Here is an 85,934-nt window from a genome sequence, read left to right on the forward strand (position 1 = left end):
CCTAATACTTGTACTACTTGTTGAATTATGTAAATCTCTCAAAGAACTCTTTTGTCGCTTTCGTTTTGCGAACGTGGCTGCAAAGATAAGGACTTTTATTTTAAACTTCCAAATTATTTCGGAACTTTTTTTCTAAAAGTTTGTTTCATCATTTTGTACCGGCGTTCTCTCTCGAATGCGGGTGCAAAAGTAACGCTATAAAACATAACCTCCAAACATTTTCGGCATTATTTTTCAAGTTTTTTCTCATGGCTCAACAATCCTTACTTTTAATGTACGCACACGATAAAGGCACATATATTTATCTGTACTGATGTTGACAATATCTGGATGGGCATGGAAATAGGTTTCAAGTTTCAAGGTTTCACGAACCCCTTTTCCTCACACACGCACAAGTACATATAATACAGTTCCTCATGATCGCTCCGTCCGCCTCGGGTAAAAACATCATGTCGTGGCTACGCAAGTTCTTCGAGGCTATCCATCCCGCATAACAAACATAAAGGGATTTATTTGAAACCTATATAATGTACGCATCGTGTGTGTGAAGAAAAAGGTTTCATGAAACCTTGAAACTTGAAACCTGCCTATAGTCATTTTTTAATTCGATACACGCATAAGCAAAGAAGAGCCATACGATAGACTTAATTCCTTCGAGCCAATGACTTAAATCAAAGAGCGCAAAGAGCTAAGTCATCAAGCGCAAAGACTCAACTTCTCATCCCCCAAGTTCCAAGTCCTTTATGCACCTTAATCCACAACTAATTAAAAAATCTGATAACAGAACACGAATGTCCGCTCTCATCAGTCCGACACATTGAAGCGTATTCCCACAGGGTCATCATATTGTTTTTGCAGCTTATAAAGCTCGTCTCGCATGCGTTTCATCACTGCCTCGTAACTGGGCTTACCGTAAAGGTTATTCATCTCGTGGGGATCTTCTTGGAGGTCGTAAAGCTCCCATACGTCGATGTCGTTGTAGAAATGGATCAATTTATAACGATCGTCACGTACGCCGTAATGACGCTTCACGGAATGCTCGGCGGGATACTCGTAGTAATGATAGTAAAGGGAGTTACGCCAGTTCTCCGGCCGCTCGCCTTTCAGCAAGGGAAGCAAGGACTCGCCTTGGATGTCGGCTGGGATGGGGGCTCCGGCCAGTTCCAAAAAAGTGGGGGCGTAATCAATATTCTGCACGAGCTGCGGGATATCACCCTTCTTGCCACCCGGCAGACGCATCAGCAACGGGGTGCGGAAGGATTCCTCATACATGAAGCGCTTGTCGAACCAGCCATGCTCGCCCATGTAGAAGCCTTGGTCGGAGGTGTAGACGATCAACGTGTTATCCAGCAAATCGTTCTTCTCCAGATAATCGAGCACGATACCGATGTTCCGATCCACGGAATGGATCACCCGAAGGTAATCGTGCATATAACGCTGGTATTTCCACTCAGCCAGCTCCTTACCCGTGCGTTTCTTCGCCTTGAAGTCTTGGATGATCGGATCGTAATAGGCGTCCCAAGCGGCTTTCTGGTCCGGATTCATGCGGTTATAAAGCTCACGGCCGTACTTCTCCAGATCGGCGTTGGAGGAATGGATCTCGTTCTCCTTATCGGCCATTTTCAAGTCGTATACGATATCCATATCCTTGATGATGCTCATCTCCTGCTCCGAGGCGGCGATGCGGCCGGCGTAATCGTCGTAGAAGTTCTCGGGCAGCGGGAAGGTCACATCGTCGTAAAGACGCAGGTCGCAGGTATCGGGCATCCAAGTACGGTGCGGGGCCTTATGGTGCAGCAGGAGGCAGAAAGGCTTGCTCTTGTCTCGTTTATTGTCCAGCCAATCAAGAGCCAGATCGGTCGTGATGTTCGTGGCGTACCCTTCGATCTGACGCTTCTCGCCGTTATCGATGAAGATGGGGTTATAGTAATCGCCTTGGCCTACGAGGATGTTCCAGTAATCGAAACCGGTGGGATCGGAGGTGAGGTGCCATTTACCGATCATGGCGGTTTGGTAGCCAGCTTTACGCAATAGCTTCGGGAAGGTCTGCTGCGAGCCGTCGAAGGTATGGGCGTTATCGATGAAGCCGTTCTTGTGGCTGTGCTTGCCGGTCAGCATGCAGGCACGGATGGGGCCACTGATGGAGTTGGCTACGAAGCTATTGGTGAAACGTACGCCCTCGTTTGCGATGCGGTCGATGTTGGGGGTTTGGATGTATCGCTTGTCGTAGGCGCTGATGGTTTGGAAGGAGTGATCGTCCGTCATGATGTAAAGGATATTCATGGGCTTGGCGGGCTGCCCGGACGTATTCTCTTTTTGGCTACAGGAGGTGGAGGCTATCGCCGCCAGACCTGTCAGAATGAATAGTTGATTTGTTTTCATGTATTCCGCTTAGATTTATGTTGTTTTGATTGATTTTGCCTAAATACACTCAGCTACAGACTTGTAGAGACGGGGCATGTCCCGTCTCTACAATTGGTGATATTAACCTTGGTGATATTAGCCGAGGAGGTCTTTCAGCTTGCCTTCGGATTGCAGCTTCACGATCAACTCGCCAAACAGAGTATTCGTCCAAGCGAACCACGAGCGGGTGTAATCGGAAGGATTGTCCTTATGGAAAGACTCGTGCATGAAGCCCGTGCCTCCGTCCGTATCACGAAGCGTCTCTATGCAATACCGGATCTCCTTCTCGTCGTTGGAAGTCGTAGCACGCATGATCAAGCTCATCGGCCAGATATAGTTGAAACCGATATGCGGACCGCCGATGCCCTCGCCGGCCTTTCCCTTGAAGAAGTAAGGGTTGGAAGGGCTCAGCACCAAGCGACGGGTATTCTGGTAAACCGGGTCGTTCACGTCCACGCAACCCAAGAACGGCAAAGCCAGCAAGCTCGGTACGTTAGCGTCGTCCATGAAAACACGGCTGCCGTAGCCATCCACCTCGAAGGCGTATACCTTACCGAATTCCGGATGCTCTACGATGGCGTATTTCTTCACGGCCTCCTCTACCTCGTTGGCCAACGCCTCGCAACGGCCGGCCAAATCCGTGTTGTTTCTTACGGCACGAAGAATCTCCGCGACATGGCGAAGCGAGGTGATAGCGAACAAGTTCGATGGTACCAAGAAGCCGAACAGCGTAGCGTCGTCGGAAGGACGGAAAGAAGAGACGATTAGGCCCACCGGGTTCACCGGGCTACCCCAACCATCGTTCAAGAGGGTATCGCCTTGGCGGTCCGTCACACGGGAAAAACGGTACGGCCCGAGGCTATCCTTGCGCTGTTGCTCACGGAAGGTACGGTAAACGGCCTCCATTGCCTTCTCCCATTTGTTGTCGAATACGGAGGTATCGCCAATCTCTTTCCAATAATGATACGCCAAGCGGATCGGGTAGCAAAGCGAGTCGATCTCCCATTTACGCTCGTGAAGCTCTTTCTTCATCTCCGTGCGGTCGCTCTCCCACTCGCTCCCGGTAGGGCCTTCGTTGAAGCCGTTAGCGTAGGGATCGATCAAGATGCAGGCGGTCTGGCGATTGATAGCTCCGACCAGCATTTGCCGCAAGTCCTTATCCTTCTTCGCCAAGGTGACGAAGGGGTAAACCTGCGCCGAGGAGTCACGCAACCACATGGCGTGAATATCTCCGGTGATCACGAACGTATCCGGCTTGCCGTCTACCATCTTGAACTCACAGGTCGTGTCCAAGGTATTCGGGTAGCAGTTCTCGAACATCCAAGCCAGCTTCGGGTCCTTGATACGGGCCTTGGAAGCCTTCAGTTGCTCCTCTACCGCCTTGGAGGTAAACTTACGGGCCTCGGGAGCCGGGCGCTTGCTGGCGTAATCGCCGGTCACCTTAGAGGCGATCGTGCTAAAACTCTTTTTATTGTCGGGCGTACTCACGGCGGAGTATACCTTCTCGCCAACCAACAGGCCGGCCAAGGAAATAGATCCTGTTTTCAGGAAATTACGTCTTGTAGTCATTTATATAGTTTTTATGGTATTATATTCCAGTGGCAAAGTTAAGAAAAAAAATAAAGGCTCCCAATCCTTTTCGGACCGGAGCCTTCGCCAACTCAATAATTCCTTAAATTAGCCTAAATACGATTTTAGAAGCTTGCTACGAGTTCCTTGTCTTAATCTTCTGATTGCTTTTTCCTTGATCTGGCGGACACGCTCTCTAGTGAGGCCAAATTTGTCGCCAATCTCTTCCAATGTCATTTCCTGACAGCCAATACCGAAAAACATCTTGATTATCTCACATTCTCTTTCGGTCAGTGTAGCAAGCGCTCTATCAATTTCCTTAGCCAATGACTCGTTCATTAACGACCGGTCCGCGATAGGAGCGTCATCGTTCACAAGCACATCCAAAAGGCTGTTGTCTTCGCCTTCCACGAACGGGGCATCCACGGAAATATGACGTCCGGACACCTTCAAGGTATCGGAAATCTTATCCACCGGGATATCCAACTCATCAGCAAGTTCCTCTGGAGACGGTCTGCGCTCGTTTTCCTGCTCGAACTTGGAGAAGGCCTTGCTGATCTTGTTCAGCGAGCCTACTTGGTTCAACGGAAGACGCACGATTCTTGACTGCTCTGCCAAAGCTTGCAGAATAGATTGGCGAATCCACCATACAGCATAGGAAATAAACTTGAAACCTCTCGTCTCATCGAATTTCTCGGCAGCCTTGATCAAGCCTAAGTTACCCTCATTAATAAGGTCGGGCAAACTCAAACCTTGGTTCTGATATTGCTTAGCCACAGAAACGACGAAACGGAGATTCGCACGGGTCAATTTCTCTAACGCCCTACGGTCTCCTCTTTTGATAGCCTGTGCCAATTCCACTTCCTCTTCTACCGTGATAAGATCTTCTCGACCAATCTCTTGAAGATATTTATCCAGCGAAGCGCTTTCGCGGTTGGTAATGGACTTTGTGATCTTTAATTGTCTCATTCAATTTGTTTAATTGAGAATACGGGGTGCAAAGATAACCATTTTTGTTGAAAGAATTGGCTGGATGCACCCCACATCCAGCCAATTAAAAACCTTTAACAATCTTTTCACACCTATAAGACTACAGTCCTTGTTTATCTTATTCGGCAAGATCTATCGCATAGTACTTCGTACGTCCGTTCGGGTAGAAGCCTTTAATGAAGAGGCCTTGATCTTCCGTACGTCCTTGAAGTATGCTTTCCACAATCTTTTCCAAGTCTTCCGGAGCAGAGATCTTCTGGTTGTTTACAATCATGATAATGAAGCCTTTCTTTATACCGGCGTCTTTCAGTTTGCCGCTGGTCAGACCGGTGACCTCGATACCATAACTTACACCTAACTTACGTTTCTGCTCGTCGTTCAAAGCCTTGAACGCTGCGCCCATAACCTCTGCGCTGTCACCACCCTTCACGACCTTGGTGCTACCTTGCGCATTACGGAGTTCTACCGTGAATTTCTTCGTGCTACCGTTGCGGTTGATCGTCAACTCTACCTTGTCGCCCGGACGGTATTTGCTGATCTGCTCTTGCAAAGCGCTAGACGATTTGATCTTCACGCCGTTCACAGCTACAATCACGTCACCCTTCTCGATTCCGGCTTCCTTAGCGGAGCTGCGCTCGGCGAAACCACCTACGTAAGCGCCCTCGAATACTTTCACTTTCTCTTTCTCAGCGTCCGGCACGTATTGCGGGTCTTGTATCAATACGCCTAATACAGCACGCTGCACGGTTCCGAATTGCTTCAAGTCGTTAGCCACCTTACCGGCGATGCTGATAGGCACGGCGAAAGAGTATCCGGCGAAGTTACCGGTCTCGGAGTAGATAGCGGTATTGATACCGACTAACTCGCCTTTCGTGTTCACTAGCGCCCCACCACTGTTACCCGGGTTCACGGCGGCGTCTGTCTGTATAAACGACTCGATCTTGCTACGATCCTTGCCACCGGCGCCGATGTTACCACGGCTCTTAGCACTCACGATACCTGCCGTAACGGTAGAGGTCAAGTTAAACGGGTTACCTACCGCCAACACCCACTCACCTACTTTCAACTTCTCAGAATCACCAAAGGGGATCGTAGGTAAGTCGGTTGCCTCGATCTTGATCAAGGCGATATCTGTTGTCGGATCAGCCCCTATAATCTTTGCCGGGAATTTCCGGTTATCGTTCAAGGTAACCTCCAGCTCATCGGCTCCGTCGATCACGTGGTTGTTCGTGATGATATAACCATCCGTAGAGATAATGACACCCGAGCCGGCGCCCACACGAGGTTGCTGTTGCGGACGTTGGAACCCTCCACGGCCACCGAAGCCGAAGAAATACTCGAACGGGTCCATATACTGCTGACCGCCGTCCCCGTTAGAGGCTTGCGCGTTAGCCGTGGCCTTGATATGGACAACCCCGTGGATGGCGCTCTCGGCGGCCGTAGTGAAATCGATATTCTCGGCGGCCACGGTTCCATAATTCGTCAATCGGTACGGTTGCTTGAAGGTATTCTCAACCCCGGAGGCCAACTCCACCGGACGTTGATTCTTATTCATCAGGTAAGTACTCGTTCCGATCGCGGCACCAGAACTAATGGCTGCTATCAGAGCAACACCAAGCACATTCTTCCAGATATTTTTCATACTTTTCTTATTTAATTAAACACTTAAATTTAACAGTTTCTTTACGGCAAAGAAAACTCAAAAATTGTGCGGATATTCCATTTCCATCGTATTTTTTATCACTTTTAACGAGGCATCACAAGGGCTTAACCGCACTTAACAGTACTGTGTATTGCAAAGTACCTTTTTAACAATTAAACAGCAGACGAATTGACAGTTGACATGCGATAACTGACAGTCGGCAATCGATAAATGACAGTCGGTTACTGGCAATCTAGAATCCCTGTTCGTATAAAAAACACCTAGGAGACAGAATATGTTTACGGCTGAAAAAGAAAATGTTATCCTATCTCTCCTATGCGTCTCCAAAATAATTGTCAACCGCCGACCGCCAACTGTCAACTAAAATACCTATCTTTGTCCTATCGCAGTCTGCCGGTCTGTCGCTCACCTTCGGGTGTGAGGAAAGTCCGGGCAACACAGAGCACCATACTTCTTAACGGGAAGCTGTCCGTGAGGGTAGAGTAACGTAACAGAGAATAACCGCCGGACTCGTCCGGTAAGGGTGAAAAGGTGAGGTAAGAGCTCACCGGGTCCCGTAGCGATACGGGATGCCGTACGTCTTATGGGTTGTAAGGTCATGTATACCGGCGCATGTAGGATGGCTCGTCCGATGCCGGGGGGTAGACCGCTAAAGCTTACCGGCGACGGTAAGACAAGATAAATGGCAGGCGCCTCTTTCCAAAGAGGTACAGGACCCGGCTTATAGGCAGACTGCTTTTTTATTTGCCAATTAAATCATGTGCCGATATGCCCAAAAACAAGCCACGGGAAGAAAAGAAACCTATTGGAGAACGGATCAGCGCATTATTAGCACGAACCATCCGTTTCGTTACCTACGACATTTGGCGGATTACCGAGAATGAAGTTAGTGGGCTGAAGGAGATTTATATCAATATCATCAAGACGGTCATACTCGCCGTGCGGGGTTTCCAGAGCGAGAACCTGCAAACCAAGGCGTCGGCGCTTACCTACAGTACCTTGTTATCTATCGTACCTTTGCTGGCCGTATTATTAGGTATAGCTAAGGGCTTCGGTTTCCAAGGGACGGTACGGCAGGAGTTGTTCGATTATTTCCCCGGGCACGAGATGGAGCTGAACAAGGCGTTCGAGTTCGTGGAGAGCTATCTGGCGCAGGCGCAGGGGGGAGTGATCATCGGGGTCGGTTTGATTTTGTTGTTTTATACGGTGATCAACTTGATCTCGTCCGTAGAGGATACGTTCAACGATATCTGGCAGATCCAGAAATCCCGGCCGTGGTACCGGAAGATATCCGATTATCTGGCCTTATTCCTCGTGCTGCCGGTGCTGATGACGGCATCCAGCGGTTTGTCCATCTTCATGTCTACCTTGCAGAACTCGTTCTTGGGGCAATACTTATTTTTTACGCCGCTCATGGAGTTGTTCTTGCATATAGCGCCCTATATTATCACGACATTGGCTTTCACGGGGCTGTACGTCTCCCTGCCGAATACGAAAGTGAGGTTCGTGAACGGGTTGGTGGCAGGCTTTATCGCTGGTTGCGCCTTCCAGTTGTTCCAATTTATTTATATCAGCGGGCAGATTTGGGTGAGCAAGTACAACGCTATTTACGGTAGTTTCGCCGCACTGCCTTTGTTGTTGCTCTGGTTGCAGCTTTCTTGGTTGATTTGCTTGTTTGGCGCAGAGCTGTCGTACGCCTCCCAGAACGTGAAGAAATTCAGCTTTGAGAGGGACAGCAAAAGTATCAGCCGCCGGTACAAGGATTTCCTGACCCTACTGATCGCCTCGCTGATCATCAAACGATTCGTGAAAGGCGAGAAACCCTATACGGCCGACGAGCTATCCGACGCTTACCGCATCCCTATCCGCATAACGACACAGATCTTATACCTGCTCACGGAGTTGAACATCATCATCGAGGTGAATTACGGGAATGACGACCGTGTGGCATACTACCAGCCGGCGATCGATGTCAATAAGATCACGGTCAGCTACCTGCTGACCCGCATGGACGAGTATGGCTCCGAGAACTTCAAGATTGACACGAGCAAGCTTTTCAGCAAGGAATGGAAAGCCCTGCTGAAGACACGTGAGGATATGATAAAGGCAAACGACAATATCCTGCTGAAAGACCTATAGGGAATTGAAAATTGAGAATTGAGAATTGAAAATTAATACAGGAAATAGGGATTTGACGAGTGGGGCGGTATGGAAGGTGATCCTGCGTTTCGCTTTCCCTTTGCTGATCGGCAATCTGCTGCAACAACTTTATAACGTGACCGACAGCGTCATTGTCGGGCAGTTTCTAGGGAAAGAGTCGTTGGCGGCGGTATCGGCTTCCTTCTTCATCTATTACTTTATTATCTCGCTGGTGATCGGTATCGGGAGCGGTACGTCGGTGGTGATCTCGCAGTTTTTCGGGGCGAAGAAGTTCGATAAGGTGCAAAAAGCCTTCTCATCTTTCTTTATCTTCATGTTGGTCGCAGGGGTATTGCTGTCCATAGCGGGGATTATTTTTGCCGAGCCGATGTTCAGGCTGACGAACACGCCGGAGGACGTGATCCCGCAGGCGGTCGCTTATTTCAGGATTTATGTAGGGGGTACGTTCTTGTTCGTCACTTTCAATAGCATTATCTCCATATTGCGGGGTGTCGGGGAGTCCGTGCGCCCCATGCTGTTTATCCTGCTTACCACGATCTTGAATATCGCCTTGGATTTACTCTTCATTGTCGTTTTCAAATGGGGGATCGAAGGGGCGGCACGGGCTACGGTGATCGCCCAAGGGATCGGCATGTGCGTGGCCCTAGGCTACGTGAACAACACCCATCCCCTGCTCTCTATCAAGAAACAGGATTTATTGTTCGATATGGGACTGTTCAAGGAAGGGCTCCGCATCGGGCTTCCCTCCAGCGTACAGCAATGTGCCATCTCGCTCGGATTGATTGCCTTGCTGGGGATCGTGAACAGTTTCGGCACGGATACGCTCACCGCTTACGGGGCAGCGGGAAAGATCGACACGATCATCATCCAAGCGGTATTGACCCTCTCTGGGGCGCTAGCTGCTTTCTGCGGGCAAAACATCGGAGCTGGGCACTTGGACCGGGTACGTGACGGGGTACGATTCGCCATGCTTGTCAACCTATTGCTGGGTCTAGCAACCTTCACGGCCATCTATTTTTTCGGGGACAAGATGATGCTGGCTTTCACCAAGGACCCGGAAGTGATCCGGATTGGCAAGGAATATTTATTGATCATGGGAGGATTCTTTATCGTACACGGCGGCTTGAACGTCTTCAACGGGGCATTACGGGGAGCTGGCGATACCCTGTTCCCGATGGCAGTAAGCATCACTTGTCTTTGGCTGATACGCATTCCCCTCGCCTATTGGTTTAGCTCTATCTGGGGACGGAGCGGTATCTGGTGGGCCATTGGCGCCAGCCTTTGCATCGGGCTTACAATCACCTATATCTATTATAAATTGGGATTCTGGAAGAACAAAGGGCCTTTACGGAAGAAATAAGCATAGCTTATTATTCGTTTCCATCGGGGTCGCATCGCCCGATCGCTTGATTGAATATAGAAAAAGCCCTCAAGTCAATGACTCGAGGGCTTTCTTTTGTTGCGGAGGCAAGACTCGAACTTACGACCTTTGGGTTATGAGCCCAACGAGCTACCACTGCTCCACTCCGCGATATAATCGCTATCATTTCCTGATTGCGAGTGCAAAGGTATATATTACATTCCAAACTTCCAAACATTTTCAAGAAATATTTTCAATTTGTTTGCATACGCCCTTCGTTATCGGGCAGTGAAGCCTTGTTTAGCAGCAATTTGACACTAGAAATTCTCGATCATATCAAAACCGAATGGTTCATATAAATGCAGACGGTTTCTCAACGATTGTATCTCCGCCTGCAAATTCCGCATCCGGTTCAGCATATGATGAATGGCCTCGATTCCCTCGATGTTAATAGACAAGTCGTAATACATACGTGTGTATTGTTCCAGATCACGGAGCTGGGAAGAAAAGAGATACCTCTCTCCATCCGTGATATTAATGTCTATCAAACCTCCCTCTTCCAGCAAAATGATGAACGAAGGGTCTATATGGCATTTCTGGCAGTATTCACTGACAATAACTAAATCTGTTTGCATAATACACCTGTTTTTAATTTAGACTTTGTATTTCCCGGAACAATTCCTTCTGTTTCTCTGTCAAGTTGGTCGGCACCTCGATCGAGTACGTGACGATCAAGTCACCAAACTGCCCCTCCTTCTTGTAAACAGGGAATCCCTTACCTTTCAACCGGACTTTCGTATTGTTTTGCGTACCCGGTTTTACTTTCAGTTTCACCTTGCTATCCAAGGTATCGATAATCTGCTCGCCACCCAAGACCGCCGTATAGAGGTTCAAGGGGACAGTCAGGTACAGATCGTCTCCCACCCGTTTGAAACGGCTGTCGTCCGGGATAATGAACGTGATGTACAAATCACCGGCAGGGCCTCCATTCATGCCCGGCCCGCCTTGGCCTTTCAGCTTAATGGTTTGCCCGTTGGCTACGCCGGCGGGAACCGTGATACGCAGGTTCTTGCCGTTCACGGTGATCACCTGCTTATGTGTCTTGGCCGCATCCATCAAGGATAAGTGCAATTCGGCCGTGTAATCCTGTCCACGGAACCCATGATTAGAACGGCCACCGCCACCCCGGCGGGAACCAAACATAGACTCAAAGAAATCCGAGAACTCTCCATCATCGCCGGAGGAAGACCAATACGTACCTCCACCGTTCGAGAAGCCGCCGCCAAAGCCGCCACCTTGCTGGCCGTACTGCTTCCGTTGAGCCTCGAACTCATCCGCATGTTTCCAATTCTCCCCGTACTGGTCGTATTTCTTACGCTTTTCCGGATCGCTAAGCACCTCGTTCGCCTCATTGATCTCCTGAAACTTACGATGGGCGTCGGGATCGTTCGGATTCAAGTCAGGGTGATATTGCCGAGCCAACTTCTTATAGGCTTTCTTGATATCATCCTGAGAAGCGTCCTTGTTCACCCCCAAAATCTTGTAATAATCGATATAGGCCATAATCTGATATGTTTAGTCTATTTTTCTCATAATAATTATATAACAATAAACATACCAAGGATAGTTTTGGTTAGTGAAAATTTACTTAAAACGTTTTTAATCGTACACGCACGGAATTAAGATTGTCTGTAGATAGAAAAGGCTCTAGCCGGGATCATCAGATACCGCTAAAGCCTTTTATGGATAGGAAATTCTTCGAACCTTATTTAAACTGCATCATCTTGCTGATATACTTCCCGACAATATCGAACTCTAGGTTCACTACCGTACCTTTCTCGATCTGGCAAAAGTTCGTGTTATCGTGCGTATAAGGGATGATAGCGACTTGGAAACTGTTTTGCTGGGAGTTGCATACCGTCAGGCTGACGCCGTTCACGCAAACGGAGCCTTTCTCCACGGTCATATACCCCCGCCGGGCCATCTCCTTATCAAAAGCGTACTCGAACGTATAGTACCAGCTGCCGTCCGCCTCCTTCACCTCCGCACAAACGGCGGTCTGGTCCACGTGCCCCTGTACGATATGCCCGTCCAGACGGCCGTTCATCAACATGCTACGCTCCAAGTTCACCTTATCGCCCACTTTCAGGTTCCCGAGGTTCGAACGTTCCAAGGTCTCCTTGATAGCGGTAACCGTATACGTATCTTCCGTCATGCTTACCACCGTAAGGCAAACGCCGTTGTGAGCCACGCTCTGATCTATTTTCAGCTCATTCACGAATGAGCACTTCATCGTCAGATGAAGGTTTCCTTTATCGGATTGGAGGGCTACTACCTGAGCCGCTTCTTCTACAATACCTGAGAACATAATCAAATTGTTTTTAGTTTGTACTCCCAAAACTGTTATTTATTCATGGGCAAAGATAACGCCTTTAAGGTAATAAGCCCGATAAAAAGGATGTTATTAAATGTTTTTATCACAGTAGAAACCGCACTTATTTATCGTCCAAGGAGATCAAATCGTATCGTTGGCTTCCCATACCCAACGCTTCCGCATCCTCGACGATATGAAAGCCTAAAAACGAAATTGGGGCTACTCACACGGCTCCGTATCTCGTATATCATTCTAAACCATCCCTAAACATTCCTTAAAGCCACTTGTTTCATAAATAGATTATCCTAATAATATAGATCTTATGAAATCAAAGAATTTAACACTGGCCTCTCTTTTCGCCGGCTTGCTCATGTTCATGAACCCTACGGGAAGCGAGGCGTGTACAAGGGCCGTTTACCTCGGGCCGGACAATATGGTCGTAACCGGACGTACCATGGATTGGAAAGAGGACCCGCAATCCAACCTTTACCTCTTCCCCCGGGGCGTGCAAAGAAGGGGGGCGATATCCGATAATACCATCCAATGGACCTCGAAATACGGAAGCGTGGTGACCGCCGGGTATGATATCGGTACGTGCGACGGCATGAACGAGAAGGGACTTGTAGCCAACCTATTGTTCCTCACCGAGTCATCTTATTTCCGACCGGACGATAACCGCCCGGTTATGGGGCTTAGCATCTGGACGCAGTATGTACTCGATAATTTCGCCACGGTAGATGAGGCGGTTGCCGAGTTAAGCAAGGAGGTCTTCCGCATCGACGATCCGGATCTCCCGAACGGGGCGAAATCGACCTTGCATCTCTCGATCTCGGACGCTTCAGGAAATAGCGCTATCTTCGAATACCTGAACGGGAACTTGGTTATCCACGAGGGACGGGAATGCCAAGTCATGACGAATTCCCCTACATACGATAAGCAACTAACCTTAAACGATTACTGGCAACAGATAGGCGGCTTGGTCATGTTGCCGGGTACGAACCGAGCTTCCGATCGTTTCGTGCGTGCCTCTTTCTATATCCACGCCATCCCGCAGACAAGTAATTTCCGGGAAGCGGTAGCCGGGGTATTCAGCGTAATGCGTAACGTATCGGTACCTCTGGGAATCACGACCCCGGATCAACCGAATATCTCCTCTACCCGCTGGCGTACGGTAGCCGACCAGAAGAATAAGGTATATTACTTCGAGTCTACTTTAAGCCCGGATATCTTTTGGGTAGATTTCAAGAGCTTGGACTTCAAGGCAGGTACACCTATCAAGAAACTAACGCTCACAGACGGCGAGATTTACGCCGGAAACACCGCCAAAGATTTCAAGGACAGCAAACCGTTACCGTTCTTGTTCGGGATCTGAAGGGCCGATATCAACATCCCTGCCGGATGCTGTCCACGGGATTCGTGCTGGCAGCCCGGTAGTTCTGGATCGTAACCGTGAGCAACGTGATGATCGTAATGGCAAGGAAAGCCAAGAGGAAAATCCACCAATGGAGCGGAGCCTTCAAGGCGAAATTCTCTTGCCAGCGCTCAATGCCGTACCAAGCGATCGGCGAGGCGATCACGAAACAGATCATGACGATCCATAGATACGATAGGTTATGCTTCCTCAACAAGTCCATCACGGTAGCGCCAAATACCTTCCGGATACCGATCTCTTTCCGTTTATATTCGCTCTCAAACAAGACAACACCAAATACGCCTACCAAAGACACAAATACGGCAATCAAGCTGAAGAACAAGATTTGTTTGCCAAGTAGCAGCTCTTTCTGGTACAAGTTCTCTTGGATATTGTTGAACAAATGGATATCGAGAGGATAATCAGGATCTAGTTCCCGCAAGGAGCTCTCTATGTCTAGCGAGAGTTGACGGTAGTCCGTCCCCGGGCGAACAAGGATCATCAGGTTCGTCAAGGTCCCAGCCATAATATCTTTTCCGACAAAGATGGCGAACGGCTCCAGCTTATCCCGGAACGAGTTATATTTCAGGTCAGGCACGAAACCGGCGATCTTCTCCCTACGATGTAAATCTCCCCAGTCCAACCGGATTGGATCTCCCGCTTTCAGCCCATAGGTCCGTTTCGCTTCCTCATTGAACAAATAAGTGCCATCGCTCAACTGGTCTTCCGGCAGGAATCCCCGCCCCTCCAGAATAGGAAGGGCCAATACCCGCTCAATCTCCGAGTCTGCCTGCACCACCTTGAATTGGATATCCTCATCCACGTAGGTACGTCCCCAGCCGGAGTAATTATCCTCAGCGCCAAGCACTCTTGAGGTAAACGACAAGGCCTCGACAGAGGAGAGTTGCCCCAACCGCTGACGCACGCTCTCCGGTTGCCTGCTCAGATTACGGTTTAGCTTTACGGTGACAATCCGCTCGCTATCGAATCCAAGCGGCGTATGAAGCATATTGTAATTCTGCCACGTGATAAACAAAGCCGCTATAACCAAAATAAAAGAGGCCACGAACTGAAATCCTACTAACACATTGCGGAACGAGCGCCCCTTGGGAGATAAGCCGAAATTTCCTTTCAGCACCAGTGCCGGAGAGAAAGAGGTGATATACCAAGCCGGCCAGCAACCAGCGATAAGTCCGATCAGCAACACAAAGCCTCCACAGGCGATCAACAAGGGCATCTGCCCCTCCAAGGAAATGCCTCCACTGACCAAATCCACAAACCCGGTCTTCGACAACAGGCGAACCAGCAGCAAAGCGATCAGGTAAGACAACAGGCACATCCCCACCGCCTCCGAAGCCACGGCCATCCGGAGCGCCGATACCGGACTCCCCAATACCTTCCTCGTGTTGATGCCCCGCAGACGGACCGGCACCAAAGCATTGCTGAAGTTCATGAAATTAATGACCGCTATCAATACGATCAAGATAGCGATAGCAGATAGCGCTTGAAGCTGGGCATAGCTCCCCTTTTGCTTCTGTGAATCGTAGCTCGTGTCAGTCTTAAAATAGATATCCGGCAGAGAAGTCAAGCGCAATTGTCTCGTTTTCCAATTCCATTCGTCGTGGCGGAAATTTTTCTCGAAACCAGCCAAGACATCCGGAGCGGAGGCCGGATTATCCAGACGGAGATAACACTCAAAATTATTTTGCATCCAAGCGCCTGCGCCTTCCTTGTCCGATATGCGCCGATAGACCGCATTACTGACGATCGAGTTGGAGGGAAAGTCCCGGTAGACACCTCCCACCTCGGACGTCCACCCCTCTCCGATCAAGACTTGCCCGACTGCCGGATGATTGCCGAAGAAACGATGAGCCATACTTGCCGGTATCAATACCCGACCCTTCTCCTCCAACGCCGCCGCTTCACCTTCCACCATATCAAAGTTGAAAACACGGGCATAGGAGGGATAGCAGGCATAGAGCTCCTCATGGAAAGTCATCCGCTCACCATCCCGATCCACCGTGATATACTTCTTATCGCCCCACCGATTGATTAGCGCCCCCTCCTCAATATGTGGAGAGGAGGCCAAGAACCGATCGATAAGCGGGCGGTTCAATACGACTTGCGCCCCTTTATTATTGTGAACGATCTCCAAGCGATACAACCGGTCGGCATGCTTATGGAAACGATCGTATCCCCACTCGTAACGAACTTACATGAACAAGATCAAGAAAGCTGTAAAAGCCACAGATAATCCTGCTACATTCAAGAAACTAGCCATTTTAAAACGACTGATCACAAAAACGAAATTTCGTACGATTGAGTTCATGATATTTCCTTTTAAAAGTTACTAAAGCCTATGCCTAAAGCTATCCACCGGATTCGATGTGGCAGCCCGGTAGCTCTGGAAAAAGACAGAGACAAACGAGATCACGAGGCAGAATAAGCCGGCAGCGATAAATATCAGCGGGCTTAAACCGATACGATACGAATAGTCGGACAGCCAATCTTTCATAAAGTACATAATAATAGGTATGGCGATCACGAAAGCGATCAGCACATAGTTCAAGAACGTGAATACGAGCTTAACCAATATCTGCCGGTTGCTGGAACCAAATACCTTTCGTACGGATACTTCTTGCAAACGCTGTTGGATAAAATAAGTGGACATCGCCAATAAGCCTAGCAAAGAAATAAGGATGGCGATTATCGAGAATACGATTACGATCTTTGCCAAACGGATTTGCGAGTCGAATGAGTTTTGTAAACTCTCATCCATGAAGAAAGCCTCAAACTCAAGTCCGGTCACTTTCTCATATACTTTACCGATGGCCTCCTTTGCGGCAAAAGGATCACCTTGTGTCTCGATCAAGATCATCCAAGGAGTTTCATTATCTTTCAAAAAACGAAACATAACGGGCCTCATTTCTGTCGTCACATTCCCAAAGCAATAGAAATCCCGAACGATACCCGCTATCGCTATCGGCTTCTCCTGCCTATCCAACATAAAAGAGGCCGCATCCTCCAGCAGGTTCATCTCACGTATCGCTTGCTCGTTTAGGAACCAGCCCTCTGTCGTTAAATGGTTATCACGCAAAATCTCCAATCCTAGCATCTCATAGCATTCCTTATCCATAATAAATTGCTGGAAAGATATATTTTGTCCTTGATAGGTAGCAGTCCAATTATTACTACCGAAAAAAGGCAGTCCTCGTGTCTTCCCTACCCTATCTACGCACGACAAGCCTTTCAGCTCACCGACAAAAGCAGACAACTGCCTTCCGTCTACCGAGTTCATGGCCAACAAATTCTTCGTATTATATCCCACAGGAGCGTTGATCATATGAACAATCTGGCTAACCATCACGATAGAGGCTGCGATCATCGTGATCGTGATCACATTCTGGAATACGATAAAGAACTTACTGAATACCATTTTCGTCTTAGCCCGGAACGTACCCCTTACCACCTCGATCGGTTTAGAAGAAGAAATAATGATAGCAGGCAGTAAGCCGGATAAAACTCCCACGGCAACCGTTAATGAAACCAGAGCCAATAGCCAGACAGGTCTACCCAATACATTCATATCGACACGTGTCTGCAATAAATCATTGACAAACGGCACGACCGCCAGCGCAAGGAGAACCCCGATAATCAAAGAAATAAACGTAAGTAAAGTGGACTCCAGCATCAAACGCATGAATAACTCACCCCGTGAAGATCCCAAAAGGCGCCGGGTAGCCATCTCCTTCGCCCTGAAACCCGCTTGGGCGACCGTCAAGTTAATATAATTAATGACCGCGAAAATCAAGATAAGGAAACCTACAGACATCAGCACGATCACAAAACGCCAATCTCCCTTTCGCAAAGAAGAGTAAGAAGCGGCTTTCGCAAAATACTGCTCACTAAGCGGCAATATGCGTACCTCTTTTGCCGTCCCATATTGATACGGCCAATAAAACTCCTTGAACCAATGGGCCATATCCTCCGCACGAGAAGGGAAATCACTACCCTCACGCACCAAGACAAAAGCCGATGTACTTCCGGCATTCCCCAATTGATCCGGAGCCAACGACCAGTTCAAATACCGAACCTGCTCCCAACGCACGATCACATCGGCTTCGGGAATAGAGGAATGAAGTAAATCCTCCACCACCCCGTTTATAGTAGCCGATATGGTATCGCCCACCACCAACTGCCGTCCCATCGGATCATCCGTTCCGAACATCTTACGGGCGAACGAAGAGGAGACCACCGCATAGTTCCCGGCGGCCAACGCTTGCTCACGAGTGCCTTGTAGCAACCGGAAATCAAAGAAATCGAAGAACGTAGAGTCTGCGAACATCACGTTTGCCTTCAGTTTCCGATCACCGGAAACTACAACTATATCACTCGAATTACCCGCCACTACCGGACAAACTTTTTCTACCTCCGGATAGCGTTCCTTTATCTTATAAGGAATGGCGGCTCCGGTGGCCATCCAATTTTCATTCCCGACCAGATAGATACGATCCGCCTTGGTATGGAATTTATCAGTCGACATCTCCTGTACCGTATAGACCGCTATCAATAACACAAACATCAACGATACAGACAGACCAAACACGTCTATCAGCGTATAAGCCTTATTCCTTCCAAGGAACTTTAAAAAGGACTTAAAGTTCAATAAATTATTCATAAATTATGAATTATCAATTTTCTATTATCTATTTTCAATCACTCAGATTTTAAGCAATTCACCGGATTATCATTAGCCGTCTTGCGGGCATCCAGACAAACCACGGAATATATAATCAATAATACACATACGCCGCAACCCAAGAATATGTACCATGACAAAGGAACCTTCTCCGTGAATTGCTCTTGCCACTTTTGCAAGACAAAGTATGCTATACCACCGCCTAATATGACCGCATAGATACAGATATATCCGATATCCTTTATGAACAACCTCAATATATCCCATAAGGTAGCCCCATTCACCCGGCGAACCGCTATCTCCTTACGACGACGGCTCACCTCATCATTCGTATAGCCAATAAGTCCTATCAACGTAACAAGAAGCGTGACCAAACCTCCGATCATCACGGAATCACGGAATTGACGGGAGTCCTTATATAGATCCATGATCTCGGAACGGAAAGAGATAGCGTTCAGTTCACGATCCGGAAATGTCTCGGATATCTTCTGCTGTAAACGAGCCATACTATCGTTGTTCAGCTCATGGAACTTCACCTGCAAGGTATACATGGGCTTATGCGTATAGAATAATACGGAAGGCCGCATATCTTGGTTCGAGATTCCTCCCAGACGGATATTCTCATAAACACCGCAAATCGTGAATGGCTCCTCATTCCATTTGCTATGCTCGGTGACGCAGATATCCTTCCCGATCACATCATCCGTCCAACCCGCTACCAATTTCATTTTCTCCACGAAACGGCGGTCTACCATCACCTCTCTTGAATTGGTCACATTTTCCGTGAACGAGCGGCCTTGGATCACGGGAATCTCCATCATGTCCAAATATCCGTTACCTACCCAATAGAGATCGGCGATATTAAAAAGCTCTTGAGTCTCACCCGGTAAAAGAATATTATTACCGGAAGCATGCTCGAAAGGCAATTGATAGACGGTGGTAGCCGCAACGACCCCCGGAAGCCGCATCACCTCATCCAGAATCTTGGCACGAGAGGTAGAGTCCACGCCAGCTAACCCGCAGTAGGCAAGGTTCTCATAGGCATATCCCGGACGATCGTTCACCATAAACGTATATTGACGGGCAACGAAAACAAGCATCGTCACCAAAAAGCCCGTGGCTACAAACTGGACAAGCAACAAGGCTTTCTTCCAGATACGCTTATTTTCCCGGTAATTACGGAAAGCGGAGGCCACCGGAATCCGAGCGTATAATGATCCCGGCATAAAACCAGATACGAAAAACACCAAAATACATATCCCTAGCAAGACCAAGCTACCATTAGACAAGAGCAAGGAATCTAACGAAGTCGCCAACAACTCCTCTACCGTACCTCTAAACGCAAGGATCAACAATAAGGCCAAGATCAGTGAAAGCACTATATGTACCAACGCCTCACCAAACATCATACCATGAATATTATTCTCGCTTGCCCCATAACATTTATGGACAGCCACCTCCTTCGAGCGATTAACGATAGAGGATATCACAATCAAGATATAGTTCATCACCGCCGTGAAGATCAAAGCGAAGGCCAGTAAGGAAAGTATCCATGTCATTCGCTTGACTTGCGGCAACTCCTTGTGTAAGCCATCCAGCTCATGAAACGAGAAACCAATGTTAAACCCTGTCTTTTGCTGTTCCTCCGGAGGGAAATAAGAATTCACGAACGTATGCACCTGTTCCTCCAAAGCTAAAGGATTCACCCCCTTGTGCAATTTCACGTAGCTTATGTAACGATCATTTCCCAACATATTAGTAGGCGAACCCTCCCACATGAACCGACCCGCCGAAGCCATAGAAACAATCACATCGTAACGGGAATGAGAATTTTCCGGAACTTCCTCAAAAACGCCACCAATAGTCATAGTACGTCCCGGCGAACTGTCTACCGTGAAGTTTTTCCCGATAACATCGCCCCCGATATTTTTCGCTATACGACTTGATACCAACACGTACATCGGGGTGGAAAGAACCTCTTTCGCATTTCCGATCAGCATAGGACGAGGAAGAATATCAAAGAAACAACTATCCGCTATGATACAACGACCGGAGTATTTCATCTTGGTGTCGGTCATCGTAAAGGTCCAGTCTCCAAAACTCGTGTATCGGGTGACGGTCTCAATCTCGGGTATCTGTTGTTGCATAGTTGGAGCGATGCCACCGCTTGTTTGCGGATAATCCTTCAACTCCCCTCCATTTTGCTGGTATTTCGCCCATACTTGATAGACCCGGTCTCTATCCGGATAAAAATCATCATACGATTGTTCGAAATAGACTTTAGCGATCAATACCAAACCTACCGCTAAACCGATTCCCAACGATACGATTTTCATCACGTTATGCCGCCCTTTCTTAAAAATGGAACGAATGGCGATTAGTATGTTTTTCATATTATATCGATTTTATTCCAGCACCAGCACTTCATTATCCTTATAACTCTCATAACTGGACACAATCACCTTCTCACCGGCTTCCAGACCTTCAAGAACCTCATAATATTGCGGGTTCTGACGACCGATCTTGATAGAACGCCTGTAAGCTTTCTTTCCATCCGGATCAAGAACAAATATCCAACTTCCACCCGTACTCTGGAAGAAAGTTCCCTTCGGGATAATGATACTCTCGGTAGGTTGTCCCAGCTCCAAGTTGATATAGTAGGTCTGTCCGCTACGGATATTATCCGGACGCTCACCTGTGAAAACGAAATCCGTACGGAACTTACCATCACGAACCTCGGGATAAACTTTGCGCACCGTTAAGTCGAAAGACGAGCCTTGACGCTCGAAAGCGGCGCTTAAGCCCGGTTTCACACGGTCTATGTAATGCTCGTCGATCATGGCCTCGATCTTATAATCGGAAAGGTCGTTAATCTGGCCGATCTTTTGTCCCGGATTGATACTTTGCCCCAATACGACATCCAACAGTCCCAACTCACCGTCGATCTGGGAACGGACATTCAAGTTTTCCTTACGCTCACGGATCAACAGGATATTCTTCCGCATGTTCGCCAAGCTGGCCTCCATCTCATCCATCTGGATCGTGCGGGAGATAGAGTCTTGGCGCAAGCGCTCGGTAATCAAGGCGTGCTTTTGAGAGGCTAACTCGAAGTCCTCCTTCGCTTTCAGATAATCCTCCTTGGCGATCAAGTTCTCTTTATACAACTGCTCTTGTTGGTTGAACGAGCGGCGGGCCCGGTTCATGTCCATATCGTATTGAAGTTTCTCCATCTGATTGGTCAGCTTATCCTGCTCCATGGTAACCTGCGTATTACGAAGGAAGTTCTGCTTCTCCGCCAACTCGGCCTCAGCGTTCAATATCTGCAAATCCAGATTTGAGTTGCTCAGACGAACAATGATATCGCCTTTCTTCACTTGGGCGCCCTCTTCCACGACTTTCTCCTGTACGATACCGCCCTCCTCGGGGCTAAGCTGCACGACCGTGATAGGTTGCACCTGACCATCCATACGAAAGAAGTCATTAAATTGCTCACGAGTCACATTACCGATGCTAATCCCTCTCGCGTCCACTTTCAACGTAGAAGCATGATCACCAAAGATAATCCATCCCAACAAGATAACGAACAACACGCCACCCGCTACATAAGGAATATGCTTCTTCTGAAGACCTTTCTTTTTCTCTAATTGTATATCCATCGTATTCTATATTTTTTATTATCATCTAAATTCTATGTTCTCAATTCTTATTCATTGATAAGAGGCTTGCCCTTATAATAATCTACCAACTTGCTTTTCAATAAGTACATCAATCGCTTTTGAAGCAGATTGGCCTTGGACTCCAACAGCGTATTCGCGCTTGTCTGTACATCCAGCGTGCTCATCAGGCCTTCCTCGTACTTCCGTAGGGTAACACGATAAGCCAACTCATCCGATCTCACCTTCTTATCCATCTGTATGGCCTCTTTAGCGTATCCCTCACGATCCAAGACGGATTGCTCTATCGCTGTCTGCAACTGGCGAAAGACCTCTGTTCTTGTCTCCCGTGCGATCCGCATATTGTTACGGTAACGACGAGCGTTCGTTAATCTGCTCAAACCATCGAATAAGGGGAAACTAAGGCTAAAAGAGACATATTCACCACGGTTATTCTTAAACTGATCCTTGAAAACTTCCGGGGCATTATCAGACTTCAGGTTCTCGAAATAACTCGTAGAGATTCCGGCATTCAAATAAATGCTCGGTAGCAACTTTCCTTTATAAATACGATATTGGTATTTACTTTGCGTTAATTGATACTCGGCTTGCAAGGCGGTAGGGTTATTCCCGGACGCATAAGCGAAAATCTCCGCCACGTTCTCTACTTCCGGGACATAATTGATATCCGGTAATAAAGTATCCACCTCCAGTTCTAAATCAGATGGATAATTCATACATTCCCTCAAGGTAAGCAAGGCCGTATTGAAAAGATTCTGCTGGTGGGTCAATGTATAATCATCGGCCGCTACTTGAGCCTCGAATTGAGCTACATCCGCTTTCCCTTTCAAACCCAGCTCTTCTTGCCGGCGAGTCTTATATAAGGTACGGTTACTCTCCTCCAATTTCTCGGCCGCCATACGAATCGTTCCTTTATAATATACCACATCCATATAAGCCTGCATAGCTTTCATCGCTAAATCATCTTTCGCTTTCTGGATGTCATTAACTCCCATACGGCGATTGGATTTTGCCATCAACCATTGATTGATCAGCTGTCCGCCCGTAAAAATAGGAATAGAAGCGTCGAGGCCATAGTTATTATTAAACGTAGAAGTATTCTCATAGGTATTGGTCGCAGGGTCAATCGAACGGCCAAAACTATATTGCGCTCCGACCTTAGCCGATGCCGCCGGGAAAAAAGAAGCTACGGCGGCATTCCGTTCCGCCTTATACGTATCTGATGTATAAACTTGCTTTTTAACCGATGGGCTGTTTTCCACGGCATAGCGCATACATTCATCCAAAGTCCAAAGTTTCTCTTGGGCCACCGTCGCGGTAGCGAAACTGAGAGAAAGAACTGTTGTAAGTAATATTTGTTTCATTGCTCTATTATTTTCTACTTAAAATAATAGCAAAGAACGTGCCAAAACACATAAACAGCTAAACAACAACCAGATAACAAAAAGCCATTCTTTTAGAACTGTCCAATATTTTGACAACGCTGTCTAATTGTTTGACACTATTCCCACTTTGACACGTAAGAGCGTCTCCTCTTCTCCATAAGCAAAAAACGCTCCGCTCCTATATGAATTCTTGCTCGATAGCCTATGAATTTTTATGCGCATACTGTATAATTCTACAAACCACGACGTGGTCTGTACAGATCAAGACGTGGAATATACAAATCACGACGTGGTCTATATATTCCACGGCGATAATCTGGAAATAGATGAGATAGTAATTATATTTGTATATAGTAAGAAGAATGTTTTTTACTTGAAGATACGAACAATTGTTTTGATTACAATCGTTGACTATCCTTTAGATTTAAGGGCAGGACACAAAAAAAGGGAAACAGTTGAATACCAACCATTTCCCTTTTTCTAAGTCGGGGTACCAAGACCCTTTTGTGTAAATACTTAGCATCTATTTATCTGTTTATCAAAATATTACAAATATCACTATAATACTATTTTGTCCTAAAACAGTCCCGGTACAAATTACTTCTCATAATAAAAAGAAGCATCTTCCGGAATATGAAGAAGCTCATTAATTGCATGCCGTTTTTCTAGATCAAGCATGTAAGTCTGTACGACTTTATAGAGATCAAATCCCCCTACAGATCCAGCAGCCATGTGCAAGTTTTCCACCACCTGTTTCATTTCTTTTTGAATATCTGATTGCCTTAGCAAGTGATACTCATTACTGTGAATAACCTTTTTTTCTTCCATAATACTACTTATTTAGTTGTTGTTTTAAAAGTGCAATCATTTCATCTTTATCTTTTATACGCTCTTCCTTCTCCTTAATGAGTAATCTGAGCTTCTCAAGTTCATTTTTACATTCACTTAGAGTAATATCTCCAGAAACCTTATTCCCATTTCCATTTACATGATGACCGATTGAGTTATCTACATTTATGTCTCTATCGAAAAAGTAATCAATGGGTAATTTGAAAAAATCTGCTATTCGTTCAAGTTTACTTGAACCAAGATCTGCTCCTTTCAAAATATTGTCCAATCCTTGTACAGATATGGATACTTTTTCACAAAAAGACTTCTTTGTCAATTTGTTATCAATAATAAGCTGTTCTATTTTACTTGGTATAAACATTCAAGTATTATTTGTAAACATTGTTAAACATATATAATCATGTGACAAATATCACATAAAACTTTGTATAATATCAAAGTTTAGTTTACGTTTGCATTATAAATATAACACTAAAATATGTTTTACGTATGGAAAATGCAGAAAAGATTGAAAAAATGACATTTAAAGACTATTACCAGTCCTTGGATGAAGAAAGGAAGAAAGCTGTTAGAGATCAGTTCTTAGTAGCAAGCGGTATCTCATATCCAACTTTCTATTCAAAACTAACACGGGAAAACTATTCTCTTTTGGAAAGAAGAGCTTTAGAAACAATATGTCAAACAACTTTTAAATGGTAAAATCATGAGCACAAAAGAAATTTCAAAAGGATCTGTGGAGAAAGCCTTGGCTTTCATTGAATCCGTAAAAGGACATTTGATTGAAATCAATAATAACCCAGAGTTATTACGTCGCTTGAACGAGAGTTCTGGCTTTTCCTATTACGATAATACAGGAGAAAAAACTTCAACGGCGGAATATGTTTTAATGCTCAGTCTAAAAGACGGTAGGCTCATAAGTATTAGGGAATTTAACGATATGTGAAAATAAAAGACATGAATCGCTTTCAAGAAATAGAGTTCTATAACACCCCGGATTGCGAGGTTATGATCAAGCCAAAGGGAGACCCTGTTAGGGTTTTGGCCGAAACAGGAAAGGAGAACAGGGTATTTATCTCTGCTTTTATCTCCCATCTGGTGACTTTTTATACCAAAGCATGGGAAGCGTTGAGCCTGTTATATTCAAGAAAAGAACCGAATCGACTCAATTATGAGTATTGGATCGTTTCTCGTTTTATCCGGTGTAATTTCGGCGAATATGACGCAAACAACCCGGATATAGATGTGTGGGGACGATTCCATTTTGAGGAAGTAAAATGTCCGATACGAAATGAATGCCCATTTGCCGGGATTGTTTGCAAGCCCGAATTTAACACGACCTTGTCGTTCCGGGAAACAAACGTGCTCCGTTTGGTGATCGAAAGATATAAGGTGGATGATATCGCACAGTTGCTCCATATCAGCCCGCATACCGTAGCGAATCATATCCGGAATATACACGAAAAAACTTCTACACGGACAATCGCATATCTGGTAGACTATTGGCATACACATAACTTAAAATAAATCAAATCAATACCATGGCAACATTAGAAGAACAAAAGGAGTACATTCGTACCAATTACAAAAAACTGACCGGTCAATTTATGGCCAAGATGTTAGGCATACGCCCGGAGAAAGTGTATGCTCTGGTAAAAGAATTAGGATTAAAAAAACAACTTCCTCCTCCCGTAATTAAACCGAAGGCTGATATGGGAAAGAATCCAACCTCTATCGTACCAAACGGTAACGATGAAGGAAAGATTCCTCTCCGGATAGATTGTCGAACGGTTATTCTCATCCCCTACACCGCTGATCCTGAGAAGTGTCGTAAAGATTTTCTTCAAAAGATTAATCGTAAACATTCAAGTCAGATAGACTCTCTGTAATAACCTAAAAAATATACTGAATATGATAACATTGGAACAAGCAAAAGAAAAATTAGAGGATCTCAAGAGTGAAATTCGATGCCGTTTAAAATGTGAGCCAGAGGATCTTGAGATTGTACAACATGAATCTGGGTGTATATCTATATATTGGGTTACTAAATATATTGGACTCGACTATATGAATATTCCTTCAGAGTGGATAGTAGTAACTATAGATTGGCAAGAAAAAAGGGCATCAATGTTTGCTGATCCATCAGATTTCATGGTATACACTACATAACTAAAGAAATATGAAACGACTGAATAAAAAGACCTACAAGGCAATCAAGCAAGCAAAGGCAGTGATTACCATCACGCAACATGGGGATGTGGTTAAATTGAATGTGGATTTTTTACCTCCCGCAAAAAACAAATCTCCCAAGCTATTCCAATATCTGGCCATCAAGATGTGTAATCATGCCATGGAAATTTTAGGAGGAAAGAAAAAAGATGAATGACAAGAACTATTTAGCGATGGCTGTAGCCACCGCCAAAAGAAAAAAGTTGGCGCATACTACTCCGCAGGAGTACGCTTTACCGATTTGGATGATGTTCATAGCGGCAGATATCCTAGAGAACTCCGCTATGGAAATCCAAGGGCTATTAATGCAGGACGAGCAATTTATCCAATCCGATAAGATGCACATAAAAGCCATAATCAATCATGCCGGCAAATTCGTTCGTGATGTTGATCGGACATGTGAATACCAGTTCGCTTGCAAATTTGCGGACTATACAGAAGAATGTTCCACTTTACTTCGCAGCTACATGCAAAATAAGTTAGCCAAAATGGACAACATATGGGCACAGAGGAAGGAGGAATGATCATGTATATCGAAACGGATTCAAACGGCAAGATCATCATTCAGGATATCTCACAGGAAGAAGCTGTCATCCTAGATGATTGCTTATGTACTTACTTGGCGACGAAGCCTATCGATCAAAGATCAAGTGTCGATAGGATCGTAATGGACATGAAAAGACAATTAGAAAAGAATATACAATGAAAGCTAGAATCATATACGAAGTAGAATGCCCTCCCGTTAATTGCGACCGGGAGGATTTTTTGAAATGGTTGGAACTAAACCTATATGTTCCGGGAGCGTGCGTCACCTCCGATAATCCTCTTTTTGGAGAACCATTGGATTTTGACACCGCAGATTTTGACAATATTGAGGTAATCGATGGATAGTTACGCCCGGTATCGAATGACAGATTGGAACTGGATCGCCATCTATAAAGAGAAAATGGGAGTAGATCTATTCCGGGAATATGTGAACGGCGTATATAATGAACTTCTAAATATGAAAGTAGATCGTTCATTCTCTCTCGAGGCTACGGTTAAGGAGGAAAACAAAGAACTCTTTATAAAGATAGTCTGTATGTTCATTCAAGAAGGAAACTATGACTATGATTTTAGTCAAGATTATAAATTCATAAGACGACATGAAAAGACAACGCTGGTCAGAAAGCCAAGAAAAAATATTGAAGGAGAATCTGGGGAAGATAACTCTCAAGGAAATAGGGAAGATTCTAGGAAAGACCGAGTTAGCCGTTAAACTATATATCCATAGGAACCATATCGTTTACCGTCCTTCCGTAAAACGGAACCTTGTGCTAGAATTGTTCCGGATTAAATTAATCAATCCGGAATATTTCAATGTAACAACAGCTTTCTTGCATGCGGTAAATATCAACCAAGTACGGTTTTGGAAATTATACCGGGGGGAGGAAAGCCCCACAGATCAAGAGTATTTACGTCTAGCCACAACTCTAGGCGTATCCTTACAAGAGGCCTTCGAAGCCCGACAACTATATTTATTTAACGACAATAAAGAAGATGAAATATGATACCTCAAGACGTGATCGATAATATCATCAACACGGCCAATATAGTAGACGTGATAGGTGATTATGTTAAGCTAAAAAAAGCTGGAGTAAATTACAAGGGAGTTTGCCCATTCCATGGGGACAAGGACGCAAGCCTAGTCGTATCCCCCGCTAAGAATATCTGGAAATGTTTTGGATGTGGTAAAGGCGGGAACGTGATAACCTTCGTAAAAGAGCACGAAGGGATGTCTTTCTTCGAGGCGGTAAAGCTAGTCGCCTCGAAATACAACATAACAGTACCCGAACGGGAACTAACCGACGATGAACGGAAGATAGCGAAAGAGCGGGAGGCCCTACAAATCTGCCTCACATTCGCCCAAGAAACGTTTACGGCTTTCCTCAAGAAGAAAGAGGCCGCTGAATATCTGGAAACACGAGGAATCACCCCGAATATCCTGTCTAAATATGGAGCGGGGTACTCTTCATCCATGTTTACCGCATTAACCGAGTTAGGCTCTCAAAAAGGTTATGACATGGCGACTATGGAGAAGACCGGTTTGATTATCAGAAAAGAGAACGGAAAGATCTTCGATCGATTTGTAAATAGGATCACATTCCCGTTTTATTCCTTATCAGGACTAGTGATCGGTTTCACGGGCCGTTCCTTGGAAAAGGATACCCAATGTAAATATCTAAACTCTCCGGAGACTCCCCTTTTTCATAAGGGAAAGACGTTATTCGGTATATACCAAGCTCGTCAAGAGATATCGAAATCCGATAAATGCTATTTGGTGGAAGGTCAATTTGACGTACTCTCTTTCGTTCAATCCAGTTATCCCAATACGGTCTGCGGTAGCGGTACCGCCCTTACACTAGATCAAGTCCGGATCATCAAGAAATTTACCCGAAACATCACTGCCGTTTATGATGGAGACGCAGCCGGCATGAAAGCCTCCGTCCGGAACATGGATATCATGCTGGCCGAGGGCATGAACGTCCGTGCCGTTCTTCTTCCGGAAGGAGAAGATCCGGACAGTTTCGCCCGCAAGATGGGGACTGAGAAACTAGCCAAATTCTTGAAAAAGCAGGAGACCGACTTCATCTCCTTTATTTATAAAGCATTCGAAAGCGAGATGGATGATCCGATCCGGAAAACAGAGGTTCTCCGGATTATCGCCCAAAGTATCTCCGTCGTACCGGATAAATTACAAAGGCAAGCGTATATCGTATCCCTCGCCGAACGATTTAACGCAGATGGGGAATTGATAACAAATCTAGTTGCCGAGCTACAAGCCGTAGGTAAGAAAAGCGTGCCAGCCCAACCTACCCAACCGGGATTGACCGGCGTGGAAGAAGCGGAGGAACTTGTAAAAACCGGGAACAAACAAGTCACCCTTACTTGGTCTGTCAATCGTTTCTCCGAGGGATGGGGAGTTTGTCCGGTCATCCTTATAACAGGCATCCCGGGTGTGTCCGAGATCCAAGAGCTTCGCCGGCTATCTCCCATCATCCGTTGCAGGGATAAATTCGAGGTAAAAGAAAACATGATCGAACCGGAAGAGCTCTCATTTCTACGTTCCTTGACAAGAACCGGCTTCACGGTCTCCATGAGCAAATATAAAAGAGAGCGGGAAAGTTATGTAGACGAGAAAGGTGAAGAACGTTATAAACTCGTAGACACAGAGAAAGAGATTGGATTCAATGAATACTATATCGGATTATACAGTACATTCCGGGAATCTCCCGAGAATATAAAGAAAATAGCCTTAGAAAGATGCTCTGAAGTGATATCCTATGCGGATGCTACCACCCGGGCTTTCCAAACTACAGATTATGCCCGGATGTTAGGGGTCACCAAAACAGCTCTTGAGCACGTTCTAAAACCTTATCTTGAAATTCGAAAATCTGAGGTTAAGTTTAATAACGACGCATTGCAAATAGATGGTACCGCTCTAATCTTCGATCCCAATCGTTTGCCTGATTACGTTGAAAAAGATCCGGAAATAAATCGAATGTGGAAAGCTTATAAATATTTTCCCTTGATAGATTCCTCAGGAAGGAAGGTAGCATATATGTTCTCTAATGGGAAAAATTCATATATAAGAGTAGGAAACTTTTATATGGAACCGCTTATCCACATCTATGATAAAGAAAGCCAGTTCAATAAACGAGTTGTCCAAATAACCTCTCCTTGCTATAATTATCCTATTTACATGGAATGGATTAGTGGAGATATGATCACCCTTCAAACTTTTAAAAAAAGAATATGGGAAGAAGGCTCATTTTTCTTTAGTAACGGAACCCAAAACCATTTAGATTCTATATATGAAAGTATAGCCGCTAGATTTAAAACATGCTTTGAACTCCGTATGTTTGGTTGGTATGATGAAGGATTTTTTGCTTTCAGTAATGCGATCGTACATGAGATAGATGGCAAACAAGAGCTTCAATATATTACTGATCTAGGATTAGTCGAACATAACAAAAAATATTACTATATCCCGGCTTTCTCTAAAATTTACGCATCCGAGCGCCGGGATAGCGATCGCTACTATCTGGATCGCTTTATCAAGTACCGGGAACCCAAAGCGGGATGTTCTATCAATTTCCAAAAGTGGGCCTCACTGATGAACGAGGTATACAAGCTAAACAATAACGGCATGTGGGCGATCATATATTCGATCATGAGTGCCTTCCGTAGCGATATATACAATGTTAGGAGAACCTTTACGGCTTTATTCTTTATCGGTCCGACGGGTTCCGGAAAATCGCAGGTAGGCTACTCCATCCGTTCCTTATCAATACCGCCAGACGCACCCGCATTCAACCTAAACTCCGGAACCCCCGCCGCTTTGTTCTCTTTGCTGGAAAGATATCGAAATATTCCGATCATGCTGGAGGAATATAATGATACTCAAATAAAACCTGAGATCTTCCAAGCCTTGAAAGCCGCCGTATATGACGGCGAAGGCAAGCAGAAACGCAAGGATGCGGTAAGTAAGGAGATCGATAGTAGCCAAGTGAATGCCCCTCTCGTTATCATGGGACAGGAAAGCCCCCAGCAGGATGATAATTCCCTCGCAAATCGATGTATCATTTGCGAGGTTCCGAAACGGGATGATCGATCGGACTTGGAAGAAGAAATCTTCAATGAGTTGAAAGGATACGAGGAATCCGGACTGCATAGCGTCCTCCTTGAGATATTGGCGTGCAGAAATAGCATCTTGCAACATTATAAGAAAGTATACGACGAGGTCTTTAAATCCTTGAAAGACGAAGTACGGGTATCCGTTAAAAACACGGATGGTCTCTCTCGTATACTCGAAACAGTATCTATGTTCGTTTCCGTTTGTCGTATAGTGGAAGAACATACCTCCTTGCAACTACCTTTTACCGCAGAACAGTTCTTCGAAATCGCAATAGCGAAAGTGATCAAACAAGTAGAATCGATTAGTTCCTCAAATAAGATGTTCAACTTCTTCAGTATACTCAACTTCTTGATCGATACAGGAAGCCTAGTTCAAGGTAGAGACTATAAGATCGAGGTACCGGGAAAGGTAACAATTAAGAAACAAGGCCGGGATACGGAAATAAAAACCCTAGAGCCCATAGATACCCGTGTTTTATATCTAAACATGACAAATATCTATCCTATGTATACCCAGCAGCTAAAAGGTGAGGCGTTCTCTCTTCAATCCTTAAATACCTATTTCGAAAGTAACGAGGCCTATATTGGCAAAGTACGTTCCACTCGTTATCGATGGCAAGAGGTGAAAGAAGTCCCAAAAGGAGACATTCTAGCAAACCCGGCGGGAGAACCCACCATAGATAACAGCATGAAACGTATTATGGTGAACAAAGAGAGTAATACCTCGGCAGTTTGTTTCAATTACGATATTCTCAGAGACTTGCTCGATGTCGATTTCGAAAGAGACGTACAAAACTACGATCAGACTCCGGAGACTGAGCCGGGATTCCGCTTTTAACGACTGATAGTATTTTAAAATCGCATAGAACCGACTTTCTAGGATATAGCTTGGCTATTGGAGGCCATGGACAACAAGCACATCCGGGAAGCCGGTTCTATCTTTATTCATCTATTTCCCCCGGACCCCCTGAAATTAAAAAAAGAAATAAGCAAGTTTTGCGTGTTTTGAAACCCTATAAAGGATAGAAAAAGTGGTCAACAGACCAACAGACCAACAAAAGATGAAACATTTCAAAACAGATATAAGATAAATATATAATAATCAATAATATATATATTAATTAAATAGAAGTAGGCTGTTGTTTCCTGTTGGTCATCGTTTTCTTTTTGTTGGTCACTGTTGGCAATAATTCTAAATTCAGGGAAAAATGAAGCACTGTTGACGGTTGGTAGAGGTGACCAACAAGCTCTGTTTTTTGTTGGTCGCATATTTCTTGGTGTTTTATCAATTATATCATTGAAATATAGTAAATTAGCATCATATTTTATAATTCTTGTTGGTCTGTTGACGTGTTGGCCGCAAAATATAACACATACACATAGGGAAAATAGAGTAAAAAAGCCTATAAGAAGAGAGAAAATCGATATGGTGACAGTAAAGATAAGCATAAAAAAGCATTTGGAGGAGTACATGCGTGGAAAATTCAATGATTGCCGGGAAGGAGTGATAACCCTTCCGGACAAGACAGATTTGTATCATACCCTGTTTGATCTGACATCCAAGCGCCCGGCCTCCTGCCCTTTGGAGCAAGGAACGCTGGAAATAGCTTTGCCGGACAGACGATGTGGAAAAGATCCGGCTTACTACAACTATCTTAGCGAACGCTCGCAGCGAATCCTTGAGCGACGGATAGAGTTGATGTTCTGGGCCGAGCTGCACGAATGGATAGATTATAACAAGCATATGTATGGGATACAGTATATCGAAAGTATTTTTTCCTTTATGCGCAAATTCGATATCAACGGGATCAGCGAGGACGCTCTAAAAAAGAACTACTATCGCTGGAGGGACCGAACTAGGAAGCAAAAAGAGAAACGTTCGTACAATAAAAGTTAAATACGAGTGTTTTTCACTCCGACCAAGCGTATCGATTTGTCCCTTTTGGGAGGAATAAAATTCCAAGTGTATCCATTACGATCAGATATTATTGATAAACAAATAAAAACTAAGGTTATGGCAGACAATATGGGAGGCATCTCCGATGCGTGGTTCGCTTTCTCGAGGCAAATAGCGAGCGTGTCTCAAGAGGCAGACAAAGTAAAAGTTGGACTCAAGTCCGGAGACTGGATCAACCTTCACCCGGGGAGATATGGAACCTCTATCAAGGTTGAGCCACAAGAAAGTGAATCAGGCACTCTATATAATGTATCTGGTTCCTTGCAAATACCCCGTCAATATATGACCGGCGATCTATGGCAAAAATGCGAACGATTGAACCACCTCACGGCGATCTTTAAGTACAAACACTTTAGTGGGGATACATTCGTGGTCGGATCGGATCGTTTTCCCCTAAAATGCAAATTCGAGGTGTTGCACCCCAGCGATCCTAGCGGTTTCTCGGGATACAAAATCTCGTTATCCGGAAAGCAATTGGTTCCGCAACTTCAACTGATCGATTGACCGAAGTCCTTTACCATACATATATATAAGTATATCCTTGCCATCAAAAAGGAAGATATGCTTTATCTACACAACATTCTGGGGGGAGTCTGGTTCGTCGAGGAAAACTTCGCGGCGAATTATTTCCCCCTTATCGCATCTTTTCTTACCAAGCCGGAAACGATGTTCGGGAAACCCCGGAACGCTTCTTCCGAACAAGAGCCGACCGAGGATAACGCCTTGCTTTTCGCCTCCCTAAAAAATGGCGCATACCAGATCAGCGAGTATGGAGGATGGTCTCCACCCGAGGACGCACCCAAAAACTCCGTAGCCATAATGAACATCAACGGGGCGATCACGAAATACGACCAAGAATGCGGTCCATCCGGAATGCTTACCAAGGCGAATCTCCTAAACCGATGCTACAACGAGAATAATATCAAGGCGATCGTCTTGAATATCGATTCCGGCGGAGGCGAGGGAATGGGATGCCGGATCATGCAGGAAGCGATTAACAGCCGAAACAAACCTGTCGTAGCTTTCTGCAATGATTTCGTAGCGTCCGCGGCCTATGGCATCGCCTCCTGTTGCGACAAGATCGTAGCGAACTCCAACGTCTGCCGGATCGGAAGCGTGGGTACCTATATGACGATCGTTGATACCAGCGAGTATTATGCCAAGATGGGAATCAAGTTGATCGATATCTATGCCTCCAAATCCACGGACAAGAACCAAGAATTTCACAAGGCTCTGCAGGGAGATACGGAACCGCTAAAAAAAGTATGCGATACGTATAACGAGAATTTCATCTCCAGCATCGCTAACGCCCGGGTAGGCGTGATCAACGAGGATCAAGGTAAATGGGCCACCGGTAAGATGTTTTTCGCTCCGGAGGCCATGGACATCGGTATGATCGATGAGATAGATACTTTCGAGAATGTTCTTAATTATTTTAATACATAGTGATTTATGAAGTGGTTGAAAGATGATTCGTACAATGCGATGAAACAAGCGGCCGACAACTGGGACAAGCTTCTGAATAAGGTACTGGGTGATAACCCGGACATGAAAGCGGAAGACGTAACAGTGGATCAGCTGCTCGATTCGATCGAGAGCACCGGTAATACCTCCGACTTACAGGAGCGATTATCGACCGCCCAAGAAGAGTTGAAAGAGAAAGACACACAGATTGAGCAACTTCAATCAGACGTGGCAGAGCTAAAGGGAACACCGGCAGGCAAAAAGCCGGAAGCAAAAGTAAAGCAAGAGCCGACCGCCGAGACCGGAGACATCAAGGATTTCGCCGATAAGTATGAGGATGATACCCTCGCTATCATGGCCGAGGCTGAGAAAACAGGATTTTTTAAACACTAAGAACAATGGCAAAACAAGGCATTTTAGATATTGAGAAACTGAATCGTTACGCGAAGGATTACGATAACGTGTTGCGTACCCTTCCCTATTTCACGTTTCAGGAGTTCGCCGCGGCCATGAAGCTCAACGTGATCGAGATCGAGAATGAGGACGTGATCGTGAACGCTCGCCGCAAAGCCGGACACACCGGCCCATATAAAGCCGGGGCCGAGATTAAGTATCCCGATGAGATCGGTAAATTGGTAGAGATGTCCATCAAACCGGAACTTACCGTTTCTCGTTTGAAGGATAACATCTTAAATTATACGGAGAAACGTATTCTCTCCAACGCCGGGGAGAAGGTGGACCATACGGTAAAGAAACACCCCATGGAGAAATTCGTGGTGGATAATCACATCATCAGCCATTCGGAGGATATCACTTTCTCCGCTTTCTTCGCCGAAAGAAACGACAATGTGTATAGCCCGATGAGTTCTTTCACCGGATTTTTCCCTTGGATCGATCATTTCAAGACAACGAAGGATATCACCATGGCGAATCGTAACCTAGTACGTACCGGTACGTTTGGCAGTGGTGACGGTGTAGATGATTACGATCGTCTGGTCAACTTCTTACGTGCGGCACATCCTTTCTTACGCCGTAAAGCGATCCTGTATTATGCCAACGAGATCGAGTTGATCTGTAAGGAGGCTTACCGGCAAAAGACAAAAGCGTTCGCCCGCCCATCCACCGAGGAGTTTTGGAAGGCGGTCAAGGACGACGCCAAGTTCCCGGGACTGGAACCTGTCACCCATGAGGCATATGGAACAGGGCAGGCCTTGATCTTAATCCGTCCCGGAATGCTGGATTTTGGCGTGAATACGAAGAAGGCGACCCGGTTCGTCCAGATCCGCGATATCTTCGAGGACCCGAACGAGGTTCAGTTCTGGCTACAAGCCGGGTACGGTACCCGCTTTCAGGATATCCATCCGAAGGTATTCCAGATTAACGAGTTCACCAATGAGGGCGTTGATTTAGCGGGCGACTACGTAACCGGTGCCGCCCTGACCGTCACGATCGAGAGCGACGAGGCCATAGAAGCCGGTGCCGCTTGGAAGGTGGGCGAGAACGGCGAGTGGATGAGAAGCGGAGCTACCCTTTTAGGCATACCCAAAGGTGAGCAAACCGTATCCTTCAAGGATATCGCCGGTTATACCAAGCCGGCAGACGTGAAAGTCACGGTAGCCGATGGAGAGGACTTCACCGCTTCCGGTACTTATACCAAATCGTAAAACCAGTAAATAAATAAAACGATGAAAGATTTCAGAAAAGTTTTGTCCGTATTGTTTCTGCTAGCGGTGCTATCCGTCCTCTTCATGGGGGCGGACGTTCCGGCGGATTATGTGATGTGCGCCTCGTTTGGCCCTGTTTTATGGCCAGCCGGAGCGGACAATATGGGGGGTTATAAAGGTCGTATCGCCTTTATTCCGGAAACCTCAGTCTCTGTCGTCCCCACGCTCCCCAAAGAGGCCAAGGCCACAGCCGATTTCGTGACGGCGACAGGAGCTTTTACCTTTTTAGAGTCGGGAGGTAAACCGACACCTATTTACGCGACACGGGCAACCGTAGGATACAAAGCGGAGTCTCAAGGCGAGACAGATTGTAAAAGTTACAAGATCAGCGGCGAGTTCTTCCACCCCGGCAAGAAAGTGGAAGCCGCCGCTTTCGCCCGGCAGATCTGCAATACGCCCGGCTATTTGATCATCGAGGACAACGAGAGCCAGCAGCTTATCGGACAGCCCGGCTATCCTTGTACGGTTACCGCCTCTTTCGACGGCGGCAAGGCGGCGGCCGACAAAAGAGGTTGGTCCTTCACTTTCGAGGCCGATAGCCCCGCCCCTATGATTATCATGGGAACGCCTATCGATATAGACGCATTATTCACCGGGGTAGCTCCTACTCCACCGGAAGGAGGTTCTTAAATGATAACATTACAAAACTGGTTAGCGGACCGTAAGCGTAAATACGCGGACGGTCTAGCGCTTTTTCAAGCTCTAGCTCCGGAGGAGATGAGAAAGAAGTATATCGCTTTCTTTAGCGAGGTAAAGGAGGTTCCGCAGTTCGATTCCCATTTCACCGTATTGGTGAATAAGTTGACAACCGTAGCGCGCCTATCGTCGGCCCAACCCCAGATAACAATCTCCGAACGGGGTTCGATACTCTTGAAAACAGCGGTCGCGGCAACAAAGGCGATCGAGAAAACAGCGGATCAGCTAAAAGGCGATAAAGTCTTAAAAGAAATCCTCGTGAAAGAATCCGAGCTATTCAAGCTACAAGACAAGATCACCGAGCTGGAGGAAGACAATGACGATAAATCCGGAGAGATCGATCAATTGCAAGCCGAGCTGGAGGAAGCGCAGGAAGAGTTGCAAGAACTGCAAGATCAATTCGCCCTGTTACGGCCCGGAGCGAAGATCGCCACGTACTCCTCCCTTCCGGATAACATCCGTACGATCTTCGACGAGGTCCGCCAGATCACCCCCTTGTACGCCGCCTTATTCACGGAGATGCAGAACGAGGCCCTTACTCCGGAGCAACGCAAGCCGATCGCCGATCAGGTGCATGAGCTTTGGAGCCGCCGTGCCAAGCTATGGGACCAGATCGACGCTTGGGCCGAGGGTAAGCAGATCCAGTTAAAAACCGAGGTTCAAAAAACCGAGGAGCTCCCGGCCGATCAATTGCTGAAAGGTATGCAAATCGCCAACCGGATCGAACGACTGAGGGAGAATATCCGGCGCACGGAAACCTCTATCGCCCAACATGAGAAAAACGGAAAGCTTAACCTCCGGCAAAAAGCAGAGCAACGCTTGGCTTATTACAAACGTGAGCTGGCGGAACTGGATAACTTGAAATAAATCTTGCTTCCATAATGAAGGGGAATAGACAATCCATAAGGTATTGGCTGTTCCCCTTTATCATAACCTCTTTAGAAAGAATGAACAAGGAACTAACATCATACGACAAGATAGCCACGGTACTTTTCAAAGGGCATGAAGAAGCGGCAAGCCTTCTCTCCTGCCGGGAGCTTATGCAAAAAGATCGCTGGATGTTATGTGTTTCCAAGTTATTGGAAGACCCCATGACAGCCGACAAAGACCTGATCGCTTTCCTGATGGCCGGTTGCGACGGCAGTTGTGAGCCCGTATCACAAGCCACCGCTTACCGTGATCTGGCCGCTATCCGGAGACTCGTAGGAAATGTACAGTTAGCCGGCAAGAACTGGTATCGTTACATGGTGATCGAGGCCGCCAAGGAAGGTATCCGCATCGCCCGGGAAGCCAAAGACCCCAAAGGTATCGCCGCCAACGCGGACAAGATCGGTAAATACACCCGCTCCGATAAAGAAGACGATGACATTGATCGAAGCGCTTGGGAACCACCCTGCTTTGAGCCATCCGATGATGTCACGTTAATGGGAGATGATTTCAAGCCTATCCCTAATCTTGAAGAAGAAAGGAAATCATTCCGGGCATTGTTCAAGCAAGATCATGATATCGTAGATATTGAACCCATTACAGACGACTATGGCACTGATGACTGAACCTTTCACCCGTAAAGCGAAAGAGGCGCAACGCAAGTTTTTCAATAAGATGCAACGCATGGGAATGGCGATCGCCGCCCACGACGAGTATTGGGTGTGTAGCCGTGGTACCGGTAAATCCGAGGGTTTGGACGCACGCTTCATCATCCGGAATGTTTGGTCTATGCCGGGTTCTACCGGGGCTTTAATCTCTCCATCCTATGCCAAGGCTTGGGGTAATACGCTACCGGCGATTATCCACGCTCTCGCCGAATGGGGCTATATCGAGGGCATTCATTTCTTTGTTGGCCGCAAGGCACCCCTGTCCGCCAACTTCGGAAAGCCCAAGCGCCCGCCGCTTCAGACCGCATGGGGCAATTGCATTCATTTCTGGAATGGCACCGTATTGGTCGTACTCTCCTTCAGTCAAGGGATGTCAGCGAACTCCATGTCCTTAGATTGGGTAATCGGTCCGGAGGCGAAATTCCTAGACTACGATAAGATAAAATCCGAGGTTGATCCCGCCAATCGGGGAAATTTGCAAGATTTCAACCAATGCCCTTGGCATCATTCCGTTCTCTATTCCACGGATATGCCAACCTTAAAAGCCGGACGTTGGATATTGGATAAGATCAACGACATGAATCCGGTTCATATCAACTTGATCCGGAACCTATACCGGGAAATGAAATTAACCGAGCGCCTTCCGGAACAAACATCATACACCCAACGCAAATACAAAGAATTACGCCATGACTTAATGTTGGCCCGTAAGTATCAAGCACCTGTCAAACCTATGCGTGGCAAGACCCGGGAGTACACGGTATATTACGGAGAGTATGATATTTTCGATAACATGGAAGTCGTAGGCAAGGATTACATTTGGCAAATGTACCGCAACGTCCCTTCCCTTATATGGCGTACCGCATTCATGAACGAACGCCTGTTCCGTGTCGCTAATGGCTTCTATTCGGCCTTGAACGATTACCATTTCTATACCCCCGGCGATACTCGCTACATGGGTAGCATGGGAGCGGACTGGAACCGGCTGCGACTGGCCGGATGCCTAGCCGATGGGGATCTGGATATGGACGCTCCCTTGCTAATCGGTTTCGATAGTAACTCCGCAATCAATACCGCATGTATCGGACAGGTACAAGGCCATCAATTACGTACCCTAAAGAGCTTCTTTGTCAAGACCCCCGATAAGCTGGATGAATTGGCTCGTCAGGTTTGCGAATACTACAAATACAAGCTCAAACGTGATATCATCTTCTTTTATGACCAGACCTTCACGTGGACTACCGGCAATAACTCCGAGTCCTATCAAGATACCATCATCCGGATCTTCAAGGAATATGGTTGGGATATCACCGATATCTATATCGGACAGGTAAGCCGCCACGACTGGAGGCACGAGCAAATAGACCGGGCCTTAAAGCATGATCCGGCGCTCCTTTATCCTGTTTTCAATAAATACAACAACGAGTTCCTCAAACTCGCCATGGAGCAAACAGCGGTGAAAGTAGGCAAGAACGGATTCGAGAAAGACAAATCGCCGGAAGCTACAGAAGACAGCCCCGATAACCCGGATGAGTACAAGACACACATTACCGACGCATGGGACACATTGTTTGTCGGCGCGAATTTCTTTATGCCCGAACTCGCGTACGCGGAATCCGGAATCATCTTCCTTTATTAAAAATCTGTAGACGCATTTCATGCGTGATCTGTCTGAGGGAGGCAGCAGATAAGGTAAAAAATTGAACTTGCGCCCGCATTTTTTTTGTAGGGCGCTGCGGGGTGCTTTCGCACGCTTTGAGAAAAAAACGCTACTTGAGAGGTGCGCAACTATTAAGTATCAATAAATTAACATTTCAACAATGAGAAACCGTTGCGAAATATGCGGGGACAAAAAAAGAGCCTCTGTTATGGAGGCCCTAAATGCGCTGTTATGATTTGTACTTGCCGTGGCGTGAGTAAGCGTTGCCCGGAATGATACCCGGCTTCGGTAATCTCATAAAGTAACGCCTTGTTTAGATTAATCCATCTCTTTAGCTGGATCGAGGCCGAAGCGGGTGCGCTATTCGGGAAATATTGAATGCCTAGCTCCTGCAACCCGTAAGCCCTTATCTTAAAATTCTCATTGTCCATCCTTCTCTATTTATAAATTATCAAATATACTGAATACTAACCTCATAAAAAAAGGACGCACCCTCTTTTCCAAAACGATGCGCCCTTCTCCCTCAAACGATGCGTGCTTTTAGCCTAGATCTCGTCCGGACTCTCGGAGTCGTTTCCTCCCTCGCCTTTTTCCACGCTTACCTTCTCGAATCGCAATACCTTCGCTTGCGAGCGAAGCGCCTTACCCGGAGAGAAGGTGTACTTAGGACGACGAATCTTAGTAGCGTTGAAATCCTTCTCCACCTTCGTCCCCTCACTACCGAACGTGATACGGAAATTACCGAACTCACCCAGCTGTACGATCTTGCCGTCCGACATCTCCAGCTTCATCACGTAGATAAGCGAGTCCAGCACCGCTTTCACGTCTGCGCTAGATACGCAAGAACGCTCGCCAATCATGGAGCAAAGACGCTCCATATCACTAGTACCCGTAGATTTCGCCTGTGCGTAATAAAGCTTATCGCCTTCAGTCGCTCCCTTGTGCATGTCCCGTCGCTGCACTAATTTGTAAGTTGTAGCCATTGTTTGTTGATTGTTTTGAAGTGAATAATAGAAACTTGTGTCGTGATCACGGGGGTAAAGGTGGGATATGGTGATTATAGGATGTTAGGGATTACCTAGCAGTGTAAAGTTATATAAGGATATTGCGATTTTTTCTTTGCCATCCCAAAAACTTTCACCATATTTGCGACATGGCAACCAAGAATGAATTAGAAAAAAGTAAAGTAAGAAAGGAAACTACCGCTAAGTTCTTTTTTGATATGGCAAAGTTGACATTTGCGGCTTTGGTGCTAGGGGTAGCGGCCTCTTTACTAAACCGGGAGATAGAGGATGAGATACCAAGTATGGCTAATTATCTTTTTGCGATGGGATTCATCGGTACGGTTGCCTTTGCGATGATTGGATATAGAATCTTAAAATAATAAATAATATGCAGATAGCAGTTGTTTTTTTTACCGTTGTAGCTATTGTTGCCGTAGGCATATTAGCGTATACTTATACACCATCCGGAAAACGATGGATAGAGAACATGTGATAAATTCTTTTTGGAATATTCCCCAGCCGGCCCAATAAAAGCCGGCTTTTTCTTTGCCATCCAAAAACTTTCCCCCATTATATGCCCTGTCGGTATCCCCGGCGGGGCTTTTTTATGCCCGAAATGTTAAATATTTGCGATTAAAATGTTAAATATTTATTTAAACATTTGATAATCAGAATATTATATTTTACTTTGCACAATATTTAATATTTATTACCAATCATAAACAGTTTAAAAATATGGAAACAGAATTAAACACAAAGAAAAACAGACTTCATGATGAAGCTTATTGGGCACAAGTTACGGAAGAACTTGAAAGAGAGGAAGAAGAGGAAATAGAAGTTCTATTGGAGGAAATGATAAATCAGCAATAAGTACAAAAACAAAAGGCGGGGATTTTCCTCCCCGCCAATCATAAACAATTAAAAAGTTAAGGTTATGGCAACAAAGGTATTAAATTTCGAGAACAATCGAATTGCATTCGATATTAATGCAGATGAAAATGTTATGGTAAATGCAACAGAGATGGCAAAGATTTTTGAAAAAGACGTATTTGGCTTTTTGCGTCTTGACAGTACAAAAGCATACATTCAAGCCTACTGTCAGACCGCAGATCTGCGGTCTGAAAATGAATTTTCACCTGAAGGGAAACTAGTAAAAGTCGTAAATGGTGGTCGCAACAATGGTACATGGATGGAACGTAGCGTTGCCCTAAAATTTGCGGCATGGCTAAGTCCTAAGTTTGAAGTGTGGGTGTACAAAACGATTGACGAAATTCTTTTTGGTGAGTACATCCAAGTTAAAGCAAAGCTAAAGGAGGCTGCAAATCGAAAACTTAGAATAGAAAAACTAAAAAATGAACTTTCCACAGACCCGAACGCAGATAAGAGAATACAAGAGCTGTTCCAACTGGAAGAAACAGAGAAGAAAGAAACCAAAAGCCGCTTCTCCCAATTAGGAAAGCGGATCAAAGAATACAAGCAGATGATTATCAAATTTGAGGAAGAAAAGAAATAATCAGGGGAAAGTATTGCAAGTGTGGGGAGAATTCCCCATATTTGCAGTGCTCTATTTCGACCAGGCGGGTAACCGCCGAACATATTTGTATCGGCATTTTTTGTGTCCATACTATACGTATATATAATATAGCGGTTTCGTACCCCCTTGATACGGCTTAATGGCCGTAACTGCCTGGTTGGTGTAGAGCAAAGGGACAGGCGAGACCGTTTTTTGTTTTTCCTGCCCCAAACAAACAATGTTAGTTATGCTCAAACAACCGAACATTTGTTTGCCGGGGAATAATAGTACCCTACAATCAACGTCCACCCACGAAACGGGTTTCTTTTCTTGGGCTACCGCCCAAAAGGTCTACAACCTCTTACCTCTTGGTATCGCCTCCTGTAAATCCATTTACGAGGCTAAAATGTACACGGTAGCTTTATTAACTATGCTATCTCCAGTATTTGTGCCGCTGATCGGAGTGGCTTGGTTTATTTATTGCTCAGCCAAGAAAGGAGGCCGGTCATGAAAGCAAGTCCTTACATAGAACAAATACGGGTGAAATCCCCCGGTAAGAAAGAAGAGATTCTTTATTGCATTGATTGTAACGAATACCGCATGAGCGATATAACAGAAGAGCAACTTACGGATATATATAACTTGATCGGGGAGTTCCTAGGGAAAGGAGGTCAAAAATGATGAGATTGGAAGATATACGTATATCAAACCGGATGCTGGATGCGATCAGATATTGGCAGGAAAATGATAAAGGTGGGTTAGAAGAAGATGTTAAGGCCATTGATGATGCTATCACTTTCATCGCATGCGAGCATGATGCCCCGGGTGTACTTACTGAAAAAGAATCACTGTCGCTTATCGCGGCTCTAAGTTTTCTGAAAAAAAGATTATGTTTGTTTGAAGGAAAGGAGGAACCGAAATGAAACACCAAGAAGCCCTCCGCCCACTCGACATCGTAATCGACGTAAACAATCAATACAGCAAGCAAGAACAAATACGTGCCGCCATGCGGCTAGAAGAACTACTTCGCCTACTATTGCCAGAAGAATAACACATCAATCAAGCCCCGCCCGGAGAAATCCTCGCGGGGCTTTTTCATGTCCTTTTCCGAAGGTATGATTACGAGCATCTTTGTGAAAAATGTTTGGAGATGATATCACAGGTATTTAGCCCAATCGTGGAGAGGATCTTGATAAAGCTCCAGATGGTATTGAACCATTCTTGGGGCTGGATAATAAGCGGAATGATATTCTTATTGAATTTTATCTCGCCCGTGAAATACGCTTTCGCCGCTATGGGCGTGGCTATTACGGCCGACTTGCTATTCGGGATGTTCTCGGCAAAGAAGCAAGGTAAATTCTTCCTATCACAAAGCGGAAGAGATACCCCCGCCAAGGTGATCGTCTATTTCGGTTTCATGCTCGTGGTATTCGTTACGGAACGGATATTCACTCAAGATAACGCCATAATCACCAAGGCCGGATGTACCCTAGCCTGTGTGTGCGAGCTGTGGAGCATGCTGGGTAGCGCATTGATTATCTGGCCGAACATGATGTTTCCAAAGCTGCTTAAACTACAGCTCAAAGGAGAGATCGAGTCTAAGCTAGGAAAGAATATTAGTAACCAATTAGATAAGGAGGATTGTAAAAATGACAACGACACCAAGGGGAATCCGAAACAACAACCCCGGTAATATCCGGAACTCGGAGCGGAACGACTGGGCCGGAGAAGTATCGAAAGCCGATAAAAAGGACAACGCTTTCGAGGAATTCGAGGATATACCGCATGGGGTACGGGCCATGATGAAGCTCTTGCTAAAATACCAGCGATCGTATAACCTACGCTCCATAAAGGAACTGATAGAACGATGGGCACCCCGCGATGAGAATGACACGGCGGCTTACGTACGATGGGTATGCCGGGAGATGCAAATACCGGACTGTTGCCGGCTAGACCTGTCGGACAAGGGAACGATGTGCGCCCTAGTGGATGCCATGTGCTACATGGAGAACGGCGAGCGTATCCCTATGGAAGACATCGAGGCCGGCTGGGAACTGATGTGAGAGTGGTATTGTTTATGCGAACTCCCTTTTGGATAGCGAATCATGGAATATGGACTTTATAAGAGATTGTGTGTCTTGGCCGGAATGGTGGCTCTTTGCGCTAGCTGCTCCGTGCGTCGTAGCGCTTCTGATCATAGCCATTACAGAGATCAAGAGCGACAGGTATTGGAGAGCTTGGATACCTCTATGGATGTACGGCTTGCCAGTTCCAACACCGTGCGAGATCGGTGGAGAAACATCCGGATCATACGAAGGGAATTCGACCTTGAGCGGCAGCCGGACGAAAACGGCCGATACCCGGTCAAGGCGGAAACGACACTCGAAGGCGAGGAACATGAGAACGAGCGAAAAGAAGAAGCGGAAAGCCAAAAGAAAGAGGAGAACGAGAGCGTTTTCGCCCGGTCGGAAGCCAGCCATGAGGAAGAGCGGTCCGGAGATACCAAACTCAACTCCGATGTCGGCAAGAACGCCCTCGGGTGGTGGGCGCTCGGCGTAACGATGGTTCTGGCCTTGGTTATCTTTTTAAGATGGAGATATGGAAAAAAGGATAAAACAAAGTGATGTCTGGGCTGTCATGCAGCAAAAGGATGACCGGGGACGATACAAGATGTTCTCGTTCTCGTACGTGCGGTTGAATGAAAGCCGGGAGGGAAATGGCTCTCCCGGCTCGATCGAGGATTATGAGGTAGCCTACTTCAGCTCGATCCACGCCAAGGGAAGTACGGTAAACATCCGGATTCGGGGCGAACGGTTCCCCCGGAAGTTCATCCGTTGCATGATCATCCGGATTAACGGTAAAAAAATATACGCATAATGGGACGCAAGAACGTATTTCTAATGGGTGACACCGCTTTCCTCCCCGGAGCGAAAGCGGCGGTGGTCATGACCGAGGACGTAGGTTTTCTGGAGGATAAAAAATTCACGGCCACGGTCATTACCCCGGCCAAAGGATCTTCCGTCAAGAAAGAGGTCCGGTTTGTCCCGTTCGGTCACCAAGACAAGTTGCCCGTAAGGATCATGAAAAAGATCGCCGACAACACGATCGTAGGCAGCAATATCGAGTTCAAGGCGAACATGGCCTACGGCGATGGGTTGATGGTCTGCCGGAGGGTGAAGAATCCGGAGACCCAAAAGATCGAGCTGGAGGAACTTACCCCGGAAGAGGCTCCGGAGATATTCCAGTTCATATCGGATAGCAACTACTTACGGGTAATGTCTGAGCTGGCCAACGATCTGGTCGTATTCTCCGACTCTTTCGTCTATCTGGCTTTTGGCAAACGGAAAGCCGGAGAGAGACCGAAAGTAGTCCAGATCTGGCACCGGGAGATGTGCTTTTCCCGGATCAGCGAGCAAGACGAGAAGACGAAACGCATCGAGTATCATGGTTATTCCTCGCAATGGGGAGAGGAGTCATTTCCGGACGACGTGATCGTAACGAGATTGCTAGACCGCCGAAGCCCGCTTTACGATCTCAAGGTTCGTACCGGGCTCGTACCCGATCCGGAGACCGGAGAGAAAAAGGACGAGGAAGAGAATGGCTATACGTTAAGCCTCAATATGCCGGTACCGGGGCGTTTTTATTACAACCGCCCTTATTGGTGGTCCATCTTCCTCGATTGGTACGAGTTCAGTTGCGCCATCCCGAAATTCAAGAAGGCGTTGCTGAAAAACCAGATGGTCTTGAAATATCACGTCTCCATCAACATGAAATTTTGGGACAAGCTTTACGACTCGGAAGGTATCCCCAAGGATGACAAGAAGAAACGGAACGAGCGCAAGAACGCTTTCCTACAACAACTGAACGACTTCCTTTCCGGAGAGGAGAACGCCGGCAAGAGCTTCGTATCCCATTTCCGGTATGATCAGATCAATAAATACGAGGAGAACGATATCATCATCAAGCCCTTGGAATCATTTATCAAGGGCGGTGAGTATATCGAGGACTCGGAGGAAGCGACAAACGTGATCTGTAACACGATGGGCGTACATCCGTCCTTGAAAGGAGCGTCGCCCGGGAAATCGAAGAACATCAACGGTACCGAGGCCCGGGAGTTATTCATTATCGCCCAAGTGCTGTTCAAGCCGCTCCGGGACATGATGGTTCTCCCGCTATACCTAGCCCGGGAGATCAACGGATGGGGAAAAGACATCGAGTTCGTGATACCCAATATCATGCTAACGACACTCGATAAGAACACGGGATCGGAAAAGAGTATCGGTAACGAAAAAGTATAATCATGACACAGCCATTCCTACAAACGATAGATGATTTGAGGCATACCGTCAAGGTAAACGCCTCATTTAAGTTCGAGATATTGGAGCCTTATCTTCAAGACGCTTTCGATCGATATATCGTCCCCTACCTCGGGGAAGCCTTGGTCGATCGGCTATATCGAGAGCCGTTAACGGAAGATATCCTTACGATCAAGATACTTGCCAGCCGGACACTGGGACCATTGGCCGTGGCGCTAGCCAGTCCGGAGCTAGGGGTCTTGATCGGTGACAGCGGGCATACGGTAAGCCGGAACGATAAGTTCACCGTAGCCAGCGATCAAAAGATCGCCCGATCGGAAGAGAGCATGCAGGAACGGGGATGGAATAACTTGGATAAGCTACTGGAGCATCTCGGAAGCCACGAGAACGACTATCCGGAATGGAAAGAAAGCCGCTATTACAAGAACCAAGCCAACGGCCACTACCTTAATTCCGCCCGGGAGTTCCAATATTACGGTAAGGTGAATATCGATTATTCCCGGTTGACCTTCGAAAAGTTCCGTCCCCTACTCGATACACTGGAGATGAAGCTATGCCGCTGGATCGGGACCACTCTTGACAAGAGCTTAAAAGACACCTTAAGAACCGGCGTGGATGATCCGCTCCGGATCAAGCTGATTGATTATATCCGGGTATGGCTCGCCATGTACGTAGCCAAGCTCCATACCAGCCAAACCACCCGGGTACAACGTACGGCGGCCGGCCAGCTGGAGTTTAAGCCCGTGATCTATCCGCTGTATTCCGATCCCACGGACAACGGTAATTTCTACGCCGAGCAGGTAACGTCACTAGAAGCGGTAATCGAGGATTACATGAAAGTTTACGCCCCGGAACTAGGCCTCCCCGCTCCTATCAAGAACGACTTTAATTCCAAGGACAAACATATTTTCGTATTATGAGAAAAATAACGATCAAAGATATCGATTACCTCGTGCCCGGCACATGGGATGAGATGACAGCGGAACAGCTTTGCTTTCTCGCCAATATTTTGAACTCGAAAAGTACGGCCCAAGAAGCCAAGGTCAAGATGCTATTGTTTTGCCTGTCCGCGAGAATCCGGCGATATCAGAAAGCCAATGGAACCGGTTACGCCGTTTCCCTTCCCAAAGATCGTATATGGATCACGGCCGAGCAACTGGCGGCGTTGAGCACCATCTTTGATTTCTTATTCCAAGAGACAGAGAAGGGAATCGAGCTGGATATCCGCTTAACCCGTAACCCATTCCCCGTCTACAAAGGCAAAGATATCGAGTTATACGGACCGGAAGACGGCCTGACCAATATCAGCTACGGACAGTTCATCATGTTGCAAACTTGGCAACAGCGAATGAGACAGGATTTCTTCGAGGCATTGGATAACTTCCTATCCATAATCTGGAAAGACGGCTCATTCACCATACGTGAGGACGGTGATCCGGCTTGGTTCCGGAATGTAGAGCCGATCGTAAAGACAGTCATGTTCTGGTACTACCTCGGTAGCATGAATTTCATACAAGCAAAGTTCTCCCGGGTATTCTCCTCCGGAGGGAATGAAGCCCCTTTGGATATATTCGACACGCAACAACGCATCGTGGATGAGATGGCCAGCGGAGACGTGACCAAGAAAGAACAGGTAAAGCAATCCCTTTTATACGACGCTCTCTATACCCTAGAAGTAGCGATCGAAAAAGAGGAGAAAAAGAAACAAGATATGTAGTAATAGGTGTTTTTCATGGTATTAGATTTTTAGATTAGTAATGGACAGCCGCTTTGCCTGTGAAGGTGGAGCGGTTTTGTTATTATCTCCAATCCAGATACTATGATAATAAAAATATTACCAAACGTTTGCCATTGATAATATTTTTATTATCTTTGTGATGTCATTAAGACAAGAGCTCTATGCATAGTGACGATGGGCTAAAAGCCCGGATAGAAGAGGCAGAAAAAGATCTCCTTTTTTATCTCCGCAAGTATCATGAACTGACTTCGAGAAGCAAATTCATGAAAGCGGTGGTTGATAAAGAGATCAAGAGACTTGAGAAAGAACTTAAGGAACTTGGAAAGTATTATTGACCAGAAAGGTTCTCCCCCTCCAGGCCAGAGGGGGAGTTTCCCTTTCATGTGTAACTCAAAAAACAGAATAATATGGATAAAGTAAAGCGTTTTTTTGAACTAAAGGAACTTTGGAAAAAGTCCCCGGAGAATGACCGCCCTACCATAGACCGACAGATTACCGATTTGTTGGATAGCATGGATGAAAAGGAAACCGAACTGCTTACCGCAGGTGTGCAAAATGACTTTGAAAACATCCATAAAGAGATCGCGGACATCAAGGAGCAGCTAACTATTCGTGAGCGACTGAGTCCCGTTTTACCATACCTGTCCGTCTCTAATCTAGCCAAAGATTATTTCGGGAAATCATCCTCTTGGTTCTACCAACGATTAAACGGGAATAGCGTACACGGTAAAATTTGCAAATTCACACAGGAAGAACTGGCTATTCTGGATATGGCGCTGAAAGACATCAGCCGCCGGATTACTAAATTGAACTTGGTATGATACTTACGAAAACAATATAACGCGATCGGATATGTCGGACAAGTATAAAAACAGTGATATAAGTATGAATGCGGAAGAAAAATTAAATATTTTAATAGCAGAGTACCATTCATTAAAAACAGAGGTAGAGAAAAAAGGCTTTGATGAAAAAATGCAACATACTTTATCAGAGATGTCTTCTGAAGAAAGAAGCAGAAATTATTTAAGGCTCTTTCTTTGTTTATTCAAAAAATATTATCACATTTACATGCCCAATAAAAAACACTATATGAATCCCTATACAGTGTAACAGGTAAGCAATCCTGTTCCGGTTATGTTTCCGGTGGGCGCACTATATAGGGATTCGCCTTTTACCTATGCCATACAAAGTTATTCCACTATCAAAATTATTGATCAACAAGGATAATGATCGTTTTGAACCTTCTTCAAATGAAAAAGAAGCAGTAAATGTTATGCTAGCTAAAATGGGGAGCAAAATTTATAGGATTGCTCAACACATATTAGATAACGGACTATCCCCAAAACCATTTTATGTGGTTTCTTTTGGCGATAAGTTTCTAGTAAAGGAAGGAAACCGTCGAACAACAGCTATAAAGCTAATGACCCGTCCTAATTTAATTGATTCAAAACTTTTTCCTCAATTAAAAAAAGGCTTTATCAAACTAAATATCCAATTTAAAAACTCACCTATCACCAAAATACAATGTTTTGTGTTTGACAATATAACAGAAGCAGATAAATGGGTAAAATTAGAGCATACAGGAGAGCAAAAAGGTATTGGTATCGTTAACTGGAATTCTGAACAAATAAAACGTTTCGATATGAAATATGGGAAAATGCCTCCCATTGAAATTCAAGCCCTAGATTTCTTAAAAAGTTCTCCTTATACCGAAGATAGTACATTGAATCTATTATCAGGCTTAAAAGTCACAAATTTACAACGTTTACTAAGTGATCGTTTTGTAAGAGAAAAGCTTGGCCTCAGATTCGAAAACAGTAAGCTGAAATCCAATATAGAAGAATCTGAAATTGTTAAAGGATTAAGTCTCATTATTAATGACATTACAAAACCAGACTTCATAGTAGGAAAGATCTATACCTCAAAGCTACGTGCAGATTATATTAATGGCTATAAAACAAATAGTTTACCGGATTTAAATCAAAAAGTAGAGAAAGAGTGGTTACTTGTTGATCCTACCATTGAAATACCAGAAGAAAAGAATGCATTTCCTTCTAATAATACAAAAGGAAGCGATAAGAAAGGATTCTCAAACATAGAATCGATTATTAAACGTAAAACCTTAATCCCTAGATCATGTTTGATCAATATAACAAATGTAAAGGTCGCCAAACTCTATTACGAACTACAACGTTTGGATATCAACTCATTTACGATTTGTTCATCTATAGCTCTTCGTGTTTTCATCGAGTTAAGCGTGGATACATTTTTAGAAAAAAAAGGGTTACTTCCAGAAGATAAAGTATCAGCCTCAAAATCAGGAGCTACCCTTTATCAGAAAGTAAGTAAAGTCACCGATTTCATGGCCAAAAAGAAATATATTGATGACACTTTAAGCAAAGGCATCAAAACCATAACTAAAGATCAAAATAGCATTTGGGGTATAGATACGATTCAAGCCTATTTACATAATAATCAATTTTCACCCTCAACCGAAACTCTATTAACCACATGGGACAATATCCAAGAATTTTACGTAATTCTGGAAAACTTCTGTTAGTACCTTATACAAAGGACTTTGGGATAATTACCCGTTTTTGAGGTAATGACTTGGCAACCGAGCTATTTGCAGCATTATGCTATGAATTGCGTTCAAGTAACTTGTTTCAAGCACAAAGGTACTCTTTTATTTGCAAAAGTGAAACATATTTTTGTATGAAAATGGAAGTTGTAAAACCAATTTGTCTTTATATGATTTTATCAACTTGACATTTGAGATTTTACATCCTTACACAGACTTTTCCATCCACCTCTGTTACTTCATTACTTTTAATCATTTGCTTATACACATTGCGGAGTGAATAAATTATGTTATCCCCTGTACGCTTAAACCCAAATTCTCTGGCAGTTACAATGAACAAATCTTCAGGAGTAATACCAAAGCTATGCTGAGCAATCGTTTTCATAGCTAACGCTAATTCTTCATCACAAATGTATGTGATAGGGCGTAAATAATCATCATCGGGATTAGGAATACGAACCTTTATATCTGTAAAATCCTTTATTCTGACAAACTCATTTTTATCCTCGGTAATCATTCCATTTAAGTGATTACGGAAAATGTATCTTACTTCATTACGAACGACAGATGTTGCCTTCTGGCGACCATATGCAGGTGCGATACGCCTACATAATTCTTCAAAATGTATAGGTTGCTCTAATGAAATAATATCCCAAGCTATATCATATCCATCTTTGGTTTTTCCACTTTCATCAATTATGTTTATAGGATATGCACGCTTATACAATTCAAATCCATACCCAATCGTTCCAACCTCGGCAGGTTTAACTTTTTCTTCTATCTCAATGATAGGGGGTGTGGTATCATTATTGACATCGTCAATAGAATAATGGTCTTCAGACTCTATCGCAACACCTCCTATAGCCTTCTCTACTGCATTGATAAGTTTATCTTTTTCTGTCTTTTGGTCTTTTATCCAATCTGTTGACCAAATACGATAAATAGTCCATCCCATATCTTCAAGTACGGTTTGACGCAACCTGTCTCGTTCGCGGGCAGTACGAGAACTATGATATGTCACTCCATCACACTCGATACCAATAGCAAATTTTCCACTTTCAGTAGGATGTTTAACCGCCATATCAATACGGAATCCAGAACAACCAACTTGCGTTACCACATTGTAACCATTCGATTGCAAGAAATCATAGACAGCCTCTTCAAAAGGCGAGTCAAATTCTAAATCACAATTAAATGTAAGTTCTTTTTCTAATGCTACAATTCCTTGTTGAGCAAACTCAATATATGAGCGAAGCATCTTTACTCCTTCTGAAGAAACCTTATCTAAATCAATATCAGTCGGCACAATAGACCCTACCAGTTTTATATTGTATTTAGCACGTGTAATCGCTACATTAAGGCGACGATAGCCACCCTCACGACTTAATGGACCAAAATTCATGTACATTATGCCCTTACTATCCTTTGCGTAACCAATGCTAAAGATAATGGTGTCTCGCTCATCACCTTGTACATTCTCAAGATTTTTAATAAAGAAAGGTTCTTCCTTATCCTCAATAAAGAATTTATCAAAACTGGGATTTTGTAGCCGTTTTTGACGAATAGCTGCATCTACTGCATTTTGTTGCGACTCACTAAATGTAACAATTCCAAGTGAACGCTTAGGATGTTTCTTAAAATGCTCAAAAACTAAATCAGCGACCCTTCTTGCTTCAATAACATTATTTTTCTTTCCTCCTCTATCATATATACCATCTTTTACATATACATACTCAACACCGCAATCAGGAGCTTTTTCTGTTGAAGACGGAAAAGTAATCAGTTGGCTATTGTAGATTTTAATGTTGGAGAATGCTATTAAATGTTCATGACGACTTCTGTAGTGCCATCTTAGACTACGTTCTGGCAAAATGGCCACAGCTTCATCCAAAATAGACTCATATGCTCCAGCATCGTTATCTTCAATAGCTTCATCTGTATCAACATCAAAATCTTCATCATTAAGAGAAGTGGAGAAGAAACTTGTTGGTGGCAACTGCTTAGTATCTCCCACTATTATAACCTGCTTACCACGCATAATTGCACCAATAGCATCTTCTGTATGCACTTGTGAAGCCTCGTCAAAGATAACCAAATCGAAATCATAACTCTGTGCTTCAAGGAATACACTGACAGACAATGGAGACATCATAAAGCAAGGGCGGAGTGACGTTACAAGATTGGGTATAGTCATAAAGAGTTTACGCAATGGCATCAACCGCCGCTGCTTATTAAGTTCTCGTTTCAATATTGCAATTTCGTCTCTTGCTCCATTTACCGAGTTAAAATCAGGTATTCTACTCAATGCACGTTCTCTCACTCTTGCCTGTGCAATCTTGAATTGTCCCTTGTCGAGTTCGCAAAATTCATTTATGGTTTGTGTTTGTATTCTACCTCTAAAGTTTTGTACTGCAGGGAAATTTGGCAATACTGCATCTAACCATAAACGATAGAAGCGCTTTAAATAGGCCTCTACGATATAGTTAGAATCAATCTTTAATTCTTCGGCTTTATTGATATATTCTTCGAGTCCTACATTTTTGCATTTTTCTCTATTAGAGCAATAATCTACCCACTCTTCCAATAAATATTTTTTATCCTTGCATAAGGACATACGATTGGCTAAATCAATAATATTATGCTGATAAAAGTCTTTTCCATTATTGAAGAGAGAGACAAACCATGTTATACTTTTTTGCAAAGCATCCTTTTGCTCAGACATTATTAGATTCTCATTATAACAATAAGTTCTGATGCCGCAATCCTCACATATATTTTTTATGAAAGATTCGGGAAGATTGTATAAAGAAACGAGATTTTTAAGGTCAACAGCATATTTAAGAGCTTCTATTAGTTTTTCCCAGTCTGTTTCCGTTCCATCATAATAATCTTTATACATATGACATATGGAATCCTTTTGTTTTGCCAACCTCTCATTTAAGCCATTAAGAGACATAAGCAAATCCAAATCAGAAATAGCAGATTCATAATTGCAATTTACTTTTTGCATATTCTTTAAGCTCTGATACTCTGAAATAAACTCTATCGCAATAGAGTTAGTTTCCTGTGCATATATTCTAATATCATTCCACTGACTCGCCTTATTACAATCACACTTTAGCAGAGCGCATAATCTTCCAAAAGCAGACTCTATATTAAATTCTGAATAATGGGTCTTAAATTGTATAATTTCAGAGACAGGTAATTGTCCTTGAACAATCAAATTCTTCAAGTCTGAAGTTATCATATGCAAATGACACACTGACTCTTCAAACTTTTCAATGTCATCAGACAACACATCCCATTGAGTATTTATGCAGGCATAATAATTACCATAATCATCATAATATTGCGATGTGTTTGTAGTAATAGTTCCCTGATTATCCGAATATTGTTTAAGCACATTCAATACCTCAAGGGCTTTATTGTATGATATTTTCTCACCCTTTGACAAATATAAATTGAGCTGTTTAATATCTTTATGGTATCTGCCATTAAAGATTCTGAAAAAAGATTTATATTCACTTCTAAATCGTTGTAAAACAGGATAAAAATCCCATTCTAAAATTTCTTTATCAAAATGTGATAGAATAGAATCTCTTGATTCTAATACCGCATTATGTAAAGACTTACAAACCTCTATACTTGATTTAATACGAGTTAATTCTTCGTTGTTAAACCACTTTTGAGTTGGTTGTATATTGTGAATATCAGCTAATGCTTGAATACTTTTAATAAAACAGATAACTTGATTAATTGTGTTGAGTTCTGATATTCCAAGTTTAGAGGATAAGAGTTTGGCTTCTTCTATTATTGAATTTATGCCATTGGTGATTGATATTAACTCATCATTTATCTTATCTATATTTTTAGCAATCCAATCCTTATCGTTTTCTTCGATTCTTGCTTGGAGTTTATGCATGAGAGAACATAAACTATTTTTACGTTTGGTTGCGTCGCAATCAAAAAAGATGTCACGATATTTGCTTTTTAATTCTGTGGTTATTTTAGCTATTTGTTCTACTTGTAATTTATATTTATGTGCATTCTCCATTAAAGAATCTGTATTATGATTCATAATCCATTCTATCGGAATAGTCGGAGATTTTGCAACAAAAGATAAAAGGGATATAAGGTCGTCGATACCAATTAAGGATGATTCAAATTTAACACCTAATTTGGAGCAAATAGAGGTGTGTCGTTCCGCAAGTTCTTTAATTAGGGGAATGGCTGTAGCTACATTTGAGTCGATCTCATGTCTTAATGCATTGGATAAGAATTTGACAGAGGAGTCACGCCATACATTATCAGTATAATCTTCGCTGCGCTTTCCCATGGTCTTAGACAATTCGTTTAGTAGATATCTCCTTTCATTAAGTACTGCTACCGTTACTGTATCGACATCTGATATGGAGAAAATAACATCTGGGACATTTTCTAATTTTGCCAACTCCCCATTAACAGAGTATATAGATACATTAAGTCCAGAGGTTTGTGTATGAAGTTCCTCTTGATACTCATTGAGTAAACATCTTTTTCTCTCTAAGAGATCGAGTTGAGTCAATGCTTCATCTCTAACACGAGTACGGTCAATATTAATAGAGTTGGCAAGATCACGCAGTATATCCTTCTTTTTGGCTTTATGGCTATGAAGCGTAAAGCAGAAATCCGCCAGTCCAACACTTGCTAAACGGCTGTAAACCACTTGTAAGGCTGCCATCTTTTCAGACACAAATAGAACTTTTTTACCATCAGCTATAGCTTCAGCAATAATGTTTGTAATAGTCTGACTTTTACCTGTTCCCGGAGGACCTTGTAAAACAAAACTCGCACCTTTCTTTGAAAGTAGCACTGCATCCTGTTGGCTTGAATCTGCATCTACAACTTGGAATGTGTCAATTGGGCGAATTTGTTTATCGTGATCAAAATTATTCAGATCTTCTGATACTTGAATTGGATTTTTTTCTCCAACCAGTGCTGCAATTACAGAATTTGCATTTAGCTTTTCCTCATTCCTCTCCAAATCTTTATACATATTGATTTTAAGGAATGACAGATTGGTTAGATGTGTACTTTCTTCTACATTCCATCCCTTGTTTTTGATTTTACAGGATAGTTTTTCTAAATAGTCTGTAGGAGAGTCGTGTGTCGAATCAAACTCTGGCATCAAAATACTAAAATCGTTATCTAATTTATGAGACAATGTTGGATTTATAACGATTTCATCGTCATGTAATACCAAGCGATATGGAGAGGTTATAGATTCTATAAGAAGCCTTACGGGTACTAAAATTATAGGTGAAGAAAATACTTGTGATGAATCATCTCGTTCTTTCCATTTAAGCATACCTAAAGTAAGGTACAAAGTATTTATACCTTGTTCTTCGATTGAAGTATTAGCTTTATATCGTAAGGATTTCAATGTCTTTTGAAGATCATCAATAGGTTTATTAGTTTCAATATCACCTCTAATTATGGTTTCATATATTTCTTCACCATCATCATCAACTTGTACTTTTTGGGCATACGGGAATACGATCTCTCGTTCATTAACAACAATGAATTCCCACAATTTATCAAGAGATGGCGTAGTAATCATTACGTTACTACGTTTTCCCTCAAGAAAGTTTATTAACCTATTTCTCTTGCCAAAATCGAGCAATAATTTTTTCCAAATTTCTATACGGTTGTGTAGCTTCTGCCCCATAACACAAAACCTTTATATATGACCTTAAATATTTCTATTATGATACTCTCAACTTTTAGTAGTAAAAAAGCGTGAACCGCAATGCCACTTCTAATTTGGAGGTCGTAGGAAACCTTGCATACAGATGTAGTAATAGCAGCCCACGCTATAGCGTGAGAACCACTATGCCATCTGAGTATGCAATTTGAAAATTTCCTACGTTTCCAAATACTTGATGCGCATAACGCTTCTTCTTTTTCTTATATTTTGGAAAGAGTCGCCCCAATCCATTTGCAAAATTATAAAAAAGCCGTGACAATCCGCACAATACAGGCAGATTATTACGGCTGTTGCTTTGATTTATAGTTTTATGCCTCTATCTTGTCTTTGCTTCGGTATTCCAATAGTTTCTCTAAACTCATTCATCTTCTTTCTGAACCAGCTCACGTGTGAAACCCCGTCTATCTTGAAATCGAATTTACCGCTTTCATCCTGTTTGATGGAGCAGACGGAATGTCGGGTATCAAAACTTCGGTTAAATTCGGAAGAATAGAGTTCACCTTTTATCCCGACCTCCTTGAACTCGCACAGTCTTCTGATTATCCCGTCATTAAAGCCCAAACGTTCACGTAGGAAATTTATTACAGGCATCAGTTTCTCCACATACGGAAAGTAGCGTCTGACAAAATCCGTAAACTCCGACAGCTTGCGGTGCTGTTGCTCGTAAGCGTTTCTTATCTCCTGTATCTGTTCGGCTTGTTGCCGTTCCCGTTGTCGGGCTTCGTCTTCAAGTTCAAGGATGCGGTCTTGCAAGTCCTCGTTCCTGCGTTCCAACGATTTCATTCTTCCACTTCCGAAAAGAGAACCCACACTGCTTGCAAGGGCGGTTGCCGTATCGGTGGCTGCGCTTTTGAGCTTGTCGGTGCGGATTTCCGCTTTTACCTGTTTCAGTTCCTCCTGTGCCTCGGCTTTCTTCTCCTGTAACAGTCTGGTTTCGGTTTCAAGGGTTTCATTTTTCTTTTTCAAGTCCCGATAATACTGCATGGTGGTAGTGTGCCGTGCTTCCGAGCCCCGTACCCCACGTTGCAATCCGTATTTCGTCATCACTCTTGCGTAATTGTCGTGGTAGGCAATCAGGGTCTGGCGGTTGAACAGGTCATCGGCACACAAACGGACGGAATTTGTTTTCTTGCGGTACTTGCGCTTGCCATCAGCCTGTTCTTTCTTGGCTTTGCGCCTTTCACCCGTCACGATGGGAACAACGGCTGCGTGGATGTGCGGAGTCTTCTCGTCCATGTGCAGATGTGCGGCAACCACATTGTCTTTGCCGAATGTGGCTTGCAGCCATTGGATGCTGTCGCTGCACCATTCATCGAGTTCTCCTTTTTCCTGTATGTTCATCATGTCCTCGTGCGTACCCGACAAGACCACCCGAACGACACGGACTTGGTCGTGTGTGATTTTCCGTCTGATGCCTGCCGTGTTCAGCCTGTGGACAATCGCTTCATCCCTGCCGTGAACGCCATCGGGGTATTCGACAAGCACCCTGTTCAGATGCGTTCTTGTCGGGTCTGCGTTTTTAGGTATTATCTTTCTCTCTATATGGTCGGACTGCGTGGTGTCCGATGTACCCTTTGCTTTCTTTATGTCTAATGAAAAATATCCCATATTATTCCTATTTTTGCGGTTATCGTTATGTTTCTTCTCTCTGCCTGTGACATCGGCTCACAGGGTTTATTATGCAAATGAACCATTGCTGCACTCGGCATAATCCAAACGGGTTTGGCTTCTGCTCTCGTTTGCACAGGGTTTCCAAAGGGATTTCCCTTTGGCTCGATAGGGTGTTTTTAGCGTTACGGAGTAATGCGTGAAGAAAACGCCCTATTGAGCCTATGGTATTTCTGCCTAAATACCTTTGGGAAAGCGAACGTGCATATTACAGATGAAATCCCCCTTTCTTTTTCGGTGGCTGCATCATCCGCCTTGCGGATTGGACTTGCTTCTTCTCCTTTATCGGCTCTGCCGATTGGGACAAGGGCTTACCGCACAGGTAGTCGTTCAAGTCCTTATACTCACGATAGTACATTGACTTGTCAAGCAGCCGTTCCCCAAACTTCTCTTTCAGCTTCTTGCAGGTGTTCCGTCCTGCCGTGTCGTTGTCAAGGAAACAGCCGACTTGGGTGTAGGTCTCCAATATGCTTTCCGCTTTTGCAAGATTGGAAACGGAGTTCAATATGATATAGTCCTGTGTGTCCAATCGCGGGTGTTGCGGATTGTTTCCCACTCGGATGGTAAGGAATGAAAGGTAATCCATGAACCCCTCGAACAGGTAACACATACATCGTTGTCCGCCCTGCTGTCGGATATGGGTGATGTCTTTCGGGGCGACACATCCCTCGAAGTATCTGTTGCGTACTTCATATCCTCCTGCCATGTTCGGAAAGCCGATGGCAAAATAGGGTTTGTCGGCATTCATAAACCGAAGCTCCCTGCATTCTCTTTTGGCAAGTCCGATGTTTATTTCCCTTTCTTGCAGATAGGCTATAAGAGCAGGAGAGGACAACTCACCAACCCTTAATCCCTGATAAGGCTGATTGTCGGAATGCTGTCTGCCAAAAGAGAACGATGCAGGGCGGATGTATGCTGTCCGCTCCTCTATGCGTTTCAGCAGATAGGCTACATCTTCCGAATAGTAAAGTTCCGCTGCCAATGCGAGGATGTTTCCGCCTTTGCCGATGCCGAAGTCATACCATTTTTCAAGCTCAGTGTTTACCTTGAACGATGCGTCCGTTTCTTCCCGTAGCGGTGATTTATACCACAGGTTCTTGCCTTGTTGCTTTACAGGCGTATAGCCTAGACTTTGCAGATAGTCTGCCAGTTTGATTTGTTTTACATCTTGGATTGTCATATTACATACGGTTTTGAAGTTGATGAAAATTTGTTGATTTGATGAATTGTCAATGTAATATGTTTATATACAGCCTCGTAACCTCTCAACATCTTCTCAACAAACCACTCGCCAAAAGAGAAATCAACAAACGGGTGTCGGTGGTCTCTCAACTTCTCTTTTGGCTTGTTGAGATTTTGTTGAGAATGTATATCGTTTATTGTCAGTGTATTTATACCCATATTCAACAATTCAACAGAAAAATGATAATATTACAGGGATTCAAGTTGCTCCCTTGTGACGGTGTAGAAGCGTCCCACTCTCCTTATCGGCTCATACCGACACTCCCGATTGCAGTTGAACTGGTAGGTGGTATAAGTCAGTCCGTTTGGCGCAGGGGTCAGTTTCCAACATTCCTGCAACACTTTTCGGACTTGGTGTTTCTCCACCTTTACCTGTGAGTGTACCAGCAAAAGAAGAATGTCGCTGTAACAGAAAGAGAATGTATCCGTGCCGACACTGTCCATGATGTCAAGGACAAGTTCGTGCATCTCTATCTCCAATCGGTTGCGGTTGCTGCGGATAATCTTCTGCAAGGCTTCTGTATGCAGCAATGTGGGGTTGAACCACATCCGGCTTTCCTTATCGGTGGATAGCTGTCTGTATTGCAGGAAATGGAGAAAGGCGGGTATCTCCGCTTTCAGCTTTTGCAGGAAGTCGGTGTCATCGGACTGCAAGCGGTCTATCTTGCGCACCCAATAGCGTGTTTCCCCTGCATCTATGATTACGGGCAGATACTCGTTGTTGGAGCACAGCACGAATTTGGCGAAGAACGCAATCTCGTCACGGTCTTTGCCTTTGGCTTCTACCTTGTAGGAAAGTGTGGTGCTGAGGTTTTTCAACCGTTCGCTGTCCTCCCTGCGGTTGAGCAACACCTCATCCACCACGATGAGCAGTTTGCCAGCCCAATCGGAATTGAACTGGCTGCGGAAGTCCTCGTTGGTGTTAAAAGTTACATTGTTCTGAAAGAGGAGTTTCAGAAAGTTCAGGAATGTGCTTTTGCCCGTGTTGCGTTCTTCCGATACCAACAGCAGGATAGGCAACTTCTGAATCGGTTGCAGGTAGAGCAGTTGCAGATAGTCCATCCCCAACTCGTATTGTTCCCCGAAGATGTGCCGTACCAAAGATTGGATATGCGATAAATCGCCCTCCTGCGGTCGGTGGTCTATCGGTTCGTAAAGGTTAAGGAACTTGCCGACCACGGAACGGTAGCCGATGTGTTCGGGTACGGTGCAGAAGCCGTCATACTTGGGAACACTGCCGATGTAATCCTTGCCGTAATCCTGTCGCAGGGTCTCGTTGTTCCATGCGATGCGTTTCTTCACATACCCTCCGTTCAGTCTCGGTTGCTCCACAATCTTGTAGAGCGTTGTCCCGACACGGATAAATTCTTCCTTTGCCATGCCGCCATCCGATGGCGGTCTGTGGCTGTCCTGTTGTTCGATAGCTGACATAATCAAATGGTTTTAAGTTTGAAAATTACCAGCTGCAAAAATATAATCAATTATCGGATAGGTCGTTATGCAAAACACGGCAGAATGGTGACAAATAGCCCCCGAAACAAAAACTTTCAATGGTTTGGGGCAGGAAACGGGTTGGGCAAACGGAAAAACTCCCGAAAAGCAAATGTCGGATTACGCTTTTCGGGAGAAAAAATCAGAGCGTCTGTCGTGCTGTCGTACTGACTTAATGAATTACTGACTTACCGAGTGAATAATGTCAGGCATTCAGCTACGAGAAGTATTCGGATTTGGATATACCGTTGGTATTCAGCGAGAAGAAGATGCTTGTTTTCTCTTTTCGCAGGTACAGTCTTTCAAGAACGGCATTGCGTACCCGTTCCGCTCCGAATGTGCCGATATGGAAAGCGAGGGTAACTATCGCTTCAAGGTTGTAAACCTCCATACAGCAATTATCGGATACCCATATGCTTCGCCTTATCCCGTATTCCCTTAAAACTCCGCTCTTGCAAAGAACCTTCAGCCCTGCACGGAATGTCGGGGCGGTTACTCCGAACAGGTCGCAAAGCTCCCATTCGCTCATGGCGGTTGCGCTAATGTCGGTCGGCAAGGTGATGTTGCCGTTGCCGTCCGTTGTGATGATGCTTCGTTTCATGGCTATGCTTGGTTATGGGGTTACACTTCCGAACGATGCGTTCAGCTTGTTGCCGAACATCGTCAGGTCATTGTCAAGTTTCTGCGTGGTTATCTTCGCATAGATTTGAGTCGTGACAATGTTCGTGTGTCCCAGAACACGGCTCACGCTTTCAATGGGCATCCCCTTGCTAAGAGCCAGTGTTCCAAACGTATGACGTGCGCAATGGTAGGAGATTTGCTTCTCTATTCCGCATTCCGCCATTACCTTTTTCAGCTGTTTGCACATCGTCCAATAGTTGATTTTCCCGAAAACCAGCTTGTCTTCCGACAGATACTTGTACCGTTCGATTATCTGCAAGGGAATATCCAGCAACTTCACTTGGAACGGGACATTTGTCTTGTGCCGTTTCGACAATATCCATTTCTCACCGTTCACCTCCACTATTTCATCCGTTGTGAGTTCTTTCATATCCACGAAAGACAAGGCGGTGAAGCAGGCGAAAATGAACAGATCTCGCACCAATGCGAAGGTGGGGTTGTCAAACTCGTGCGCCATGATTCTTTTGATTTCGTCCTCTGTCAGATACTCCCGTTCCTTAACATTCGGGCTGATATGGAACTGCGCAAACGGATTTCTCGGTATCAGTCCGTTATAGTGCGCACGCATGACCACGCCTTTCAGCCACATGCAGTTCAGCCAGATGGTGGCGTTTTTCAGTCCCCGTTCAGCCGTAAGATAAGCCGCAAACTCCTTGATGAAGTCGGGTGTAAGTTCCAGCATGGACATGTCTGTCCGTTTGTAGAATGACTTGATAAAGGCTGCGACATAGTTCCTTGCCCTTACCATTACCTTGTATGTGCCGATGCTGCGGTCTTTGCCGACACGTTTCAGGAAGTTGGCGCAATCCTTGTCAAAAGCCTTTATCAGTGTCTCATACTCGCTACCTACCCCTTGGTAGGCATTGCGCACCATTTCAGCCGTTACGTATGCCTCTCGGTCGGATATGCGCTGATAGTGCTTGATGATTTGCGCCTTGATGTTGTCCAATGCCAGATTGATGTTCCGTGCTTCGGCACTCTTGCCTTTGGCTCGGTTGCCTTTCGCATCCCAAAGGGTTTTCGGGATGGTCTGCTTGCAACTGAACTGCGCCACGGTACCGTTGATTGTCACTCGTCCCATGATGGGGACAATACCGTCTTTCTCCTTGCTGCCGTTCACGTAGAACAGCACTTTGAATGTACTTCTTGCCATACTCGTTTTTTTTGTTTGCAAAGTTAAATATCAACGAGTTAGACCTTGATACGCAAATCGGTGACAAACGGTGCAATAGCATCTCTCATATGTTAAATCTTACTCTTTCACGGGTAATGATTTGCAAACCATTCTTCTTCTTAAATCCGCTTTTCTTTGCGTTTTCCGATTTTTCGGCTTGTCATCATTTGACATCGTAACGACTCTGATATTAAGTTGTTTAGCGTCATTTCTCCCGTTTTTCGAGGTTATTCCAGAGATTTATGGTAACTTTGTGGAATAATATAGAAAAAGATGATGCCTGATCGATTTTATTCTCCATTAAGATACCCCGGTGGTAAAGGCAAGGTGGCAAACTACTTTTCTAAATTATTTATCGACAATAATTTAGATGGAGGTACCTATGTAGAACCTTATGTAGGAGGAGGGTCTGTTGCCTTGTCTTTACTATTCAATGGGCTTGCAAGTCATATCATCATTAACGACAGAGATAGATCTTTATATGCTTTTTGGCACTCCGTGTTATACCAGACTGAAGATTTATGCAGATTGATAAATGACACCCCTGTCAACATTGAGCATTGGCTACGACAAAAAGAAATTCAACGACAAAAAGTAAATGTAGATCTGTTAGAGTTAGGTTTCTCCACATTTTATTTAAACCGAACAAATCGCTCAGGGATACTCAATGGTGGAATAATTGGAGGTATGGAACAAACAGGACGTTTTCTTATTGACGCTCGTTATACCAAGCCAACCCTAATCAGTAGAATACAACGTATCGCACAATATGTAAATCAAATTCAATTATATGGTATAGATGCGGTTGAACTTGTGAAACAATTAAAGATCCAACTTAACGAAAAAACATTATTTTATTTTGATCCACCCTATTACATAAAAGGTAAAGGTCTATATATGAATTACTATACAGACAACGATCACCAAGAAATAGCCAATGAAATAAGCTCTATACAAGATCAAAAATGGGTTGTTTCTTATGATTTTGTCCCTTTTATCGCAAAACTATATTCTCATTATCGGACTCGTCCCTTTGACTTAAATTATAGTGCCGCAAAAGTTGGGAAAGGAAAAGAATTAATGATTTTCTCACCCAATATTAAAATATCTAAAGATAATTTATTGGGAAATGAGAAATTCTTCAATGGATAAAATCTCACTTTCTTAAAATATTTCATCTTCTTTACAAAAAGATTAGATATCAAATATATCGAGGGCTTACAATCTACAAGTCAGCACCTCTGAAATAAAGGAAAATAGCGGAAAGATCGGTGTATTAGCCAGTGTAGTAGGTATAGGCGCTTCAACCAAAGAAGGAAGCAATGGAAATGAGGCGAACCGAATAAGGTTCAAGTTACCTGTTGTTTTGCCTTATAAGAAACCTTATTGATGCCTTTTTCCTTGGGATGTCATACCGTCTTTTATATACAATTCAATGTCTTGGGCTGAATCGCTGACAGTAAAACCTTTATCCCGTCCTTCGTGGGCTTTAATGGCATACTTAACACAACGTTCACGAAGACGTTCCTCTTTACGTTTGCGAAAATAATTGATTATTGATTTCATAGGAATAACATTTTCCACAAAAATACGTGGAAAGCATTGTGTTACCAAAAACTTTCCCCATCTTTACGAAAAGATTAGAAACCGAGTAGAACCGAGTGCATGCGGTGACCTTCGGAAAAGATATGCCAATTGGTTTTTTAATGGCCTGTAGAGTATGAGGATGCACCCTCAGAAATACAGGCTATTCTCTTTTGATAATGTTTACAGAAAAACAATACGAGATAGCGGATAAGATACTTGCCACGGTGAAACAAAATGCTGGTCGCTGTAATATAGACCAATTTTATAATGGCCTTCCGGACTATGATAATCACACGATGGATTATGAGTATATGAAGGAGACGCTGATGAAGCGGTATCATGCGATCGAATATATGGGAAAGGATGAATATTGGCTGATACTAACCAATGAAGGAGAAAGTATTGCTACTATTGGATTGAAAAAACATCTGCAAAAGTCAGCAGATAAAGAAGAACTGGAAGATAAAAAATTAAAACTTGACGTGGCTAACGGCTGGGTCTCCTTGTTTAAATTCGCTTGGTGGGTCTTGGCCGCTATAACAGGTGCCGTAGTAGATAGTTTAGCAGGAAACCCGATAGGAAACCTAATACGTAGATTAATCGAGTAGGTCTGATTGCGTGTATCATATTTTCTATGCGAGTGATACGACGGCTTAACGACAGCTGCTCTTGTCTGATTTTATAGATATCGTAATCTGTTGTATTCATATCGCAATTCTTTTCCACAAAGATACTTGGTTTCTTTGCCATATCAAAAACTTTCACCATATTTGCTATACGATTTGAAACTAAATACACTGAGGCCATGCAGGGGATTTAGATAAGATAAACCTTTTGGAGAAAAGCCCGTAGAGTAAGGTCATGGCCGACCTGAAATGCGGGCTTTGTTGTTTATGGAGCATACGGATTTAGAATTAATGGATTTCATGTTGAAAGATCTATATCGTGAGATTCAACCCCAAGATATTAGGAAAGATAATTTTGCCAATAATGGTTTCAATATATCCGACAATCAATTTTACCGGGTTAAACGGCTCGTTCTAACGGCTGGAATAATGGAAGAACTAGAGGAAAATCAATTCATGATGACAGCTAAAGGCCTAGAGTTGATGATGAAATTTGGAAGTTATTCAGCTTATTTGAATGGACTGAAAGAGGAAAAAAAGAATGAGAAGCGGCTACGAGGAATTACCATATTGGTTGGATTGTGTACTATCGTAACAACATTCTCGGGATTGCTGAAAAGCTGCGGTTAAATAAATAGATTTATTAGGTAACCTACTCCTGCACAGCACATACCCATACATAAAAGAAGAAGAGCGATAGTCATGAGTAAATACATGAATGTTTCCATTTTACTTTCATCTGGAAATTTGATTTCAATTTTCATATTATATTCAATTTTCCACAAAAATACATGGAAAGCATTGCATTTCCAAAAACTTTTACCATATTTGCAATGCGTTACATTTTGACAAGGCGACAAAGGCTCGCCATTTATTGCTGCGGGCATTTTTTATGCCTACGGTTAAAAATATAGTTCCGACCCCCGTGTGGAGCGTTAATGCGCCCACTGCCTTGTCAAGGTGTAACGCAACGGGAAAGCGGAACTTTTTTGTTCCCTTCTCGTATATTAATTTATTAAATGCGTTACATTATGACAAAGAAAAATTCAATTACCTTGCAGCCCGAGGTGGCTACAAGCGTAAAGGTATCCAATCCTTTCACATGGACAACCGTCCAAAAGTTCTACAACCTCTTACCTCTTGGTATCGCCTCCTGCAAATCCATTTACGAGGCTAAAATGTACACGGTAGCTTTATTGGCTATGCTGTCTTCAGTGTTCTTACCACTGGTCATCGTAGCTTGGTTCGTTTATAACTCAGCGAAGAAAGGAGGCCAAAATGATTAGACTGGAAGATATATGTATATCAAACCCGATGCTGGATGCGATCAGATATTGGCAGGAAAATGATAAAGGTGGGTTAGAAGAAGATGTTAAGGCCATTGACAGCGCTATCACTTTCATCGCATGCGAGCATGATGCCCCGGGTGTACTTTCTGAAAAAGAATCATTGTCGCTTATCGCGGCTCTAAGTTTTCTGAAAAAAAGATTATGTTTGTTTGAAGGAAAGGAGGAACCGAAATGAAACTCCAAGAAGCCCTGCGCCTACTCGACATCGTTACCGATGTAAACGGACAATATAGTAAAGAAGAACGAATGCGTGCCGCCATGAGATTGGAGGAGCTGTTACGCTTGCTTCTTCCAAAAGAATGATTATATTTGCAGTATGCTGACATTTGTAGCTATATTAGGTTTTGTTATGCTGATCGGTGCGGCTCTGAATGAAGTGCGTCACAGCAAAAACCATATAAGCAAGGTTATAGCTGGTGTGTTGATTGTTTTGCTATTATTTATTTTGCTTTTTTAAATAGAAACTGATAATATTCAGCAGATAAAAATTGTTGTATATATGAATAATGTTCTTCAAAACATGGATAATACGAACATATATTTTAACTCTTTGAAAAGAGCGGATTGGCTGAGACAAATCGCTACTATCAGGAATGAATATAAAAAAGAAAATTATCAAAAACAAATAACTTTTGTTTTTAAGGATACATTGTCTCCTGAATTATTTCAGCCTATTCATGTTGTTACAATTGCATGTTTGATTGAATTTTTAGTAAATGTAGAAGAACATACTATACGGATATCAAATGAATCTATAGAGAAGCTGTTTTTTGAAGATCTTAAATTTAGAGAGTATTGGAATTACAGTAAAGATCATGTGGATTCTGAAAGTGATAATATATTTAATTTATGGCGTATAGTTGAGAATCAAAAAGACGCATATGCAATAGAGGTAGAACAATATTTTAAAAAGAATTTCTTTAGAGGTAAAGACTTAAGTATAATTTCGCTTAGCATAGTAGAAGCATTTTATAATGTTTTTGATCATGCTGATGCAAATGGTAATGCTTTTTCATTTATTAAATATGAAGGACAGGATGAAGTCTTGCGTGTAGCTATTTGTGATTTCGGGAAAGGTATATCAAAATCTGTCAGAAATTTTGATTCCACTATAATATCAGATAGCGATGCTTTGAAAAAGTCTATAGAGGTTGATTTTACAGTTGGATCTAAGGTTCATAATAAAGGAAAAGGCCTAGATAATATATTATCGTGCGCTGATGCAGTAAGAATAATTTGCAATACAGCTCGTTTATTAAAGAAGCATGAAGTTAAAATTGACAATATTGATTTTGATTTTAATGGGACGTTGATATATTTCGAATTATATTTAGGAAATTTGGAAGAAGAAGAAATTTTAGACGAGTTTGATTTTTAACTAAATAAAAAGAGGATACTATGTGTACAATTAAACTTTATGACGTGATGGAAGGAAAGGATTTTCCTATGGCAGGAAGTAGTCTCTATGATATAATCAGAGAGAATATGAATTCTTCGGACAAGATTACCATCGATATGGAAGGTGTGTCTTCTTTGCCTTCTATGTTTTTAAATGTTTCAATTGGTAAGTTTATAGATGAATTTGGTTTTGAGACACTTAAGAAGAAGATTTCATTTACAAAGATAACAAAATTGCAAGCTGAACGCTTGACTGATTATATCAGTAGGTATAAAAGGTGATTAGTAGTTTTCATATGTCCTTTAAAAGCTCCCTTCGGGGGGCTTTTTTTGTGTCTATAAATTGGATGTTATGGACATATACAATCACTTTGAGTATTCGGAATGGATCGCTAGGCATCTAGCCGCTATCGGTCATACGGACGGGGAATGTCATTTCCTCCGTAGTGACGAGGTAGAGGAAATCTCCGATCTGGAAGAACGTATCTCCTCTATCCGGGATCATGTATTAGTCGCCATCGACGGGCTTAACTCGGATTTTTCTTGGCTTAGCAATGACAACCTCGTAAATATCCCACAATATTTTATCGCCCTATTAAAGCAATGCGAGGCCGGGAATATCGACGGGATTCACTTTGCGAAAGCGGAATGCAAGGATCTTCTCATGCAGATCGTCTGCCGGATGATGCTCGACTGGAACGAGGAACGTAACGGGCTTCAGTTCCTAGAGCTAAATAGCATGACCTTTCGGGGCATAGGTCCCATGGGAGATAATTTCTATGGGGTGATGTTAGGCTTCAACCTAAGAAAGCCTATCCCCTTCTCTATCGACAAATCAATGTGGGTATGATATGGGAGTCATGAAAAGATTGAGCGAGCAGATGCGCACGCCTAAACGCAAGAACTCCCTAATCGGAGCGAGGGAAGGATTACCCTTCGAAATCTCGCTAGAGTCAACCAGCCGGATCGCCCGGTATGAACGTAGGCAGGATAAGGAGAAATTGAGACAATTCAATTCTGAGGTAAAGGAATGGATGGGCTACGTGATCCAAGACTTGAAAGGGAATATCGCCTTACTTGTCCAGAAAGATGAGTTCCTATCGGACTCCCTAGAACCCAGAATTTACAAAAGTAAAGGAGAGACCGAACGAGTGGGATTCAGTTTCGCCCGTGAAGGTATCTATATCCATAAGGGAGCCGGACGGGGCCAAGGTGGTTTCCGGGGCGGCTCTAAATGGACGGACAAATACGGGAAGCTGAAAAAGACCAACCCGGATTCTTTCTACCTGATGGGAACCGGCAACCGCCAACCGATCCGTTGGTTCGATCCCATCATCGAAAAGAATCTTCCCAAACTGGCAGACATCGTAGCGGACTACGCCGCCGATATGCAAATCGACGCATCACGAATTTTCATAGATAAAGATTAGGATATGGCAGGAGATTTAAACAGGAGCATCAAGATATACTTGGATAACTCCGACGCAATGACTAGCGCATCGGAGTTAGAGACGAAAATCGGGGAACTGGAGAAAAAGCTACTTGATCTCCGGACGGCCGGAGAAGGCAATAGTAAGGCGGCAAAGAAAATAGAACGTGAGTTGACTGCCCAAACCCAGAAGATGCAAAAGTATAAGCAAGAGGTCGCTGATACGGAAAGAGTATTGAAGAACCTAAGTGGAGCTACTTATAATGACTTAATAAAGACAAAGAATAAAATTTCAACGGAGCTGAAAAAAGTAACTCGTGGTACCGCTGAATATAACACTAAGTTAGAAATGCTGAAACGCATCTCCAAAGAAACCGCACTAGCCCAACAAGAGATGCGTGTAGAGATCGGTTGCCAAGCCTCGGTCTGGGGACGTGCCACAGATTTCGTAAATAAATATATGGGAATCATTGGTACCGCAGTGGCAGCCATTACGGGTATTACTCTTACTTTCAACAAATTCCGTGAAGCCCGCAATAAACTGGAAGAAAGCAAGGCCGATGTAAAAGCTCTTACAGGCCTAGATGATGAAAGTATAGAGTGGCTTACAGATCAAGCAAAACGTCTTTCCACTACAGTTACCGAAGAAGGTATCCGCATACGCCAATCCGCTGATGAGATACTGGAAGCTTATAAATTAGTAGGTTCCGCTAAACCCGAATTGCTAGCAAATAAAGAGGCTTTAGCAGAAGTGACGGAGCAAACGCTCATCCTCGCCTCTGCCAGTGGCATGAAACTTACAGATGCGGTAGATGCCGTCACCTTGGCATTAAACCAATATGGGGATGGAGCTGATCAAGCCGCTCGATATGTAAATGTACTTGCCGCCGGAAGTAAATTCGGTGCGGCAGCCGTAGAGAGCCAAACCAAGGCTATAAAGACAAGTGGTGTCGCAGCCGCTTCCGCAAAGATCCCGATCGAACAACTGGTTGGAACCATAGAGACTCTGGGAGAGAAAGGTATCAAGGACGAGATCGCCGGTACCGGACTCAAAAAGTTTTTCCTTACCCTGCAAACAGGAGCTGACGAGACTAACCCCAAAATAGTCGGGCTAAGTACGGCTCTGGAAAATCTCCGCAAAAAACAAATGGACGCTACCGCTATCAAAAAAATGTTCGGGGAAGAAGGTTACAATGTTGCCTCTGTCCTTATCAATGAAGCGGATAAGGTAGAATATTATACGAAAGCCATAACCGGCACATCCGTCGCTTTAGAGCAGGCCACGATAAAAAGCCAATCCGCCACGGCTAAAATGCAACAAGCAAAAAACAAACTTAACGATCTTGGCATTGAGTTAATGGAGAAGATCAATCCATCCATTATCAGCGTAATGAATCAAACCGTGAACTGGACTAAAAAACTAGTTCTGATGGCTGATTGGATCAGTAAAAATACAGGGCTGGTTATTACCTTAATATCGACATTAACTTTGTATACAGCCGCTATCAAGCTAAACACTTACTGGAAGATTGCGTCAAATGGAGCTACTCTAAAAGCTACAATTATAGAAAAAGCTCATTTAGTTGCGACCCGTTCTTCCATAGCCGCAGAATATGCATTAGCGGCAGCATCAGCTCTCAAGGCTAGAAATATCAAAGCTGCGACTATGGCTATGCGCAGTTTCTTAGTGACTCTGGGTCTCAATCCCATTATTGCGGCAGGTGTGGCAATTACGGCTTTAGCTGTAGGCATTTACAAAATATGGGATAATTCAACAAAAAGTGCCCGGGCTTTAAAAGAGATGAACAAGGAAATCTCCACAGAACGGGCAGAAGCTTATACCCTATTTGACGCTCTCCAACGAAGCAACGCCGGAACAAAGCAACGAAAAGAATTAATCGATGAGATCAATTCTCGATATGGAAAATATCTTGAAAACCAACTAACAGAACAAAGTACAACCGAGGATATCGCAAAAGCTTTAGAAATAGTTAATGAAAAGTTGCATGAAAACATAGTTTTAAAAACCATGCAGAAAGAGAAGGAGGATGTAACGACCACCGCCTTAAATAAACAAATCGATTTGATGGATCAAATGAGGGAAAAATCAAATCTGGGGCAATTCGTTACCGACGCTATGCTTCGAGACGTAAAACGTATAACAGATGAAGGGATAAAGAACGGACGCTCATGGACAAAAACGTATGATGATGTCATCTCTTACATTGACTACTACTATGGTGCCAGAGGTAAGGTCGATAAGGATTTCTGGGGAAGTTTACAGAGCTATATGACACAAACTTACCAATTAGCATCCAACCTCGATAAGATATCTCAGAAATACTCTCCTCTTCTGCCTAAAAAACCTGCAAACGAGTTGCCAGAAGTAGAAGTTATTGCCCCTAAAATAAAAAAAACGGATATAACCCCGGGACTGTCAGTGGAGCAAGAGAAAAAAATCACAGACGCAAAGCTGAAAGAGGTTGATCGTTATATCGCAACCAAGAAACTAAAATTGACACAAGATTATACCGAGGGCCTAAGATTATATGATGATTATCAAACAAAACTTCAAGCTTTAGAACTCGAAAAATTAAATAAACAATTAGCTATCTATAAAATAGGCAGTGACGAAAGAAAGAAAATAGAGCAATTAATACTAGATTATAAGATCAAATTATTAGACAAAGGGTATCAAGCCTATCTGGAAAATCTCCAAAAAGAAAAAGACATCAACAAAAAGAAGGAAAAACAGACAAAAGAACACTATGACAAATTGAATGAGTTGTTACAAGGATTCGTTAAAAAGGAAATGGACGAAAAAGAGAAGGCTAGAGAAGAAGAGGAAGAAAAGAAAAAAAAGCAATTCAACATAATGAAAGATTTTGGTAGTGAAGCAGGAATGATATTAGGTCAAGCTTTAACAGATACCGAAACGACATTTGCTGATGCTATGCATAATATTCTTCTTCTTACCTTAGATACATTAAGACAGATTGCAGTAATGGCTATCGCTGAAAGAACCATTAAAGATATAGGTAGCTTAGGTTTTCTAGGATTGGCAAAAGCAGCAGGTGAAATCGCACTTATTAACGTCGCTTTCGGTGCCTTGAAAGGTCTTATCAAGAAACCTAGTACATCTACCGCAAATGCAGGTCTTAATGACAGCACTACGCCGCAAACCGGACAACGGGTTGTATCAGACTCCACCGGTTGGTACAACGGAGGATTCACCGGCAACGGTGGTATACTTGAAGTGGCTGGTCCCGTACATCGAGAAGAATACGTTACACCGGCATGGCAATTACAAGATCCGGTTTCCATGAACCATATCCTAGCCTTGGATGCCATCCGAAGACAAAGAACAAGCACAAATCCTCTTCCCGTCAACGGATTCGCCAACGGTGGATACAATGGACGCTCGGATGAAGAAAATGTAATGGTTTCAAGTAATAATCCGGAATTACTCAAAGTACTCACACAGCTACTTATGCTATTTTCCGAACTAAGAGCAAAAGGCATGAGGGCCTATATCGTTTACAGCGATATCGAGGCCGCTCAAAAGACTCTGAATAAATCCAAAAAGATAGGAGGCAAATAAGATGGATATCATTCACGAATCCGGCAAGGCTTACGACCTAGGAGACATCCAATTGGCCTTATCCCGGATGAACCCGTTCTTTAACGATTACGGAGAGCAGAGCTTACCGGTAACACTCCCTCCCACGGACAGGAATAGGGAACTACTCATCTATCCGGATAACATGGCCGGGATCAGCAAGGCCTCGCAGCGGATCAACGCCATGATCCAACACGGGGTATTCTCCATTCCCTGCCGTCAAGCCATCCTGTCGGCGAACCGGAAAACCGGGATCGAGACCAGCTTCTACCTCAATACCGGAGCGTTCTACGAGAAAATCAAGGATGTACCGTTATCCACGGTCTTTGAGGACAAGGTTATCAAGTTCGCGTCTGTCAGCGAGGCGATATCCTTCTGCCGGAACCTGTTCATTACACATGACGACCGATTCGCCTTGTTCCCGGCCATCCTAGAGTCCGGTTCTTTAAACGCCACCGGTGATCCGGGACCGGACGGATATCCCCGTCTTTACAACGACGTGGAGCGGACGGAGGTAGTCGATGAGAAAACGATCCGGTTGGCTCCGGGATTCTACATATCCCCCTTCATCCGTGGATTGCATCTATTGGAGGAGATATTCGCCTATCTCGGCTACACCTTGGAGGACTCCTTCTTTTCCCGCACCACCCCATTCAAGGACATGGTCTTTCTGAACAACACGATCGATACGATCGTAAGGGGTGAGATCCGATACTCCCAGATCGTCCCGGACTGCATGATCAAGACGATACTGGACGTATACCGGTATAAATTCTGCTGCGAGTTCATCCCGGACGAGACCCGCAAGACCATCTGTATCGTGCTATTCGATGAGAACCTGAACGAGACACCCTCCTGCGACCTCACGGATCGCGTAGCCGGTAAATACACAGTCAACCATCCCTCGAGCTTCAAGCAGTTAAAGCTTACCTGTGACCGGCTCACGCCGCCGGAAGAGAAACAGGAGAGCGAGCGCCCGATGCCAACGACGGGAAGAGCCACGGGGAACGAGAACGAGGAGTTCAGTACCTTGGTAGACCTATTAAAGAAATACCCGGACGTGGAGTATAACCAGATATCGGGTGAGTTTGTCCGGAGAGGTTACAAGGGGATCACGCCGGTCACGCAACGGATAGGTCTGGTCACGATGGATTATTACGCCGGCGGGACACTGGAGACGGAGAGCAAGGAATCCCCGGACGTGCTACCGGCGATGGTCTATACACCTGCTTTTGGCAGCGGAGGAGCCGGGGCCATCCCGCATCTCGGGATTTATATAGGGACCGGAAGATCGTTGAACTCCTCCATCATCATGGATTCCGTGAATGACTCCACGTCTGAGGTGGTAGGCGAGGCGGAAGATAACGAGGAGTTGAAACCCATGCCGGCGTTCGTATTCCATGCCGGGAAACTGGACTACGGGACGATCCTCAATCATGATGCGGATGGAAACAAGCTCTGGAACTATACGCTCGCCTACCACGGCCCGGACGGGCTTTTCGAACGGTTCTGGAGGAATTACGATTCCCTGCTCCGGAACTCTCTGCTCGAGATAAAAGCGAGCATGCTTCTCAGTGACATCCAAAAGGTATCGCTCTCCGAGTACAGGAAGGTGACGATCGAGGGACAGGAGTTGCTTCCCTCCGCCATACAATATAGCCCGGGTTCCCGGGAACCCTTGGAATCCACGTTCCTTACCACGAGGCTTTACGAGCCGGTATCCACGGCCATGGCCGAGGCAGAGCGGTTCGCCTCCCATGTATCCAAATATAAATGGAAGGTCAACTACTCCCGGTCCAACGCCAGTGACAGCGTGAAAAGGAGATGGGTGTTCAAGGAGGAGCCCGTGACCATATACTACGCCCCGCCCAGCGCATACCAATACGTGCAGGGCGGGAAATACCATCAAGCCACTTATCCCGTGCAATTCTATAGCCGTGGCTCCGCATCCGGGCCGACCGATCCGGAGGACGGTACCCTGACCGTGTGGCTCGAGCCCGTGACCCGGTAACTGTCCTTTATCGGACCATCCGACAGCCATACTTTTGGGGGTAAAATAATCGCAAATGGCAACGATCATAGATAAACCAGACGCTCTGAGCCTGTCCGGGAACATGAGGAAATTTGTATTGGGGGCACAAGAGGCCGTCTCTTTCATCTTGAAGAAAGGAACGGCCACCTTGCTCGAGCAAAGCTACGAGCCCGGGCCGGACAAGATGGTCACGATCGACGTGAGAGAGGTGGTGGAAAGCCAATTGAGCTATACTTTGGACACGGCCCAAGAGATCTATTCCCAAAATACCATATTCGCAGATTTCACGGCCACGATAGACGGGACCTCCCACTCGTTCCGGGCGATCCGGTGCGGGATAGCGGATCTGGCGGACACGCCGGGAAACTGGTTGAAGTCCCACTTCCTCACGTGGCAGCCAAAGGTCAAGGAGGTGACCTATTACTCACCGGAGTGGTTGACCTACTACGCCATATCGGACTGCACGGTGAAGGCCAAGGCCACGTTCCCGGACAAATCTTCGAGCATGACCTCCTTGAAGGGAATGACCGCCGGCGAGTGCGTGACACTCAATCTCCAATACGCAATCGTAGCCAAGCTATTCGGGAACAAGTACCCCAGCTATCTCGAGGTTTACGCCGAGGCCGGCGGAGCGAGACTGAGCGTATCGCAATTCTATAAATTCACGGATATCCATTCCGAGGACGAGCAATGGTTCCTTTTCGAGAACAGTCTGGGCGGTATGGACACCTTCCGTGCCCATGGGGTGAACCGTCTGCAGGCGGAGCATGGCCACCTGATAGCGGAACTGGACGAGAACCTGTCCGAGTATGACGTGGAGACCGATCGTAAGTTCGTTAAGAACACGGGATTCCTCGATGATTACTCCCGCCGTTGGTTGCTGGATTTTTTCCCCAGCCGGGCCAAGTATATATACGAGGCGTCCATGATCCGGAGAATAATCGTCACCGAGAGCGACGCCACCTACACCTCCAACGATCTCCCGAGCTCCTATACGTTCACGTACCGACTCTCGGAGATCTCGAGATACCTGAACCTTATCCGTAACGAGAAAGAGCTTCCGGATAATCTAACGGTTCCAAACCTCTCCTCGCCGGATTTTATTTTTCCCCCTCGCTTAGCTGAGCTCCCACGGCAAGAGCTTGGCGAGGGGGTATTATTCCCGGCCTTTGATCCGCATAACCCGAAAGCATCCGTTACGTCTTTTGGTGTAATACATGACACGATAAGGAACGGCATCATAAGCGAACTTGGAGAGACTTGGAGGGCTATCGTCAACGGAGCAGGAGGATCGGGTGGACCGGGAGACGATTTCTATCATATAAAATTAGATGATCTGACAGAGCCGTCCGATGAGAACGCTTTCACGGCTCTTAGAGCCTTGAAGGAGATACTAAAGCCTATATCCGCACTTGATGATCGCTTTTTAAGAAAAGATATAGATGATACGGCGCATGGTAACATCACTTTCGAAAAAGACATAATCTTAAGCGGGCTGGAATCCTCCATCTACTCAGACCGTGACGCTGATAGTTTCAAGCACGAGAATGGTTTCCGTATCTTCGCCGATGGCACGGCATGGGTGAAGGACTTGAAGGTGAAGCATGACTCCATGTTCGCCGGTTCCCTTTCCTCTCCTACATTCGCCTCCGGTTTCCCGAACGGGACGGGATTCATGATAGCGCCTTACAAGGTGACGAACGCCGCCGGTGTGGAGGAGACTAAATACAAGCTGGAGATCGATTCGATCTCGGTACGCAACGAGCTTAAAGTATATACGTTCGTGGTCTCGCAACTGCTTGGCGAGAATGATAACCGCATCTTCGCCGGAATGATGGAGGTGGATCATTACGACCCGGAGACCGGCCGGATCTACCTAGATACCGACGGGGGCAGGTTGTACAACCCGTTCCGGGAAGGTGATATCCTCATGGTACAGCAATTTCAAGGCGATCCTACCTTGCAGAACGACTACAAGATGACCAAGTCGTACGAGCTGAAGGTGGTGGAAGTGGCCGTAGGGGACCTCTCCGACGGCGAGAACCGTCTGGACTGGCTCCGTTTCACGAATTTCGTGGGAAATCTATCGGACATAGCCAAGAGGGATACCCTTTGCCGTGTGGACAATCCGGATAACTCCACCCGCAGCGGCATCATGAAGATCACCACGGTGGATGAGTTCGGCACGCCCTACATGGACGTGATCCGTGGGATGAAGACCGATCCGGAAAACTGCGTGAAGGTACGTATCGGGAACATGAACGGTCTGGTCACGCCCTATTTCGGAAGGTTGGACGGTGACGGGGCGTACGTGGAGAATCTTTACGCCCGTGGGCAGTTCATGCTCGATACGGGGGAGAACGTGAAGACCAAGTTCGAGATCGTGGAAGGCAGGCTTTCCAGCGAGATGTCTTCCGTGCGCTACGAGCTATCGGAGAAGGATAATTGCCTCACGAACGCCTCTTTCTTCGCTGATACGGTAGGATGGGTACTCGGTAACGACGTGTCGCTATTCACGGTGAAGGAGCGTTTCATGGCCGTGAACGAATCCTTCTACGCTGAGAAGGATAAGGTTACAGGAATCGTGGAGGTATCCAGCCGCAAGGCCCTTTATATCAAGAACTCGGGAGTAAAGCAATTAAACTCCTACCTGAAGAACAAACCGGACGGCCAACTGGAGATGCCCGACGGGACGAAGGTATGGCCTAGCTATTACGTATCGTTCATGTACATGGTAAAGACCGCCGGTATGTTAACATCCGGATTCTCCGGACAGGGGCTTTACGTAAGCAAACCGTTGGCGATCACGGATACCTTCGTTCAAGAGGAATTTTCCGGCAAATGGAACGGAACAGGTGATTTCATCTTGAATTATACGGGGGAAATATATATCTACAACGTCCAGATGTCCACGCATCCCGTGGAGGACTTACGGCTGGAAATGTCCACCAAGTTCTTGCAGACGGACGAGAAGATAGGCATGTACGCCCTGAAGATCGACACGTTGAGCGGGACGGTGACGAAGATGGGGGTAGAATTGGATAATACGACCAGCACATTATCCTTGTACGTGACGAAGACTGACAGCATAAACCAGACAGTGACAAGCCTAGGCTTAAAGCTGGACGGTGTGGATGAGAGCTTGACGCTGTACGCCAAGAAGACCGACGTATCCGGGCTGAAAACCGAGATGGAGGCGGCTATCAAGGTGAACGCTGACAATATTAATCTGAAGGTATCTAAGGATAGTATCATATCGAGCATCAACCAGACGGCGGAGACGATCAAGATAAACGCTAGCCGACTCAATTTGAATGGTTTCGTGACATTTTCCATGTTTGACCTAAGCACCCAGAATACGATCAAGAACAAGGTTAACTCAGGTGATCTAGGATCGATGGCGTGGAAAGATGGTGTCTCTTCCGATGATCTGTCTTGGGCATTAAGTCAAGAAATATCGAACAAGGTCAATCTGACTACCTTAAACAACACTCTTTTAGGTTATACGAAAAGTGGGTCTATCACAAAAGAAGACCTGGCCAAAGCCCTTCAAGCGGAATTAACAGGGAAACTTACAGGTAGCGCCAGTGTGGGAGCGAACAAATTGGCGAGCGTGATAATAAACGGACAGACGCTTATAGCGGGAGGGTATATTCAAGCGGACTTGATAAACGTTAAAGACCTTGTCGTAGGCAGTACCTTGAGTATCGGTGCGTTCTCCTTGAATAGTTATAAAGGTCTTAACTGGACTGGCTCTGACTATTTCGGTAATACCTCCTTTAGGCTGACAGTAGGGGGAGGATACACATACAATACTGGAACAAGTTGTAAAACGATGGTAGGGGCTTGGAGCAATTCCGCTGATACCCATGCGTGTATATCTGGTATATGCAACACTTTTGGCGTAGCCATATATGGATCAACAGACGGATGGGGATCGAATTTTCCTCCGGATGGATCTAAGTACGCAGGCTTTTTCAGTGGGTCGGTATTTGCTACGGGCCAAATGCGTTGTTCCGGATTTTCTATTTATAAGAGTTCTGACATGTACCGCTATCATTATCCCGGAGTTTCTTTCAACCCCGCAGATTTTGACTTAGACAATGTCCGTCTTCGTGTTATGGGCGGCATAATCGTCGGAGTGACCGATGACAACGGAAATATTTTATTAGGATCATAGATTTTTTTTAAAACAGTAGAATTATGAAAGTAGATTTCAGTAAAGTAAGTATTAACGCTACGGTAGAAGGCGATCCCGTAGTTATTGACTTGACAAAAGAGGTAGGAAACTTGGTCTATGGACGTACGGCGGATATCGCTGTCTCTGATTTCGGAAAGAAGATATACTACAGCAAGGAAGCTATCGATGTTCCGAGACCTATGGCTGAGTCCATCAAGGAGATCATCATGGAATCATCCTTTATCGCCCCCTTGAAAAATGCCATGAACGAGTTACTTACCCCTAAAACAAAGAAAAATGGAAACGACTACAATCAATAAGTCCTTAACAGAAGCCCTATCTTCCACGGGTTTCGTGAAGATAGAGGCATCCCGTAAGGAAAGCGAGCCATTCCAGCATATAGATGCCTACATATACGATGCCGGTACCCGTATCGGGTACGCGTCCGCTGATCGTAACAAAAGGCTCTCTTTCTTCCAAGAATCCCCGGACAGCCTTACCGGAGAGGAATGGATAAGCGCGTATACGAAGGTGCAAAACGCTTTCGACAGGATATTTAACGAGACGGTAACCCTATAAGCAATCTTGATCCCATGGCATATACTCTCGAAGAAATTAAAGAACTGGTCGAGATTTTAACCCCGATCGTAAAGAACGCTATAGAGGCGGGTTCCCTTAGCGTAGAGGATCTCCGTGTAGCGGAGAGCATGGATTTCGTAAACTCTTTGCCGGCCTTGGAGGAGAAAGGCCTTAACGTCTCTTACGTGAAGGTCCGGCTGAAAGACTTGCTCGGTAAATTGGACGGGGATTATGCCAAGGAGCTGGAGGCGATCAAGAAATTGCTGGAGAAGAAGGTGGATAACGGCTACTCGAAAGACGGTAATCTGTATCTTACCTCCGGGGGCGTTGTCGTATCGGACGCTATCCCGGTAGGCTCCGGAAGCGGGGGCGGCGGCGGGGCTAGCTCGCTGGGCGAGCTTACCAACGTGGATGAGATCGTAGACCAAGATCCGGACGAGTCCCGTGTGCTGGTGCAAGAGGCCGGAAGCTCGCTATGGACGGTGAAGAACCTCTCCGAGATCGGAGGAGGAAGTGGTGGTGGCGGCGTGACCATGAAACTCGTGGGCGTCACCGATACGCTCATCACCACGGTAGAGGGGGCCGCCGTCACCGTGGGATACAATTTCACGAGCGTCTATCAGGATGACGGTTCCGAGACCGGGCCGGGAACGGCCACTTACACCGTGAACAGCCAGAAGGTGGGCATGGTATCCATCTCGCAGGGCAATAATTATTTCGATCCGACGGAACACTTGATCACCGGCTCCAACACGGTAAGGGTAACCGTGAAGGATAGCACGGGATCGTCACGTTCCCTATCCTATACGATCGAGGTGATATCCATGTCCATATCCTCCTCCATAGACCCGGCGCTCGTCTATTCCGGGGAGATCGTTTATCGCTATACGCCCGTGGGGGCCATCAACAAGACGGTGCATTTCGTACTGGACGGGAAGGAGTTGGGAACGGTGGAGACCAGCGCCTCGAACCGGCAATTGACCTACGTGATCCCTAGGCAGGCGCATGGGGCGCACTTGCTCCAAGTCTACATGACGGCCCTTATCAACGAGGAGCTGATCCGGAGCAATACGCTTACCAACGACCTTATCTGTATCGTGGAGGGGGATAACACGCCTATCGTGGCCTCCTCTTTCGCCCAGACCGCCGCGCGGCAATACGACCGGCTCACGATCCCCTTCGTGGTCTATACGCCGGACTCCTCGCTATCGGAGGTTACGCTATCGGCGAACAACGCCACGGTATCCACACAGAGCGTAGACCGCACCTTGCACGAGTGGAATTACCGTATTCCCCAGTCGGGAGATCTCTCCCTGAAGATATCCAGCGGGTCGGCCTCCCGGACCTTTACGCTCGCCGTATCCCCCGCCGAGGTGATCGTGGAGCCGGAGAAGGCGAACCTGCAACTCTGGCTGACCTCGCAGAACCGGAGTAACAACGACAATAACCGTAACGAGTGGAAATACGGGGATATATCCGCGGATCTGACCGGCTTCAACTTCAAGACGAACGGCTGGATCTCGGAACGGGATAGCACCTCCCTCCGTGTGTCGGGTGACACCCGTGTGCGTATCCCGCTGAAGATATTCAAGGATGACTTCCGGGCCACGGGTAAGACCATCGAGTTCGAGTTCTCCACCCGCGACGTGACCGATTACGAGGCTATCGCTATCGAGTGCGTGAACGGGGGGATCGGCCTTCAGATATCTTCCCAGAAAGCGGTGTTCTCGTCCGAGCAGACCACGATCGACACCCGGTTCAAGGAGGAGGAGAGGGTTCGCATCTCCTTCGTGGTTGAGAAACGCACGCTAAACCGTTTGATATACATCTATATCAACGGCATCATGTCCGGGGCGGCGCAATATCCGTCGGAGGATAATTTCCAGCAGAAGGTTCCGCAGGATATCGTGATCGGTAGCGAGGGCTGCACGATCGACCTGTATAACATCCGTGTCTACGATAACGACTTGAACCAATACCAGATGCTCGATAACTTCATAGGCGATCTGGACGATTACGACAAGGCGCTGGCTATCTACAACCGGAACCAAGTATATAATGATTATGGGGATATCACCTATCAAAAGGTGTTGGAGCGATTGCCTTGCTTGATCTTCGAGGGGCCGTTGCCTACTTATAAAGGCGATAAGAAAACAAACAAGGTCTATTTTACGGACTTGCAAGAACCCGGGCGATCTTTCTCTTGCGAGAACGTCCAGAATGACGTGCAAGGTACCTCCTCCCAATATTATCCGAGGAAGAACTGGAAGTTCAAGTTCAAGGCAGATATCACCTACACGGAGAGCGGAAGGACATCGCCCACATACGCGTTACGGGCGAATAGCATTCCCGTAAACGCCTTTTGCGTGAAAGCGGATTTCGCCGAGTCATCCGGTACGCACAACACGGGTATGGCCAAGGTCATCAATTCCCTATTGATCGAGATGGGGCTTACCACCCCGCCCCAAAAAACGAACAAGGAGGTCCGCACAACGGTAGACGGCTATCCGATAGCCATCTTCCACCGTGAGACGGCAAGTGATACGCTGGAGTTCGTGGGTAAATATAATTTCAATAACGATAAGTCCACCGCCGACACCTTCGGTTTCTCCGAGGGTGACGAGAGCTGGGAGTTCTCGAACAATACCTCCGATCGTTGCCTCTTCAAGTCCGCCGATTTCTCCGGGACGGACTGGACGAACGACTTCGAGTCCCGCTATCCGGACGATGACGCTATCAACGCCGAGTACGAGGTGGGTACCCGCAAGCCGGAGAAGCTCATGGCCGTTACCTCGTGGGTCGTATCCACCAAGGACAACTTGGATAAATTCAAGAACGAGGTTCGGAATCATTTCAACCTTGATAACTTGATCGCCTACTACCTTATCACCGAGTTGTTCGGTATGGTGGACCAGCGGGCGAAGAACATGTTCCTTACCTATTTCCACGAGGAGGGGAAATGGATCTTTATCTTTTACGACAACGATACCTGTTTCGGCCTGAATAACGAGGGGTTGATCGCTTTCGGATACAATATAGAGTATCACGACAAGATAGGTACGCTAAACGTCTGGAACGGTGAGAGTAGCGTGTTGTGGAACAACCTTGAGAAATGTTTCCCTTCCGAGATCGAGGCGATGTACAAGGATATCCGTACCCGTGGATTGCTCTCGTACGACTTGATCATGTCCGTGTTGAACGGCGAGCAATCGGACAAATGGTGCGAGGCGATCTACAACGCCGACGGTCGTTTCAAGTATATCGACCCGCTGATAGAGGAGGGCAACGGGTCTTACCTGTACGCCGCCCAAGGCTCCCGTATCGAGAACCGTAAGTGGTGGACGTATAACCGCTTCCTTTATATAGACAGTAAGTATACGGCGGGCAGCTTCCTCTCGGATTTCGCGACCTTGCGTCTCTATACGCCCCGGGAATGGACGGGCGTGTCCCCGTCGGCCAACATGACGATCATCCCGTACGCCGATCAGTATACCCGTGTAAAGTACGGTTCCTACATGGTGGGGCAACGTACCTACAAGGACGTGCCGGTATTGATCGAGGCCCCCGACATCGTGTTTAATGACACCGAGACGATCATCTATGGGGCGAGCCGGGTGAAATCCTTGGGGGATATGTCGGGGTTGTACGCCGGTACGATCGACGTATCCAAGGCTACCCGCCTCTCTGAGTTGTTGATCGGTAGCGGCGTGTCGGGCTATCAGAACACGAACCTTACCGTACTCTCGATCGGAACGAACAACATGCTCCGCAAGCTGGACATCCGTAACTGCCCGAACTTGAGGCAGGCGGTGGATATCTCCGGATGCGAGAACATGGAGGAGGTCTACGCCCAAGGCACGTCCATCACCTCCGTGGTGTTGCCTGCCGCCGGTATCCTCTCCAAGTTGTATCTCCCGGCTACCCTCACGGGTTTAACCCTCCGTAATCAATCCAAGCTTACGGACGCTTATTTCGAAATAGCGGGGGTTACGAAACTGACTACGATCGTTTGCGAGGATACGGGGATCAACGTGTTCTATCTTATAACTCGGTGCTTGGGTATCAAGAACCCGGTGTTGAACCGTGTCCGCCTTATCAATATCAATGCCTCGGCACCGAACCTGAACGACCTCTATAAATTGATCAAGGTGGGTGGTATCGACGAGAACGGCAATAACGTACAGACCGCCGTCATAACGGGAAAATACCACGCCATATCCGCTACCAGCGATAAGCTAGCCAAGTGCCGGGCGGCTTTTCCGGAGCTGGAGATCACCTATACGACGCTCTTACCGCCGACTATCACGACATTCGTGTTCCGCTCCTCCCAATCCAAGACGATTACCAACGCCGTGTTCGAATGCGGGGATTATGAGTACGAGAAGGTGAACGAGTACACCTACAAGGTGACGGCGGACGATGATTCCATAGTCCCCATCATCTTCAAGTGCGACAACCACAAGGATTTCACCGCCGATTATCTCGTATCCGGAACCCGTACGCAGGACTATACGATCACATACATCCCCTTGCGTACCATCCGGGTAAAGGTCTACGGCCAATCCGTCTATCTATCCGGAGCCATGATCACCACCGATACCAAGAGCTACACGAGCGACGCGAACGGATACGTCTATATCCGTGGTGGCGAGGCGATGAAAGGAACCGTATCAGCGTTGGGCTACGGAAGCAACACGTTTGATTTTCCAGCTATCACGAATGACACGAGCCATACGCTGGAGGTGTATGCTGTGGTAGATGTAAAGTTCGTGGTGAAGAGTCAAGATAACGTCCTAATCGAGGGGGCAACCGTTTCTTGTGATGGAAAGTCAAAAGAGACTAATCTATACGGGGAGTGTATATTGCAGATAACCAAGGGAACGTATGACTATGACATTACGCATCCTAACTATTTTGATTATAAAGGGCAGGTAACGGTCGGAACGTCTGCTATGAGCGTCAATGTCTTTATCGTCTTAAACCCTGTAATCTTGAAGCCAGAGGAAAACGGGAACATACAAATGATGTTGGTCGGTACATCTTGCTCTATCAGCGTCACTTCTCCTACCTCCTCCTATGTGATAGACTGGGGGGATGGTACGACAGAAAACGCTTCGGGAACAGGATCTAAGTCCTATAGCCATACCTATACGGATAACGGCTATCATAACGCCGAAATACTTTCTTGTGAGGATGTAACATACGCCATAGGATCAACTTCATGTCTCGCTGCATATTGGAGTATTGGTGATAGCACCGTAGTTGATATCACGTTTTATAAATGCTCCAAATTGATCTATTTTGGAAATGTTTTTAAGAATGATAAAAAAAGGACTAAAGTCTCAGAGTTGCTGTATGGCTGCACCAATATCACTTCGGTTGATCTGACTCCTCTGGCTGGATTGGTGAACGTTACGAATGCCTCAAGGTTGCTGTCTGGCTGCA

At 45.2% G+C, this 85,934-nt stretch carries 82 protein-coding genes, 1 tRNA gene and 1 other RNA gene; 59 read left to right on the forward strand and 25 right to left on the reverse strand.

Going from position 1 to position 85,934, the window contains the following annotated elements; translation table 11 throughout:
* Positions 1-804: 804 nt before the first annotated feature.
* From ACESPU_RS12965 to ACESPU_RS12980, 4 genes are all read right to left on the reverse strand, one after another.
* Entirely contained in the window at positions 805-2,382 is a 1,578-nt protein-coding gene (locus ACESPU_RS12965; RefSeq protein ID WP_195284122.1) for a sulfatase, read from the reverse strand.
* 117 nt (positions 2,383-2,499) lie between these two features.
* On the reverse strand, positions 2,500-3,972 hold the full coding sequence (locus ACESPU_RS12970; RefSeq protein WP_005866100.1) for a glycoside hydrolase family 125 protein: 1,473 nt from the start codon (positions 3,970-3,972) through the stop codon (positions 2,500-2,502).
* Between the two features lie 108 nt (positions 3,973-4,080).
* A complete protein-coding gene (locus ACESPU_RS12975; RefSeq protein WP_005641668.1) occupies positions 4,081-4,941 on the reverse strand; it encodes an RNA polymerase sigma factor RpoD/SigA in 861 nt (286 codons plus the stop codon).
* Between the two features lie 139 nt (positions 4,942-5,080).
* Complete coding sequence (locus ACESPU_RS12980; protein ID WP_005866098.1) at positions 5,081-6,604, reverse strand: Do family serine endopeptidase; 1,524 nt, start codon at positions 6,602-6,604, stop codon at positions 5,081-5,083.
* 406 nt (positions 6,605-7,010) lie between these two features.
* Here ACESPU_RS12980 and rnpB point away from each other — a divergent pair.
* The 3 genes from rnpB to ACESPU_RS12995 all read left to right on the forward strand — a co-directional run bounded on the left by rnpB (position 7,011) and on the right by ACESPU_RS12995 (position 10,145).
* Positions 7,011-7,365, forward strand: an RNA gene (rnpB, locus tag ACESPU_RS12985) — RNase P RNA component class A.
* Between the two features lie 28 nt (positions 7,366-7,393).
* On the forward strand, positions 7,394-8,764 hold the full coding sequence (locus tag ACESPU_RS12990; RefSeq protein ID WP_036612322.1) for a YihY/virulence factor BrkB family protein: 1,371 nt from the start codon (positions 7,394-7,396) through the stop codon (positions 8,762-8,764).
* Positions 8,765-8,789: 25 nt separating this feature from the next.
* Positions 8,790-10,145, forward strand: a complete 1,356-nt coding sequence (locus tag ACESPU_RS12995) for an MATE family efflux transporter (RefSeq protein ID WP_122378843.1) — start codon at positions 8,790-8,792, stop codon at positions 10,143-10,145.
* 99 nt (positions 10,146-10,244) lie between these two features.
* Here the strand turns inward: ACESPU_RS12995 and ACESPU_RS13000 are convergent.
* From ACESPU_RS13000 to ACESPU_RS13015, 4 genes are all read right to left on the reverse strand, one after another.
* A tRNA-Met gene (locus ACESPU_RS13000) sits at positions 10,245-10,316 on the reverse strand.
* Positions 10,317-10,462: 146 nt separating this feature from the next.
* A complete protein-coding gene (locus ACESPU_RS13005) occupies positions 10,463-10,780 on the reverse strand; it encodes a chaperone modulator CbpM (RefSeq protein WP_158532933.1) in 318 nt (105 codons plus the stop codon).
* A 13-nt stretch (positions 10,781-10,793) separates the two neighbouring features.
* The gene (locus ACESPU_RS13010; protein WP_008773998.1) at positions 10,794-11,708 is read right to left on the reverse strand and encodes a DnaJ C-terminal domain-containing protein; all 915 of its coding nucleotides are present in this window, start codon (positions 11,706-11,708) and stop codon (positions 10,794-10,796) included.
* Between the two features lie 202 nt (positions 11,709-11,910).
* Positions 11,911-12,513: a riboflavin synthase gene (locus ACESPU_RS13015; protein ID WP_057329461.1), complete on the reverse strand. Its 603-nt coding sequence runs from the start codon at positions 12,511-12,513 to the stop codon at positions 11,911-11,913.
* A 376-nt stretch (positions 12,514-12,889) separates the two neighbouring features.
* Between ACESPU_RS13015 and ACESPU_RS13020 the strand changes: the two genes are divergently transcribed.
* Positions 12,890-13,891, forward strand: a complete 1,002-nt coding sequence (locus tag ACESPU_RS13020; RefSeq protein WP_369799703.1) for a linear amide C-N hydrolase — start codon at positions 12,890-12,892, stop codon at positions 13,889-13,891.
* 10 nt (positions 13,892-13,901) lie between these two features.
* Here the strand turns inward: ACESPU_RS13020 and ACESPU_RS13025 are convergent, their stop codons facing one another.
* The 7 genes from ACESPU_RS13025 to ACESPU_RS13055 all read right to left on the reverse strand — a co-directional run bounded on the left by ACESPU_RS13025 (position 13,902) and on the right by ACESPU_RS13055 (position 24,898).
* The gene (locus tag ACESPU_RS13025; RefSeq protein ID WP_373133412.1) at positions 13,902-16,094 is read right to left on the reverse strand and encodes an ABC transporter permease; all 2,193 of its coding nucleotides are present in this window, start codon (positions 16,092-16,094) and stop codon (positions 13,902-13,904) included.
* Positions 16,095-16,280: 186 nt separating this feature from the next.
* Positions 16,281-18,608 (reverse strand): ABC transporter permease, encoded by a 2,328-nt coding sequence (locus tag ACESPU_RS13030; protein ID WP_227713732.1) that lies wholly within the window; start codon positions 18,606-18,608, stop codon positions 16,281-16,283.
* 38 nt (positions 18,609-18,646) lie between these two features.
* Positions 18,647-21,022: an ABC transporter permease gene (locus tag ACESPU_RS13035; protein ID WP_122382626.1), complete on the reverse strand. Its 2,376-nt coding sequence runs from the start codon at positions 21,020-21,022 to the stop codon at positions 18,647-18,649.
* Positions 21,023-21,034: 12 nt separating this feature from the next.
* Positions 21,035-22,285, reverse strand: a complete 1,251-nt coding sequence (locus ACESPU_RS13040) for an efflux RND transporter periplasmic adaptor subunit (protein ID WP_005861993.1) — start codon at positions 22,283-22,285, stop codon at positions 21,035-21,037.
* Between the two features lie 47 nt (positions 22,286-22,332).
* Positions 22,333-23,667: a TolC family protein gene (locus tag ACESPU_RS13045; protein ID WP_122268127.1), complete on the reverse strand. Its 1,335-nt coding sequence runs from the start codon at positions 23,665-23,667 to the stop codon at positions 22,333-22,335.
* A gap of 618 nt (positions 23,668-24,285) precedes the next feature.
* The gene (locus ACESPU_RS13050) at positions 24,286-24,516 is read right to left on the reverse strand and encodes a hypothetical protein (protein WP_009018447.1); all 231 of its coding nucleotides are present in this window, start codon (positions 24,514-24,516) and stop codon (positions 24,286-24,288) included.
* A 4-nt stretch (positions 24,517-24,520) separates the two neighbouring features.
* Positions 24,521-24,898, reverse strand: a complete 378-nt coding sequence (locus ACESPU_RS13055; protein ID WP_009018448.1) for a helix-turn-helix transcriptional regulator — start codon at positions 24,896-24,898, stop codon at positions 24,521-24,523.
* Between the two features lie 128 nt (positions 24,899-25,026).
* Here ACESPU_RS13055 and ACESPU_RS13060 point away from each other — a divergent pair, with 128 nt between their 5' ends.
* From ACESPU_RS13060 to dnaG, 11 genes are all read left to right on the forward strand, one after another.
* Positions 25,027-25,236 (forward strand): hypothetical protein, encoded by a 210-nt coding sequence (locus tag ACESPU_RS13060; RefSeq protein ID WP_009018449.1) that lies wholly within the window; start codon positions 25,027-25,029, stop codon positions 25,234-25,236.
* A gap of 4 nt (positions 25,237-25,240) precedes the next feature.
* Positions 25,241-25,480 carry a hypothetical protein gene (locus ACESPU_RS13065; RefSeq protein WP_009018450.1) on the forward strand — a complete coding sequence of 80 codons (240 nt, stop codon included), beginning with the start codon at positions 25,241-25,243 and terminating at the stop codon, positions 25,478-25,480.
* Between the two features lie 11 nt (positions 25,481-25,491).
* On the forward strand, positions 25,492-26,061 hold the full coding sequence (locus tag ACESPU_RS13070; protein WP_195284125.1) for a helix-turn-helix transcriptional regulator: 570 nt from the start codon (positions 25,492-25,494) through the stop codon (positions 26,059-26,061).
* Between the two features lie 14 nt (positions 26,062-26,075).
* Positions 26,076-26,423, forward strand: a complete 348-nt coding sequence (locus ACESPU_RS13075) for a hypothetical protein (protein WP_022192470.1) — start codon at positions 26,076-26,078, stop codon at positions 26,421-26,423.
* Between the two features lie 22 nt (positions 26,424-26,445).
* Entirely contained in the window at positions 26,446-26,703 is a 258-nt protein-coding gene (locus ACESPU_RS13080) for a hypothetical protein (RefSeq protein ID WP_022192469.1), read from the forward strand.
* A 10-nt stretch (positions 26,704-26,713) separates the two neighbouring features.
* Positions 26,714-26,920, forward strand: coding sequence for a hypothetical protein (locus ACESPU_RS13085; RefSeq protein WP_022192468.1), 207 nt, complete (start codon positions 26,714-26,716; stop codon positions 26,918-26,920).
* A complete protein-coding gene (locus tag ACESPU_RS13090) occupies positions 26,913-27,287 on the forward strand; it encodes a hypothetical protein (protein ID WP_022192467.1) in 375 nt (124 codons plus the stop codon). The genes ACESPU_RS13085 and ACESPU_RS13090 overlap by 8 nt, the downstream gene beginning before the upstream one ends.
* On the forward strand, positions 27,263-27,469 hold the full coding sequence (locus ACESPU_RS13095) for a hypothetical protein (protein WP_227713731.1): 207 nt from the start codon (positions 27,263-27,265) through the stop codon (positions 27,467-27,469). Before ACESPU_RS13090 ends, ACESPU_RS13095 begins: the two co-directional genes overlap by 25 nt.
* Positions 27,466-27,654 (forward strand): hypothetical protein, encoded by a 189-nt coding sequence (locus tag ACESPU_RS13100; protein ID WP_009018458.1) that lies wholly within the window; start codon positions 27,466-27,468, stop codon positions 27,652-27,654. Before ACESPU_RS13095 ends, ACESPU_RS13100 begins: the two co-directional genes overlap by 4 nt.
* A 254-nt stretch (positions 27,655-27,908) precedes the next feature.
* Entirely contained in the window at positions 27,909-28,313 is a 405-nt protein-coding gene (locus tag ACESPU_RS13105; protein ID WP_122145326.1) for a hypothetical protein, read from the forward strand.
* Complete coding sequence (gene dnaG / locus ACESPU_RS13110) at positions 28,310-32,278, forward strand: DNA primase (protein WP_373133413.1); 3,969 nt, start codon at positions 28,310-28,312, stop codon at positions 32,276-32,278. Before ACESPU_RS13105 ends, dnaG begins: the two co-directional genes overlap by 4 nt.
* A 233-nt stretch (positions 32,279-32,511) precedes the next feature.
* Here dnaG and ACESPU_RS13115 read toward each other — a convergent pair whose 3' ends face one another.
* Positions 32,512-32,709, reverse strand: coding sequence for a hypothetical protein (locus ACESPU_RS13115; protein WP_022192462.1), 198 nt, complete (start codon positions 32,707-32,709; stop codon positions 32,512-32,514).
* Between the two features lie 157 nt (positions 32,710-32,866).
* On the opposite strand from ACESPU_RS13115, the gene ACESPU_RS13120 reads away from it, so the two are divergent.
* The 9 genes from ACESPU_RS13120 to ACESPU_RS13160 all read left to right on the forward strand — a co-directional run bounded on the left by ACESPU_RS13120 (position 32,867) and on the right by ACESPU_RS13160 (position 40,515).
* A complete protein-coding gene (locus tag ACESPU_RS13120) occupies positions 32,867-33,337 on the forward strand; it encodes a hypothetical protein (RefSeq protein WP_009018461.1) in 471 nt (156 codons plus the stop codon).
* A gap of 117 nt (positions 33,338-33,454) precedes the next feature.
* The gene (locus tag ACESPU_RS13125) at positions 33,455-33,901 is read left to right on the forward strand and encodes a hypothetical protein (protein ID WP_022192461.1); all 447 of its coding nucleotides are present in this window, start codon (positions 33,455-33,457) and stop codon (positions 33,899-33,901) included.
* 57 nt (positions 33,902-33,958) lie between these two features.
* The gene (locus ACESPU_RS13130; protein ID WP_009018463.1) at positions 33,959-34,843 is read left to right on the forward strand and encodes a S49 family peptidase; all 885 of its coding nucleotides are present in this window, start codon (positions 33,959-33,961) and stop codon (positions 34,841-34,843) included.
* A 6-nt stretch (positions 34,844-34,849) separates the two neighbouring features.
* Positions 34,850-35,254, forward strand: a complete 405-nt coding sequence (locus ACESPU_RS13135) for a peptidase S49 (RefSeq protein ID WP_121961697.1) — start codon at positions 34,850-34,852, stop codon at positions 35,252-35,254.
* A gap of 5 nt (positions 35,255-35,259) precedes the next feature.
* Positions 35,260-36,525, forward strand: a complete 1,266-nt coding sequence (locus tag ACESPU_RS13140) for a hypothetical protein (protein ID WP_121961696.1) — start codon at positions 35,260-35,262, stop codon at positions 36,523-36,525.
* A 21-nt stretch (positions 36,526-36,546) separates the two neighbouring features.
* Positions 36,547-37,215, forward strand: a complete 669-nt coding sequence (locus tag ACESPU_RS13145) for a hypothetical protein (protein ID WP_009018466.1) — start codon at positions 36,547-36,549, stop codon at positions 37,213-37,215.
* Positions 37,216-38,148: a hypothetical protein gene (locus ACESPU_RS13150; RefSeq protein WP_022192458.1), complete on the forward strand. Its 933-nt coding sequence runs from the start codon at positions 37,216-37,218 to the stop codon at positions 38,146-38,148.
* 80 nt (positions 38,149-38,228) lie between these two features.
* Positions 38,229-38,834 carry a hypothetical protein gene (locus ACESPU_RS13155; RefSeq protein WP_048928121.1) on the forward strand — a complete coding sequence of 202 codons (606 nt, stop codon included), beginning with the start codon at positions 38,229-38,231 and terminating at the stop codon, positions 38,832-38,834.
* On the forward strand, positions 38,818-40,515 hold the full coding sequence (locus tag ACESPU_RS13160; protein WP_373133414.1) for a hypothetical protein: 1,698 nt from the start codon (positions 38,818-38,820) through the stop codon (positions 40,513-40,515). Before ACESPU_RS13155 ends, ACESPU_RS13160 begins: the two co-directional genes overlap by 17 nt.
* Before the next feature lie 227 nt (positions 40,516-40,742).
* On the opposite strand, the gene ACESPU_RS13165 is transcribed toward ACESPU_RS13160, so the two are convergent.
* Positions 40,743-40,967 (reverse strand): DUF4248 domain-containing protein, encoded by a 225-nt coding sequence (locus ACESPU_RS13165; protein WP_009018470.1) that lies wholly within the window; start codon positions 40,965-40,967, stop codon positions 40,743-40,745.
* Between the two features lie 114 nt (positions 40,968-41,081).
* Positions 41,082-41,519, reverse strand: a complete 438-nt coding sequence (locus ACESPU_RS13170; RefSeq protein ID WP_022192455.1) for an HU family DNA-binding protein — start codon at positions 41,517-41,519, stop codon at positions 41,082-41,084.
* 239 nt (positions 41,520-41,758) lie between these two features.
* Here ACESPU_RS13170 and ACESPU_RS13175 point away from each other — a divergent pair, with 239 nt between their 5' ends.
* The 18 genes from ACESPU_RS13175 (at position 41,759) to ACESPU_RS13260 (ending at position 51,667) form a co-directional block, all read left to right on the forward strand.
* Positions 41,759-41,920 carry a hypothetical protein gene (locus ACESPU_RS13175; RefSeq protein WP_227713729.1) on the forward strand — a complete coding sequence of 54 codons (162 nt, stop codon included), beginning with the start codon at positions 41,759-41,761 and terminating at the stop codon, positions 41,918-41,920.
* Positions 41,921-42,275: 355 nt separating this feature from the next.
* Positions 42,276-42,410: a hypothetical protein gene (locus ACESPU_RS13180; protein ID WP_022192452.1), complete on the forward strand. Its 135-nt coding sequence runs from the start codon at positions 42,276-42,278 to the stop codon at positions 42,408-42,410.
* A 64-nt stretch (positions 42,411-42,474) separates the two neighbouring features.
* Positions 42,475-43,053, forward strand: a complete 579-nt coding sequence (locus tag ACESPU_RS13185) for a KilA-N domain-containing protein (protein WP_022192451.1) — start codon at positions 42,475-42,477, stop codon at positions 43,051-43,053.
* Between the two features lie 247 nt (positions 43,054-43,300).
* On the forward strand, positions 43,301-43,564 hold the full coding sequence (locus ACESPU_RS13190) for a hypothetical protein (protein ID WP_227713728.1): 264 nt from the start codon (positions 43,301-43,303) through the stop codon (positions 43,562-43,564).
* The gene (locus ACESPU_RS13195) at positions 43,561-43,734 is read left to right on the forward strand and encodes a hypothetical protein (protein WP_172606876.1); all 174 of its coding nucleotides are present in this window, start codon (positions 43,561-43,563) and stop codon (positions 43,732-43,734) included. The genes ACESPU_RS13190 and ACESPU_RS13195 overlap by 4 nt, the downstream gene beginning before the upstream one ends.
* Positions 43,731-43,976: a hypothetical protein gene (locus ACESPU_RS13200; protein WP_009018476.1), complete on the forward strand. Its 246-nt coding sequence runs from the start codon at positions 43,731-43,733 to the stop codon at positions 43,974-43,976. Before ACESPU_RS13195 ends, ACESPU_RS13200 begins: the two co-directional genes overlap by 4 nt.
* Complete coding sequence (locus ACESPU_RS13205) at positions 43,973-44,104, forward strand: hypothetical protein (protein ID WP_022192448.1); 132 nt, start codon at positions 43,973-43,975, stop codon at positions 44,102-44,104. Before ACESPU_RS13200 ends, ACESPU_RS13205 begins: the two co-directional genes overlap by 4 nt.
* A gap of 99 nt (positions 44,105-44,203) precedes the next feature.
* On the forward strand, positions 44,204-44,746 hold the full coding sequence (locus ACESPU_RS13210; RefSeq protein WP_009018478.1) for a phage holin family protein: 543 nt from the start codon (positions 44,204-44,206) through the stop codon (positions 44,744-44,746).
* A complete protein-coding gene (locus ACESPU_RS13215; protein ID WP_121961692.1) occupies positions 44,703-45,116 on the forward strand; it encodes a hypothetical protein in 414 nt (137 codons plus the stop codon). Before ACESPU_RS13210 ends, ACESPU_RS13215 begins: the two co-directional genes overlap by 44 nt.
* A gap of 42 nt (positions 45,117-45,158) precedes the next feature.
* Positions 45,159-45,677: a hypothetical protein gene (locus ACESPU_RS13220; protein ID WP_147331037.1), complete on the forward strand. Its 519-nt coding sequence runs from the start codon at positions 45,159-45,161 to the stop codon at positions 45,675-45,677.
* A complete protein-coding gene (locus tag ACESPU_RS13225; RefSeq protein WP_009018481.1) occupies positions 45,652-45,930 on the forward strand; it encodes a hypothetical protein in 279 nt (92 codons plus the stop codon). Before ACESPU_RS13220 ends, ACESPU_RS13225 begins: the two co-directional genes overlap by 26 nt.
* On the forward strand, positions 45,930-47,351 hold the full coding sequence (locus ACESPU_RS13230; protein ID WP_087345591.1) for a hypothetical protein: 1,422 nt from the start codon (positions 45,930-45,932) through the stop codon (positions 47,349-47,351). Before ACESPU_RS13225 ends, ACESPU_RS13230 begins: the two co-directional genes overlap by 1 nt.
* 2 nt (positions 47,352-47,353) lie before the next feature.
* Positions 47,354-48,289 carry a DUF6712 family protein gene (locus ACESPU_RS13235; protein WP_121961690.1) on the forward strand — a complete coding sequence of 312 codons (936 nt, stop codon included), beginning with the start codon at positions 47,354-47,356 and terminating at the stop codon, positions 48,287-48,289.
* A complete protein-coding gene (locus ACESPU_RS13240; protein ID WP_009018484.1) occupies positions 48,286-49,086 on the forward strand; it encodes a hypothetical protein in 801 nt (266 codons plus the stop codon). Before ACESPU_RS13235 ends, ACESPU_RS13240 begins: the two co-directional genes overlap by 4 nt.
* 182 nt (positions 49,087-49,268) lie before the next feature.
* Positions 49,269-49,442, forward strand: coding sequence for a hypothetical protein (locus ACESPU_RS13245; protein WP_009018485.1), 174 nt, complete (start codon positions 49,269-49,271; stop codon positions 49,440-49,442).
* A gap of 72 nt (positions 49,443-49,514) precedes the next feature.
* Positions 49,515-49,928, forward strand: a complete 414-nt coding sequence (locus tag ACESPU_RS13250) for a DUF5053 domain-containing protein (RefSeq protein WP_087345601.1) — start codon at positions 49,515-49,517, stop codon at positions 49,926-49,928.
* A gap of 64 nt (positions 49,929-49,992) precedes the next feature.
* Positions 49,993-50,217 (forward strand): hypothetical protein, encoded by a 225-nt coding sequence (locus ACESPU_RS13255; RefSeq protein ID WP_147331036.1) that lies wholly within the window; start codon positions 49,993-49,995, stop codon positions 50,215-50,217.
* A 67-nt stretch (positions 50,218-50,284) separates the two neighbouring features.
* Positions 50,285-51,667: a hypothetical protein gene (locus ACESPU_RS13260; protein ID WP_373133415.1), complete on the forward strand. Its 1,383-nt coding sequence runs from the start codon at positions 50,285-50,287 to the stop codon at positions 51,665-51,667.
* A gap of 220 nt (positions 51,668-51,887) precedes the next feature.
* Here the strand turns inward: ACESPU_RS13260 and ACESPU_RS13265 are convergent, their stop codons facing one another.
* The 6 genes from ACESPU_RS13265 to ACESPU_RS13290 all read right to left on the reverse strand — a co-directional run bounded on the left by ACESPU_RS13265 (position 51,888) and on the right by ACESPU_RS13290 (position 63,669).
* Positions 51,888-57,395 carry a DUF4011 domain-containing protein gene (locus ACESPU_RS13265; RefSeq protein WP_122334848.1) on the reverse strand — a complete coding sequence of 1,836 codons (5,508 nt, stop codon included), beginning with the start codon at positions 57,393-57,395 and terminating at the stop codon, positions 51,888-51,890.
* Between the two features lie 339 nt (positions 57,396-57,734).
* The gene (mobV, locus tag ACESPU_RS13270) at positions 57,735-59,042 is read right to left on the reverse strand and encodes a MobV family relaxase (protein ID WP_122334847.1); all 1,308 of its coding nucleotides are present in this window, start codon (positions 59,040-59,042) and stop codon (positions 57,735-57,737) included.
* A 268-nt stretch (positions 59,043-59,310) separates the two neighbouring features.
* Positions 59,311-60,282, reverse strand: a complete 972-nt coding sequence (locus ACESPU_RS13275) for a toprim domain-containing protein (RefSeq protein WP_122334846.1) — start codon at positions 60,280-60,282, stop codon at positions 59,311-59,313.
* A 251-nt stretch (positions 60,283-60,533) separates the two neighbouring features.
* Positions 60,534-61,775: a primase-helicase family protein gene (locus tag ACESPU_RS13280; RefSeq protein ID WP_122334844.1), complete on the reverse strand. Its 1,242-nt coding sequence runs from the start codon at positions 61,773-61,775 to the stop codon at positions 60,534-60,536.
* 277 nt (positions 61,776-62,052) lie between these two features.
* A complete protein-coding gene (locus ACESPU_RS13285; protein ID WP_122334843.1) occupies positions 62,053-62,436 on the reverse strand; it encodes a hypothetical protein in 384 nt (127 codons plus the stop codon).
* 12 nt (positions 62,437-62,448) lie between these two features.
* Positions 62,449-63,669: a site-specific integrase gene (locus ACESPU_RS13290; protein ID WP_122334842.1), complete on the reverse strand. Its 1,221-nt coding sequence runs from the start codon at positions 63,667-63,669 to the stop codon at positions 62,449-62,451.
* 297 nt (positions 63,670-63,966) lie between these two features.
* Here ACESPU_RS13290 and ACESPU_RS13295 point away from each other — a divergent pair, with 297 nt between their 5' ends.
* Positions 63,967-64,842, forward strand: coding sequence for a DNA adenine methylase (locus ACESPU_RS13295; RefSeq protein ID WP_009018489.1), 876 nt, complete (start codon positions 63,967-63,969; stop codon positions 64,840-64,842).
* Positions 64,843-65,073: 231 nt separating this feature from the next.
* Here the strand turns inward: ACESPU_RS13295 and ACESPU_RS13300 are convergent, their stop codons facing one another.
* Complete coding sequence (locus ACESPU_RS13300; protein ID WP_039848997.1) at positions 65,074-65,256, reverse strand: hypothetical protein; 183 nt, start codon at positions 65,254-65,256, stop codon at positions 65,074-65,076.
* Between the two features lie 197 nt (positions 65,257-65,453).
* On the opposite strand from ACESPU_RS13300, the gene ACESPU_RS13305 reads away from it, so the two are divergent.
* The 16 genes from ACESPU_RS13305 to ACESPU_RS13380 all read left to right on the forward strand — a co-directional run.
* Positions 65,454-65,885 (forward strand): hypothetical protein, encoded by a 432-nt coding sequence (locus ACESPU_RS13305; protein WP_009018491.1) that lies wholly within the window; start codon positions 65,454-65,456, stop codon positions 65,883-65,885.
* A gap of 447 nt (positions 65,886-66,332) precedes the next feature.
* On the forward strand, positions 66,333-66,533 hold the full coding sequence (locus ACESPU_RS13310; protein ID WP_373133417.1) for a hypothetical protein: 201 nt from the start codon (positions 66,333-66,335) through the stop codon (positions 66,531-66,533).
* 401 nt (positions 66,534-66,934) lie between these two features.
* Complete coding sequence (locus tag ACESPU_RS13315) at positions 66,935-67,189, forward strand: hypothetical protein (RefSeq protein WP_217773255.1); 255 nt, start codon at positions 66,935-66,937, stop codon at positions 67,187-67,189.
* Complete coding sequence (locus ACESPU_RS13320) at positions 67,182-67,427, forward strand: hypothetical protein (RefSeq protein ID WP_217773254.1); 246 nt, start codon at positions 67,182-67,184, stop codon at positions 67,425-67,427. The genes ACESPU_RS13315 and ACESPU_RS13320 overlap by 8 nt, the downstream gene beginning before the upstream one ends.
* On the forward strand, positions 67,424-67,555 hold the full coding sequence (locus tag ACESPU_RS13325; RefSeq protein WP_255417890.1) for a hypothetical protein: 132 nt from the start codon (positions 67,424-67,426) through the stop codon (positions 67,553-67,555). The genes ACESPU_RS13320 and ACESPU_RS13325 overlap by 4 nt, the downstream gene beginning before the upstream one ends.
* A 13-nt stretch (positions 67,556-67,568) precedes the next feature.
* The gene (locus ACESPU_RS13330) at positions 67,569-67,709 is read left to right on the forward strand and encodes a hypothetical protein (RefSeq protein ID WP_009018497.1); all 141 of its coding nucleotides are present in this window, start codon (positions 67,569-67,571) and stop codon (positions 67,707-67,709) included.
* A 42-nt stretch (positions 67,710-67,751) separates the two neighbouring features.
* The gene (locus ACESPU_RS13335; protein ID WP_009018498.1) at positions 67,752-68,630 is read left to right on the forward strand and encodes a hypothetical protein; all 879 of its coding nucleotides are present in this window, start codon (positions 67,752-67,754) and stop codon (positions 68,628-68,630) included.
* Positions 68,631-68,650: 20 nt separating this feature from the next.
* Entirely contained in the window at positions 68,651-68,932 is a 282-nt protein-coding gene (locus tag ACESPU_RS13340) for an STAS-like domain-containing protein (protein ID WP_009018499.1), read from the forward strand.
* 70 nt (positions 68,933-69,002) lie between these two features.
* Entirely contained in the window at positions 69,003-69,500 is a 498-nt protein-coding gene (locus ACESPU_RS13345) for a hypothetical protein (protein ID WP_195284094.1), read from the forward strand.
* 10 nt (positions 69,501-69,510) lie between these two features.
* Positions 69,511-70,080, forward strand: coding sequence for a hypothetical protein (locus ACESPU_RS13350; protein ID WP_227713726.1), 570 nt, complete (start codon positions 69,511-69,513; stop codon positions 70,078-70,080).
* 3 nt (positions 70,081-70,083) lie between these two features.
* Positions 70,084-73,680 carry a phage tail tape measure protein gene (locus tag ACESPU_RS13355; RefSeq protein WP_373133418.1) on the forward strand — a complete coding sequence of 1,199 codons (3,597 nt, stop codon included), beginning with the start codon at positions 70,084-70,086 and terminating at the stop codon, positions 73,678-73,680.
* Position 73,681: 1 nt separating this feature from the next.
* Positions 73,682-75,709, forward strand: coding sequence for a hypothetical protein (locus tag ACESPU_RS13360; RefSeq protein ID WP_373133419.1), 2,028 nt, complete (start codon positions 73,682-73,684; stop codon positions 75,707-75,709).
* A 55-nt stretch (positions 75,710-75,764) separates the two neighbouring features.
* A complete protein-coding gene (locus ACESPU_RS13365) occupies positions 75,765-79,910 on the forward strand; it encodes a hypothetical protein (protein WP_373133420.1) in 4,146 nt (1,381 codons plus the stop codon).
* A gap of 23 nt (positions 79,911-79,933) precedes the next feature.
* Positions 79,934-80,230, forward strand: coding sequence for a hypothetical protein (locus tag ACESPU_RS13370; RefSeq protein WP_373133421.1), 297 nt, complete (start codon positions 79,934-79,936; stop codon positions 80,228-80,230).
* Positions 80,208-80,489 carry a hypothetical protein gene (locus tag ACESPU_RS13375; RefSeq protein ID WP_005862408.1) on the forward strand — a complete coding sequence of 94 codons (282 nt, stop codon included), beginning with the start codon at positions 80,208-80,210 and terminating at the stop codon, positions 80,487-80,489. Before ACESPU_RS13370 ends, ACESPU_RS13375 begins: the two co-directional genes overlap by 23 nt.
* Before the next feature lie 14 nt (positions 80,490-80,503).
* On the forward strand, positions 80,504-85,934 hold a 5,431-nt coding region (locus tag ACESPU_RS13380; RefSeq protein ID WP_373133422.1), incomplete at its 3' end, for a CotH kinase family protein.

Origin of the sequence: Parabacteroides sp. 20_3 (genome assembly GCF_964238835.1) — a bacterium.
GTDB classification, from domain to species: Bacteria; Bacteroidota; Bacteroidia; order Bacteroidales; family Tannerellaceae; genus Parabacteroides; species Parabacteroides distasonis.

What these genes read in the sequence shown, in the direction of transcription:
- ACESPU_RS12965 (WP_195284122.1), bottom strand. Translation starts at nt 2,382, where the DNA reads ATGAAAACAAATCAACTATTCATTCTGACAGGTCTGGCGGCGATAGCC.
- ACESPU_RS12970 (WP_005866100.1), bottom strand. Translation starts at nt 3,972, where the DNA reads ATGACTACAAGACGTAATTTCCTGAAAACAGGATCTATTTCCTTGGCC.
- ACESPU_RS12975 (WP_005641668.1), bottom strand. Translation starts at nt 4,941, where the DNA reads ATGAGACAATTAAAGATCACAAAGTCCATTACCAACCGCGAAAGCGCT.
- ACESPU_RS12980 (WP_005866098.1), bottom strand. Translation starts at nt 6,604, where the DNA reads ATGAAAAATATCTGGAAGAATGTGCTTGGTGTTGCTCTGATAGCAGCC.
- ACESPU_RS12990 (WP_036612322.1), top strand. Translation starts at nt 7,394, where the DNA reads ATGCCCAAAAACAAGCCACGGGAAGAAAAGAAACCTATTGGAGAACGG.
- ACESPU_RS13005 (WP_158532933.1), bottom strand. Translation starts at nt 10,780, where the DNA reads ATGCAAACAGATTTAGTTATTGTCAGTGAATACTGCCAGAAATGCCAT.
- ACESPU_RS13010 (WP_008773998.1), bottom strand. Translation starts at nt 11,708, where the DNA reads ATGGCCTATATCGATTATTACAAGATTTTGGGGGTGAACAAGGACGCT.
- ACESPU_RS13015 (WP_057329461.1), bottom strand. Translation starts at nt 12,513, where the DNA reads ATGTTCTCAGGTATTGTAGAAGAAGCGGCTCAGGTAGTAGCCCTCCAA.
- ACESPU_RS13020 (WP_369799703.1), top strand. Translation starts at nt 12,890, where the DNA reads ATGTTCATGAACCCTACGGGAAGCGAGGCGTGTACAAGGGCCGTTTAC.
- ACESPU_RS13030 (WP_227713732.1), bottom strand. Translation starts at nt 18,608, where the DNA reads ATGAATAATTTATTGAACTTTAAGTCCTTTTTAAAGTTCCTTGGAAGG.
- ACESPU_RS13035 (WP_122382626.1), bottom strand. Translation starts at nt 21,022, where the DNA reads ATGAAAAACATACTAATCGCCATTCGTTCCATTTTTAAGAAAGGGCGG.
- ACESPU_RS13040 (WP_005861993.1), bottom strand. Translation starts at nt 22,285, where the DNA reads ATGGATATACAATTAGAGAAAAAGAAAGGTCTTCAGAAGAAGCATATT.
- ACESPU_RS13045 (WP_122268127.1), bottom strand. Translation starts at nt 23,667, where the DNA reads ATGAAACAAATATTACTTACAACAGTTCTTTCTCTCAGTTTCGCTACC.
- ACESPU_RS13050 (WP_009018447.1), bottom strand. Translation starts at nt 24,516, where the DNA reads ATGGAAGAAAAAAAGGTTATTCACAGTAATGAGTATCACTTGCTAAGG.
- ACESPU_RS13055 (WP_009018448.1), bottom strand. Translation starts at nt 24,898, where the DNA reads ATGTTTATACCAAGTAAAATAGAACAGCTTATTATTGATAACAAATTG.
- ACESPU_RS13060 (WP_009018449.1), top strand. Translation starts at nt 25,027, where the DNA reads ATGGAAAATGCAGAAAAGATTGAAAAAATGACATTTAAAGACTATTAC.
- ACESPU_RS13065 (WP_009018450.1), top strand. Translation starts at nt 25,241, where the DNA reads ATGAGCACAAAAGAAATTTCAAAAGGATCTGTGGAGAAAGCCTTGGCT.
- ACESPU_RS13070 (WP_195284125.1), top strand. Translation starts at nt 25,492, where the DNA reads ATGAATCGCTTTCAAGAAATAGAGTTCTATAACACCCCGGATTGCGAG.
- ACESPU_RS13075 (WP_022192470.1), top strand. Translation starts at nt 26,076, where the DNA reads ATGGCAACATTAGAAGAACAAAAGGAGTACATTCGTACCAATTACAAA.
- ACESPU_RS13080 (WP_022192469.1), top strand. Translation starts at nt 26,446, where the DNA reads ATGATAACATTGGAACAAGCAAAAGAAAAATTAGAGGATCTCAAGAGT.
- ACESPU_RS13085 (WP_022192468.1), top strand. Translation starts at nt 26,714, where the DNA reads ATGAAACGACTGAATAAAAAGACCTACAAGGCAATCAAGCAAGCAAAG.
- ACESPU_RS13090 (WP_022192467.1), top strand. Translation starts at nt 26,913, where the DNA reads ATGAATGACAAGAACTATTTAGCGATGGCTGTAGCCACCGCCAAAAGA.
- ACESPU_RS13095 (WP_227713731.1), top strand. Translation starts at nt 27,263, where the DNA reads ATGGGCACAGAGGAAGGAGGAATGATCATGTATATCGAAACGGATTCA.
- ACESPU_RS13100 (WP_009018458.1), top strand. Translation starts at nt 27,466, where the DNA reads ATGAAAGCTAGAATCATATACGAAGTAGAATGCCCTCCCGTTAATTGC.
- ACESPU_RS13105 (WP_122145326.1), top strand. Translation starts at nt 27,909, where the DNA reads ATGAAAAGACAACGCTGGTCAGAAAGCCAAGAAAAAATATTGAAGGAG.
- dnaG (WP_373133413.1), top strand. Translation starts at nt 28,310, where the DNA reads ATGATACCTCAAGACGTGATCGATAATATCATCAACACGGCCAATATA.
- ACESPU_RS13115 (WP_022192462.1), bottom strand. Translation starts at nt 32,709, where the DNA reads ATGCGACCAACAAAAAACAGAGCTTGTTGGTCACCTCTACCAACCGTC.
- ACESPU_RS13120 (WP_009018461.1), top strand. Translation starts at nt 32,867, where the DNA reads ATGGTGACAGTAAAGATAAGCATAAAAAAGCATTTGGAGGAGTACATG.
- ACESPU_RS13125 (WP_022192461.1), top strand. Translation starts at nt 33,455, where the DNA reads ATGGCAGACAATATGGGAGGCATCTCCGATGCGTGGTTCGCTTTCTCG.
- ACESPU_RS13130 (WP_009018463.1), top strand. Translation starts at nt 33,959, where the DNA reads ATGCTTTATCTACACAACATTCTGGGGGGAGTCTGGTTCGTCGAGGAA.
- ACESPU_RS13135 (WP_121961697.1), top strand. Translation starts at nt 34,850, where the DNA reads ATGAAGTGGTTGAAAGATGATTCGTACAATGCGATGAAACAAGCGGCC.
- ACESPU_RS13140 (WP_121961696.1), top strand. Translation starts at nt 35,260, where the DNA reads ATGGCAAAACAAGGCATTTTAGATATTGAGAAACTGAATCGTTACGCG.
- ACESPU_RS13145 (WP_009018466.1), top strand. Translation starts at nt 36,547, where the DNA reads ATGAAAGATTTCAGAAAAGTTTTGTCCGTATTGTTTCTGCTAGCGGTG.
- ACESPU_RS13150 (WP_022192458.1), top strand. Translation starts at nt 37,216, where the DNA reads ATGATAACATTACAAAACTGGTTAGCGGACCGTAAGCGTAAATACGCG.
- ACESPU_RS13155 (WP_048928121.1), top strand. Translation starts at nt 38,229, where the DNA reads ATGAACAAGGAACTAACATCATACGACAAGATAGCCACGGTACTTTTC.
- ACESPU_RS13160 (WP_373133414.1), top strand. Translation starts at nt 38,818, where the DNA reads ATGGCACTGATGACTGAACCTTTCACCCGTAAAGCGAAAGAGGCGCAA.
- ACESPU_RS13165 (WP_009018470.1), bottom strand. Translation starts at nt 40,967, where the DNA reads ATGGACAATGAGAATTTTAAGATAAGGGCTTACGGGTTGCAGGAGCTA.
- ACESPU_RS13170 (WP_022192455.1), bottom strand. Translation starts at nt 41,519, where the DNA reads ATGGCTACAACTTACAAATTAGTGCAGCGACGGGACATGCACAAGGGA.
- ACESPU_RS13175 (WP_227713729.1), top strand. Translation starts at nt 41,759, where the DNA reads ATGGCAAAGTTGACATTTGCGGCTTTGGTGCTAGGGGTAGCGGCCTCT.
- ACESPU_RS13180 (WP_022192452.1), top strand. Translation starts at nt 42,276, where the DNA reads ATGGAAACAGAATTAAACACAAAGAAAAACAGACTTCATGATGAAGCT.
- ACESPU_RS13185 (WP_022192451.1), top strand. Translation starts at nt 42,475, where the DNA reads ATGGCAACAAAGGTATTAAATTTCGAGAACAATCGAATTGCATTCGAT.
- ACESPU_RS13190 (WP_227713728.1), top strand. Translation starts at nt 43,301, where the DNA reads ATGCTCAAACAACCGAACATTTGTTTGCCGGGGAATAATAGTACCCTA.
- ACESPU_RS13195 (WP_172606876.1), top strand. Translation starts at nt 43,561, where the DNA reads ATGAAAGCAAGTCCTTACATAGAACAAATACGGGTGAAATCCCCCGGT.
- ACESPU_RS13200 (WP_009018476.1), top strand. Translation starts at nt 43,731, where the DNA reads ATGATGAGATTGGAAGATATACGTATATCAAACCGGATGCTGGATGCG.
- ACESPU_RS13205 (WP_022192448.1), top strand. Translation starts at nt 43,973, where the DNA reads ATGAAACACCAAGAAGCCCTCCGCCCACTCGACATCGTAATCGACGTA.
- ACESPU_RS13210 (WP_009018478.1), top strand. Translation starts at nt 44,204, where the DNA reads ATGATATCACAGGTATTTAGCCCAATCGTGGAGAGGATCTTGATAAAG.
- ACESPU_RS13215 (WP_121961692.1), top strand. Translation starts at nt 44,703, where the DNA reads ATGACAACGACACCAAGGGGAATCCGAAACAACAACCCCGGTAATATC.
- ACESPU_RS13220 (WP_147331037.1), top strand. Translation starts at nt 45,159, where the DNA reads ATGGAATATGGACTTTATAAGAGATTGTGTGTCTTGGCCGGAATGGTG.
- ACESPU_RS13225 (WP_009018481.1), top strand. Translation starts at nt 45,652, where the DNA reads ATGGAAAAAAGGATAAAACAAAGTGATGTCTGGGCTGTCATGCAGCAA.
- ACESPU_RS13230 (WP_087345591.1), top strand. Translation starts at nt 45,930, where the DNA reads ATGGGACGCAAGAACGTATTTCTAATGGGTGACACCGCTTTCCTCCCC.
- ACESPU_RS13235 (WP_121961690.1), top strand. Translation starts at nt 47,354, where the DNA reads ATGACACAGCCATTCCTACAAACGATAGATGATTTGAGGCATACCGTC.
- ACESPU_RS13240 (WP_009018484.1), top strand. Translation starts at nt 48,286, where the DNA reads ATGAGAAAAATAACGATCAAAGATATCGATTACCTCGTGCCCGGCACA.
- ACESPU_RS13245 (WP_009018485.1), top strand. Translation starts at nt 49,269, where the DNA reads ATGCATAGTGACGATGGGCTAAAAGCCCGGATAGAAGAGGCAGAAAAA.
- ACESPU_RS13250 (WP_087345601.1), top strand. Translation starts at nt 49,515, where the DNA reads ATGGATAAAGTAAAGCGTTTTTTTGAACTAAAGGAACTTTGGAAAAAG.
- ACESPU_RS13255 (WP_147331036.1), top strand. Translation starts at nt 49,993, where the DNA reads ATGAATGCGGAAGAAAAATTAAATATTTTAATAGCAGAGTACCATTCA.
- ACESPU_RS13260 (WP_373133415.1), top strand. Translation starts at nt 50,285, where the DNA reads ATGCCATACAAAGTTATTCCACTATCAAAATTATTGATCAACAAGGAT.
- ACESPU_RS13265 (WP_122334848.1), bottom strand. Translation starts at nt 57,395, where the DNA reads ATGGGGCAGAAGCTACACAACCGTATAGAAATTTGGAAAAAATTATTG.
- mobV (WP_122334847.1), bottom strand. Translation starts at nt 59,042, where the DNA reads ATGGGATATTTTTCATTAGACATAAAGAAAGCAAAGGGTACATCGGAC.
- ACESPU_RS13275 (WP_122334846.1), bottom strand. Translation starts at nt 60,282, where the DNA reads ATGACAATCCAAGATGTAAAACAAATCAAACTGGCAGACTATCTGCAA.
- ACESPU_RS13280 (WP_122334844.1), bottom strand. Translation starts at nt 61,775, where the DNA reads ATGTCAGCTATCGAACAACAGGACAGCCACAGACCGCCATCGGATGGC.
- ACESPU_RS13285 (WP_122334843.1), bottom strand. Translation starts at nt 62,436, where the DNA reads ATGAAACGAAGCATCATCACAACGGACGGCAACGGCAACATCACCTTG.
- ACESPU_RS13290 (WP_122334842.1), bottom strand. Translation starts at nt 63,669, where the DNA reads ATGGCAAGAAGTACATTCAAAGTGCTGTTCTACGTGAACGGCAGCAAG.
- ACESPU_RS13295 (WP_009018489.1), top strand. Translation starts at nt 63,967, where the DNA reads ATGCCTGATCGATTTTATTCTCCATTAAGATACCCCGGTGGTAAAGGC.
- ACESPU_RS13300 (WP_039848997.1), bottom strand. Translation starts at nt 65,256, where the DNA reads ATGAAATCAATAATCAATTATTTTCGCAAACGTAAAGAGGAACGTCTT.
- ACESPU_RS13305 (WP_009018491.1), top strand. Translation starts at nt 65,454, where the DNA reads ATGTTTACAGAAAAACAATACGAGATAGCGGATAAGATACTTGCCACG.
- ACESPU_RS13310 (WP_373133417.1), top strand. Translation starts at nt 66,333, where the DNA reads ATGGAAGAACTAGAGGAAAATCAATTCATGATGACAGCTAAAGGCCTA.
- ACESPU_RS13315 (WP_217773255.1), top strand. Translation starts at nt 66,935, where the DNA reads ATGACAAAGAAAAATTCAATTACCTTGCAGCCCGAGGTGGCTACAAGC.
- ACESPU_RS13320 (WP_217773254.1), top strand. Translation starts at nt 67,182, where the DNA reads ATGATTAGACTGGAAGATATATGTATATCAAACCCGATGCTGGATGCG.
- ACESPU_RS13325 (WP_255417890.1), top strand. Translation starts at nt 67,424, where the DNA reads ATGAAACTCCAAGAAGCCCTGCGCCTACTCGACATCGTTACCGATGTA.
- ACESPU_RS13330 (WP_009018497.1), top strand. Translation starts at nt 67,569, where the DNA reads ATGCTGACATTTGTAGCTATATTAGGTTTTGTTATGCTGATCGGTGCG.
- ACESPU_RS13335 (WP_009018498.1), top strand. Translation starts at nt 67,752, where the DNA reads ATGAATAATGTTCTTCAAAACATGGATAATACGAACATATATTTTAAC.
- ACESPU_RS13340 (WP_009018499.1), top strand. Translation starts at nt 68,651, where the DNA reads ATGTGTACAATTAAACTTTATGACGTGATGGAAGGAAAGGATTTTCCT.
- ACESPU_RS13345 (WP_195284094.1), top strand. Translation starts at nt 69,003, where the DNA reads ATGGACATATACAATCACTTTGAGTATTCGGAATGGATCGCTAGGCAT.
- ACESPU_RS13350 (WP_227713726.1), top strand. Translation starts at nt 69,511, where the DNA reads ATGAAAAGATTGAGCGAGCAGATGCGCACGCCTAAACGCAAGAACTCC.
- ACESPU_RS13355 (WP_373133418.1), top strand. Translation starts at nt 70,084, where the DNA reads ATGGCAGGAGATTTAAACAGGAGCATCAAGATATACTTGGATAACTCC.
- ACESPU_RS13360 (WP_373133419.1), top strand. Translation starts at nt 73,682, where the DNA reads ATGGATATCATTCACGAATCCGGCAAGGCTTACGACCTAGGAGACATC.
- ACESPU_RS13365 (WP_373133420.1), top strand. Translation starts at nt 75,765, where the DNA reads ATGGCAACGATCATAGATAAACCAGACGCTCTGAGCCTGTCCGGGAAC.
- ACESPU_RS13370 (WP_373133421.1), top strand. Translation starts at nt 79,934, where the DNA reads ATGAAAGTAGATTTCAGTAAAGTAAGTATTAACGCTACGGTAGAAGGC.
- ACESPU_RS13375 (WP_005862408.1), top strand. Translation starts at nt 80,208, where the DNA reads ATGGAAACGACTACAATCAATAAGTCCTTAACAGAAGCCCTATCTTCC.